Source organism: Rothia sp. 11254D007BW (assembly GCF_053548195.1).
The window spans coordinates 2,179,623-2,294,965 of the sequence record NZ_JBPWPK010000001.1 but is presented as its reverse complement, the minus strand read 5'-3'; the positions used below and the strand labels follow the sequence as shown (position 1 = coordinate 2,294,965).

At 58.8% G+C, this 115,343-nt stretch carries 99 protein-coding genes, 2 tRNA genes, 2 pseudogenes and 1 riboswitch (1 of these 104 only partly in view); of the genes and pseudogenes, 47 read left to right on the top strand and 56 right to left on the bottom strand.

Features of this window, described 5'->3' with window-relative positions; all coding sequences use genetic code 11:
• Window positions 1–131 precede the first annotated feature (131 nt).
• The 3 genes from acs (at window position 132) to ACEE43_RS10365 (ending at window position 4,106) form a co-directional block, all read left to right on the top strand.
• Window positions 132–2,069 (top strand): acetate--CoA ligase, encoded by a 1,938-nt coding sequence (gene acs / locus ACEE43_RS10375; protein WP_449107579.1) that lies wholly within the window; start codon window positions 132–134, stop codon window positions 2,067–2,069.
• A gap of 291 nt (window positions 2,070–2,360) precedes the next feature.
• The gene (aroQ, locus tag ACEE43_RS10370; RefSeq protein ID WP_449107578.1) at window positions 2,361–2,816 is read left to right on the top strand and encodes a type II 3-dehydroquinate dehydratase; all 456 of its coding nucleotides are present in this window, start codon (window positions 2,361–2,363) and stop codon (window positions 2,814–2,816) included.
• A 9-nt stretch (window positions 2,817–2,825) separates the two neighbouring features.
• Complete coding sequence (locus tag ACEE43_RS10365) at window positions 2,826–4,106, top strand: APC family permease (protein WP_449107577.1); 1,281 nt, start codon at window positions 2,826–2,828, stop codon at window positions 4,104–4,106.
• Here the strand turns inward: ACEE43_RS10365 and ACEE43_RS10360 are convergent.
• Window positions 4,103–5,275, bottom strand: coding sequence for a MarP family serine protease (locus ACEE43_RS10360; protein WP_449107576.1), 1,173 nt, complete (start codon window positions 5,273–5,275; stop codon window positions 4,103–4,105). The genes ACEE43_RS10365 and ACEE43_RS10360 overlap by 4 nt on opposite strands.
• A gap of 376 nt (window positions 5,276–5,651) precedes the next feature.
• Between ACEE43_RS10360 and ACEE43_RS10355 the strand changes: the two genes are divergently transcribed.
• On the top strand, window positions 5,652–6,329 hold the full coding sequence (locus ACEE43_RS10355; RefSeq protein WP_083091991.1) for a Crp/Fnr family transcriptional regulator: 678 nt from the start codon (window positions 5,652–5,654) through the stop codon (window positions 6,327–6,329).
• Window positions 6,330–6,440: 111 nt separating this feature from the next.
• On the opposite strand, the gene ACEE43_RS10350 is transcribed toward ACEE43_RS10355, so the two are convergent.
• The 4 genes from ACEE43_RS10350 to ACEE43_RS10335 form a co-directional block, all read right to left on the bottom strand.
• Window positions 6,441–6,926: a hypothetical protein gene (locus ACEE43_RS10350; RefSeq protein WP_449107575.1), complete on the bottom strand. Its 486-nt coding sequence runs from the start codon at window positions 6,924–6,926 to the stop codon at window positions 6,441–6,443.
• Between the two features lie 580 nt (window positions 6,927–7,506).
• Window positions 7,507–8,463: an NUDIX hydrolase gene (locus tag ACEE43_RS10345; protein ID WP_449107574.1), complete on the bottom strand. Its 957-nt coding sequence runs from the start codon at window positions 8,461–8,463 to the stop codon at window positions 7,507–7,509.
• Window positions 8,456–8,932 carry a RidA family protein gene (locus tag ACEE43_RS10340; protein WP_237185083.1) on the bottom strand — a complete coding sequence of 159 codons (477 nt, stop codon included), beginning with the start codon at window positions 8,930–8,932 and terminating at the stop codon, window positions 8,456–8,458. Before ACEE43_RS10340 ends, ACEE43_RS10345 begins: the two co-directional genes overlap by 8 nt.
• An 84-nt stretch (window positions 8,933–9,016) precedes the next feature.
• Window positions 9,017–9,223, bottom strand: a complete 207-nt coding sequence (locus tag ACEE43_RS10335) for a DUF4177 domain-containing protein (protein WP_185174154.1) — start codon at window positions 9,221–9,223, stop codon at window positions 9,017–9,019.
• Between the two features lie 121 nt (window positions 9,224–9,344).
• On the opposite strand from ACEE43_RS10335, the gene ACEE43_RS10330 reads away from it, so the two are divergent.
• The 6 genes from ACEE43_RS10330 to ACEE43_RS10305 all read left to right on the top strand — a co-directional run bounded on the left by ACEE43_RS10330 (window position 9,345) and on the right by ACEE43_RS10305 (window position 17,015).
• Window positions 9,345–11,474, top strand: coding sequence for a transglycosylase domain-containing protein (locus ACEE43_RS10330; RefSeq protein ID WP_449107573.1), 2,130 nt, complete (start codon window positions 9,345–9,347; stop codon window positions 11,472–11,474).
• 32 nt (window positions 11,475–11,506) lie between these two features.
• Window positions 11,507–12,436 carry a metallophosphoesterase gene (locus ACEE43_RS10325; protein ID WP_449107621.1) on the top strand — a complete coding sequence of 310 codons (930 nt, stop codon included), beginning with the start codon at window positions 11,507–11,509 and terminating at the stop codon, window positions 12,434–12,436.
• Window positions 12,437–12,479: 43 nt separating this feature from the next.
• On the top strand, window positions 12,480–14,354 hold the full coding sequence (locus ACEE43_RS10320) for an ABC transporter ATP-binding protein (protein WP_449107572.1): 1,875 nt from the start codon (window positions 12,480–12,482) through the stop codon (window positions 14,352–14,354).
• Window positions 14,351–16,168: an ABC transporter ATP-binding protein gene (locus ACEE43_RS10315; RefSeq protein ID WP_449107571.1), complete on the top strand. Its 1,818-nt coding sequence runs from the start codon at window positions 14,351–14,353 to the stop codon at window positions 16,166–16,168. The genes ACEE43_RS10320 and ACEE43_RS10315 overlap by 4 nt, the downstream gene beginning before the upstream one ends.
• 65 nt (window positions 16,169–16,233) lie before the next feature.
• A tRNA-Pro gene (locus ACEE43_RS10310) sits at window positions 16,234–16,310 on the top strand.
• A 144-nt stretch (window positions 16,311–16,454) separates the two neighbouring features.
• The gene (locus ACEE43_RS10305; protein WP_449107570.1) at window positions 16,455–17,015 is read left to right on the top strand and encodes an NADPH-dependent FMN reductase; all 561 of its coding nucleotides are present in this window, start codon (window positions 16,455–16,457) and stop codon (window positions 17,013–17,015) included.
• Window positions 17,016–17,103: 88 nt separating this feature from the next.
• Here ACEE43_RS10305 and ACEE43_RS10300 read toward each other — a convergent pair whose 3' ends face one another.
• Entirely contained in the window at window positions 17,104–19,257 is a 2,154-nt protein-coding gene (locus ACEE43_RS10300; RefSeq protein ID WP_449107569.1) for an MMPL family transporter, read from the bottom strand.
• 9 nt (window positions 19,258–19,266) lie between these two features.
• Entirely contained in the window at window positions 19,267–20,280 is a 1,014-nt protein-coding gene (locus ACEE43_RS10295) for a hypothetical protein (RefSeq protein WP_449107568.1), read from the bottom strand.
• A gap of 114 nt (window positions 20,281–20,394) precedes the next feature.
• Here ACEE43_RS10295 and ACEE43_RS10290 point away from each other — a divergent pair, with 114 nt between their 5' ends.
• Window positions 20,395–21,756 carry a cation:proton antiporter gene (locus ACEE43_RS10290; RefSeq protein ID WP_449107567.1) on the top strand — a complete coding sequence of 454 codons (1,362 nt, stop codon included), beginning with the start codon at window positions 20,395–20,397 and terminating at the stop codon, window positions 21,754–21,756.
• A gap of 90 nt (window positions 21,757–21,846) precedes the next feature.
• On the opposite strand, the gene ACEE43_RS10285 is transcribed toward ACEE43_RS10290, so the two are convergent.
• The 3 genes from ACEE43_RS10285 to ACEE43_RS10275 are packed head-to-tail and all read right to left on the bottom strand — an operon-like array spanning window position 21,847 to window position 24,915.
• Window positions 21,847–22,488, bottom strand: a complete 642-nt coding sequence (locus ACEE43_RS10285; protein WP_346874916.1) for a LutC/YkgG family protein — start codon at window positions 22,486–22,488, stop codon at window positions 21,847–21,849.
• Window positions 22,488–24,113 carry a LutB/LldF family L-lactate oxidation iron-sulfur protein gene (locus ACEE43_RS10280; protein WP_449107566.1) on the bottom strand — a complete coding sequence of 542 codons (1,626 nt, stop codon included), beginning with the start codon at window positions 24,111–24,113 and terminating at the stop codon, window positions 22,488–22,490. Before ACEE43_RS10280 ends, ACEE43_RS10285 begins: the two co-directional genes overlap by 1 nt.
• 4 nt (window positions 24,114–24,117) lie before the next feature.
• Window positions 24,118–24,915 carry a (Fe-S)-binding protein gene (locus ACEE43_RS10275; protein ID WP_449107565.1) on the bottom strand — a complete coding sequence of 266 codons (798 nt, stop codon included), beginning with the start codon at window positions 24,913–24,915 and terminating at the stop codon, window positions 24,118–24,120.
• 518 nt (window positions 24,916–25,433) lie between these two features.
• Between ACEE43_RS10275 and ACEE43_RS10270 the strand changes: the two genes are divergently transcribed.
• Both ACEE43_RS10270 and ACEE43_RS10265 read left to right on the top strand, forming a co-directional pair.
• Window positions 25,434–27,128, top strand: coding sequence for an L-lactate permease (locus tag ACEE43_RS10270; RefSeq protein WP_449107564.1), 1,695 nt, complete (start codon window positions 25,434–25,436; stop codon window positions 27,126–27,128).
• Window positions 27,129–27,251: 123 nt separating this feature from the next.
• On the top strand, window positions 27,252–28,010 hold the full coding sequence (locus ACEE43_RS10265) for a FadR/GntR family transcriptional regulator (protein ID WP_237199883.1): 759 nt from the start codon (window positions 27,252–27,254) through the stop codon (window positions 28,008–28,010).
• Here the strand turns inward: ACEE43_RS10265 and ACEE43_RS10260 are convergent.
• From ACEE43_RS10260 to ACEE43_RS10250, 3 genes are all read right to left on the bottom strand, one after another.
• Complete coding sequence (locus ACEE43_RS10260; protein ID WP_135012541.1) at window positions 28,007–28,933, bottom strand: phosphoribosylaminoimidazolesuccinocarboxamide synthase; 927 nt, start codon at window positions 28,931–28,933, stop codon at window positions 28,007–28,009. The two genes, ACEE43_RS10265 and ACEE43_RS10260, sit on opposite strands and share 4 nt — an antisense overlap.
• 85 nt (window positions 28,934–29,018) lie before the next feature.
• Window positions 29,019–30,299 carry a phosphoribosylamine--glycine ligase gene (gene purD / locus ACEE43_RS10255; RefSeq protein ID WP_449107563.1) on the bottom strand — a complete coding sequence of 427 codons (1,281 nt, stop codon included), beginning with the start codon at window positions 30,297–30,299 and terminating at the stop codon, window positions 29,019–29,021.
• A gap of 245 nt (window positions 30,300–30,544) precedes the next feature.
• Window positions 30,545–31,468, bottom strand: a complete 924-nt coding sequence (locus ACEE43_RS10250; protein WP_449122314.1) for a DUF559 domain-containing protein — start codon at window positions 31,466–31,468, stop codon at window positions 30,545–30,547.
• Window positions 31,469–31,777: 309 nt separating this feature from the next.
• Between ACEE43_RS10250 and ACEE43_RS10245 the strand changes: the two genes are divergently transcribed.
• The 8 genes from ACEE43_RS10245 to purM all read left to right on the top strand — a co-directional run bounded on the left by ACEE43_RS10245 (window position 31,778) and on the right by purM (window position 41,700).
• A complete protein-coding gene (locus tag ACEE43_RS10245) occupies window positions 31,778–32,485 on the top strand; it encodes a TetR/AcrR family transcriptional regulator (protein WP_449107561.1) in 708 nt (235 codons plus the stop codon).
• Window positions 32,486–32,523: 38 nt separating this feature from the next.
• Window positions 32,524–35,553 carry an MMPL family transporter gene (locus tag ACEE43_RS10240; RefSeq protein ID WP_449107560.1) on the top strand — a complete coding sequence of 1,010 codons (3,030 nt, stop codon included), beginning with the start codon at window positions 32,524–32,526 and terminating at the stop codon, window positions 35,551–35,553.
• Window positions 35,554–35,702: 149 nt separating this feature from the next.
• A complete protein-coding gene (locus ACEE43_RS10235) occupies window positions 35,703–36,701 on the top strand; it encodes an asparaginase (protein ID WP_449107559.1) in 999 nt (332 codons plus the stop codon).
• Entirely contained in the window at window positions 36,701–37,096 is a 396-nt protein-coding gene (locus tag ACEE43_RS10230) for a sterol carrier family protein (RefSeq protein ID WP_449107558.1), read from the top strand. The genes ACEE43_RS10235 and ACEE43_RS10230 overlap by 1 nt, the downstream gene beginning before the upstream one ends.
• 73 nt (window positions 37,097–37,169) lie before the next feature.
• Entirely contained in the window at window positions 37,170–38,276 is a 1,107-nt protein-coding gene (locus tag ACEE43_RS10225) for a hypothetical protein (protein ID WP_449107557.1), read from the top strand.
• 26 nt (window positions 38,277–38,302) lie between these two features.
• Window positions 38,303–38,674: a hypothetical protein gene (locus ACEE43_RS10220; protein WP_449107556.1), complete on the top strand. Its 372-nt coding sequence runs from the start codon at window positions 38,303–38,305 to the stop codon at window positions 38,672–38,674.
• A gap of 155 nt (window positions 38,675–38,829) precedes the next feature.
• Window positions 38,830–40,557, top strand: coding sequence for an amidophosphoribosyltransferase (gene purF, locus ACEE43_RS10215; protein WP_237210174.1), 1,728 nt, complete (start codon window positions 38,830–38,832; stop codon window positions 40,555–40,557).
• A complete protein-coding gene (gene purM, locus ACEE43_RS10210; RefSeq protein WP_346874928.1) occupies window positions 40,558–41,700 on the top strand; it encodes a phosphoribosylformylglycinamidine cyclo-ligase in 1,143 nt (380 codons plus the stop codon).
• Between the two features lie 175 nt (window positions 41,701–41,875).
• Here purM and ACEE43_RS10205 read toward each other — a convergent pair whose 3' ends face one another.
• Entirely contained in the window at window positions 41,876–42,601 is a 726-nt protein-coding gene (locus ACEE43_RS10205; RefSeq protein WP_449107620.1) for a DUF6270 domain-containing protein, read from the bottom strand.
• A gap of 107 nt (window positions 42,602–42,708) precedes the next feature.
• Here ACEE43_RS10205 and ACEE43_RS10200 point away from each other — a divergent pair, with 107 nt between their 5' ends.
• From ACEE43_RS10200 to ACEE43_RS10185, 4 genes are read left to right on the top strand one after another with little or no spacing between them, the layout of a single operon-like run.
• Window positions 42,709–44,694, top strand: coding sequence for a CgeB family protein (locus tag ACEE43_RS10200; protein WP_449107555.1), 1,986 nt, complete (start codon window positions 42,709–42,711; stop codon window positions 44,692–44,694).
• A gap of 59 nt (window positions 44,695–44,753) precedes the next feature.
• The gene (gene wecC / locus ACEE43_RS10195) at window positions 44,754–46,013 is read left to right on the top strand and encodes a UDP-N-acetyl-D-mannosamine dehydrogenase (RefSeq protein WP_449107554.1); all 1,260 of its coding nucleotides are present in this window, start codon (window positions 44,754–44,756) and stop codon (window positions 46,011–46,013) included.
• Between the two features lie 53 nt (window positions 46,014–46,066).
• Window positions 46,067–50,581: a glycosyltransferase gene (locus ACEE43_RS10190; RefSeq protein WP_449107553.1), complete on the top strand. Its 4,515-nt coding sequence runs from the start codon at window positions 46,067–46,069 to the stop codon at window positions 50,579–50,581.
• A 54-nt stretch (window positions 50,582–50,635) separates the two neighbouring features.
• The gene (locus ACEE43_RS10185; RefSeq protein ID WP_449107552.1) at window positions 50,636–51,562 is read left to right on the top strand and encodes a hypothetical protein; all 927 of its coding nucleotides are present in this window, start codon (window positions 50,636–50,638) and stop codon (window positions 51,560–51,562) included.
• 55 nt (window positions 51,563–51,617) lie between these two features.
• Here ACEE43_RS10185 and ACEE43_RS10180 read toward each other — a convergent pair whose 3' ends face one another.
• From ACEE43_RS10180 to ACEE43_RS10150, 7 genes are all read right to left on the bottom strand, one after another.
• Entirely contained in the window at window positions 51,618–52,364 is a 747-nt protein-coding gene (locus ACEE43_RS10180) for a DUF6270 domain-containing protein (RefSeq protein WP_237210168.1), read from the bottom strand.
• The gene (gene wecB, locus ACEE43_RS10175; RefSeq protein WP_237210167.1) at window positions 52,357–53,499 is read right to left on the bottom strand and encodes a non-hydrolyzing UDP-N-acetylglucosamine 2-epimerase; all 1,143 of its coding nucleotides are present in this window, start codon (window positions 53,497–53,499) and stop codon (window positions 52,357–52,359) included. Before wecB ends, ACEE43_RS10180 begins: the two co-directional genes overlap by 8 nt.
• A gap of 114 nt (window positions 53,500–53,613) precedes the next feature.
• Window positions 53,614–54,435 (bottom strand): ABC transporter ATP-binding protein, encoded by an 822-nt coding sequence (locus ACEE43_RS10170; protein ID WP_237210166.1) that lies wholly within the window; start codon window positions 54,433–54,435, stop codon window positions 53,614–53,616.
• On the bottom strand, window positions 54,419–55,318 hold the full coding sequence (locus tag ACEE43_RS10165) for an ABC transporter permease (RefSeq protein WP_449107551.1): 900 nt from the start codon (window positions 55,316–55,318) through the stop codon (window positions 54,419–54,421). The genes ACEE43_RS10170 and ACEE43_RS10165 overlap by 17 nt, the downstream gene beginning before the upstream one ends.
• Entirely contained in the window at window positions 55,318–56,988 is a 1,671-nt protein-coding gene (locus ACEE43_RS10160; protein ID WP_449107550.1) for a glycosyltransferase family 4 protein, read from the bottom strand. Before ACEE43_RS10160 ends, ACEE43_RS10165 begins: the two co-directional genes overlap by 1 nt.
• Window positions 56,985–58,238, bottom strand: a complete 1,254-nt coding sequence (locus tag ACEE43_RS10155) for a glycosyltransferase family 4 protein (protein ID WP_449107549.1) — start codon at window positions 58,236–58,238, stop codon at window positions 56,985–56,987. The genes ACEE43_RS10160 and ACEE43_RS10155 overlap by 4 nt, the downstream gene beginning before the upstream one ends.
• A gap of 120 nt (window positions 58,239–58,358) precedes the next feature.
• Window positions 58,359–58,718 (bottom strand): GtrA family protein, encoded by a 360-nt coding sequence (locus ACEE43_RS10150; RefSeq protein WP_449107548.1) that lies wholly within the window; start codon window positions 58,716–58,718, stop codon window positions 58,359–58,361.
• A gap of 224 nt (window positions 58,719–58,942) precedes the next feature.
• Here ACEE43_RS10150 and ACEE43_RS10145 point away from each other — a divergent pair, with 224 nt between their 5' ends.
• The gene (locus ACEE43_RS10145) at window positions 58,943–59,143 is read left to right on the top strand and encodes a hypothetical protein (RefSeq protein WP_449107547.1); all 201 of its coding nucleotides are present in this window, start codon (window positions 58,943–58,945) and stop codon (window positions 59,141–59,143) included.
• A 316-nt stretch (window positions 59,144–59,459) separates the two neighbouring features.
• Window positions 59,460–59,666 carry a DUF3073 domain-containing protein gene (locus ACEE43_RS10140; protein WP_237199965.1) on the top strand — a complete coding sequence of 69 codons (207 nt, stop codon included), beginning with the start codon at window positions 59,460–59,462 and terminating at the stop codon, window positions 59,664–59,666.
• Between the two features lie 162 nt (window positions 59,667–59,828).
• Here the strand turns inward: ACEE43_RS10140 and ACEE43_RS10135 are convergent, their stop codons facing one another.
• Both ACEE43_RS10135 and clpB read right to left on the bottom strand, forming a co-directional pair.
• Entirely contained in the window at window positions 59,829–60,770 is a 942-nt protein-coding gene (locus ACEE43_RS10135; protein ID WP_449107619.1) for a Sir2 family NAD-dependent protein deacetylase, read from the bottom strand.
• Between the two features lie 159 nt (window positions 60,771–60,929).
• On the bottom strand, window positions 60,930–63,518 hold the full coding sequence (gene clpB, locus ACEE43_RS10130; protein ID WP_449107546.1) for an ATP-dependent chaperone ClpB: 2,589 nt from the start codon (window positions 63,516–63,518) through the stop codon (window positions 60,930–60,932).
• Window positions 63,519–63,758: 240 nt separating this feature from the next.
• Here clpB and ACEE43_RS10125 point away from each other — a divergent pair, with 240 nt between their 5' ends.
• Window positions 63,759–64,475 carry a glutamine amidotransferase gene (locus ACEE43_RS10125; RefSeq protein WP_449107545.1) on the top strand — a complete coding sequence of 239 codons (717 nt, stop codon included), beginning with the start codon at window positions 63,759–63,761 and terminating at the stop codon, window positions 64,473–64,475.
• Between the two features lie 23 nt (window positions 64,476–64,498).
• Here ACEE43_RS10125 and ACEE43_RS10120 read toward each other — a convergent pair whose 3' ends face one another.
• A complete protein-coding gene (locus ACEE43_RS10120; protein ID WP_449107544.1) occupies window positions 64,499–64,984 on the bottom strand; it encodes a hypothetical protein in 486 nt (161 codons plus the stop codon).
• A 159-nt stretch (window positions 64,985–65,143) separates the two neighbouring features.
• Here ACEE43_RS10120 and ACEE43_RS10115 point away from each other — a divergent pair, with 159 nt between their 5' ends.
• Window positions 65,144–65,794, top strand: coding sequence for an HAD family hydrolase (locus tag ACEE43_RS10115; RefSeq protein ID WP_449107543.1), 651 nt, complete (start codon window positions 65,144–65,146; stop codon window positions 65,792–65,794).
• Between the two features lie 86 nt (window positions 65,795–65,880).
• Here ACEE43_RS10115 and ACEE43_RS10110 read toward each other — a convergent pair whose 3' ends face one another.
• On the bottom strand, window positions 65,881–66,384 hold the full coding sequence (locus ACEE43_RS10110; RefSeq protein ID WP_449107542.1) for a Dps family protein: 504 nt from the start codon (window positions 66,382–66,384) through the stop codon (window positions 65,881–65,883).
• A 525-nt stretch (window positions 66,385–66,909) separates the two neighbouring features.
• On the opposite strand from ACEE43_RS10110, the gene ACEE43_RS10105 reads away from it, so the two are divergent.
• Entirely contained in the window at window positions 66,910–68,046 is a 1,137-nt protein-coding gene (locus ACEE43_RS10105) for a VIT1/CCC1 transporter family protein (RefSeq protein ID WP_449107541.1), read from the top strand.
• A 62-nt stretch (window positions 68,047–68,108) separates the two neighbouring features.
• On the opposite strand, the gene ACEE43_RS10100 is transcribed toward ACEE43_RS10105, so the two are convergent.
• The 5 genes from ACEE43_RS10100 to pcrA form a co-directional block, all read right to left on the bottom strand.
• Window positions 68,109–69,077 (bottom strand): amino acid oxidase, encoded by a 969-nt coding sequence (locus ACEE43_RS10100; RefSeq protein WP_449107540.1) that lies wholly within the window; start codon window positions 69,075–69,077, stop codon window positions 68,109–68,111.
• 394 nt (window positions 69,078–69,471) lie between these two features.
• The gene (sucD, locus tag ACEE43_RS10095) at window positions 69,472–70,389 is read right to left on the bottom strand and encodes a succinate--CoA ligase subunit alpha (RefSeq protein WP_237207608.1); all 918 of its coding nucleotides are present in this window, start codon (window positions 70,387–70,389) and stop codon (window positions 69,472–69,474) included.
• Between the two features lie 33 nt (window positions 70,390–70,422).
• On the bottom strand, window positions 70,423–71,589 hold the full coding sequence (sucC, locus tag ACEE43_RS10090; protein WP_237199301.1) for an ADP-forming succinate--CoA ligase subunit beta: 1,167 nt from the start codon (window positions 71,587–71,589) through the stop codon (window positions 70,423–70,425).
• 209 nt (window positions 71,590–71,798) lie between these two features.
• Window positions 71,799–72,407 (bottom strand): sarcosine oxidase subunit gamma family protein, encoded by a 609-nt coding sequence (locus tag ACEE43_RS10085; protein WP_237199300.1) that lies wholly within the window; start codon window positions 72,405–72,407, stop codon window positions 71,799–71,801.
• Between the two features lie 67 nt (window positions 72,408–72,474).
• The gene (gene pcrA, locus ACEE43_RS10080; RefSeq protein WP_449107539.1) at window positions 72,475–75,174 is read right to left on the bottom strand and encodes a DNA helicase PcrA; all 2,700 of its coding nucleotides are present in this window, start codon (window positions 75,172–75,174) and stop codon (window positions 72,475–72,477) included.
• A gap of 94 nt (window positions 75,175–75,268) precedes the next feature.
• Here pcrA and ACEE43_RS10075 point away from each other — a divergent pair, with 94 nt between their 5' ends.
• Window positions 75,269–75,973 (top strand): hypothetical protein, encoded by a 705-nt coding sequence (locus ACEE43_RS10075; protein WP_449107538.1) that lies wholly within the window; start codon window positions 75,269–75,271, stop codon window positions 75,971–75,973.
• A gap of 82 nt (window positions 75,974–76,055) precedes the next feature.
• On the opposite strand, the gene ACEE43_RS10070 is transcribed toward ACEE43_RS10075, so the two are convergent.
• Window positions 76,056–76,889, bottom strand: a complete 834-nt coding sequence (locus ACEE43_RS10070; protein ID WP_449107537.1) for an endonuclease domain-containing protein — start codon at window positions 76,887–76,889, stop codon at window positions 76,056–76,058.
• 251 nt (window positions 76,890–77,140) lie between these two features.
• On the opposite strand from ACEE43_RS10070, the gene ACEE43_RS10065 reads away from it, so the two are divergent.
• Window positions 77,141–77,213 (top strand) — tRNA-Arg (locus ACEE43_RS10065).
• Between the two features lie 172 nt (window positions 77,214–77,385).
• Here the strand turns inward: ACEE43_RS10065 and ACEE43_RS10060 are convergent.
• The 3 genes from ACEE43_RS10060 to ACEE43_RS10050 all read right to left on the bottom strand — a co-directional run bounded on the left by ACEE43_RS10060 (window position 77,386) and on the right by ACEE43_RS10050 (window position 79,797).
• Window positions 77,386–77,625, bottom strand: coding sequence for a hypothetical protein (locus ACEE43_RS10060; RefSeq protein WP_449107536.1), 240 nt, complete (start codon window positions 77,623–77,625; stop codon window positions 77,386–77,388).
• 229 nt (window positions 77,626–77,854) lie between these two features.
• Complete coding sequence (locus tag ACEE43_RS10055; RefSeq protein WP_449107535.1) at window positions 77,855–78,469, bottom strand: C40 family peptidase; 615 nt, start codon at window positions 78,467–78,469, stop codon at window positions 77,855–77,857.
• A gap of 4 nt (window positions 78,470–78,473) precedes the next feature.
• Window positions 78,474–78,618, bottom strand: a riboswitch (cyclic di-AMP (ydaO/yuaA leader).
• Window positions 78,619–79,104: 486 nt separating this feature from the next.
• Window positions 79,105–79,797, bottom strand: a complete 693-nt coding sequence (locus ACEE43_RS10050; protein ID WP_237185124.1) for a metal-dependent transcriptional regulator — start codon at window positions 79,795–79,797, stop codon at window positions 79,105–79,107.
• 314 nt (window positions 79,798–80,111) lie between these two features.
• On the opposite strand from ACEE43_RS10050, the gene serC reads away from it, so the two are divergent.
• On the top strand, window positions 80,112–81,254 hold the full coding sequence (gene serC / locus ACEE43_RS10045; protein WP_237199296.1) for a phosphoserine transaminase: 1,143 nt from the start codon (window positions 80,112–80,114) through the stop codon (window positions 81,252–81,254).
• A gap of 90 nt (window positions 81,255–81,344) precedes the next feature.
• Here the strand turns inward: serC and ACEE43_RS10040 are convergent, their stop codons facing one another.
• Both ACEE43_RS10040 and ACEE43_RS10035 read right to left on the bottom strand, forming a co-directional pair.
• Entirely contained in the window at window positions 81,345–82,682 is a 1,338-nt protein-coding gene (locus tag ACEE43_RS10040; RefSeq protein WP_449107534.1) for an MFS transporter, read from the bottom strand.
• 29 nt (window positions 82,683–82,711) lie between these two features.
• Entirely contained in the window at window positions 82,712–83,287 is a 576-nt protein-coding gene (locus ACEE43_RS10035) for a DUF3027 domain-containing protein (RefSeq protein ID WP_237185127.1), read from the bottom strand.
• A 106-nt stretch (window positions 83,288–83,393) separates the two neighbouring features.
• Between ACEE43_RS10035 and ACEE43_RS10030 the strand changes: the two genes are divergently transcribed.
• The 4 genes from ACEE43_RS10030 to ACEE43_RS10015 all read left to right on the top strand — a co-directional run bounded on the left by ACEE43_RS10030 (window position 83,394) and on the right by ACEE43_RS10015 (window position 86,587).
• On the top strand, window positions 83,394–83,639 hold the full coding sequence (locus ACEE43_RS10030; protein WP_237206000.1) for a hypothetical protein: 246 nt from the start codon (window positions 83,394–83,396) through the stop codon (window positions 83,637–83,639).
• A gap of 119 nt (window positions 83,640–83,758) precedes the next feature.
• Complete coding sequence (locus ACEE43_RS10025) at window positions 83,759–84,469, top strand: response regulator transcription factor (protein WP_185174100.1); 711 nt, start codon at window positions 83,759–83,761, stop codon at window positions 84,467–84,469.
• A gap of 84 nt (window positions 84,470–84,553) precedes the next feature.
• The gene (locus ACEE43_RS10020) at window positions 84,554–85,969 is read left to right on the top strand and encodes an ATP-binding protein (RefSeq protein WP_449107618.1); all 1,416 of its coding nucleotides are present in this window, start codon (window positions 84,554–84,556) and stop codon (window positions 85,967–85,969) included.
• Between the two features lie 327 nt (window positions 85,970–86,296).
• The gene (locus tag ACEE43_RS10015; protein ID WP_237195082.1) at window positions 86,297–86,587 is read left to right on the top strand and encodes a WXG100 family type VII secretion target; all 291 of its coding nucleotides are present in this window, start codon (window positions 86,297–86,299) and stop codon (window positions 86,585–86,587) included.
• On the opposite strand, the gene ACEE43_RS10010 is transcribed toward ACEE43_RS10015, so the two are convergent.
• A complete protein-coding gene (locus tag ACEE43_RS10010; protein WP_449107533.1) occupies window positions 86,584–87,492 on the bottom strand; it encodes an RNase H family protein in 909 nt (302 codons plus the stop codon). The two genes, ACEE43_RS10015 and ACEE43_RS10010, sit on opposite strands and share 4 nt — an antisense overlap.
• A gap of 80 nt (window positions 87,493–87,572) precedes the next feature.
• On the opposite strand from ACEE43_RS10010, the gene ACEE43_RS10005 reads away from it, so the two are divergent.
• Entirely contained in the window at window positions 87,573–88,382 is an 810-nt protein-coding gene (locus ACEE43_RS10005; RefSeq protein WP_449107532.1) for a 4'-phosphopantetheinyl transferase family protein, read from the top strand.
• Here ACEE43_RS10005 and ACEE43_RS10000 read toward each other — a convergent pair.
• The 6 genes from ACEE43_RS10000 to ACEE43_RS09975 form a co-directional block, all read right to left on the bottom strand.
• Window positions 88,379–89,473, bottom strand: coding sequence for an isochorismate synthase (locus ACEE43_RS10000; RefSeq protein ID WP_449107531.1), 1,095 nt, complete (start codon window positions 89,471–89,473; stop codon window positions 88,379–88,381). The two genes, ACEE43_RS10005 and ACEE43_RS10000, sit on opposite strands and share 4 nt — an antisense overlap.
• A gap of 92 nt (window positions 89,474–89,565) precedes the next feature.
• A complete protein-coding gene (gene rlmC, locus ACEE43_RS09995) occupies window positions 89,566–90,702 on the bottom strand; it encodes a 23S rRNA (uracil(747)-C(5))-methyltransferase RlmC (protein WP_449107530.1) in 1,137 nt (378 codons plus the stop codon).
• 118 nt (window positions 90,703–90,820) lie between these two features.
• The gene (locus tag ACEE43_RS09990) at window positions 90,821–90,973 is read right to left on the bottom strand and encodes a hypothetical protein (RefSeq protein WP_237205995.1); all 153 of its coding nucleotides are present in this window, start codon (window positions 90,971–90,973) and stop codon (window positions 90,821–90,823) included.
• Window positions 90,974–91,212: 239 nt separating this feature from the next.
• On the bottom strand, window positions 91,213–92,838 hold the full coding sequence (groL, locus tag ACEE43_RS09985; protein ID WP_135013265.1) for a chaperonin GroEL: 1,626 nt from the start codon (window positions 92,836–92,838) through the stop codon (window positions 91,213–91,215).
• A 327-nt stretch (window positions 92,839–93,165) separates the two neighbouring features.
• Window positions 93,166–93,912 carry a LytR C-terminal domain-containing protein gene (locus ACEE43_RS09980; protein WP_431464066.1) on the bottom strand — a complete coding sequence of 249 codons (747 nt, stop codon included), beginning with the start codon at window positions 93,910–93,912 and terminating at the stop codon, window positions 93,166–93,168.
• A gap of 99 nt (window positions 93,913–94,011) precedes the next feature.
• A complete protein-coding gene (locus tag ACEE43_RS09975) occupies window positions 94,012–94,254 on the bottom strand; it encodes a DUF3263 domain-containing protein (protein WP_237195108.1) in 243 nt (80 codons plus the stop codon).
• A gap of 62 nt (window positions 94,255–94,316) precedes the next feature.
• On the opposite strand from ACEE43_RS09975, the gene ACEE43_RS09970 reads away from it, so the two are divergent.
• Window positions 94,317–94,997 carry a uracil-DNA glycosylase gene (locus ACEE43_RS09970; protein WP_272878383.1) on the top strand — a complete coding sequence of 227 codons (681 nt, stop codon included), beginning with the start codon at window positions 94,317–94,319 and terminating at the stop codon, window positions 94,995–94,997.
• Between the two features lie 61 nt (window positions 94,998–95,058).
• On the opposite strand, the gene ACEE43_RS09965 is transcribed toward ACEE43_RS09970, so the two are convergent.
• From ACEE43_RS09965 to ACEE43_RS09920, 10 genes are all read right to left on the bottom strand, one after another.
• A complete protein-coding gene (locus ACEE43_RS09965; protein ID WP_449107529.1) occupies window positions 95,059–96,678 on the bottom strand; it encodes a threonine/serine ThrE exporter family protein in 1,620 nt (539 codons plus the stop codon).
• On the bottom strand, window positions 96,668–98,791 hold the full coding sequence (locus ACEE43_RS09960; protein WP_449107528.1) for a threonine/serine exporter family protein: 2,124 nt from the start codon (window positions 98,789–98,791) through the stop codon (window positions 96,668–96,670). Before ACEE43_RS09960 ends, ACEE43_RS09965 begins: the two co-directional genes overlap by 11 nt.
• An 80-nt stretch (window positions 98,792–98,871) precedes the next feature.
• On the bottom strand, window positions 98,872–99,972 hold the full coding sequence (locus ACEE43_RS09955) for a lipid II:glycine glycyltransferase FemX (RefSeq protein ID WP_449107527.1): 1,101 nt from the start codon (window positions 99,970–99,972) through the stop codon (window positions 98,872–98,874).
• A 226-nt stretch (window positions 99,973–100,198) separates the two neighbouring features.
• Window positions 100,199–100,477, bottom strand: coding sequence for an HPr family phosphocarrier protein (locus ACEE43_RS09950; protein ID WP_135013272.1), 279 nt, complete (start codon window positions 100,475–100,477; stop codon window positions 100,199–100,201).
• A gap of 124 nt (window positions 100,478–100,601) precedes the next feature.
• Complete coding sequence (gene ptsP, locus ACEE43_RS09945; protein ID WP_449107526.1) at window positions 100,602–102,299, bottom strand: phosphoenolpyruvate--protein phosphotransferase; 1,698 nt, start codon at window positions 102,297–102,299, stop codon at window positions 100,602–100,604.
• Between the two features lie 30 nt (window positions 102,300–102,329).
• Complete coding sequence (locus tag ACEE43_RS09940) at window positions 102,330–104,327, bottom strand: PTS fructose transporter subunit IIABC (RefSeq protein ID WP_449107525.1); 1,998 nt, start codon at window positions 104,325–104,327, stop codon at window positions 102,330–102,332.
• A gap of 54 nt (window positions 104,328–104,381) precedes the next feature.
• Window positions 104,382–105,344, bottom strand: a complete 963-nt coding sequence (locus tag ACEE43_RS09935; RefSeq protein ID WP_449107524.1) for a 1-phosphofructokinase family hexose kinase — start codon at window positions 105,342–105,344, stop codon at window positions 104,382–104,384.
• Window positions 105,341–106,132, bottom strand: coding sequence for a DeoR/GlpR family DNA-binding transcription regulator (locus ACEE43_RS09930; protein WP_237195130.1), 792 nt, complete (start codon window positions 106,130–106,132; stop codon window positions 105,341–105,343). Before ACEE43_RS09930 ends, ACEE43_RS09935 begins: the two co-directional genes overlap by 4 nt.
• 99 nt (window positions 106,133–106,231) lie before the next feature.
• On the bottom strand, window positions 106,232–106,672 hold the full coding sequence (locus ACEE43_RS09925; RefSeq protein ID WP_449107523.1) for a VanZ family protein: 441 nt from the start codon (window positions 106,670–106,672) through the stop codon (window positions 106,232–106,234).
• On the bottom strand, window positions 106,672–107,787 hold the full coding sequence (locus tag ACEE43_RS09920) for a histidine phosphatase family protein (protein WP_449107522.1): 1,116 nt from the start codon (window positions 107,785–107,787) through the stop codon (window positions 106,672–106,674). Before ACEE43_RS09920 ends, ACEE43_RS09925 begins: the two co-directional genes overlap by 1 nt.
• Before the next feature lie 417 nt (window positions 107,788–108,204).
• Here ACEE43_RS09920 and ACEE43_RS09915 point away from each other — a divergent pair, with 417 nt between their 5' ends.
• The gene (locus ACEE43_RS09915; RefSeq protein ID WP_449107617.1) at window positions 108,205–108,339 is read left to right on the top strand and encodes a hypothetical protein; all 135 of its coding nucleotides are present in this window, start codon (window positions 108,205–108,207) and stop codon (window positions 108,337–108,339) included.
• Window positions 108,315–108,617: pseudogene (locus tag ACEE43_RS09910) on the top strand (transposase family protein); the annotation flags it as partial. The gene ACEE43_RS09915 and the pseudogene ACEE43_RS09910, both read left to right, overlap by 25 nt.
• Window positions 108,618–108,683: 66 nt before the next feature.
• Here the strand turns inward: ACEE43_RS09910 and ACEE43_RS09905 are convergent.
• From ACEE43_RS09905 to ACEE43_RS09895, 3 genes are all read right to left on the bottom strand, one after another.
• Window positions 108,684–109,900 (bottom strand): IS3 family transposase gene (locus ACEE43_RS09905; RefSeq protein ID WP_449122302.1). Its coding sequence is split into 2 segments (ribosomal slippage): window positions 108,684–109,621 and window positions 109,621–109,900, totalling 1,218 coding nucleotides; the frame shifts between segments, so codons are not numbered across the junction.
• A complete protein-coding gene (locus ACEE43_RS09900) occupies window positions 109,837–110,196 on the bottom strand; it encodes a hypothetical protein (RefSeq protein WP_449122313.1) in 360 nt (119 codons plus the stop codon). Before ACEE43_RS09900 ends, ACEE43_RS09905 begins: the two co-directional genes overlap by 64 nt.
• A complete protein-coding gene (locus tag ACEE43_RS09895) occupies window positions 110,177–111,067 on the bottom strand; it encodes a hypothetical protein (protein ID WP_449108168.1) in 891 nt (296 codons plus the stop codon). Before ACEE43_RS09895 ends, ACEE43_RS09900 begins: the two co-directional genes overlap by 20 nt.
• 159 nt (window positions 111,068–111,226) lie before the next feature.
• On the opposite strand from ACEE43_RS09895, the gene ACEE43_RS09890 reads away from it, so the two are divergent.
• The 6 genes and pseudogenes from ACEE43_RS09890 to ACEE43_RS09865 form a co-directional block, all read left to right on the top strand.
• Window positions 111,227–111,436: a hypothetical protein gene (locus ACEE43_RS09890; RefSeq protein WP_449122312.1), complete on the top strand. Its 210-nt coding sequence runs from the start codon at window positions 111,227–111,229 to the stop codon at window positions 111,434–111,436.
• Window positions 111,437–111,488: 52 nt separating this feature from the next.
• Window positions 111,489–112,702, top strand: a pseudogene (locus tag ACEE43_RS09885) (IS3 family transposase).
• A 264-nt stretch (window positions 112,703–112,966) separates the two neighbouring features.
• Window positions 112,967–113,455, top strand: a complete 489-nt coding sequence (locus tag ACEE43_RS09880) for a hypothetical protein (protein ID WP_449108167.1) — start codon at window positions 112,967–112,969, stop codon at window positions 113,453–113,455.
• Entirely contained in the window at window positions 113,452–114,000 is a 549-nt protein-coding gene (locus ACEE43_RS09875) for a hypothetical protein (protein WP_449108166.1), read from the top strand. The genes ACEE43_RS09880 and ACEE43_RS09875 overlap by 4 nt, the downstream gene beginning before the upstream one ends.
• 29 nt (window positions 114,001–114,029) lie before the next feature.
• Window positions 114,030–114,770 carry an HAD family hydrolase gene (locus tag ACEE43_RS09870; protein ID WP_449108165.1) on the top strand — a complete coding sequence of 247 codons (741 nt, stop codon included), beginning with the start codon at window positions 114,030–114,032 and terminating at the stop codon, window positions 114,768–114,770.
• 27 nt (window positions 114,771–114,797) lie between these two features.
• Window positions 114,798–115,343, top strand: the 5' portion of a protein-coding gene (locus ACEE43_RS09865) for a hypothetical protein (protein WP_449108164.1). Its footprint extends 54 nt past the window's final position; only the first 546 of its 600 coding nucleotides appear in the window; it begins with the start codon at window positions 114,798–114,800; its stop codon lies beyond the right edge, outside the window.

The window sequence follows — 115,343 nt, the reverse complement described above, 5'->3', positions numbered from 1 at the left end:
TACCGGCGTCCTGATTTCGCGTAACACGAACGCTCAAATTTGTGACTAGCGCTACAGGGTGCGCTAAGGTGAGAAAAAGTCCGTTTGTGGCGCACATCAATGACGCGCCCCACAGAACAGGAAGGCACACCATGACCGACACCCAGGACGTCTTCGCCCCCAGCGCCGAATTCTCAGCCCAGGCCAACGCTCAGCCCGGCATCTACGAAGAAGCCAAAGAAAAAGGCACCGAATTTTGGGCAGAACAGGCCCGCAACCTGCTCACCTGGTACAAGCCCTTCACCGAAACCCTCGACTGGTCCAACCCGCCCTTCGCCAAGTGGTTCGCAGACGGTGAGCTCAACGCCTGCTACAACGCCGTAGACCGCCATGTTGAAGCAGGTAACGGCGACCGCACCGCCATCCTTTTTGAGGGCGAGCCCGGCGATACCAAGTCCTACACCTACGCAGAACTCAAGGACGAGGTCTCCCGCGTAGCCAACGGCATCGAATCCCTGGGTGTTTCTAAGGGCGACCGCGTTGCTATCTACATGCCCATGATTGCCGAAGCTGTGATCGCCATGCTGGCTTGCGCCCGCATCGGCGCTGTGCACTCCGTCGTCTTCGGCGGCTTCTCAGCCGACGCCCTGCTCTCCCGCATCGAGGACGGCGAGGCCAAACTGGTTATCACCGCCGACGGCTCCTTCCGCCGTGGCAAGCCCTCCATGCTCAAGCCCGCCGTCGACACTGCCCTGGCCAAGGGTGGCTCTTCGGTCGAAAAGGTTCTGGTCGTCAAGCGCAACGGCGAAGATATCAACTGGGTTGAGGGCCGCGACGTCTGGTGGCACGAGCTGGTTGCCGAGCAGTCCACCGAGCACGAGCCCTCCCGCCAGAACGCCGAAGACCCCCTCTTCATCCTCTACACCTCCGGCACCACCGGTAAGCCCAAGGGTATTCTGCACACCACCGGCGGCTACCTCACCCAGGGCGCTTTCACCCACAAGAACATCTTCGACCTCAAGCCCGAAACCGACATCTACTGGTGCACCGCAGACGTCGGCTGGGTCACCGGCCACTCCTACGTCGCCTACGGCCCCCTGGTCAACGGCTCCACCCAGGTCATCTACGAAGGCACCCCCGATGCCCCGCACCGCGGCCGCTTCTGGGAAATCGTGCAGAAGTACGGGGTGACCATCATGTACACCTCCCCCACCGCTATCCGCACCATGATGAAGTGGGGCGAGGACATCCCCGCCCAGTACGACCTGTCCACCCTGCGTGTGCTCGGCACCGTGGGCGAAGCCATCAACCCCGAAGCCTGGCGCTGGTTCCACCGCGTCATCGGCGGCGGCAAGTGCCCCATCGTCGATACCTGGTGGCAGACCGAGACCGGCGCGATCATGGTCTCCCAGCTGCCCGGCATCACCGCAGCCAAGCCCGGCAGCGCCCAGCAGCCCATCCCCGGCATCACCATCGACGTGGTGGACGACCTGGGCGAGTCCCTGCCCAACGGGCAGTCCGGCTTCCTGACCATCCGCGAGCCCTGGCCCTCCATGCTCCGCACTATCTGGGGCGACGACGACCGCTTCGTCGACACTTACTGGTCCCGCTTCGAGAAGATGTACTTCGCCGGTGACGGCGCCAAGCGCGACGCCGACGGTGACCTCTGGGTTCTGGGCCGCGTGGACGACGTCATGAACGTCTCCGGCCACCGCCTCTCCACCCCCGAGATTGAATCAGCTCTGGTCTCCCACCCCGCCGTCGCCGAAGCAGCAGTTGTTGGTGCAGCCGACGAGACCACCGGCCAGGCCGTCATGGCCTTCGTCATCCTCAACGACGAGGCCAAGGCAGCAGGTCAGGACGAGACCGAGCTGGCCGAGCAGATTCGCGCTCACGTGGGCGTCGAAATTTCCCCGATTGCCAAGCCCAAGCGTGTGCTCATTGTTGATGATCTACCCAAGACCCGCTCCGGTAAGATCATGCGCCGTCTGCTCAAGGATGTGGCCGAAGACCGCCCGGTCGGTGACACCACAACCCTGGCAGACCCCACCGTCATGGAGGCTATCGAGGCTAACTTTAAGAAGGGTTAGCAGCGCGATATAACAGGATGAGGCTTATTCATTAGGGTAGGTGGAGCAGGCTCACAGCGAAGCTGCTGGCTCGGCGGCTGGCGTGAATCGCCTTGTGAGCGAAGCGAACCAGGCGAGAGGGTCGGCAGCGAGCGTGAGCCTGCGGAACCCCCTTATGAATAAGCCTCTATATGAGGCACGCATGCCCCACATCAGTTGAGGCCAGTGTTCTTGATTAAACGCCCGCCCCAGTGTGCTCCATCTATGGCAGCAAGCTGGAGGCGGGCGTTTTCGTATGAAAAACTAGGAACTATGGCAACACCACAGACTGCACCCCGACGTATCTCCGTGATTAACGGCCCCAACCTCAACCTGCTCGGCGTGCGCAAACCCGAGATTTACGGGCGCACCACCCTGGCCGACATCGAAGCTACCCTGCGCGCCCAAGCCGCCGAGCTGGGCTACGAGATCAGCTTCATGCAGTCCAACCACGAGGGCGACCTCATCGATGCAATCCAGGCAGCCCGTACCGCGTCCGCCGGTATCATCATCAACCCGGCCGCCTACACCCACACCTCAGTCGCCCTGCACGACGCCCTGGAAGCAGCCGAGCTGCCGGTTGTCGAAGTGCACCTCTCTAACGTGCACAAGCGGGAGCCCTTCCGCCACCACTCCTACGTCTCGCCCCAGGCGACCGCCGTGATTGCCGGTGCAGGTGCTCAGGGCTACGAACTGGCGCTCTCCTTCCTAGCCCGCCACCTGGGCTAGTTCGGCACGATGGCTACCCAACCTCGGGCACAGCTGACCCTCACCGACGCCGTCTACATCGGTGCCGGGTCCATGATTGGGGCTGGCCTCTTTGCCGCCTTCGCACCGGCAGCGGCAGCAGCTGGGAACTGGCTGCTGCTCTCCCTAGCCCTAGCTGCCTTTCTCGCCTTCGCTAATGCCACCTCTTCGGCCCAGCTGGCTGCCCAGCACCCCGAATCAGGCGGCACCTACATCTACGGCAGCCGCCAGCTCGGCCATGCCTGGGGCTTTGCATCGGGGTGGTGCTTCGTCATCGGTAAAACGGCCAGCTGCGCCGCTATGGCCATGACTTTTGCCGCTTATCTGGCACCGGGTTATGAAAAGCTCCTGGCTATCGCCGCAGTTGCTGCCCTCACCGCCGTCAACTACAGGGGTATCACCCGCACCGCAGTCCTCACTAAAATCCTGGTCACCCTGGTGCTCCTGGCCCTGGCCGTCTTTTTCGGTGCGGTTCTGCTCGGGGTAGCTCCGAACCCCGTAGCGATTGCTGCCAGCGCAGGGAGCGGGGCGGGAGCGTCCGCCGCCATGGGCCCGGTGACAACTATCTACGGGGTGATGCAGGGCGCTGGCCTGCTCTTCTTTGCCTTCGCCGGCTACGCCCGTATTGCCACCATGGGGTCAGAGGTCAAAGACCCCGCCCGCACCATTCCGCGGGCTATCATCATTGCCCTGACGCTGGTGGGCACCCTGTACCTGCTAGTTGCCCTCGCGCTCATCCACCAGCTGGGTTATGCGGGCTTGGCGAGAACGTCGGCCCCGCTGGCTGCGGCGGTAGGGTCGTCCGCACCCCTGAGCGCCCTCATGGGTATCGCGGCTTCCATCGGTGCACTCGGGGCATTACTGGCCCTCATCACCGGCATCGGCCGCACAGGTCACGCCATGGCTACCCACCGCGACCTGCCCGCCTACTTTGCGCACCTGCACCCGGTCTACGGGGTACCCTACCGGCTAGAAATCACCGTAGCGGTGGCCGTGACCGCCCTGATTCTGTTCTTTGATGTGCGCAGCGCTATCGGCTTTTCGTCCTTCGGCGTGCTGCTCTACTACTGCGTGGCGAACCTGGCAGCCTTCACGCAAACCGTCCCTTACCGCCGCTACCCGCGCGCCCTGCAGGTTGCCGGGGCAGCGGGCTGTTGCTTGGTGGTGGGGACGTTGCCGCCCACCTCTATCGCGGGCGGGCTACTTCTGCTGGGGGTGGGGCTAGCGGTTTATCTTCTCTATGCCCGCCCCACCCAGCTCGCCCAGCCTTAGCTGGGCACGCACTGGCCGGTAGCAACCGCCGGTGAAGCGGCATTGACCTGGGTTAGAGCCTCAAGAATATGCGCTGCCGGGACGGCATAGCCGGTCTGGCTCTGGGTTGACTTGGCAAAGACCATAGCCATGACCTGCCCGTCCTCGATGAGCACAGGACCGCCGGAGTTACCCTGCTGCACCTGGGCAGCGAGCTGATAGACCAGGCGGGAGGGGTTAGTTTCACCTGTTTGTGAATTGATGGTTTGGGTGTAACCCAAACCCTGAACTATTGCAGCCCGACTCGTGAAGGGACCGCCACCGGGGTAGCCCATGAAGGCAACTTCGGTTCCCGAAGCGACCTCGGTCTGGTTGACGGCCAGGGGTGTGAGGTCAAGATCGGGGGCGCTGATAATCGCGATATCACGTTCGGTGTCGTAGTAGACCACATCGCCTGTTGCGGCTTGGCCGTCGCGACTCAGTAGGGTGGGAGTGCTGACGCCTGCCACCACGTGGGCGTTGGTGACCACCAGGCCGCCGTCCACCACGAACCCTGATCCCTCCGATGTGTAATTACAGGCCTGAGCTGATCCCACCACCTGTACAACCGACCACCCGGCCTCGTCCAAGGCCGCCGTTTGCAGGGTGCCCAGAGGGGCAGATTGCTCGGGGTAGAGCAGCTGGGAGATTTCAGGAAGGCCGGTGGCCTGCACGATTTGGCCGCGGATCTCGGTGACCTTCTCTTGGGCGGAGGCCGGGGTCATCTGCATCATCCAGCTAATGACCTTAGAGTCTGCGGTCAAAGCGGTAACAGAGGGAATACCCAGGGGGCGGACGACCAGCACCACCGTGACAATCACGAGCGAGGCTAGCACCATGTTGACTAATCCACCGGCAAGCCGCTCCAGACCTCGCAGGGGCGTGCGGTCGCTTGCCCTGCGGATAGCACTGCCCAGGGTCATACCCAGAGTCTGCCCCAAAACCAGGCAGGCAAGTACCGTGCCCAGCCCGGCCAGCAGATACCACCGTGCATCAACCTGGTCAATGACCCAGGGGGTGGCGTAAATAGCTGCAACCGCACCCAGCACAAAACCAACAAAGGTACCCAGGGTGACAAAGAGCCCCTGCCGTACACCGGCTAAGAAGTAGAGGGCAATAATAGCAATAATGACCCAGTCAAGAACGGTCATGATTCTCCATTCAACGGGGAAGGCTAAATGGGCTAGGCTCCACCCTATGCCGCCTCAGCAAAAATAGACCGAGCGGACGCGGGGAGCTCTGCCGGGACTCAGCCCTCACAGGAATACCACAGCCTACACGTCCAACCTGAAAAAATAGGCGGAAACTCAGGAAAAATTCTCGGTGAAGGGACTAAGCTCTAGGCGCTTTGGGTATCGAAAGCATCAAATATCCTGTAGGCTCTTATTAGTTGAATATGTCACAGATAAAAGTGCTGTGTGATGGACTAGGCAAAGACTATGCTTAGAAGTCTGCCCGCCCTGTACGTACAGGGCACCGCACTCGAATCGCCCTTTAGATCCACCATTTCAGGAGTAAAAGAGAACCATGGATATTGAAGTACTACGCCGTGCTCCGCTGTTCGCTTCACTCGACGACGAAGCCTTTGCAGCACTGACCGAAGACATCACCGAAGTTGACCTTTCACGCGGTGCTACCCTCTTCTACGAAGGCGACCAGGGCGATCAGCTCTACTTTGTTATCTCAGGCAAGATGAAGCTGGGCCGCACCGCTTCCGACGGCCGTGAGAACCTGGTAGCTATCATGGGCCCCGGCGAAATCTTCGGTGAGATGGCCCTGTTTGACCCCTCACCCCGTTCAACCAGCGCAACCGCTGTTTCTGAGACCCGCCTGGCCGGTGTGAAGCACGAGTCCCTGCGCAAGGCTATGGAGAAGTCCCCCAATATCTCCGCTCAGGTTCTGCAGGCTCTGGCCCGCCGTCTGCGCCGCACCAACGAGAACCTGGCCGACCTGGTCTTCTCAGACGTACCCGGTCGCGTTGCCAAGGCCCTGCTTGACCTGGCTGACCGCTTCGGCCGTCCTGCCACCGACGGTGTGCTGGTTGCCCACGAGCTGACCCAGGAAGAGCTGGCCCAGCTGGTCGGCGCTTCCCGTGAGACCGTCAACAAGGCTCTGGCCGAGTTCGTTTCCCGCGGCTGGATCCGTCTGGAAGCTCGCGCTGTGGTCATCCTCGACCTGCAGCGTCTGCGCCAGCGCTCCCGCTAAGGTGGGGCGGGCGTCCTGCCTGCTCTCAATACTCTAAAACCGGGTGGTCAGCTCTAGCTGACCACCCGGTTTTTTGCACCTGCCCAGGGGCAGGGGGGCGGACGCCGGTGGTTAGCGGGTCTGCCAGGTGAGGCCGTCGGATGAGGTGATGAGAGTGGTGCTACTTGAGGGGACCCAGGCCGGGTAGCCAACTTCGAGGGTGTAGGTTCCGTTGGTGTAGTGGGCCTCTAGCAGGTAGGAAGCTGCCGGGTCTAGATCGTGGGTAGTCCAGGTGAGGCCGTTATCTGCGCTGGTCAGCAGTGTGGCTCCTTCGGCACGAGCTTGGCAGTAGACCAGGACTGTCTCACTGAGGCGCTGAAGGCCGCAGAGCTCTAGGGATTTGGCTCCAACCGTAGAGATTTTTCCGCCCATAAGCCATTGGCCCCGGTCGGGGCTGTAGGTTGCGGCGTAGATGTCGTTGCTGTTGGCCAGAACCAGGCCGAAAGTTCCACTCTCGTCGATGTCGGTGACGTTTTCAGCCTCAACAGGGGTAAGCGGAGCGGGAGTGTAGGGCTGGCCGGTGGGCTCGGGGGCGGACGTGGCGTCCGCCTCGGGCACCCGGACATCGCCCAGGTTGCCCGGTGGGGTTGAGGTACCCCCGGGTTCCTTACTGTTGGGCCAACAGTCATAGGTTCCCCAAGGTCACGGGCAAAGATGAGGTTGACCTGTTGTGCCTCCCTGCAATAGTCACGGTTTAGCCCTACGGGAAACTGGTAGTAGGTTTTCCCCTCATCTTCATAGCGAATCCAACCGGTACTGAAGACCAGAACGATGAAGAAGATAAAAGTCATCATCAGGGCAAAAGCGCTTGCCAGCAAGAGCAGAAGCCCTTGGGCGAACCAGGTGGTTAGCAAGACCAGGGTGCTGCTTCTAGCCCCGTCTGGCTGGGGAATTCTTCCCAGGCTCTTGAGGATATAGGCGGTTCCACACACCAGTAAAGTAAGGGACGCCAGGTAAGAGAGCCCCAGGCAAATCAAGCCTAGCCCTGGGATAAGTTGCAGCCCCAAGGCGCCCAGCCCCAAGCGTCCACCAATAATAGCCACCAGTAGCAGACAGGCCCCCAGGGTCGCCCATCTAGTAAGTCTCTGCGACAGTGAGATGGGTGCTGAACTGGGGGCCTGACGCTCGATGGGCACGGCTAGACCTTTTTCTCCTGCACCGCCAGGTAGCAGGTGCCAGCGGCGTCCTGCTTAACCTCGGGCAGATAGAGGGAAACCTGGCGTCGCTTGGCCAGGAAGGCAACCGCCCCGGAGGCAGAAGCGAGCTGTTCCAGCAGGTACATGACGCCGGGGGTCACCAGCTCCTGGAAGGGCACCCCAACGGTGTCGTCCTGCCCGATTTCGTTACCGATTTCAACGCTCATGGGGTGGGCAACCAGCTCACGCACGCTGACCCAGCGACCCCATATTCCCTTCCCGGCGAGCAGGGAGGGATTCTGCCCCACCGGCACCGCGCAGGTGAAATAGTGAATGTCGTAGCGCTTGTGGAAGAAGCCCGGTGACTGCCAGCGGGCTAGGGGCTTGAGCAGGTCGGCACGGATTTTAAGACCGCGGCGTTCCAGGTAGTCAGCAAAGGTTTTATCCTGCTGAGCTACAGCAAGACGTGAGGCCATACACTCGTGCCCGCTAGTGAGCTCAATAGTTGAGAGCTCACCGCTGCCAGCTAAGAGCACGCCGGTCTCTTCAAAGAGCTCACGCACCGCGGTAACTACGGCAGCGTTAGCTGCCCCCAGGTCGTCCTCGCTGAAGGCCTTGGCCCAGTATTCACCGCTGGGGCCCACCCAGCCGATGGGGGTGGCGTCCTCGGGCACACCCAGGCCGCCGGGGAAGGCAACCCGACCCATAGGAGATTTAACCCGGTAGGTCATAAAGGTTTCAGGCCCAGAAGCACCATCACGCACAAAAACGACCGCGGCGGCAGGCTTAGCCGCGCGCGGTGTACAGTCCCCCTCATTGAGCCAGGTACGGGCGGATTCCTGCTGGCTTGACGGGATGGGGTGGGTTTTGGGGGCCGGAGCCGCCGCCGAGACATAGGGGGCGGACGCCGGCGGCGGCACCCGCTTGAGGGCGCCGGTATACATGGGTTGGCTAGGCATATTCCACAATGATTTCAACTTCTACCGGGGAGTCCAGCGGTAGTACCGGCACGCCAACGGCTGAGCGGGCGTGCACGCCTGCCTCGCCAAAGACCTCGCCCAAAAGCAGGGAGGCCCCGTTGATGACGGCGGGCTGGCCGGTGAAGGAGGGGTCTGACGAAACGAAGCCGACCACCTTGACCACGCGGGTGACGCGGTCAAGATCGCCGATAACGGACTTGACGGCAGCCAGGGCGTTCAGAGCTGAGAGGCTAGCCAGTTTCTGGGCGGTCTCGGGGTCTATAAAGCCTTCGGCGTCGGAGTCGGAGACCTTGCCGGTGGCGGGCAGCTCGCCCTTAACGAAAGGCAGCTGGCCCGAGGTGTAGACGTAGTTACCGCTGGTGACGGCAGGAACGTAGGCGGCTACCGGGGCTGCCAGCTCGGGCAGGTCGTAGCCAAGTTCTTTGAGGCGGTCTTCGATCTTTGACACGGTGTACCTTCTTGAAAAGCAGTGTTTCTAGGGGCCAAAAACCGGGCTCGGGGCGAAGCCTGAACCCGGTTCTGGTGTGAGTATTTAGTTGCTAGCCTTCTTGCGCTTAAAGTAGGCGATTGGATTGCCCTGAGTGGGGGCAACCATGTTCCCGGCGGGAGTGGCGCCGCTAGGAGCGGGGGCACCGGGGAGCACGGTAACGAGCTCCCAGCCGTCTTCACCCCAGTTATCGAGGATCTGCTTGGTTGCGTGAATCATCAGGGGCACTGTTGCGTATTCCCATTTTTCCATAGCACCAAGCCTAGACCACCGGGGCTAAAAAGACGACTCTTACATCTCTCACAGGTTTTTCTTGGGTGGCTGTGACATGCATGCCGGTGCGCTTTTCGCCCTGAGCCGATAAACTGATGCAATGGCTTCTTCAAAGAATGTGCGAAAGAGGCGCCGTAGCTCCGGCGACCTTGTTCAGTTTATTGCGCTGAGCATCATTGCCGGTTTTATTGCGGCGCTGATTATGGTGCCGCCCACTACAGCTCTCAGTGCATCTATCAATGCATCAATGAACTGGTTTAAGAGTCTGCCCGCCTCCCTGAGTGACGGACCGCTCTCTCAGCCGTCCGTCATCTACGCAAATGACGGAAAAACTGAGCTAGCATCCTACTACGCCCAGAACCGCACCGAGGTGGCGCTGGATGACATTTCCCAGCACATGAAGGATGCAATTCTTTCGTCTGAAGACCGTAACTTCTACGATCACGGCGCGGTTTCCCCCATGGGTATTGCCCGCGCCTTGGTCAACAATGTCATTAACCCCGAAGCTCGTCAGGGTGCTTCTACTCTGACCCAGCAGTACGTCAATAACCTTCTGATTGATGCCGCTGAGCAGGCAGGCACCGAGGCAAGTACCCTGGGTGCTAATAAGGACTACCTTGATAAGATCAAGGAAATTAAGCTGGCCATCTCGATGGAGCAGAATCTCTCCAAGGACCAGATTCTTGAGGGCTACCTCAACATCATCAACCTGGGCGGTTCCAACTACGGTGTAGAGGCCGCAGCCTACTACTATTGGGGCATTTCAGCATCAGAGCTCAGCATCTCCCAATCGGCGATTCTGGCAGGCATGGTGGTTTCACCTAACGTCTACCGCCCCGATGTTAACCCCGAACTGTCCAAGGAACGTCGCGATGTAGTTCTGGGCACCATGCTCCGCGACGGCAAGATTACCGAGGACGAATACTCGGACGCCCTGAACGAAGAGATTACTCTCGATATTCACACCACCCCCATGGGCTGCTCAACCGCCGGCGACTTTGCGCATTTCTGTAGGTACGCAATATTTGATTTCCTGAGTGATGAGACCTTCGGTGCCACCGAAGAGGACCGTGAAAATGCCCTCTACCGCGGCGGCTACAAGATCATTACCACCATTGACCCTGACGCCCAGAAGGACGCCAAGACCCAGGTTGAAGCCACTCAGCCTTCCACCAACAACCCCGACCGTGTCAGTGCCTCTCTCGTTTCAGTTGCTCCCGGCACCGGCAAGATTATTGCCATGGCCCAGAACTCCGGCTACGGCCCCTCTGATACAAGCGACTTTGCGGATAACTACTTCAACTTCAACGTGAGTGTCTCCCACGGTGGTACAGCAGGCTTCCAGCCCGGTTCAACCTTCAAGGCCGTGATTCTGGCCCAGTGGATTAAGGACGGCAAGGGCGTCAACGCCACCATTGATGGCACTTCCCTCAGCTACCCCAAGAGCTTCCAGTGGCCTGCTAAATGCGAGGAGGGCGGCTTCGTTACCTCCGAAGACGCTGATGGCTACGTCTTCACCAACTCTGAAGGCGGCAGCCAGAGCTGGGGTACCGTGGCCTACGGCCTGAAGAACTCCATTAACTCCTACTCCATTAAGATGGCTTCGGTTACTGATGCCTGTGCCATCAACGATTTGCGAGCCAAGCTCCGCATCACCGACGGCACCGGTTCAGACCCCTACACTATTACCCGCCCCGCCTACCTGCTGGGTGGTTGGCCCCATGGTACCACCCCGCTGATTATGGCTTCGGCCTACGCCACTTTTGCCAGCGGCGGCACCTACTGCGAGCCTGTTTCGCTGGAGAAGGTCAGCAAGGGCGATACCGAGGTCAAGACCTATGAGTCCACCTGTGAGCGCGTACTTGAAGAGGACGTTGCCAACGGCGTGAACTACGTACTCAAGCAGGTTCTGGTGGACGGCTCGGGTTACCAGCGCGGTATTGGCCTGACCGATGCGTCCGCCGCTAAAACCGGTACCACCGATAACTCTGCCCAGACCTGGACCGTAGGGTACACGCGCGGCCTTTCCACCGCATCATGGGTGGGCAGCATGGAAAACGCCTCTCGCCCTCTCAACGGCCTTTCCATCAACGGTAGAGTTCTGGACTACGTGGACGGTGCCACCTACGCAGCTGCCCAGTGGCAGAAGTTCATGCAGGCCCAGGCTAAGAACTACAACACCGATAAGTTCGATACCCCCTCGAACACGGTTCTTGGTACTAACCAGTAAGGACTCCCTTGAATTCTCAGAATTCTCGTGGCGTGGCGGCTTCAGCTGGCGCTCTTACCCAGACCCTTTCAGCGGTTCTGGCAGCGGGTGCCGTAGCTGGGGCCGCCACGGCCGCTTATGCCCACTTTATTGAGCTCAATAACTTCCAGGTGCGCCGGGAAACCCTGCCGATTCTGCCGGAAGGTAGCCCCGATTTTAAGATTCTGCATATCTCGGATATGCATATGATTCCGGGGCAGGCCCAGAAAACCGCCTTTATGCATTCTCTGGCCGAACTAGAGCCTGACCTGGCCATCAATACCGGCGATAACCTCTCCCACCTCGACGGCCTTCCCGCCCTACTAGAGGCCCTGGACCCCCTGCTGGATTTCCCGGGTGTCTACGTGCCGGGCTCTAACTGCTACTTTGCCCCGGTGCCCAAAAACCCGGCCCGCTACCTCTGGAAGAAGAACACCGGGGACGAGGCCAACGACCAAACCCGCGCGGTACTCCCCACCCAGGTGATGCACGATGCCTTCGATGCCCGCGGCTGGGTAGGGCTGATTAACCGCTATGAGACGCTCACCCTCGGAGGGCTGCGCCTAGAGTTCTCCGGGGTGGACGACCCCCACCTGGAGTACGATCGCCACCCCGGTTTCTCCCCCACCGCTTTCGACGCGGAGCCGGGCCCGAGCGTCCGCCTGGGTGTCTGCCACGCCCCCTACCTGCGCACCCTGGACCGGTTTGCGGACGACGGCGCCCAGGCTATCTTCGCGGGCCACACCCACGGTGGGCAGGTGTGCCTCCCGGGTGGGCGGGCCCTAGTGTCCAACTGTGACCTACCCCCGGCCCGGGCTAAGGGCCTCTCCTACCAGGGGGACGTACCTGTGCAGGTAACGGCTGGCCTGGGCACCTCACGCTATGCCCAGGTGCGACTCTTCTGCCCACCCGAGGCTGTACTGGTGACGCTGACGGCCCGGTAACCTATCTGGTTTTTGCAGGAATGCAAATGTAAGATAGATTACTATGGCTTCTCGACTACTGCGCGTTTCCCCCATACCCACGCCTCCCCCTGTGCCCTACGGTGCCCGCACAGAGCAGGACATCACCCTCTGGCAGTACTCCCGTCCTATTCGCTCGCGCTGGGTCTGCGGGCTTTTCGTAGCACTCACCGCAGCCATTATCGCTATCTCCATCCCCCAGGTGCTGGGCTGGATTGTCGATGCCATGCTGACCGACCAGCCCACCGTGGGAGCGGTCTGGGCAGGCGGCGCCCTGGTCTTTGCGCTGGGTCTAGCCCAATCTGCCCTTTTCTTCCTGCGTAGGCAGCTGGTTATTGAACCCGCCAGCACGGTAGAAAACACCATGCGCATCGACCTCTTCGACCGCCTGTTGCGCTCCCCCGTGGCCTTCCACGACCGCTGGCCCTCGGGCCAACTCCTGACCCGTGCCATGAGTGATTTGGGCACTATCCGCCGCTGGACCGCCTTCGGCCTGATCCAAATCATTACCGTAGCCGTCCAGGTAACCGTCGGTAGTTTCTACATGTTTACCGGCTCCTGGCAGCTGGGGCTGGTCTTCCTGGCCAGCATGCCGCTGACCCTCTTCTGCGTCTGGCGGTTTGTGCTGACCTTCCGCACCCTGACCCGCAAGGCCCAAGAACGTACCGGTGACCTGGCAACAACCGTCGAAGAATCGGTGCAGGGCTTACGCGTGCTCAAGGCGCTAGGGCGAGGCCCGCATGCCCTGGCCGGGTTCCGCCAAGAAGCCCAAGAACTACTAGACCTTGAAGTTGCGCGAGGCCGGGCCATGGGGCGGGTCCGTATGCAGACCACCCTCATTAGCGGAGCCTCCCTCTGCCTGGCTCTCCTCTGGGGCCTGCACCTGGTCAGTACGGACGTCATGACCGTCGGTGCCCTCACCAGCTATTTCGCAACCGCCACCATCCTGTTTACCCAGGTGGAGCGCTCGGGCATGCTGATTTCCATGTATCTGGCATCGAGTGTTTCGATGGACCGCCACCGCCAGGTCATGGTGGGCGAGGCCGGTGAAGATATCGACATTCTGCCTGCCCACCGCGAGCGCCCCGAAGCGGCGGCTGCCCGCCTCGATTTTAAGGACGTTGCCTTCAGCTACGGGGAGCAGGAGCAGCAGGTGCTCACCGGCTTTACTCTGCAGGTGCGCCCGGGGGAGATTATTGCCCTGGTCGGTTCGACCGGGTCGGGTAAGTCTACTGTGCTTCAGCTGGTGCAGAGGCTCTATGAGCCGACCGCGGGAAGCATTAGCCTAAACGGTCGCAATATCGCCGCCCTTCCCCTGCCTGAACTGCGTTCCCAGGTGGCAATTGCCTTTGAAGACCCCCTGCTGTTTTCGGCGAGCGTGCGCGATAACGTCCTGCTGGGTCTAGACCGCAGCGAACTTACCCCTGCTGAGGAAGAGGCCATTCTGACCCGCGCCCTGACCGTGGCTGCCGCTGACTATGTGTACCAGCTCCCTGATGGAATCGATACCGTCATCGGCGAAGAAGGCATGAGCCTATCTGGCGGCCAGCGCCAGCGTCTTTCGCTAGCGCGCGCTATCGCCGCGAGCCCGGCCGTCCTTCTACTCGATGATCCGCTCTCTGCCCTCGATGTGACGACAGAAGAAAAGGTGGTGGGTCTACTCAAGCAGGAGCTGACCGAGACCACCACCCTGCTCACGGCCCACCGGCCCTCTACAGTGGCCCTGGCTGACCGGGTCGTACTTCTACACCGGGGGCAGGTAGCTGCGGTAGGTACCCACACCGAGCTGCTCGGCAACCCCGTCTACCGCGACCTCATGAGCACCGACACCCAGCTCACCCCCACAAGGCCGGCGGACGCCGGTGAGGTTGAGAGCGAGATACAGGAGGGCGGACGATGAGCCAGAGAATTACCGATTCAGAAGATAAGATTCAGCTCTCTAAGAGCGAGGCTAAGGCTGTTCGCCGCCGGTCGGTAGCCCTCTTATTCGATGTGCTGCGCCCGGTGCGGGGCCACCTGCTCTTCACCCTTTTCCTGGTGATCCTGGCAACGGCCCTGACCACAGCGATGCCCTGGCTCATTTCTACGGCCATCAACGATGCCCTAGAACCCCTGCTGGCGGGAGACAGCAGTTACGCGCTTACCTTGGCAGCCCTCTATGTAGGGGCAGCGGTCGTGGCCGGTTTAGCGACCTACACCAACATTCTGCTCACCTACAAGATTTCCCAGAAGGTGCTCTTTGACCTGCGCCAGCGCATGTTTGAGCACGCCCAAAAACTCTCGGTAGGCTTCCACGACACCTACACCTCGGGCCGTGTAATCTCCCGCCTCACCAGTGACCTCGATACGATTCGGCAGTTCCTCGACTCGGGGCTTTCTGAGCTTGCAGCCATGCTGCTCTCCATCTCCTTTACCATCGTGGCCCTCTGCCTCATGGACTGGCGGGCTGGACTCGCCCTACTTGTGATGATGCTTCCCGTCGCCTGGCTCACCGCCTGGTTCCGCCGCGAATCTGAACTGGCCTACCGGGCCCAGCGGGTGGCGTCCGCCCGCATCATCTCCCGCTTTGCCGAAACCTTCACCGGCCTGGCCGCTGTCAAGGCCTTCCGCGCCGAGGCAAGCTCCCGTGCAGCCTACGCGGAAGCCGCCGAGGACTACCGAGTGCGCGTCATGCAGTCCATCAAGGTGCACGGTACCTATATGCCAGCCCTACAGGCCCTGGGTAACACCTTCGTGGCCATTGTGCTGGTCATTGGCGGTTACTCCATTCTGGGCGGCTCCATGCAAGCTGGTACCCTGCTAGCTCTGGTCATCTACGCCAACCGAGTCTTTGAACCCATCTTCATGCTCTCGGACTACTACAACATGTTCCAGTCAGCGGTCTCTGCCCTCGAAAAAGTCTCAGGCTTTCTCGCTGAAGAGCCTGAGGTTGCCGAGCCCGAACGTCCGGCCCGCCGAGCCGCTCCCGCAAGCGGCCACCTGGTCTTTGACGAGGTTGAGTTCGAGTACGTCAAAGGACGCCCCGCCCTGCACCGCCTGAACCTTGATATTCCTGCGGGGCAGCGCCTAGCCCTGGTGGGCGAAACCGGTGCCGGTAAATCAACCATCGCCAAACTCATTGCCCGGTTCTACGATGTCACCCACGGGCAGCTCACCCTCGACGGGGTAGACCTGCGTGACCTATCCGATGAGCAGCTGCGCCGTGAGGTCGTCATGGTCACCCAGGAGGCTTACCTTTTCAAGGGCACCGTGGCCGACAATATCCGCCTGGGCAACCCGGCCGCCAGCGATGAAGAGGTGTTCGAGGCGGCCCGCAAGGTCGGGGCCTACGACTTCATCACCGGCCTACCCCAGGGTTTCGATACTAACCTTTCTAAGCGCGGTGGGCGGGTCTCTGCGGGCCAGCGTCAGCTCATTTCCTTTGCTCGGGCCTTCCTCGCCGACCCGGCCGTCCTAATCCTGGACGAAGCCACAGCCTCCCTCGATATTCCCACCGAAAAGCTGGTGCAGCAGGGGCTTGAGTCCCTGCTGGCGGGGCGCACCTCTGTGGTGATTGCCCACCGACTCTCCACGGTCCTCACCGCCGACCGGGTGCTGGTGGTGTCGGACGGGCGCGTGGTGGAGGACGGCTCCCCCGCCGCCCTGGTCGAGGCCGGCGGACGCTTTGCCGCTATGGCCCAGGCCTGGGAAGAGAACAACAGTACCGAGGGCTAAATCGGGGTGATTTGGCAGGCTTAAGACCACCGCGCTATACTTGAGAGGTTGTTATACGCAACAATCGGGATGTGGCGCAGCTTGGTAGCGCGCGTCGTTCGGGACGACGAGGCCGCAGGTTCAAATCCTGTCATCCCGACCAAGCATAACCGCCCCTGGATCTAGCCGGGGGCGGTTTTTTGTTGCCCGCTTTTGCCCCCATAGGGTCACACAGCGTCATAATACTTGCATTGTAAAGTTTATTGGGTGTAAGCTGAAGAAAAATGCAGAAGTGAAAGGACGACCCGTGTTACAGAAAATTCTCGTTATCTCCGGCTCAGACCGCGACGGTTCCTTCAACACCCAGCTCGCCGAGCAGCTCGTAGAAGCCCTAGAAAATGAGGGCCAGCGCGCTGAGGTCTACGATTTCTCGGCAGTTCCCCTGCTCAGCCAGAACTCCGAATTCCCCGCCCCGGCCTCCGTCGAAAAGCTACGCGCCGATATTGCTAATGCGGCCGGCCTGATTCTGGTCTCCCCCGAATACAACGGCTCCTACCCTGCCCGCCTGAAGAACCTGATTGACTGGGCTTCACGCGCCGTCATCGCGGGCGATAACACCACCCCCACCGTACTGAACGGCAAGAAGGTCGGCGTTGCCTCGGTCGCCAACTCAACCTACGGTAAGTTCGTGCGCGAGCACCTGCGTAGCCTGGTCCCCTACGTTCGAGCCGACCTGATGGAGGGCGAGGGCCTGGGCGTCCGCATCCCCGGTGAGGCCTGGGGCACCGGCAAGCTAGAACTGGACGAAGAGCAGCAGAAGAACGTTGATCAGTTCGTTGCTGACTACCTGAAGTTCCTGGCCGATTAATCACCTGAACTCAAAAAATTGGGGCCTCCCTGGCACACAGGGAGGCCCTTTTGCATGGGTTTCAGCAGTTCGGCTCAGCGAGCTAGATTCAGCGGGAGAGCTTTGAAGGCCACCAGATTTTCTTGCCGATATCTTCAACGAGTGCCGGTATGAGCAGAGCTCGCACTACAGTGGCGTCGAGTAGTACGCCGAAGGCAACGATGAAGGCGAGCTGGGCGAGGAAAATCAGCGGGATAACACCCAGGGCTGCGAAGGTGGCCGCCAGAACGATACCGGCTGAGGTAATTACACCGCCGGTTGCTACCAGAGCTGTGCGCAGACCGCTCTTGGTTCCCTGATGCAGGGCTTCTTCCCTCACGCGGGTCATCAGGAAGATGGTGTAGTCAATACCCAGAGCGACGAGGAAGACGAACCCGTAGAGGGGCACGGTAGGGTCAGCACCGGGGAAATTGAAAACGTGGTTGAAGACTAGGGCTGAGACGCCAAGGGCGGTGAGGTAAGAGAGCACGGTGGCAGCCACCAGCATCAGCGGTGCCAGAATTGAGCGCAGCAGAACCATCAGAATCAGGGTGATAACGACCAGCACTACCGGGATAATCAGGGCCCGGTCGCGCTGGGCGCTATCGATGGTATCGAGGGCGGACGCGGTCGTCCCGCCAACCAGCGAGCCGGGAGCTGCGCTGGCAAGGCTCTCGCGCATCTGGCGTACGGTCTCTTCTGCCTGCGGTGAGTCGGCGGGGTCGGCCAGGGTCACCTGGAGCATGACGCGCCCCTCAACTTCAGTGGGGGCAATACCGGCAAAAACCGGCGGCACTGACTCAGCAGAAGCGCCCACCGGCACAGTACCAGCGGGTGACTCCTGGGCTACCGCGGCAATGGAGCTCACCCCGTCGAGCCCGTCGAGGGCAGCCACTGCGGTATCTTGCTCGGCAGCAGGCACAATTACATTTGCCGGGGAGCCTGAGCCACCGGGGAAGTGTTCAGCCAGTACATTCTGGCCGTCCCGTGCCTGGGACTGCCCCAGCACCAGGTCAGATTGGCGCACCCCGTTGGCCTGGAAAGTCGCAGAAAAGCCGGCGAAGATAGCCAGTACCAGAGCCGTGACCAGCCAGACTGTGCGGGGCTTGCCCGACACGAAAGCCGCAATTTTCGCCCAGAAGCCGGCTGAGGCGTCCTTAACCTCAGCGGAATAGCGGGGACGGGCAGGCCAGAAGGCAACCCTGCCCAGCAGGGCCAGGACGGCGGGCAGGAAGGTCAGCGAGGCCAGCATGGACAGCACGATGCCGGTAGCTGCCACGGGCCCCAGGGCCTTGTTCGAGGACAGCTCAGAGAGCAGCAGGCACAGCAGGCCAGCAATCACCGTGCCGCCGGAGGCCAGAATCGGTTCGAGGGACCCGCGCCAGGCAACCCGGGTTGCCTCCCAGCGCGAGAGGTGCTGGGTCAGGGCCTCACGGTAGCGGGCTACGTAAAGCAGGGAATAGTCAGTGGCGGCGCCGACCACCAGAATCAGCAGGATTCCCTGCACCTGGCCATTGATCATCACCCAGCCGGCATTCGCCATATGCCAGATAACGAAGATAGCGCCCGAGAGGGCAACCATCGAGCTGGTCAGCACGATGATGGGCAGCAGAGGTGAGCGGTAGACCACCAGCAGAATCACGAAGACCACAATCAGGGCAACTGCCAGCAGGATGCCGTCGATACCGCCAAATGCCTCAACCAGGTCGGCCGAGAAGCCGGCCGGGCCGGTCACGTAGCCGGTGAGGCCGTCGGGGGCCTGGGCTATCTCTGCCCGGATAGCGTCAACGACCTCTCGGGTTTCGAGCTCAGTGGAGATAGGGAGAATGAGTTCGGCCGCCCGGCCGTCCTCAGAGTAAATCACGGGTGAGCTTTCACCGGTGAAAGTTCCGGACGCCGCCAGCTGGTCGGTCAGGCCCTCCAGGTAGGTCTGGTGGGAGTCCGTGAGAGAGCCGTCGGCTTCAAAGACGAGAATGGCAGGCACCGCGTCGGTGCCCAGAAAGTCGCCCTGCTGCTCTACCACCTGGGTAGATTCAGCGGACGCCGGCAGGAAGTCGGTCTGGGAGTTGGTTAAGACCTCGGAGATTTTTCCGAAGTAGGGCCCGCCGATACCCGCCACAGCAAGCCAGGTAAGGGTCAATAGGACGGCAAGAGCAACCCGCACCCAGGTGCGTGAAGAGGAACCGGCCCTGATAGAGCCGGTTTCCGAAGAAGAAGTATGCATACTGAGAGTTTACCCCCTGCCAGAGACCCAGGCTAAGGGAGTCTCAAGCGGGCCGCGCCGCAGGAAGGTCTGCCCAAGCAGGCGCTGCCAGGCCCAGGCAAAGAGCAGGGCACCCAGAATCAGGCCGAACATCATGGCCCAGGAGTTATCAGATGCAGGCAGGCCGTAGGTCGGAGCGTAGTTAGCGTACAGGGCGAGCACGGCAATCTGGAGCACGTAGAGGGAAAGGGTCATGCGCCCGGCTCCCACCAGGGCACCGGCCAGGTGCTCCCGCCCGGCTAGAGCGCGCGCCAGCAGGCAGCACCAGCCCACGGTCGCCAGGCAGGCTGCCAGGCTAAAGGCAATCTCAAGCCGGCTGGAGGTGTAGGGAAGGAACTCTGCAACAGCAAAACGGGAGTACCAGAAGAGACCGCCAGTGGCTAGGCTCCCCAGCAGGGCCAGGGCTACATCGCCCCAGACACCCCAGCGTTCGATGAGGAAGGCGATCACCGCACCGATGCAGGCGTAGGTCAGCAGGGTAAAGACCTGGTAGTTCTGGCCGGTGAACATCCATTCGTAGAGGTAGGCAGTGTAGCTGCCGTCGAGAGATGCCTGCATAGCCTGGGGGCGGAAGTAGGTCCGGGCGGACGCCGCAAACCACCAGGTGCCCACGGCCAGGAGGGCCAGGGCCCAGGAGGGCAGGAAGACAAGGGGGGCCATGAGCAGGCTCAATACCCCCAAGTACTCCAGTACGATATCGACCTGGGCGCCCCAGGTACCGATGTAGAGCCCCAGAGCAACTAGCACAATAGCTCGTACTACCGAGGAGGCGAAGAGGGCGGGGAAGCTCATACGCTGAGACGAAAAGAGGGCACCTGCCCCCAAGAGGAAGGCAAAGAGCGGGGCGGTCAGAAACTCACTCAGGTTCAGCACCCCACCGGTCCCGCCGCCGGGGGCTCCATGGGCGATAAACATGCTGATCAGGGCAGCACAGCGAGCCAGGTCAATACCGATAACACGGCCTGCGGTTTTTAGGTCGGTCACGCAATACTCCTCAATAAATACCTGCTTTAGCCTAACACTGCCCCGCCGCCCTGCGCGGTCAGGGGAAGCCATGGCACACTGGTTAGGTTGCCCCTCATCTCTCTGAAAGTCACTATGAGCACTCACTCCACCGACGTCGTCCTTCTGGCCGCCGGTTCATCGGCGACCAGCGAGTATATTTCTATCTTCTGGATTACCGCTGCGGCGCTTTTAGCACCCCTGGCGTCAGCCCTGGTGAAGAAGAAAATCCCTGATGTTGTCTTCCTGATTATCTTCGGCGTTCTGATCGGTCCGCAGGTTCTAGGGCTTGCCAGCACCGACGGTGGGGTGGCCCTGGTCAAAGACCTGGGTCTGGGGTTGCTCTTTTTGCTGGCTGGTTACGAAATTAACGCCGGAGCCCTGCGCGGACGCCAGGGGGCTTTCGCTGTGGGGTCCTGGCTGGTGAGCTTCACCCTCGGCCTGGTTCTGGCCATGAGCCTCTCCCAGTTTTCGGGGTCTTTCTCTACCTACGCGGTCGTCGGCATTGCCCTGAGTTCTACCGCCCTGGGCACCCTGCTGCCCCTGCTCAAAAGCCACGGTAAGGCGGGCACGAAAGTCGGCGACGGGGTGATGGTGCACGGGGCTATCGGCGAGGTGCTCCCTATCTTTGCAATGTCCCTGCTGCTCTCATCGCATGCCCCCTGGGTTGCGGTGCTGATTCTGCTGGCCTTTATGGTCATCGCGGTTATTTCAGCGGTTGTGCCCCACCGCCTCTTCGAGCATATTCCTGGCCTGCGCCGCACCATGGCAGCTGAGGCTAACACCACCAGCCAGACCATGCTCCGCCTGGCCATGTTCCTTCTGGCTACCCTCATGATGGTCGCCGCGGTCTTTGAGCTCGATGTGGTGCTCGGCGCTTTTGCCGCCGGTATCATCCTGCGCTCTCTCACCCCCGAGGGTGCCTTTGAACCCTTCTCAAAGCGCCTTGAGGCCCTGGGCTTCTCCTTCCTGATCCCCCTCTTCTTTGTCAGCTCCGGCATGGGTATTAAGGTCTCGGTGGTCTGGGAGCAACCGCTTCTGCTCGCCGGGATTGTGCTCGGTATTCTGCTGGTGCGTGGCCTGCCCGTGGTAGCTGCCGAGCACTTCTTCAACACCGGCTCGGAGCTAACCACCACCCAGGAGAAGCTACAGCTGGGGCTCTACTCGGCGGCAGGTCTGCCCATCATTGTGGCGGTGACCGAGGTTGCTTTAGCGAACGACCTGCTCAGTGAACAGCACGCCTCCCTGCTGGTTGCAGGTGGGGCGCTAACCGTCCTGCTCTTTCCCCTCTGGGCTTCGGCCCTTGGGGCGGTGGGGCGCAAGGACGCCGGTAGCAGCTCAGGTGACGATGGCGGCTCAAGCTCGCGGCAGCGTCGTAGCGCTAAGAAGCTAGAGCGGGCCGCCGCGGTGCGGGCGGCAACGGGCGCGGTTCCTGTCATCAAGCGTCCGAATTCCTAGTATTGCGCTCACGCTGCTACTGCCCACCGATACCAAAGGGCCCCCTTGCTGAAGCAAGGGGGCCCTTTGGTATCAAGGAGCTAATGTAGCCTACTTGAGAATGATGACATCCAGGGTACGGGGGCCGTGTACGCCCTCAACGCGAATCAGCTCGATATCTGAGGTTGCGGAGGGGCCTGAGATCCAGGTGATGGGCTTGTCGAAGTTCAGACGAGCCACGGTCTCGGGAATCAGCTCCACGATGGTGTCCACGGGAACCACGCAGATGTGGTGGTCGGGCACCAGGGTGATGGCGCGGCGGCCTTCGGTCTCGGTGCTGTTGAGGGCGATGGTGCCGGTTTCAGCGCAAGAGACAGTCGAAGATGTGACCACAGCATCGATGGCATCGAGTTCGCGCACCGACAGGGCGCCAGGCTTATTCGCATTGCCGGAGTCCACCACGCGAGAGCGGGCGGCGGTGTCTTCGGGTAGCCACTCGGTCTTCAGGCCGGTGGGCACCACATAGCGAGAAGACTTGCCCAGGAGCTCGCCTACGCGGGCGGCGATGGTCTCTTCGGTTTCGTGGTAGACGTTAGCCTTGTAGTCAATCAGGCGGTCAACCAGCATCTCGATGATTTCCTCGCTACCCTTGTCGCTTTCACGGCGGTAGGCGCGGACGGGCTCAGCCGGCTGGGGGTTATCCCAGAGGGAGGCACGGATGCGGCCCAGGATTTCTGCTTTTGCATCAGACATTAGTTGGCCTCCTTGGGGGCAATGGGGTTAGCGGTCTCGGCGTTAGCGTGGGCCTCGGCAAGCTTAGCCTGGTTAGCGGCGATGACGGCCTGCAGATCAACGCGTTCGCCCCCCACACGCTTGGGGGCGGAGCCGCGCTCCTTCTTCCACTCGTTGCGGAAGGAGGTCTTGGGGGGTGCCGGGATATCGCGGTATTCGGTCCAACCACCGACGATGCCGGGCAGCTTGGTGATCTTGCCCTTCTTGCCGGTAATCAGCTTGGAGGCGGGCAGGCCCTTGGTGGCCAGGGCCATGAGGGCGCCGGAGCTGAAGAGCTTCTTGGCACCGAACATCATGGCGTCCATCTGCACGTGGCGCTCCTTCTTGCCACCTTCGAACTCGCCCTGGGCCTTCTCGTGGTCAACGGCCTTGCCGCGCAGGTGAACCAGCACATCGGGGATGTTGATCTTCACGGGGCAGGCCTCGTAGCAGGCGCCGCAGAGGGAGGAGGCATAGGGCAGGGTGGAGTTGTACTGGTTCTCGATACCGCCGAGCTGGGGTGAGAGAATCGCACCGATGGGACCGGGGTAGGTGGAACCGTAGGCGTGGCCGCCTGCACGTTCGTAGACGGGGCAAACGTTCATGCAAGCGGAGCAACGGATGCAGTGCAGGGCCTGGCGTCCGACCTGGTCAGCTAGAGCTGCGGTACGGCCGTTGTCCATGAGGATGACGTGCAGGTTCTGGGGGCCATCGCCGGGGGTGACGCCGGTCCACATGGAGGTGTAGGGGTTCATGCGCTCACCGGTGGACGAGCGGGGCAACAGCTGGGTAAAGACCTCGAGGTCCTGCAGGGTCGGCAGCAGCTTTTCGATGCCCATGAAGGTGATCAGGGTATCGGGCAGGGTCAGGCACATACGGCCGTTACCCTCAGACTCAACGATGGTCATGGTGCCGGTTTCGGCGATGCCGAAGTTGACGCCTGAGATGGCGACCTTGTTGGTCAGGAACTTCTCGCGCAGGCGGAAGCGGGAGGCTTCTGCCAGTTCTGCCGGGTCGTTGGTGAGGTTGGGGTTGACGCCCTCAATCTTCTTGAGGAAGATGTCGCGAATCTCGGTGCGGTTGCGGTGGATAGCGGGCACCAGGATGTGGGAGGGACGGTCGTTGTCGCCCAGCTGGACAATTTCTTCTGCCAGGTCGGTCTCGATGGCGTGGATACCGTGCTCTTCAAGGAACTCGTTGAGGCCGGTTTCGGCGGTGGCCATTGACTTGATCTTGTTGACCTCGGTGACGCCTTCAGCCTGGATCAGCTTGAGGGCGATTTCGTTGGCCTCGTGGGCGTCGCGGGCCCAGTGTACGTGGCCGCCGCGGGCGGTGAAGTTCTTTTCGAACTCTTCGAGGTAGGTGTCGAGGTTGGCCATGACCTTCTGCTTGATCATGGAACCTGCGGTGCGCAGATCCTGCCAGTCGGGCAGTTCTGAGATGACGGCGGCACGCTTGTTACGGATCTTGTGGGTAGCAAAGCCCAGGTTGGCGCGCAGCTGCTCGTTCTGGAGTTCCTTCTCTGCGTATTCGGGGAAGGGCTCGAATTCGAAGATGTTGCCGACGCCGTGGCGGACCTTGGGCATGCCGAGTGCGGTGGTTGACATGGCTTTACTTACCTCCTGCGGTAACAGCTACGGGGCCGGTGACCTTGAGCGGGTTTTCCTTGGTGGATGCAAGAATCTCGGCGAAGTGTACGGTCTGTATGGGTGAGTTCTTGCGGGAGAGAGCACCGCCGATGTTCATCAGGCAGGATGAGTCGCCGCCGGTGCAGACCGATGCGCCGGTTGCTTCGATGTTCTCTACCTTGTCGGCAACCATGGCGCCGGAGGTATCTGCGTTCTTGAAGGAGAAGGTTCCGCCGAAGCCGCAGCACTGGTCAAGGCCGTCAATCTGTGTGTATTCCAGGCCCTCGACGGTGCGGATCAGGTCTTCCTGGCGGGTGCCCAGACCCAGCAGGCGCATGCCGTGGCAGGATGAGTGGTAGGTGACCTTCTCGGGGAAGTAGGAGCCCAGTTGTTCGGCGGCGTTGGTGATGCCGCAGACGTCGATGAGGAACTGGGAAAGCTCGAAGGAGCGGGCTGCCAGTGAGGCGGCTGCGCGGGCGGTGGCGTCGTCGCCTGCACGCTCTGCAATCATGGGCTGCTGGTGCCCCAGGGAGGCCACGCAGGAGCCTGAGGGGGCCACGATGGCGTCGAAGTCCCATTCTTCAAAGGCCTGTACGTGGGTTTTGACGATGGGGTAAGCGTCGTCGAAGTAGCCCGAGTTGACGTGCATCTGGGAGCAGCAGGTCTGGCCCTGCGGGAAGACGACCTCGTGGCCGAGGCGCTCCAGAATGTCAACGGTAGCCTTAGCTACCTTGGGGTACATTGCGTCGACGATGCACGTTGAAAACAGTGCGACACGCATGTTGGTTCTCTCTTCTTCTGTGCGGCAGGGGTAGCCCGCGTACTTCTCGCCGCAGCAGGGGCGCGGACGCCGGTGGCCGGGGTGGGATGAGAAAGGCGGGCAGGGTGCCTGTTTAGATTCTTTTCCTACACTTCATTTAACACGATGGAGCAGGGCTTACGATACTTTAAATAGGGCATATTTTCTTATGCAAATGAACTAGCGGTCTGACCACACAAAGAAAACTGAATGCTCCCCCGCTTCCCAGCTGTAGGCGTCCGCCGGCCATCAAAGCCACAAGAGCATGCACATTCCAGCACAAAAGCACATCTATACCGCCTCTAAAGCCCACAAAACCACAGGGGTGGAAAAAATACCGCACGTAGATACAGCAATAGCTTGGCGGAAGTGAAGCACCTCATGTAACGTAGACCTCGAAAACAATGGTCTGACCACAGAAGGTTAGACCTCATATTTTTTGGCTCAGCGCCCCACAGATGTGACGCCCAGCCATACCACACATCACTAAGGAGAATACGGTGGAAAATACCTATACCGCTGTAACCGACGCCGTAGGAGGAAGCCTCGCGCTCAGCGCCCTGGTCTCCACCCTGCCGCTGTTGGCATTCTTTATCATGCTGCTCGGCCTCAAGGCCCGCGCCCACGTCGCCGGCCTGGTCTCCCTGCTGGTAGCCCTGCTCGTTGCCATCTTCGGTTTCGGCATGCCCTGGGATCTCGCCGGCATGTCCGCCTTCCGCGGCGGCATCTACGGCCTCTTCCCCATCGTCTGGGTTATCCTCATGGCCATCTGGTTCTACCAGGTCACCGTACTCTCCGGCCGCTTTGAAGACCTGCGCCGCACCTTCGACCTCATCGGTGGCGGCGACCTGCGCATTCAGGCCATCCTCATCGCCTTCTGCTTCGGCGGTCTGCTCGAAGCCCTGGCAGGTTTCGGTGCCCCCGTTGCTATTACCGCAACCATGATTCTGGCCCTGGGCGTCAAGCCCCTCAAGGCTGCCACCACCGTCCTGATCGCCAACACCGCTCCCGTAGCCTTCGGCGCCGTCGCTATCCCCATCACCACCGCCGGTGAAGTGGGCGGCAAGGACGCCACCGTCATCGCAGCCCTCGTTGGTCACCAGGCCCCCTTCATCGCCTTCTTCGTGCCCTTCATCCTGCTCTGGATCCTCGACGGCGTCAAGGGCCTCAAGGACGCCTGGATGCACGCAGCCGTCATCGGCGCCTCCTTCGCCGTTGCCCAGTGGTGGGCCTCTGCGCACTTCGTCTACCAGCTCACCGACGTCGTAGCCTGCATCGTCTCCATCGCAGCAGCCGTTGTCTTCATGCGCTTCGTCAAGCCCCGCGGCGTTGAAGGCGTCCGCGAACGCTACGGCATCACCGCCCCCCTCGAAGTTGAGCACCTGCCCGGCCGCCGCATCTGGATGGCCCTTATGCCCTACCTGGTCGTTGTCATCATCTTCGGTGTCGCCAACCTCTACACCCCGCTCGTCGACTGGATGAAGACCACCGTCGTCAAGTTCGATATGCCTCTGCTCTCTGAACGTCTGCTCAAGGCGGACGGCACCGCAGTAGACACCGTCTACAAGTGGGCATGGCTCGGCAACCCCGGCACCTACCTGCTGATCTCCGGCATCCTGGTCGCCGTCCTCTACGCCATCTTCAACGAAAACGGCAAGTACAAGCTCTCCGTTGCTGACGCCTTCAAGGAAATCGGCGCCGTAGCCTACAAGATGCGCTGGTCAGCTGTCACCATCGCCCTGGTCCTGGCCCTGGCCTTCGTCATGAACTACTCCGGCCAGACCGTTGCCATCGGTGAATACGTCGCCTCCCTCGGCGTAGCCTACGCCTTCCTGGCACCCGTCCTCGGCTGGGTCGGCACCGCCGTCACCGGCTCCGACACCTCAGCCAACGCCCTCTTCTCCAAGCTCCAGGTCACCGCCGCTGAGCACCTGCAAGAAGGCGGCATGGCCGGTGCCCACCCCGAACTCATGCTGGCAGCTAACACCACCGGTGGTGTAGTCGGCAAGATGATTTCACCCCAGTCCCTCGCCATCGCGGCCACCTCGGTCAACATGGAAGGCAAGGAGTCCGAAATCTTCAAGGCAGTTCTCGGCTGGTCCTTCATCCTGCTGCTGGCCGTCTGTGCCCTGGTCTTCCTCCAGGCCACTGTTCTCTCCGGCCTGCTGGTTGAGCCCTACCTCACCGGCCACTAATCACCTGCCTCGCCCTATGAGTTAGGCAGACAAGGGCGGTGCAGTCCCACGTAATATACGTTGGAACTGCACCGCCCTTCCCTATACCTTGTCTATGTACCTACCCCACCTGAAAGACAGCGCGTGAAAGAAAAAGAGCCCACCTATACCGCCCTGCTCGAGTCCATCGAACACCGGTTGCGCCACGGCCAGCTGCGCGTCGGCGACCGCCTGCCCGGTGAGCGTTCCCTCGCCGAAGAGTACGGCATTTCCCGTGCCTCGGTGCGCGAAGCCCTGCGCATTCTCTCAGCCGTGGGTCTCATTCGCTCGGGAGTGGGTTCTGGCCCCAAAGCCGGTGCAGTCGTAGTATCGGAACCTTCGGACGCCCTGGGCTGGGCCCTGCGCATGCACATCGCCACCCGCACCCTGCCGGTAGCAGATATCGTGAGCACCCGCGTCCTGCTCGAAGGTGAAGCCGCCGCCCGGGCAGCCGATGTAGCCCAGAAACCCGAACACGCCGCGTCCCTAGCAACCGCCCGGCAGTACCTCGACGAAATGGATCACGCAGATATTAGCGATGACCGCTTCCACTTCTGCGACACCCGCTTCCACTACGAAATTTCCTCCCTCGGCGGCAACATCGTCATGGACACCGTCATTGACTCCCTGCACCTGGCCACCGTGGGCTATGTGCAGGAGGCCGTGCCCTACCTCGACGACTGGCAGGCCACCAAGCGGGAGCTCCAAGAGCAACACCGAGCCATCTATGCGGCGGTTATCGCAGGAGATGCAGAACGTGCCCAGCGAACAGTCGCTGAGCACATTCGTTGGTTCTACGCCCTCTCAGAAATTGGTGCCGCCCATTACGAGTACCACCAGAAGGTGCGCGATGGGCAGGTCTAGGCCTCGAACTTCTGACCGGTTAGACGCTCGTAGGCCTCAACGTAGCGGGCACGGGTCTTCTCTACGACCTCGGCAGGAAGTTCGGGCACAGGGCCGGTGCCGTCCCAGCCCGACTCCTCGCTCTTGAGCCAGTCACGTACGTACTGCTTATCGAAAGACGCCTGGGCGCGGCCGGGCTCGTAGTCATTAGCATCCCAGAAACGGGATGAATCGGGGGTCAGGACCTCGTCGCCCAAGGTAATTTCACCGCGGTAGGAGTCGGTACCGAACTCAATCTTGGTGTCGGCCAGAATAATGCCGCGTTCACGGGCGATCTTCTCGGCGGTTTCGTAAACGTAGAGGGTCAGTTCCTGTAGGCGGTCGGCGATCGCCTCACCCACCTCAGCGTCGAGCTCTTCGCGGGTAATGGGCTCATCGTGCTCCCCCACCTCTGCCTTACCGGTAGGGGTAAAGAGGGCGGGCTCCAGACGGGAGCCGTCCACTAGACCAGCGGGCAGCTCAAACTCGTTGACCTTACCTGTCTTGCGGTAGGAGGCCAGACCCGAACCGGTGAGGTAGCCGCGCACAATGCACTCAACCGGGAACATGTTGAGAGACTTACAGATCATGGCGCGACCAGCCACAACCTCGGGCACATCGGTGGACAGCACATGATTGGGCACACCCTTGAGCTGTTCAAACCACCAGAGGGACATCTGGGTCAGAATCTTGCCCTTATCAGGAATCTCGGTGGGAAGCACCTGGTCAAAGGCGCTGATACGGTCGGTGGCAACCACCATCACGGAACCGGCGCGCAGCTCGGCGTCGTCCTTTACGTTCAGGCCGGTGACGTCCTGGGTATCCTCGTCGGGAATGTAGAGGTCACGGACCTTGCCGGAATACACGTGCTTCCAGCCGGGAATGTCTACGGGGGTATGGCTCATGATTTTCTCCTGGGGGTGTGCAGGTGGGCTGTGAGGTGATAGAAAAGTGACTGCCCACGCGGGTGCGGTGGGCAGTCACAGGAGGTTAGTTCTGGGTGGGAATCTGAATGCGATTCTCAGCGGCAGCGAGCGCAATGTCTGAACGGTACTGGGCACCCTTCCAGGCAATGTCGCGCACGCCGGCGTAGGCAGCCTCGCGGGCTTCGGTGAGGTTCTCGCCCAGGGCGACAACAGCCAGCACACGGCCGCCGGTGGTGACGATCTCTTCACCGTCGAGGGCGGTTCCTGCGTGGTCAACATGAACGCTCTCGCGCTGGTTAGCGGCGTCCAGGCCGGTGATGGCATCGCCCTTGCGGGGAGTATCGGGGTAGTTCTCTGCAGCCATAACCACGTCGACGGCGGTGCGGGGGTCCCAGTCAAGAGCAAGGTCGGCGGGCAGTTCGCCCTTGGCCGCTGCCAGAAGGACGCCGCCGAGCGGGGTGCGCAGGCGGGCCAGAACGGCCTGGGTTTCGGGGTCACCAAAGCGGGCGTTGAATTCGATCACGCGGATGCCGCGGGAGGTAGCTGCCAGACCGCAGTAAAGCACACCTACAAAGGGGGTACCGCGGCGGGCCATTTCATCAACGGTGGGCTGAGCTACGCGCTCAATGACCTCTTCGACGAAACCTTCGGGCAGCCAGGGCAGGGGGGTGTAAGCGCCCATGCCACCGGTGTTGGGGCCCTCGTCGTTGTCGAAAATACGCTTGAAGTCCTGGGCGGGTGAAAGGGGCAGGCAGGTGCTGCCGTCGGAAATCACGAAGAGGGAGACTTCGGGGCCATCCAGGTACTCTTCGATGACGACGCTACCGCCAGCTGCAAAGCAGGATTCAGCGTGGGCCAGGGCTGAATCGAAATCTTCGGTGACGACGACACCCTTACCGGCAGCCAGGCCGTCATCTTTCACGACGTAGGGGGCGCCAAAGGTAGCGAGAGCGGTTTCTGCTTCTTCGCGGTTGGTAGCGACCTTAGCCATAGCGGTGGGCACATTGGCGCTGGCCATGACTTCCTTGGCAAAGGCCTTGGACCCTTCGAGCAGGGCAGCGGGCTTGGACGGGCCGAAAACGGCGAAGCCGGCATCGCGCAGGGTATCAGAGACGCCTGCGACCAGGGGCGCTTCGGGGCCAATGACGACCAGGTCAGCGGCCAGCTCGGTGGCTAGCGTAAGGGCTGCCTCGGGGTTATTTGCATCGATAGCGTGCACGGGGACGTCCTGGGCGATACCCGCATTACCGGGGGCTGAGTGCACCTCGGTAACGGCTGGATCTTTCAGGAGTGCTCGAATAATTGCGTGTTCACGACCACCGGGGCCCAGTACCAAAACCTTCATTCTTTTAGGCTACCGGCAAGGTCACGATTTGATGAAGTTTTTACCGCAGTTTGAGCGGTTTTTGCCGATTGATTTTTGCGGACGCCCGCACCGGCACGCCCGCTCGGGGCTGGTAGGCGCGTATCGGCGTCCGCACCGCGATGCCCCCACTCAACTCACGTCATCCATCGCCTTTCCGCATTTATTCTGATTTACCCGCAACTAGTTGCGGTGTTTTCAGAATAAATGCGGAGAGGTCTCGATAATCACTGTTCCAACTTCCTCACTCCACCATGCATGAGGCGCTGAATCACGACCTGCGGCCTGTTCATAAGGTCGTCCCAGGTGGCTCGAACGACCGTCCAGCCCATAAGTTCAAGCGAACGTTGGCGCAGGGCATCCCTGCGTAGCTGCTCCTCTGTCGGGCGGTAGGCACCGTAGTACTTATGCAGGCCGTCGACCTCTAACAGAAGTTTCAGCGCTTCCCAGGCGAAATCTGAACGGTGCACCCTGCCATCGTGCGCTCTTATTTCCAGCTGCTGACGAGGACGTTCGAGTTTGGACTGCACGATTCTAAGCATTGCCAGCGATTCGAGAGGGGACTCGGTCAAAGCGCTCATCGACTCAGCAATCAGGGAAAAACTGCTCGTTCCATAACCGCGAGCGCCCATGAGCCGGGCATGGACATCGCGATAACCTACATGGGCGCGGTGCAGAAAATAGTCTGTAACTGCCAGGGCCTGAACTACAGGTAAGGTTCGAGCACAGTCGAGAATCGTGGTCAGTGGGTCTGTGACTGAAAAACCAGCTACCGTACGAGCCAGCTCGCACACGTCCGAACGGGAGCTGTGGTACCTGACCTGGCTATGGTGCCGGTGGTTAGAGCGGGGAAGGGACAGCTCAACCTTGGCGGGCAGCCCGAAGAGCGGAGCACCCCACATCAGCGCAGCAGATGCGTGACTGAGTACCGCCTGCCGATGAGACATCGCGAGCGCTATCGTTACAGCGATACACCGCTCTTCGGGCGTGAACTGCCGGCCTTCTACAGCTGAAACATAGACACCCCGCGTCAGCCTAATAAGTTCACCCCGCCGGTGCATAGCGCCGATGAGGTTTTTACTCAGCCCTTCAAAGTTGAGTTGTTGAGATGTTTTGACCGTGGAGGCAACCCGTTCAATTCTGTCGTGCATGGGACTACTGTTGCAGAGCGGCAGTGAGCACTCAAGCACTATTTTCAAACCTGTGGATAACTTCAGTTCACCCTTGTCAAGGCGTGTACCGAATCTGTGGAAAAAATTGCAACAGAAGGTCATAGTCGAAACCGCTCAAATCACACACTCCACCGTCTCTCCGCACTCATTCTGAAAACCCCGCAACTAGTTGCGGGTAAATCAGAATAAGTGCGGAAGACTTGCGCCGGCCACACGGCCCACAGTAGTACCCAACCCCACACCTCCAACTATTTGCAGTTCCTGCAATATTGCAGTTACTGTAAATACATGCTGAAACACACCCCTCCCCTCGACCGGCGCAGGGCCCGCTCGACGGCGTCCAAGCAAAAAATCGCCGCGGCCGCTGAACACCTTGTGCTCACCGGCGGGCGAACAGGCCTAACAGCCTCGGCCCTTGCAGAGCAGGCAGGGGTCTCAGAACGCACCGTCTTCAACCACTTCAAAAAGCTCGAAGACGCCCTAACCTACCAGCTCTCATCCCACCTCGAATCCTGCATCGACGAGCCCCCCTTCCCCCGGGGAGTCGCTATTGAAGACCTCCCGCAGGCCCTGGTGCAGCACTTCCACGAGGCGGTAGAAACCGAAAGGGTGCAGCAGGATCTCGTCCGCTTTGTCACCCTGGGCGCAGCACTGGTCGAGGAAGAGTTTGACCTGGTAGCCCGCGAAGTCACCCTCACCCTGGGCGATATCTGCAACGCCCTCTGTAGCGAGTTTGATCAGCTCTACCCCGATCTATCACTCGACCAGTCACTAGCCCTTGGTCTCTTCGCCTACAACCTGCTGATGGGTTATGTTTTCGCCTTTGTGCGGTTCGCTCAAGAACTTGACGAAAACATTTTTGAAGAGCCCACAAAGCAACTGGTTATCGAGCCCCAGATGATCGTGCCCCATATCCACGCTTACATCAACCAGGTAGCAGCCGGAACCCCGGTATTTGCCGCTGACGGCAGCGCTACCTCCCACCAGACCGTTTAAGAGAAAACACAACCACACGAAAGGAAAACCGGCAGGCCATGTCTGAGTTCCTCTATAAAGTCGGTAGCTTTGCAGCTCGCCGTGCCTGGGCCGTTATCGGTATCTGGGCGCTGGTGATTGCTCTAGCTGGCGGCGCCTACGCCTCTTTTAAGGGCGATTTGACCGATTCCATCACTATTCCTGGCACCGAGGCGCAGCTGGTTCAGGAAGAGCTGAGCGACACCTTCAATCTGAATCTCAATGCCGGTACCGGTTCTGCCATTGTGCAGACCGAGGACGGCTCAGCCTTCACCGATGCGCAGAAGGCTGCTGTGGCGAGCGCCGTTGCTGAGTCCGAGACCGTTGAGGGCGTTGATAGCGTCACCGACCCCTTTGCTGTAGCTCAGCAGCTTGCGGACGGCCAGGCGCAACTTGAGGCGGGTCAGGCTGAGGTGAGCGGGGGCGAGCAGCAGCTTGCGGACGGCCAAGCTCAGCTTGATGCCGCTAAGGCCCAGTTGGATTCGGGGCAGGCTGAGCTTGATTCCCGCAAGGGTGAGCTTGAGTCTGGTCAGCAGCAGCTCGATGAGGGGTATGCCCAGCTTGAGGACGCCCAGAATCAGCTGAACGAGGCCCGTAGCCGTCTTGAGGGTGAGGGTGCTCCGCCGGAAGCTTTTGGTGAGCTCAACGGCCAGCAGGCTCAGCTGGATGCCCAGAGGGCTCAGCTGGACGCTACCGCTGAGCAGCTCAATCAGGGCCGCACCCAGCTGGAAGAGGCCCAGGCCCAGCTCGATCAGGGTCGCGCCGACTATGAAGCCGGTCTTGCCCAGCTTGAAGATTCCCGTTCTCAGTTAGAGAGCGGTAAGGGCACTATCGAGCAGAACGCTGCTCTGCTGCAGATGTCTGAGAGCGGTGTTGCGATTTCTGAGGATAACTCCACCGCCATTATCTCTGTTACTTTCGATGCTGAGACCGGTTCTATCCCTGTAGAAACTCTCGAAGAAACCCAGCAGAAGCTCAACGTGCTGTCCGATAACGGCCTGACCGTCACCTACGACCAGTACATGCAGGGTATCGAAACAGAGATGAACGCGACCGCTGAGGCTATCGGCATCGGCATTGCCTTTATCGTCCTCTTCCTGATGCTGGGCACCCTGGTCGCTGCCGGGCTGCCGATTATCATGGCGATTATTGGCGTGGGCACCTCGGCCCTGGCCGTCCTATCGCTCTCGAGCGTCATCGAGATGACCTCCACTACTCCCACCCTGGGCACCATGCTAGGCCTGGCTGTGGGTATCGACTACACCCTCTTCATTCTGAACCGCCACCGCACCAACCTGGCTAAGGGGATGAACGTGAAGGAGTCCATCGCCCTGGCCACCGGCACCTCCGGCGGCGCGGTCTTCTTTGCCGGTGCCACCGTTATCATCGCCCTGCTGGGTCTGAACGTCGTGGGCATCCCCTTCCTGGGCGTGATGGGTAACGCCGGTGCCTTTGCGGTTGCTGTTGCCGTGGCGGTAGCCACCACTCTCTCCCCCGCCGTGATGTCTCTGCTGGGTGAGCGCATCCTGAGTAAAAAGCAGCGGGCGAAAATTGCGGCTGGCGCTCAGGCTGCCAGCGAGGACGACGCCCAGGCAGCTTCCATTCGGGCAGAAGCTAAGCAGGCGGCGGCTGCCCATGAGGAGGCCCACCGCGGCTGGATCGGCCTGATCTTGAAGAAGCCGATTGCCACCGTTGCCGCTGCGGTTCTGGCGCTGGGTGCTGTCGCCCTGCCGGTGACCGATATGCGGTTGGGTCTGCCGACCGGTGCCTCCCAAACCACGGATTCAGCTGCCTACATCTCGTACACCACGATTGCCGACAAGTTTGGTGAGGGTCAGAACGGCCCCATCGTGGTAGCAGCTCGCCTGCCCGAGGGAACCACCGAGGAACAGGCTAAGGCTCTGCAGGTTGAGGTGGGCCAGGACCTTCTGGATCAGAGCGACGTTTCAGCCGTCATTCCCGCCATGATCTCTGACGATAACTCCGCCCTGCTCTACCAGGTGATTCCCGACGAGGGCCCCAACGCCCAGTCAACCACCGACCTGGTGCACGCCCTGCGTGATATGACCGTCTCAACCGATAACGGTGAGGTGACCTTCGGCGTCACCGGTCAGACCGCAATGGCCGTTGATATTGCCCAGAACCTGGCTGAGGTTCTGCCGGTGTACGTTGCGCTGGTGATGGGTCTGTCGTTGCTGGTTCTGATTCTGGTATTCCGCTCCATTCTGGTGCCGGTCACCGCGACCTTGGGCTTCCTCTTCTCCCTGCTGGCAGCGCTCGGTGCGACCACGGCTGTATTCCAGTGGGGCTGGGTTGCTGAGCTCTTCAACGTTTCAACCCCCGGCCCGCTGCTTGCCTTCCTGCCGATTCTGGCTGTGGGTATTCTCTTCGGCCTGGCTATGGACTACCAGCTCTTCCTGGTCTCGGGCATGCGAGAGGCCTACTCGCACGGTCGTGGAGCCAAGACCTCGGTTGTCGTGGGCTATCATCACGGCGCCCGCGTGGTCACCGCTGCTGCGCTGATTATGGCCGGTGTCTTTATCGGCTTCGTCTTCTCCGGTGACCCCATGATTGCTTCCATCGGCTTCGTGCTGGCGGTCGGTGTTCTGCTGGACGCCTTCGTCGTGCGCATGACCCTGATTCCGGCGCTCATGTACCTGCTGGGTGAAAAGGCCTGGTGGCTCCCCGCCTGGCTCGACCGCCTGCTCCCCGACCTGGACGTTGAGGGCACCAAGCTCGAAGCTCGGGCCCAGGAGGAAGAGGCGGCCCCGGTACCTACTGAAGCGCGGACGTCCGCCCCGGTGGAAGACGCTCGGCACGAAGTGGTGACCCCGGCACCCGCTCAGCAACCGGTATCCGCTCCGGAGCGTCCGGTCAGCCCCACCCAGGTTGTGGCGGTTGAGTCCACACGAGCGCTGGCCCAGGCCGCTGTGGTTGCTGCCGACCAGGCCCTGGCCGCGGCAGACGAAGCCCAGGTTGAGGCGCAGCGAGCTGCCCGCGCGGCCCGCGAGGCGCTCAAGGCCCTTTCTGAGCAGCAGAAAGAGCAGTAGCGAGGACGCCGCACCCGGCCCATCTCGCACGGTCAGTCGGCAGATGCCCGCATTTATTCTGAAAAACCCGCAACTAGTTGCGGATGAATCAGAATAAGTGCGGGCATCGCTCGTTTCAGCGCTAGTGGCTACCCAGTAGACTGGTGGGCATGCAGACTTTTACCGCGCAGCAGGCAGCAGAGCTGGCAGTCGTCACCCGTGGTGACTTTATCGAGTCCCGCCATGTGGGGTCGCTGGTCGTACTGGCGCCCGACGGTTCTACCGCCTTGAGCCTGGGAACCCCCGAAGCTCTGGTCTATGCCCGTTCGGCGCTCAAACCCTTGCAGGCTATTGCATCGATGAACGCGGGGGCTGAGCTACAGGGGGCCCAGATTGCGCTGGCTGCCGGTTCCCATACCGGTTCTTTTGAGCATATGAAGGTTGCCCAGTCGGTGCTGGCTGAGGCCGGGCTGACCGCCGATGCGCTACTCTGCCCTCCTGCCTGGCCTGCTGATGAGCCCAGTTACCACGCACTGGTAAGGGCCGGCCACGACAAGCAGCGTCTGGCTTTTAACTGTTCCGGTAAGCACGCGGCCTTTCTGTGGGGCTGTGTGAAGTCGGGGTGGTCGACAGATAACTACACCGACCCGCACCACCCCCTGCAGGAGCTGGTACTTCAGACTATTGAGGAATTCACGGGTGAAACTCCCCAGTATGTGACCGTGGACGGGTGCGGTGCCCCTGTTGCTGCTACCTCGCTGGTGGGCCTTGCCCGGGCCTATTCCACTCTGGGCTCGGCGGTTGAGAACATTACAGCTGATGCCCGCGCAGCCACCGTCGCTACGGCTATGGTGGACTACCCCGAGTACGTCCACGCTACGGGCGGCTCCGATACGGTGCTGGCTGAGACCCTCGACGCTGTGGTTAAGCGCGGGGCTGAGGGTGTGCTGGCTATTGGGTTGCGCTCTGGCGCATCGGTGGCGCTGAAGATGCTTGACGGCTCTAACAGGGCTGCTTCCCTGGCCGCGGTGCGGGCGCTCCAGGCCGCAGGTTATGTAGAGGCTGAGGTGGCTGACCGGGCGATTGCTGGAACCACCCTACCCATCACCGGCGGCGGGCAGCCCGTTGGTTCTCTTGAGCCTGGCGCTGCCTTCGAGGGGCTCCTCTAATGGCGATTCGCCGCAAGATTACCGAGGCGGACGGCCTCGCCGCCCTTGCCCAGGTACGGCAGGTTTTTGAGGGGGCAGAGGGTGAGGACGCCCGCGCGGCGGCTTTCGCTGCCCTGCCCCGGAGCGTGCGGGCGGCGTCCGTCCGTTTTCTACTCGAGGAGCTAGCGACTCTTGCCCCGGGGAATTCGGTGGAGGTGCGGGTGCCGCCTTTTGGGGTGACCCAGTGTATTGCCGGGCCGCGGCATACCCGCGGCACCCCGCCCAACGTTGTTGAAACCGACCCGATGACCTGGTGCGCTATCGCGCTGGGTTATGACAGCTGGCAGAGTGCTGCCCCCGCGATTTCGGCGTCCGGGCTAAGGGCAGATCTCAGCGACTATCTGCCACTTCTTTAAAAATAAAAGCCCCGGGAGCTTACTCAAGGCAGAGGCCGCACCGGGGCGTTCACACTCATGCTAGCATGAACACATGCCTGATAAAAATGAGATGGACATTACAAAAATTTTGGAGCTTCTCTCCGAACCACGTCTCTCGCCTTACAGAGCACAAACAGCTTCAGCTCCAGAAGCGCTGGAACTTTACACCTGGATACATCGCATGGCGAGTACCTGCTTTGAGCTGATTGCTTACCTTGAAGTAGGGGTGCGTAATTCCATAGATAAGGCCCTCAGGGAATACCACGAACAGAGCCCCTCAAGCGTCCCGTGGATTTTTTCACAGCCACTCATCAATCATCACATTGCTGAAATGATAGCAACAGGGCGGAATCGGCTCCCTGAAGTACATCAAAATAACCGGGAGCAGATTTCAGCATCTCTTTCTTTTGGCTTCTGGTCTGGACTGCTGGGAAGCAAATATGATGAGCTATGGAAAAAATGCCTGCATAAAGCATTTCCGTACGCCTACCAAGGGAAGCGTAAATCTGTCGCTGTAGAGCTAGAAGCTGTAAGAAAATTTAGAAATAGGATCGCCCACCACGATTCTCTGCTTAATACAGACATTCTCTTTGAAGCTACAAGAATCTTTAAGTTGGCTGGTTATATAGACCCGCAGTTCGAGAAATGGATGCGATCTGTATCGAGAGTTCATACTATCTACGCAGAGAAGCCCGTAAACTCAGAAGACACCGTTGTGGTAGCGGGGAAGGACGCCTGGCCTCTCTACTGCGACCACCATATCTACGTGTGCCAGGCCGGGAGATCCTTCAAGGACGTCAAATATATAGCCTTTTACTCGGAGAAAGAGATTAAGCCTGAAGTAGCACGAATCAAATTTAAACGTGATGATGTGCCCTGGTCTGAAGAACACGCAGAGCAGCTCATAGCAAGCAACAACCGAAATGAACGCAAACTTGGTAACGCTATCTTGGCTGCCCGCGCTGCAGGTTGGGAAGGTGGTCGTTACCAGGTTTTTATCCTTTCATCACCCGACGAAAAACCTCCCCACGGTGAGCATAGAACCCTTAACCATCCCATTAAACACGAGCGTCACGGTCGCGGAAGCGCATATACACAAAGTCAAAGATATACATCTCTCCATGCTTTAGAGTTGGCACAGACAACAGGCGATTTATAAATCTAGCCTTGGTAAAGTTAGTAGTTATGAGCATCCTGTCGAGATTCCGTCGCCCCACCGAACCTGCTGCTCCTCTCACCGAGACTGAGAAGCAGGCAGCCCCCGGCCAGCACTTTGCGCCGGCGTCCGCGCCTGACCGTGCCAACCTGACGGTGCGCCGCGCCCCCTCCCTGCCGGCCTTTGCTATCACCGGCTTGCTCGTCGGCCTCATTGTGGCTTTTGTTGTGACCGCCCTCGGCCCGGAAAACCCCAACTATACTTTTGGCGCAATCTACGGCGTGATGGCCGTTATCTTCGGGGCCCTCTGCACCGCCGCTGCCATCGTAGTAGCCCTGCTCCTCGATAAGCGCTCGGCCAAGCGCACCACCACCTACCGCGCTGTCAGCCAGCAAGACTAAGCCAAGCCCACCCGTGAGCAGAAACGTTCACACGGTGGGCTTTACTTATCAGCAGCGTATCGGGCAGGTACACTTGATATGTTCGCTCGCTCACGTGCGCTACCCCACGCTACGCGGCGAGATAACCACCCCACAACAAGAGACGGAAAACCACCTTGGCTCGTCCTGACGGAAAACTATCCTTCGACCTTGACCCCGTTGATCACGGCCCTAAAGACGAATGCGGCGTCTTTGGTGTATGGGCCCCCGGCGAAGATATCGCTAAGCTCACCTACTACGGCCTCTACGCTCTACAGCACCGTGGCCAGGAGTCAGCCGGTATCGCCACCAGCGACGGCAAACACCTGAACGTCTACAAAGATATTGGCCTGGTATCCCAGGTGTTTGACGAGGCCACCCTCAACTCAATGACCGGCCATATGGCGGTGGGTCACTGCCGCTACTCCACCACCGGTGGCAACATTTGGCAGAACGCGCAGCCGACCCTGGGCGACACCCCCCACGGCACGCTAGCTCTGGCCCACAACGGCAACCTGGTTAACTCGGCTGACCTTTACGACCGTCTGCTGGCTAAGAACGGCGGTAAGCGCCCCGAACGCGGTGAGCTCGCCCAGGGCAACACCACCGACACCGCCCTGGTCACTGCCCTGCTCAAGGATCACAACTTTGACAGCCTCGAAGAGGCCGCCCTCGATCTGCTCCCCACTCTCTCAGGTGCTTTCTGCCTGGTCTTCATGGACGAGCACACCCTCTACGCTGCTCGCGACCCCCAGGGCGTGCGTCCGCTGGTCTTGGGCCGTCTTGACCGCGGCTGGGTCATCGCCTCAGAAACCGCTGCCCTCGACATCGTCGGTGCGTCCTTCGTGCGCGAGGTAGAGCCCGGTGAGTTCATCACCATCGACGAGGATGGCCTGCGCTCCCAGCGCTTCGCCGAAGCTAAGCCCGCCGGTTGCGTCTTTGAGTATGTCTACCTGGCCCGACCCGATACCACGATTTCGGGCCGCAGCGTCTATGAGTCCCGTGTTGAGATGGGGCGTCAGCTGGCCCGTGAGCACCATGTAGAGGCTGACCTGGTTATGCCCACGCCCGAGTCCGGTACCCCGGCGGCGATTGGTTACGCCGAGGAATCCGGCATTCCCTTCGGCAACGGCCTGGTGAAGAACGCCTATGTGGGCCGCACCTTCATTCAGCCTTCACAGACCATCCGCCAGCTGGGCATTAGGCTCAAGCTCAACCCCCTGCGCTCCGTAGTAGAGGGTAAGCGCCTGGTCGTGATTGACGATTCTATCGTTCGCGGTAACACCCAGCGGGCCCTGGTGCGCATGCTGCGAGAGGCTGGTGCGAAAGAGGTCCATGTGCGGATTTCGTCCCCGCCGGTCAAGTGGCCCTGCTTCTACGGTATTGACTTTGCCTCGCGTTCCGAACTGATTGCTAACGGGCTGACCATTGAAGAGATCGGTAAGTCGCTGGGTGCAGATTCCCTGGGCTTCATCTCAGAAGAGGGCATGATTGCCGCTACCGAGCAGCCGCGCGAGCGCCTGTGCACCGCCTGCTTTACCGGTAAGTACCCCATCGAGCTACCCAGCGAAGACCGCCGCGGCAAGTCCATCTTTGATGATTCCAAGGGGGGCCCGCTGGCCGGTACCGCGGCTGAGGTGACGGTGGAGCGTCCTGTTGCCCATAAGCCTTCTAAGGCCAAGGCGGTGTCTATCGAAACCCGCCCCGGCACCGAGGCGCTGGAGCACAAGTTTGATGGTGCCCCGGCGGCGTCATCGGGCACCGGCTCTTGTGAGCCTGGCCCCGATTCAGACCTTGAAGATTTAGTCCTTCCCCAAGATACGATTCCTGCCGATTCTACCGGCACTGACCGAGAGGCCCGCTAAATGAGCGAGAACCAGAACGCAGTTACCTACGCTTCGGCTGGTGTAGATGTTGAGGCGGGCGACCGCGCTGTTGAGCTGATGAAGGACGCCGTCAAGGCAACTCACGGGGCCGGTGTGGTTGGCGGTGTGGGCGGCTTTGCTGGCCTCTTTGACCTGTCTGTGCTCAAGGATTACCGCAAGCCCTACCTGGCAACCTCCACCGATGGTGTGGGCACCAAGGTGGCAATTGCCCAGAAGCTCGATATCCACCACACCATTGGCCATGACCTGGTGGGTATGGTGGTCGACGATATCGTGGTGACCGGTGCCCGCCCCCTCTTTATGACCGACTACATTGCCACCGGTAAGGTGGTACCCGAGCGCATTGCTGATATTGTGCGCGGTGTGGCTGAGGGCTGCTCCCTGGCTGGTACAGCCCTGGTGGGCGGCGAAACCGCTGAGCACCCCGGTCTGCTGGCTGAGGACGAGTACGACGTGGCAGGTGCCGCTACCGGCATCGTTGAGGCTGACGAGCTGCTGGGGCCCGACCGCGTGCGTGAGGGCGATGTGCTGATTGCTATGGCCTCCAGCGGTATTCACTCTAACGGCTACTCCCTGGTGCGTAAGGTGCTTTCGGTTGCTGGCTGGGAGTACGAGCGTGAGGTGGCCGAGCTGGGCCGCACCCTGGGTGAGGAGCTACTGGAGCCCACCCGCATTTACACCGCTGACTGCCTGGATTTGATTGAGGCTTTCCCCGTGAACGGTGAGGACGGCCAGACCGGTTCGGGCGTACGCGGCTTCTCGCATGTGACCGGTGGCGGTCTGGCCGCTAACCTGGCCCGTGTGCTGCCGGTAGGTACCGTGGGCGTGGTGGAGCGTTCGACCTGGGAGATTCCGGCGATTTTCAAGCTGATTGGTGAGCTGGGTTCTGTGCCCCAGGCTGACCTGGAACGCACCCTCAACCTGGGTGTGGGCATGATTGCTGTGGTTGACCCGTCGGTTGCTGATGCGGCCGTTGAGCGTCTGAACAAGCGTGGTCTGCCGTCCTGGGTACTGGGTACCGTGCAGAAGGACACCGGCGAGCACAAGGCCAACCCCGATTATGTGCAGGGCGCTAAGGGCGTGGACGGCGGCGCGGCGGTGCTGCTGGGCTCCTACAAGTAGGTAGGGCTTAGGTTGTAGCGGCTGCCAGGGCTCGTAGCCGAGCATGAGGCGCTCCCCTCTTGACTGTGGCGCTGGTAGCCGTATGTAGTGCCAAGAGCATTGCATAGGGCAACCAGCGCCACTTTCATGTGGAGAGAGACCGGGGTGCAGGTTTCATTTTTCTCTAGCGTTTAGGTTAAACCCGATATCCTTCTGCCCTAAGCTGGTCGATGACGTAGCGGTACACCTCATGGGTGTAGTGGAAGGGGGCTAGGCCCCAGCGGTGGTTGGGGTCTGCGTAGGTGATGTTGACGGGCACGGTGATGGTGCGGACGCCGGCAGCGGCTAGGTGCTCATAGTAGCGGGCGTAGAGCCGGTTTGCTTCGGGGGCGCTGAGCCCCATTGAGGCGGGTGTGGGCTGCCCGCCGGGGGTTGTTTCAGCCCAGTTGATGTGTAGCAGGCGGGTGCGCTCTAACAGGCCAGCATCCCGGAGCCTGTCGACGAAGGCGTCGGTCTTCTCGCACCAGCCTTCGAAGTGGGTGTCGCTCCCGAAGGGCACGTGGGTGTGGGGTTCAAGAGCATCGAGAGCTGGCTGTGAATGAATGAGGTCGATGGAGCGGGTGATGATTTCTCCGCTCATGAACCAGTGCACGCCGTGGCGCTCGTCGGTAAGGTCCCAGAGAAATATATCGATGGTTTCTGCTCGTTGGAAGAGCTGTTTCAGGGGGGTTCCTGCCCAGTCGTCACGGACCATGCGTTCTTGGAAGGCTGAGTTGAGACCGAGGCTGGCCGGTAGTTTCTCGCTGGCGTCGCTACCTTCGGAGAGTACGGAGTGGCGGGCTGTGTACCCTGCCAGGGTGTAGCTTCCGGCAGGCAGAGCAGCGACGGTGTCCCGAGCAACGCAGGAGCCGTAGACGTAGATTCGCGGTGAGTCGGTGATAGCCAGTTCCTCTCGGCGATTGTTTTTTCAGTCTGAACTATAGTATGTGAAAAAGGACGTCTATGATGTGAGTTGCGAGGAGGCTGAATATGCAGGTACTAGGTGATGTGCAAGAAACCCTTTTAGGCATACGTAAGAGAGTTTGGCATGTTCGGCATGGTGGGATAAAGCAGCTGAAAACTTTTTTGCGCAGAGAGCAGCTGTTTGGGCGTAATCATGGTGACCTAGTTAGATCTGGCGCAAAGGTATTAACAGGTTCGCAAGCAGTGGGAGAAATTCCAAAAGTAGTTAGAGACCCGCGGCTTGGTTCTGGGTACCGTCTAGAATTTGAGCCGTCGAAGGCGCTGCCCTTACCTCTGACGTATCCAGGTGTTCGTGCCGCGGTTATTCTTGATGATTTTTCTTTGCAGGCGTGGGGAGCTGAGTTTGAAACTGTAGTAGTTACACCAGAAGATTGGCTCCAGCAGATCACCGAAAACCCGGTAGATTTTTTGTTAGTAGAATCTGCCTGGGCAGGTAATGGGGGTGCCTGGCAGTACCACTTGACCGGTCCGAGCGCTCCACGTCCTGCTGTTATTGAGCTTCTTGCCTGGTGTAAAGAGCAGGGTATTCCTAGCGTGTTTTGGAATAAAGAAGACCCTCCTCATTTTGAGGATTTTCTCGATACTGCACGTCTTTTTGATTATGTCTTTACATCTGACTCAAACATGGTGCCCCGATATCGGGAAAAGCTTGGTCATGACCGTGTGTTCCCTTTATCATTTGCAGCTGCTCCAAGTCTCCATAACCCCATACGTGCAAGCAAACATGGGGGGTCTCGGGGTGTTGCTTTTGCAGGGACTTATTTTGCCCATAAGTTTCCAGAACGCCGCGAGCAGATGGATACGCTGCTAACCGGCGCTCTGGCCGGAGCTGCTAAGAGCGGTGAGCCCTTCGAGATTTATTCCAGATTTTGGGGTAAAGACGCTAAGTATCAGTTCCCTGAACCGTTTGCTAGCCATGTTGTGGGGTCTCTGCCATATCTGCAGATGGTAAGAGCTTATAAAGCTCACAAGGTTTTTCTGAATGTAAATTCAGTTATTGATTCACCAAGTATGTGTGCCCGACGTATTTTTGAAATTTTGGCTTCAGGTACCCCGGTAGTGACAACTGGCTCTGCGGCTATTCGACAGTTCTTTGATGAGCGTCAGCTACTGGTGGTAGAAAATGAAGCAGATGCTGAATTGAAAGTTCGGTCCCTACTTAATTCTGAAGTTTTACGAGCACGTTCTGTACATATGGCACAACGGGAAATCTGGACTCGACACACGTACGCGCATCGTGCTCAACAAGTGTTGCAGGTTATAGGAGTTCAGGCTAAGGCAAGTCTTCGCTCATTTGTGAACGACCCTTTGGTGACTGTTATGGTCGCAACTATGCGACCCCATCAAGTCGAGAAAGTCTTTGAGACGGTAGGACGCCAGAAAGATGTTCAGGTTCAACTCATTCTGCTGACCCATGGTTTTACCCTCAAGCAATCGGAGGCAAACAGGCTAGCGAAACAGCACGGAATCAATAACTTCTCACTACTGCAAGCATCTTCTGCGAAAACGTTAGGTGAATGTATGAACCTAATGGTAGCTGCCGCGCAGGGTGAAGTTATCACCAAAATGGATGATGATGATTTATATGGCGATTACTATCTTATCGATCAATTGAACTGTCTAAAGTTCTCTGGGGCAGACCTCGTAGGCAAGGGCACCCATTACATGTATTTAAAAAATACAGATATCACGGTTCTACGCCGAGCCAACGTAGTCCATCGTTTTACAGATTTTGTAGCTGGCCCCACCATTATGGGTTGGGCCGTTACCTTCAGGGCTAACCCTTTTGACCCCATCAGCATAGGCGAAGACAGTGCTTTCCTGGAGTCTGTGCTTAAGGCAAACGGTTCTATCTACGCAACCTCCCCCTTCAACTTCATCCAAGTTCGCCAATCCCAGGGCTCTCACACGTGGGACATCTCTGACGAAACGATTCTAGCCAGAAATCAGGCTGTGTATTACGGGCTAAACAAACGCGATATTATGTTATAGATACGCCTCCCGTAGAACATCATCACTACACACCCAGCACATTTAAAGAAGGTTCCCCTATGCCCACTCGTACTGTAGCTTTCGTAGGCCTTGGCTACATCGGTCTGCCGACAGCCGTTGTAATGGCTAACCACGGCCTTAAAGTAACCGGTGTTGATATCAATGCCGCTAATGTAGAGCGCATCAACCGTGGTGAGGTCACCATCGTAGAACCGGGGCTTGAAGAGCAGCTGCAGAAGGCTATTTCTTCTAGCAATCTCAGGGCAACCACAGAGATGCCCCATGCTGATGTTTACGTCATTGCGGTTCCCACTCCCTTCAAGGAGAACTATGAAGGGGACCTTTCTTACATCATGGCTGCTGCTAAAAGCATCGCGCCGCAGCTCAAGGGTGATGAACTGATTATCCTTGAGTCCACCTCTCCCCCCAAGACTACTCAGAAGCTTGCTGCTAAGGTCCTCGAGCTTCGCCCTGATCTTGTTGCTGATGGTACCGAAAACTCTGAAGGCAAGCCGGTCATCTACTTCGCTTACTGCCCCGAGCGTATTCTACCCGGCTACGCTATGGAAGAGCTCATCACTAACTCTCGTATTATTGGCGGGCAAACCGCAAAGGCTACTGAAATTGCCAAGGAGATTTACGGAGCTTTCTGCACCGGTGAGCTGGTAGCAACAGACGATGTTACCGCTGAGATGGCTAAGCTAACCGAAAATTCTTTCCGCGATGTCAATATTGCTTTTGCAAATGAGCTGTCGCTGATTTCTGACAAGCTTGGTATCGATGTTTGGGAACTTATTAACCTAGCGAATAAGCACCCTCGCGTGAATATTTTGCAGCCTGGCCCCGGCGTTGGCGGTCACTGTATCGCTGTTGACCCCTGGTTCATTGTGTCAACAGACCGCGAGAACTCTAACCTGATTCGCACCGCCCGTGAGGTTAATGATGGTAAGCCTAGCTGGGTGTTAGGCAAGGTCGCAGATGCTGTTGCTGAGCTCAATGCCGAGCGCCCGATTATTGCTGCGCTTGGCCTAGCCTTCAAGCCCGACATCGATGACCTTCGTGAATCTCCTGCGCTTGAGATAACCGCAAAACTCGCAAAGGCCTTTCCCCAGGCTCAAATTCTGGCTGTTGAACCACACGTCAATGAGCTACCGGCAAAACTGCAGAATTCCAAGAACCTTACTCTGGCTACAACGCAGGAGGCTCTCCAGCAGGCTGATATTGTCCTGTTGCTGGTAGACCACCAGGTCTTCAAGACAGTCGATCGTTCCAAGCTTGCTGGTAAAAAGGTTATTGATACCAAGGGTGTCTGGCGTTAGTCTTAATCTCCTTTTTCTTCCTTAGCTCCAGGTATAGAAAGTTTCACTACCCTATGTACTCAGATGAATCCCGGTCGCCCGAAGATATCCGCCACATCAAAATTGAAGCGGCTATGCGTGATCCGGAAAAACTATATACCAACTACCAGGGACTAGTTGCCCGCGACCTAAGATATCGCAAGCAGCTAGCTGAGTATGAGGTTTTAAAATCTGAAGTTAAGCAGCTCAATAAGAGACTAGAAGAAGCAGAATCTTTAAAAAACCTCGCTGAAGACCGCCTTAGCAAAGCTGAAGGGTCTCTGCGCGCCTACCGTGCAGAGACTAAACGGCTCAAAGATGACCTTAAGCGACTCAGAGCCTCACGTGCTCTCCGTCTTAGCCGGGCCATTAGTTCTTACACCCTAGCTATGCGTAAACTGGTAAACACCAAAGCAGCTCAAGATGCCTCATCGAAGTCGAATTCGCACAGCATCAATACCAGCTCGCAAGTTGGCTCGGCAAAAGCCTCTTCAAAGCCAGCAGGCAACAGCGTAAAGAATAATAGTTCGAAAAAAGTGCAGGCTATAAAGTCTCGGGTTCATTCAGTTCCTGTCAGTCAGAGAAGTATTGAAACACTTTTAGATGATTACGCAACTTCTAAAACCCCTCAGAACTTTATGTTTGTTGTAAACCGTCTATGGTTTACTCTTGGTTCTGTTCAGCAGGTCCAAGCTTTCATTAAAGATAACCCAGCAATTGTCAAAGCCCTATCTCCTAAAGACCGGGTCTTGGTTGATCGCATCTTAGGCTTTGCTAAGCTTCCTCACCTTTTGGACGGTTTACCACCGCGGGCAGAAGGGTGCGCATACCAACCTGAATCTAATCGAGTGATGTACTGTGCGCACTCAACCCCTGCATACAACTCCAACGGTTACTCAACTCGAACGCTAGGTGTGGTGAAGGGCCTTAAAAGCGCAGGGCTTGACGTATCAGTAGTAGCACGCGCCGGGTACCCTTGGGATTCTGCGACTGATACCCCTAAGCCTTCGATGCGCAGGACAGTTCGAGCCCTAGACGATATTAACTTTATTCATCTCCCTGGAGAGAATTTAACTGCTGTTCCTGCGGATCGATATATTCTCCAAGCAGCTGATGCTTACGTGCGTGAAGCACGGCTGCAACGTCCTAGCCTAATTCAGTCAGCGTCCAATCACCTCACCGCTTTGCCGGCTCTTATCGCTGCGCGTCGCCTTGGCGTTCCTTTCGTATATGAAGTGCGAGGTTTATGGGAAGTCACGGAAGCATCCGAAAAGCCTGGCTGGGAACAGTCTGAGCGCTATAAACTAGCCGTACAGCTTGAAACGTTCGTAGCTAATGAGGCCGATGGCGTACTGGCAATTACTCAGCAGGTAGCCGATGAGCTAGTTCGCCGGGGGGTACCCAAAAATAAAATTTCATTAGCCCCTAATGCTGTAGATACCAGGCGTTTTGTTCCGCTACCTGCAGACGAAAACTACGCTAAAAAGTATAATATTTCGCTGGATTTACCAACCATTGGTTTTGTTGGCTCGACTGTTCCCTATGAAGGTCTATCTACTTTATTAGATGCCTCTGCAATTCTTTCAGAACAAGGGGTCAAGCATCAGGTAGTTATAGCGGGTTCAGGCAAATCATATCAGGATCTCCAACAACAACAGCAAGAGCGTCAGCTCAAGAATATTATGTTTGTTGGCAGAATCCCCATGGACGAAGTTCCTCGTCTTATCAGCTGTATCGATATCATGCCTTGCCCAAGGCTATCATTGCCGGTAACCGAACTTGTTTCTCCGCTCAAGCCGCTTGAGGCATTTAGTTCCGCTAAGGCAGTTATTCTCTCTGACGTCGCCCCTCACAAAGACCTTGCTGGTCTTGAGGAAAGAGCCTTGCTATTTGAAGCCGGGAACGCGTCTGAGCTAGCAAAAGCTATCCGTCGGCTAATTGAAGATAGTGAGCTAGCATCAAATCTAGGTAGAGCAGCAAGACTTTGGACAGTTGATCACAGAACTTGGGCAAATATCGGAAGCCAGATAGTAGAGGCTCATAGGCAGGCTGTAACCTTCCATAAGGCCCACCTTGCGGCCGACATGCGTGAACTTAAAGATTTAAAGGTTGGTGTTATTGCTGACGAGTTCACTTCCTCTACGCTAGCAGCTTCCTTTAAAACATCGCCCATTAGGCGGAGTTCTTGGAAGAAACAGCTTCTAAAGCATAACTATGATTTGGTTTTTATTGAATCAGCGTGGAACGGCAACTCTGGGGAATGGCATAAGGGGGTAGGTTACTACGGTGCTGAAGAAAACAGCGACATTATCGGTGTAATCAACACCTGCCGTGAGCTAGGAGTACCCACTGTATTTTGGAATAAAGAAGATCCAATCCACTACGAGCGTTTTTATAAAATAGCTGCTCGTTGCGACCATGTCTTCACTACTGACGGTAACATGGTTCCAAAATATCTCTCAAATCAATGGTCCGTCAATAAAACTGTTTCATCTTTACCTTTTTATGCTCAGCCAGCTATCCACAATCCGTTAGCTTCTCAGCGTCCGTTCGACTCAACTATTGCCCATGCTGGAACCTACTATGGAGATCGTTACAAGCTTCGTTCTCAGCAGCTGCGTCGCATGTTAGAGGTTGCTCAACCTTTCGGGCTTGCTATTTATGATCGCCAGCTGGCATACGAAAACTCTCCGTATTCTTTCCCAGATGAGTTCCAAAGCAATGTTCGCGGGGTTCTCCCCTACCAGGAGGTTATTGACTCCTACAAAACACATATCGCGCACATTAACGTAAATTCTGTCAGTGACTCTCCGACTATGTTTTCCCGTCGTGTAGTCGAAATTGCCGCTTGTGGTGGTCTTGTCCTCTCAGGTCCGGGGCGCGGTATTGAGGAAACTTTCGGTAACACAATTCCTGCATCCAATGATGCAGAGCTATGGAAAGCTCTGCTGTATTCTTGGACGACAAATCCGGTTGCCAGAATCAATGAAGCATGGTTCCAGCTACGCACAGTGTATAGAGCCCATACCGTCAATACTGCGTTAACGATTTTGGCACGCACTGCAGGGATTGCTGTTAAGGCACCGACGCTGGATTCATATTCTGTGGTTGTCGCAGATTCTTCGCCTGAAGTGCTGAAGGCTATTGCTAGCCAGTCTGTAAAGCCCGAAGCTATCTACCTAAGTAGACCCTCTTCGGTTGCAGACGCTTTGTTCAAGCACTCAGAAACCAAAATAATCATCGGCAACTTTAGCTCTTCTGAAAAAATTGGCACCTGGATCTCAACTGTATCGGGCACCCTCCCCCGTACACATTTTGAGGATCTGCTCTACAGTACCCGTTACGGTTCTTGGAAGCATATAACATACCGAACCGCGACTTCTTCTGATAGCGGGATGCCTCTGGCAACACCCTACAGCGAAGATAGAAATCTATCAGATGGTAGTCTTTCGAGGTTTAAGAATGCTGAAGAATTCACTAATCTGAGCAGTCTAGAACTGCTGCTTCCTCCTATCGAGGAATCTACCGGAACTGAGCCTATTGGCGATTTTGATAGTTTTGGTGATGTCGAGTCACTCAAAAACCTTACTGTCCTGTTTGCAGGGCATGATTTAAAGTTTGCCCGAGATCTTATTTCAGCAACTGAAAAAGAAGCAAAGGGTATCCTGATTGATCAATGGGCAGACCATAGCAAACATGACGAAGAATTATCCATCAGGCTATTAGAACAGGCTGACGTTATCTTCTGTGAGTGGGGTCTAGGAAATGCTGTATGGTACTCACAGCATGTGAAACCGCACCAAAGGCTGGTCGTCAGAGTTCATTCGCAGGAACTACGACGCCCCTACCTTTCCCGCATCAAACACTCAAGTGTTAGCAAGTATATCTTCGTTGGAGAGTTAATACGCCAAGCTGCGGTAATTAGCCATGGCGTTCCGGCTGATAAAACCGTTATTATTCCGAATACAGTCGACACTGAGGCTCTTTCTCTCCCCAAAACTGATGGTGCAGAGTTTAACATTGGGCTCGTTGGAATTGTTGCAAGAGGAAAGCGTCTCGACCGAGCACTGGATGTGCTTGAGCGTCTCCACCAGGTAGACACCCGTTATAAGCTTTTCATTAAGGGCAAACAGCCTTCTGATTACCCCTGGATGCTTAATCGTCCCGATGAAATGGCTTACTATAATGCTCAATACAGCCGAATTGACGAAATTAACAACAGAGTACCGGGCGCAGTGGTCTTTGATCCCCACGGGAACGACATGCCTCAGTGGTACCAAAAAATTGGTATTGCACTCTCTGTGAGTGATTTTGAGTCGTTCCATCTAACGCTTCCAGATGGCGCAGCCTCTGGAGCTCGCCCGATGGCACTCGACTGGCCAGGAGCTGACTTGATTTACCCCAGAGACTGGATTTTCTCATCTACAGAGGAAATTAGCCAAGCAATTCTTGGCCAGACCCCCTTCACCACTGGGTTTGAAGATGAACTTGGCAAAGAAAGGGTAACACGAGCGATTATCTCAACTATGTTTAACGAAAATATTGGATGATATTTTCTTATTTTGAGGGGCGCCCCATTAGATACAAAATTTTTAGGAGCCTAAATGCATAACTATCAGACATGGGGCGCATCCCACACCACGTGGTATTCGCCAGATGCATTCTGTTCACAAAACCACCATGCCGATGGGGTACACACTGTAACTAAAGAAAATTTTTCAGTTACTCTGCTACTCCAGAGCGATCCGTTTCAAACAGAATATGACTTTATTCCAGTATTCTTTGGTGGCGCTATTGCTAACAGAGCACAGCTAAACCCTCCATTTTTTAGTGGAGTTGCTCTGTCAAAAAATTTACGTTTACCCTCTATTTGCGTCTCAGACCCGGTCGTCGAGAATAACCAAGAAGTAAATCTGGCCTGGTATACAGGAGTTCCAGAAACAAAATTCCAGATGCGACTCACCGAGTTATTTAAGGCCATAGCCGTTAATTCTGGAAAAAAATTGCTCTTTATTGGTGGCTCGGGAGGAGGCTTCGCCTCTCTCTATTACAGCGTTCGGCTCCCCGAATACTCTGGGGCGCTGGTATGGAACCCTCAAACTTCCATTTTGAATTACTATTCAGGTCCAGTTCAACGTTTCCTCGCTGCCATTGGTGCTCCATCGTCTGCCCTGCAGACCAAGAACTGGAAATCTGAAGTACGTGAGTGGAGAAAGGGGCTGGTTGATGTAGAACTATGGGGAAGTCATTTTCTAGATGGTAGTCAGATTTCAATTATTTTGCAGAACAGAACCGACTGGCATTTAGAAAAGCACTTTCTACCTTGGATTAGTTCTACAACGTGGAAGCAACGCGACACACCCGAAGCTAGCTACTACGCAAAAGATGACATTCATCTAGCTGCTGTAGCTGATTTCGCAGAGGGACATTCGCCTATCCCACTTCCTATATTGAATAAAATATTATCTGCAGTAATTATTGACAAAAAAACAGCCGCCACAGCCGTGTCGGAAGCTGTCAAAATGATTTAGCTAAAAATCACCCCTTTGCGCTTCTCACCCGAGAAGATCAAAGGGGTTCACAGCGTCATATTATGTTTTTTATGTACCTTACTACATACTCATATGCTTCGCTACTGTAGTGAAAGGGCGACGGCCCCCACTGATGGCTAGCATCTGTAACAGCCAAATGCAGTGGAACAGTTATAATTCTACAACCCTTATCTTCAAGAAAATCGAAATAGCGGGGGTATAGGGAATTTGCTGCACTCGGTTGCAGCATCCAGTCTGGGGCTTTATAAGGGGTACCGTCTTTATATGTCTCTGCCCAATCAATTCTTAAAATTAGAACCTTCTCCAGTAGACTCTGCTCTGTAAGAATATCTATCAAGGTAGAAGCAGCAGCTGACCAGAGTGAAAAATGCTGTTCGCTTCCAAACTCAACGATTTCTCTACCCCGGGACATCTCCCTACCGCCATGGCCCCAAAATTCAGCTAATTTAGTAACATAACCGTCTTTAAACTGTACGACGCCACCCCGTTCGTCCACCAAGTCAAATAATAATAAATCAACATCAGAGGGGAGCTGCTTGAGAGCCCGTGGCAAGGAGCCTTCTATATCACCACGCACCATACGCTGCTGAAAATTTGAAGGTATCGGCTTAAGTTGAGCCTCAAACTCTTCATACGCAAGAGGGTTAAAAGCACTAATGATTGATTGCCGAGCTATATACTCTACAATCTCAGCCTCATCAATTAAAAGCTCCACAGTATCACGCGACACACAACTTCCATATATAAATATTTTGGTTGCTTTTTTATCGGGATTACCCATTAAAGTCCTCGATGCGTGTACCGATGCCAAATAGTTCTTCCAACGAAGCTATAGTCCGTTTGGAGGCTTTCCCATCTCCGTAAGGATTCACAGCATTAGCCATAGACGCATAATGTTCATCATTCTCAATCAGAGCAGAGACCTCATCCACAATCCGCTCCAGTTCAGTGCCAATCAGACGCACAGTACCGGCCTCCACAGCCTCAGGGCGCTCAGTATTCTCACGAAGTACCAGTACCGGCTTACCCAAGCTCGGAGCTTCCTCCTGCACCCCACCTGAGTCAGTCAGCACCAGGTGAGCAGCCTTCATCACGTGAGTAAACTCAGCGTAAGCAAGAGGCTCCGTTACGATGACGTTCTGCAGGCCCTCCAACGAAGGAAGAACAGCCTCACGCACCAGCGGGTTCTTATGGGCGGGGAAAACAAAAGTGAAGTCAGGGAACTTACGCGCCAGCTCAGCCACAGCCTGGCCAATACGCACCATAGGCTCACCCCAGTTCTCTCGACGATGAGTGGTCACCAGAACCATCGGGGAGCCGCTCTCAACCACTTGCTGCACCGCGGCGTCCTCAAACTCAACAGTCTTTTCAACCGTGGTCAGCAAGGCATCAATCACCGAGTTGCCGGTTACTACGATATCTGCTTCGTTCACGCCCTCTCGCAGCAGATTAGCTTTTGACTCAGCTGTAGGAGCAAGATGGAGGGCAGAGATCTGACTCGTCAACTTTCGATTAGCTTCCTCCGGGAAAGGAGAATTGATATCGCCCGAGCGCAGACCAGCTTCGAGATGTACTACCGGAATTTGCCGGTTAAAAGCTGCAACGGCTGCGCCCATCACCGTTGAGGTATCGCCCTGCACAATCACCGCATCAGGGGCATACTTCTCGTAAATAGCGTCAACACCGCTAATCACCTTAGCCACGATACCGTTGAGGCTCTGGCCGGCAGACATAATATTGAGATCCTCAACGGGCTCAATATCAAACAGCGCGTTGACTTGATCCAGCATTTCGCGGTGCTGACCGGTCACCACAGCAATCGACTCAAACTTCTCAGACGCCTCAAGCGCCTTAATAACCGGGGCAACCTTAATAGCCTCAGGCCGGGTTCCGTAAACGGTCATAATCTTTAGCATGAAATCCTCTTGGGGGATAGAAAGTGAAAGTGTATCCCTCACATTCTAAAGGTAAACGCCCAGTAAGAAACTCTGAAGATCTCCAAGAACAATAAATTCCTACAACCTTAACCTTTATGGTTCATCTCGCACATAGCCAGCGGCCCCCAGCTTCTTTGCACCTTCCAGATACTTTGCGGCCTTTATATCATTCCCCTGGGAAAGGTTATGGGCGTACCATCGGTATTTACGCGCCACTGTGCGCGCATCACCGTCCATGATGAGCTCTCCTCCATCAACCCACAGAGCCCGGGTACACATCTCTTCTACCGTCTGGGCAGCATGCGATACCAGAAACACAGTGCCTGCCTGATCCAGCAGACCGTTCATTGCCTTCTTCGCTCGGTCGGCAAAAGCAGCATCGCCAGCACTTAGTGCCTCGTCGATGAGCATAATCTGTGGTCGAGCAGCCATCGATATTGCAAACCTTAGGCGTGCCCCCATGCCTGCCGAGTAGGTGTTCATAGGGCGATAAACAGCATCTCCAATACCAGCCAACTCAATTACCCCGGGGCGGGCGGCCTCAACCTCAGCCATACTCATGCCCATAGCCAAACAGCCCAGAGTAATGTTGTCATCGCCAGACATTGAAGGGTTCAGCGCAGCAGAAATACCGATCAGCGTGGGCTGCTCAGATGCTAGCACCTGCCCCTTAGTTGGCGTCTGTAAGCCGGCGATTACACGCAAGAGAGTAGACTTACCAGCTCCATTTCTACCTACCAGACCTATAAATTCCCCCTCAAACGCTGCAAAGGAAACACCGCTAAGAGCTTTCACCTGCTTCTTTTGACGGCTAAACCTACCAGTTTTGAATCGAGTAGTGTACTCAACATGCACATCATCAACCAGCACATTGAGCTGTTTTTGCGGGGTACCTTCACTAGGAAACTGAACCATAGCGTTCCTCCGCATCTACAAAAAATACAAACCCAACAAGTACCAGCAGAACCACCCATAAAACCATCAAAAGCCACTCATATGCACCGGGAACTGTACCTTCAACCAGTACCTCCCGGTACATATTGAGCACGATAAACAGCGGGTTAGATTCAATGACAAGAAGTACCGTCGGGTGATTAATAAACCGCTCGATGGGGAAGATAACCCCGGACCCAAACATGAGGATGCGGGTAGCAAAAGAAAAAAGTGCGGTGGTATCTGGGATGAAGTAGCCAATTCGAGCAATAAGCATAATCAAACCCGTGTTGAACAGAACCTGAAGCAAGAAAATCGGCACCACCAGAATCCAGGTCCACGATACCGTCACATGCGGAGGTATAACGATAATCCCCACTAGCATCACCGCAATCATCGGTAAGGCTTCCAGCGTGTTCTTTAGAGCAAGGGCAACCGGCGGGAGCGCACGTGGAAAATTAAAGCCCTGAATCAGGCTCTTGTTCTGTTTCATCACCGATGCAGATGAGGTAATAGACTGCGCAGTGAACTGAAACATGAGAATACCGACAATTAAGAAAGCCGGGAAATTCTCCATACCGCGGTCAACACTCAGTACCAACCCGAAGAGTACCCAGTAGAACATCACATCCAGCAAAGGTCTCAGAAAAAGCCATAGAGACCCCAGCCGATTATCACTGTTGCTCGCAAACACCTTGTAGAGAGACTGGTGCCAGCTAAAGGCACGGTACTTCCACAGACGCTGTAAGTACAGCCGGTAGTTACCGCGCACTCCCACAGGCCGGAGCTGTCCCCGAGTCACAAGCCCCTGGTAGTGGCTGTACTGGCTACTCAGCTCTAGACTTCCACGAGAATAGTTAGACATCAGCTCTCCTCAGCTAGAGCTGGGGGCTGTGCTACCTGGTTCCGGCGCGTTTTGCCCCCATCGGTCAAAAGACCATTGTAAATCTCTTCTACAATAGCTGCCTGCTTCTCCCAGGTCCTTGCCCGGGCAAGCTCCCGCCCCTGCGCACCTAGACGGGCGCGGGCGTCCGGATTCTCAGCAAGTAACAGCAGGGCCTGGGCGAAAGACGCCGGGTCTTCTGCCTGCGCTACCCTACCGGCAGTCTGCTGGCCCTCAGGGCATACAAGGTCAGCTAGGGGCGGTAAGTCACTTACCACCACAGGGCGCCCTAGCGCCATCGCCTCAATAGGTTTGAGGGGGGTGACGGTACGACAGACCTCGTCGTTAGTGCGGGGGACAACAAAGACATCGAGAGACTGGTGGGCAAGGGGCGTTAGATCGGGCGCAATCCGCCCCAGAAAAACCGTACTGTCAGCTATCTCCAGGGACTGAGCCAGCTTCTCAAGGCGAACCCTATCGGTTCCGTCCCCTACCAGAAGCAGGCGGGCGTCCAGCCCCTGGTCACGCAAGTGCACAAGAGCCTTTAGAAGGGTATCGAACCCCTCATAGGGCACCAGCGAACTCACCGACCCGACCCAGAACCCGCCTTCGGGTAGCCCCAGCTGGGCTCGTGCCTCGCGGGGGCTAAGGTGCTGCTCCAAGAGCGAAGAATCCACGCTATTGGGCACCACAGTAACTCGGCCTTCGGCTACACCGCGCTCTATCAGGCTCTTCTTCATAGTCTCCGACAGGGTCAGTACTTGGCTCGCTGCCTTCATCATCTGAGTTTCGCGTGCCCGCGTCAGTAGAAACCGCTCGCTCCGTGCAGCAGATGCGCGCAGGTGCTCTGGCTGTTTCGACAGCCAGGTTTCTTCCAGAACCCCGCGCACCTCATAGACCCAGGGGATTCCCCATCGCTCCGCGAGCGCCTGCGCCACCAGCGCATTGTGGAAGTGGGTGGTGGTATGGATGATGTGGGGCGGCTGGCTGTCATAGGTACGCGCAAGCTGGCTCGCCCACTGCTCTAGACGCCCCGTGGCGGTAGAGGCAAGAGCCCAGGGCAGGTAGCGGCGATAAATCACTGGGCCTACCTGTGCTGTGTCTGCTGCGGTCAGGCTGCCCACCATTACCGGATAGCCGATGCGGGTATGTGCCGCCAGATGCACCCCCCGCTGCGCCAGGGCGCTGAGTAGACGGTGGGTGCGCAGGGTGTAGCCTGACTGGGTTGCCGGTAGCGAGTTGGTGAGCAGGTGCAGCACGCGCGGCTTGTGGGCTTCGGGGGCGGACGCCGGTGCCCCCTCCCCCGGTTGGCCGTCGGCGGCCGCGAAAGTAGTGGGGGTATAGGCGGGAAGTCTCAGTACTAGCCCCGGACCCAGCAGTGCCGCTTCCGCTTCAAGTTTTTGGGCTAAACGACCTTTGCCCTTTTTGCGGGCAGAAGCCAGGGCCTCGGTGACCTGCCCTGCAGACCATAGCGTGCGGGCGGCGTCCGGAGCAGGCGATATCCGTTCAAGAGCAGGAGCCAGGTGGGTACGGACTGCCACGGGCATGCGCTGCCCTACCTGGGTCAGGAAGGCGGCAGGGTCTGTACGTATCAGCCCTATAACAACCGTCGCGGCAAGAGTGGCGTTTCTGAAGATACGCAGGGCCTTCATCGGCTGCGCTCTCTGCTGATGACTGCTTCTAAGACGGTGAGGTATTTCTGCGCCAGATGGTCGTAGTTAAAGTGCTCCAGCACGAACTGCCGCCCGCTATCGTTAGGTTGAAGGCGGGAGCGGTCGTCCGCCAGCTCAACCCAAAGGTCGGCAAGCTCTTGCGCCGACTCTGGGGCAAGATGAATACCCGCTGCAGATTCCCGCAAGATACGTTCTGCCTCACCCTCGAGCAGACCCACAACCAGACGCGGCACCGTCAATAGTTCGTAGAGCTTTGAGGGCACGGTCCAGGCGAAGACCGGAGTACGCCGTAACAATACGTGGGTTACATCGGACCACTCATAGTGTTTCCGCACCTGCGAGCGATGTTGCAGGGGCAAAAATTCTACCGGTAGGCCTCGGGTTTGTGCTGACTCAATCAGGTGGTGACGCTCGGCTCCTTCGCCCACCAAGCGAAGAGTAAAACTGATGTCGGGGCGTTCTTTCACCGCAAGCTCAAGTGCATCTAGAAGCACCTTCAACCCCTGGGAACGGCCCAGTGTGCCGGTATACAGGAGGCGGAGTTCACCGGGTCGGTCAGACAAGGGGGCGATAGCGCTATAGAAGAGACTCGGGACCACCCCGTTACTGACGGTATGCACGTTGTTCATACCCCGCCCCCGTAGTACCCGAGCAAAACTCTCAGTTGTAGTAACGAGGGCATCTGCCTTACCTTGCGCCCACGTGACAGCTCGTGCAAATACGCGCCGGGCTCGCCTCAACGGAGCGAGACCACCTACCGGAGCCTGAGGGTCAGCCACGATATCGGGCCAGGCATCCCGCATTTCAAGAACTAGCGGGGCACCCAAAAGCTTCTTGGCTACTAGACCTGCACCCGCGGTGGGAATCCCGGGAACGGTCGCAACAACAACATCAAACGGAGATTTCTGCAACCTCAAAGCCGCCACGACCCCCATGGTACCGAGCGCGGCAACCACCTGATCCAGGGTTCGCGCTAGCCCTGAAACACCGTGCAGAACATAGGGCACCCGAATAATTCTTTCCCCGTACTTGCCCTGGTGAACCCGTGGAGTTCCCCTGAAGTTTTCACGAATCGTAGCGGTCGCTACAGCATTAGGATAATGGGGAGGAGGGCAACACACAGTCACCCGGTGGCCAGCCGCCTGCCAGCGCTTGACCAAGGCGGACCAACGGCGCTGAGGAGCTCCAATCTCAGGTGGGTAGTAGTGTGTAATGAGCAGTATGTTCATGCAGGTATCAAGTGTGTGTAAAGCGACACCTAATGTTCGCTGTTACTACCTTACACTTTCTCGCCCCTGCGACCTCTCCTACCGCTTAACTCTGCCCCTCGTGGCGGGTTTGCTGACCTCTTACGCCGCAGGTAGAGCGGTACGCCCTGCAGGCTCGCGATCCGGAGCTCTCTCCGCAGCATCCTTCCCTAGTCTCTCGGCACCGGGCTGAGTGCCGGCGTCCTGATGTCTCTGGGCAAAAACCCAACGGCGCTGCACCGCAAAGCTCACAGGGATGAGTACCAGCTCAACGAGTACCTTAGCCACCCAAAGGGGTAGCCCCACCCAGGTGAGGGTTTCAAGTAGGGCCGTATTAGTAGCCAGAATCGCTACAGCCAGCAGAGCGTAACGCCCCAGGGAGCGGTGGGTCTGCGGGCGGGGCGTAAATCCGTAGGGAGTCCAGTACCGGGTTGAAGTGGCTGGTGGGATTACCCGGCTCATAGACCTTGGTAATGGGTACCTGGGCCAACTCAACCCCACAACGCGAGGCCCGCAGCAGCATATTGAACTCGTACTCATAGCGGTCACCGGGCAGCTCGAAAGCCCAGGGCAGAATCTGCGGGGTCAGCAATGGTGCGCACACCCATCACTAGGGCTTTTGCCCGGCGGACGCCCGCGCCTCAGATTCCCTGCCCACGGCCAGGATGTCGGCGGGCAGTGATGCCGTGACCGTCACTAACACCAGCGGTCAGGTCGTAGCCGAATACACCTCAAGCAAGACCATCTCCCAGGTTGTTGTGGCAGGTAGCTCCATCACCGAGGGCGAAACCTACAGCATCAGTGTCAACGGCTCAGAGACCGGCACCGCCACTGCAGCCTCCGGCGCTGCCGCAGGCGGCATGGGTGGCTTCGGCGGCCGTCCCTAAGGCCCCATAAACTCAGCCGGCGAGCTGGCACTCGTACCCTATCTCTTCGTCGGCTGTTCTACCGCTCCGCGTCACCTCTTTCTGGTCGGGTGGCGCGGAGCTTCTCTATGTGAGGAAGGGATTCAAGGAAAATAAAACGACCGTTCTCTATATTTTTGTGGTTTTTAGCAGTTTCTTACATCTCAGGTGGCGAACAGGCAAGCAAAGACGCGCAAAAACATGTACCCTTAGATACAGAAAAGACTGAAAGTTTTTCTGGTACACCCCTGCGCGCACGCGGGTGGCCAGATACGAGCGATAAAGAGGGGGTCTCGCCATGGGGCGCGGCCGTCAGAAGGCTAAAGCAACTCGGCAGGCTCGGGAGATGAAGTACTTCAGCCCCGATACCGACTACACTGCACTCGAACGCGAACTAAGCAAGAGCACCAGCTCTCAGCCTAAGGCGTCTGGTTATCAGTACGATGACGAGGACGACTACGCAGAGTACGCAGATAAGTACGCCGACGATTATCAGGAGAAGTAACCCGCGTAGCACCACGCGGGTTCTTCCCGTCTCTTTTTCTAGCCCGCCACCGCCTGCCGGTGGCGGGCTTTTGTATGGGCGTGCTCTTTAGCGTGCCCTCTCCCCACCGCTCCTAGCCTCTATAGCCCGGCTCGTAAGCGGCGTCGGTAGGGGTGAGTGGGGCTAGCTGGACTGCGGGGCAGGGAGGTTCTGGGCGAGGGCGAAGAGGGCGTCGGTGACGTCGGAGCGCCAGAGGTAGGTGGCACGCGCGTCCGCCCGGCCCGGGCCCTGGTTGATGACGGCAATCGGTTTGCCCGCGCGGGCGAAGTCAAGGGCGATTTTGTAGGAGCTCATCACGGCCAGGGATGAGCCCAGTACCAGCAGGGAGCGAGCCTGCTCCCCCAGTTCTTTCACGGCCTGCTTGCGGGCAGACGGTACGGGTTCCCCGAAGTAGACCACGGCGGGTTTAAGTTTGGTGGAGCCGCAGGCCAGGCAGCCGACCATCTGAAAATCTTGAATAAAGCGGGTATCGATCTCGGCGTCGCCGTCGGGGTTGACCTGCAAGGTGGTACTGGAAAGGCGTTCAAGGTAGCCGGGGTTGGCGGCCTCGATACGGGCATCGAGGGAGGTGCGGCCCTCGTCCGCCCCGCAGTCTAGGCACTCGATACGGGAAAGGTCCCCGTGCAGGGTCAGGACCTTCTGTGAGCCGGCGGCGGTGTGCAGGCCATCGACGTTCTGGGTAATCAGCCCGGCCAGGTGCCCGCGAGCTTCCAGGTCAGCGAGTAGGTAGTGGGCGGTGTTGGGGCGGGCCCGATTCATCTGCCGCCAGCCCACAAAGGAGCGAGCCCAGTAGCGCTGGCGGGCTACCTCATCGAAGCGAAATTCCTGATAGGTCATGGGCCGGTGGTTGCGTAAGGAGCCGGCGGGACCGCGGTAGTCAGGGATTCCTGAACCGGTGGAGATGCCCGCCCCGGTGAGCACCAGGACCTGCCCGTCGCGCAGGAGTTGCCGGACGCCGTCCGCCGCCACCTGCGGGTCAGTAGGCTGGGCTGTTTCGGCAACGACCCGGTCGATGGAGCGCAGGGCGGCTGCGTGGGTAGCTGCAATGTCGGCGCGGGCGGTGATGGACGCGGACGCCCCGGCAAAGCGGGTATCGAGCGGGGCGGGTGCGGGCTGGGACTCGTTCACTCTTCCAGTTTAAAAGACAAAGACCCCATCGCTTCTCTCTTGACCCCGAGATAATCTGTAGGGTCAAGAGAGAAGCGATAGGGTCATGCTCCGTTTTTACTCAGCGGTGACAACCAGCCCGTCAACGGCAACATCGGGGTTGACGTCCACGCGCACGGTGTCGCCGTCCTTGATGGCACCGGCCAGGATTCCCTTGGCCAGGCGGTCGCCGATTTCACGCTGCACGAGGCGGCGGAGCGGACGGGCCCCGTAGGCCGGGTCGTAGCCGGCAAGTCCCAGCCACTCGGTGGCGGCGTCGGTGACGTCCAGGGTCAGGCGGCGGTCTTCCAGACGGCGGGCCATCGAGTCGATCTGCAGGCCCACAATGGAGGCCAGGTCATCGGCTGAGAGGGGCTCAAACATGATGACCTCATCCAGGCGGTTGAGGAACTCCGGCTTGAAGCTGGCGTTCACGGTGTTCATGACCGCGCTCTTGCGGGCTTCATCGTCGAGATTCTGGTCAATCAGGAACTGGGAGCCCAGGTTAGAGGTCAGAATCAGGATGACATTGCGGAAGTCCACGGTGCGCCCCTGACCGTCGGTCAGGCGTCCGTCGTCGAGCACCTGGAGCAGGATGTCGAAGACCTCGGGGTGGGCCTTTTCGACCTCATCGAGCAGCACGACCGAGTAGGGGCGGCGGCGCACAGCTTCGGTAAGCTGGCCACCCTCTTCGTAGCCGACGTACCCGGGAGGGGCACCGACCAGGCGGGCGACGGCGTGCTTTTCGGCGTATTCGCTCATGTCGATACGCACCAGGGCGCGCTCGTCGTCGAACTGGAACTCGGCCAGGGCCTTAGCCAGCTCGGTTTTACCGACGCCGGTGGGGCCGAGGAAGAGGAAGGAGCCGATGGGACGGTCGGGGTCTGAGATTCCGGCGCGGGAGCGGCGCACGGCATCAGCCACGGCGGTGACTGCCTGGCGCTGACCGATCAGGCGCTTACCTAGTTCGTCTTCCATGTGCAGTAGCTTCTCGGATTCACCCTGGAGCATACGGCCTGCGGGAATACCCGTCCAGGAAGAGATGACCTCGGCGATATCGTCGGCGGTCACTTCTTCAGAAACCATGGACTCTTCGGACGCGGTGGTCTCAGCCTGCTGGGCTGCGGCGAGTTCAGCTTCAAGGGCGGGAATCTCACCGTAGAGCATGCGGGAAGCTTCAGCAAGGTTTCCTTCGCGCTGGGCAACTTCTGCCTTGGAGCGCAGCTCGTCAATCTGGGTTTTGAGGTCACCAACGCGGTTGAGACCTGCCTTTTCGGCTTCCCAGCGGGCGTTGAGGGCGTCCAGCTCTTCCTTCTTGTCAGCCATATCTGCCCGCAGGGCTTCTAGGCGCTCGACGGAGGCGGGGTCGGTTTCGTTGGCCAGGGCCAGCTCTTCCATGGTCAGGCGGTCAACGGCGCGACGCAGGGCGTCGATTTCTTCGGGGGCGGAGTCGATTTCCATGCGCAGCCGGGAGGCTGCCTCGTCGATCAGGTCGATGGCCTTATCGGGCAGCTGGCGCGAGGGGATGTAGCGGTTGGACAGGTTGGCGGCAGCGACCAGGGCGGAGTCTGCGATGGCAACCTTGTGGTGGGCCTCGTAGCGCTCTTTCAGACCGCGCAGAATACCGATGGTGTCTTCAACACTGGGCTCACCCACGTAGACCTGCTGGAAGCGGCGCTCTAGGGCGGCGTCCTTTTCGATGTTTTCGCGGTACTCATCCAGGGTGGTTGCACCGATTAGGCGCAACTCACCGCGGGCCAGCATGGGCTTGAGCATGTTACCGGCGTCCATGGACCCCTCAGAGGCACCGGCTCCCACAACGGTGTGAATCTCGTCGATGAAGGTAACAATCTGCCCCTCGGACTTCTTGATGTCTTCGAGCACGGCCTTGAGGCGCTCTTCGAATTCGCCGCGGTACTTGGCACCGGCAACCATTGCCCCCAGGTCCAGGGAGATCAGGGTCTTGCCGCGCAGGGATTCGGGTACGTCGCCTGAGACCATACGCTGGGCCAGGCCCTCAACCACGGCGGTCTTACCGACGCCGGGTTCACCGATGAGCACGGGATTGTTCTTGGTGCGGCGGGAGAGCACCTGGATCACGCGGCGGATTTCGCTATCGCGCCCAATGACGGGGTCGAGCTTGCCTTCGCGGGCAACGGCGGTCAGGTCGGTGCCGTACTGTTCTAGGGCGCCGAAGGTACCTTCGGGGTCGGGGGTGGTCACGGTGCGGTCTCCTCTCACGGTTGGAATGGTGTCTTCAATGGTCTTTTCGGTGGCCCCGGCCTGCTGTAGGGCGCGGGCGGTAGCATCATCCCCCGCTGCAAGCGCCAGCAGCAGGATTTCGGTGGAGATGTAGGTGTCCCCGAACTGGGCTGCCTTGGCTTGCGCGGTTTGAATGGCGGTCAGGACGGCGCGGCTCGGCTGGGCTTGGGCAGCTGAGGCGCCCTGCACCTTGGGAAGTTTAGAAATCTCGGTGGACGCTGCCAGGGAAATGGCATCAACGTCGAGACCTGCGGTTTTAAGGACGGCCACTGCCACTCCCTCTCGCTGGTCCATGAGGGCCTTGAGCAGGTGGGAGGTGTCTAGGGTGGGATTGCCCGCGGTTTGGGCGTTCATATTGGCTGCCGAGAGCGCTTCTTGGCTCTTGGTTGTAAATTGTGCGTTCATTGTTCTCCTTTACCTTTTGCGTAGGTAGTTCGTTCATACTTGAGTGTACTCCACTCAGCTTTAACTTGAGTCTACTACACTCAACTATCTTGCGCTAGATACCCGAGAAAATATTTTTTCAGCCCCAAAACCGCACCCACGCCAGAGAGCATCTCGTACGGCGGGCACAGACGTCCGCCCTCTTTCTCAACCTGCCGCCCCACCCTTACACTGGTAGCAGTCACTCACCCAAGGAGAACCATGCCCCGCACCGCCTACGCCGTCCGCCACGTTGCCTTTGAAGATCTGGGCATCTTTGAAGATTTATTGACCGAACGCGGTTTTACCGTCGAATACCGTGACGCAGGCATTGACGCCCTCAACACCCCCGAGGTGCGCGAGGCGGATTTGCTGGTTATTCTGGGCGCTCCCATCAGCGTGAATGACGCTCAGGACTACCCCTTCCTCTTTGAAGAAGTAGAACTCATCAAGGCGCGCATCGCCGCGCAGAAACCCGTCCTGGGCATCTGCCTGGGAGCCCAGCAGATTGCTCTAGCCGCAGGAGCTCAGGTCAACCCCACCGGCGCCATTGAGTTGGGCTACTCCCCGGTAGAACTTACCGAAGCCGGGAAAGAATCTGTTCTCGCGCCACTGGGCAACACCCCCGTCCTCCACTGGCACGGCGACGCTTTCACCCTGCCCGAAGGCTCCCTCAGCCTAGCCCGCACCCAGATGTGCGAAAACCAGGCATTTACCCTAGAGGACGCCGCAGGTCGCCCCTACGCGCTAGCCCTCCAGTTCCATCTTGAGGTGAACCCCCGCCATATTGAGCAATGGCTCATCGCCTACGCCGACTACATTAGGGCCTCAGAACAGGACGTCGCGGTAATCCGCCGCGAAGCCTCCCTTTACGCTGAAAAGCTGACTGCAGCTGCCACCGAGGTGCTCACCGGCTGGCTCGCTAGAGTAGAGCTGTAAGTCGCTATCGCACGGCTACGGGGCTAGTCAAGAAAGTCATACATGGACTCTTCTCGCTCAAGTCGCTCGCGAGTGGCCTCATCTAGTCCGCGGGTGAGGGCTCGCGCCCGCCGGTAGTCACTGATGGCCAGCAGCAGGGTGGCAATAGCGAATGAGAAGGTTAGAATTCCGCTGGTATTACCAAAGGCGGCAGAAAGACCGATAACATCGGGACCCAGCAGGGCTGCCGCTGCCGAAATATTCTGCCCCTCTAGCCGGTCGGGAGCAACCATGCCGAAGAACCCGGCTAACACCCATGTGGAAGCGGCAACAAGGGCGGTGACAGGCGGCAGCCCCGCCCGCTTTCGGGCACCCTGCAGCCCCATCTCTTTATAGGAAAACAGGGCAGCCACCAGCAGAATAATGAGCAGGGCGGGGCCGAACGATATCGCGTAAATAGGAACAAGCTCTCCCCCAGCGCCGAAGAGGGCGCGCCCGGCTGTAATCCAGGCAGCCGAGATAAAAGCCATAGGTACCAGCAAGTAGGCTAGGGCCTGACGCACAGGGCCCGGCTGTCGTTGCAGGTGATGGTGAGTGGGCAGCTGACTCTGGGTAAGATGGGGGCTCTCTTGGTTCACCCACCTATCCTAACCGGGAAGATCCCCCTGCGGACGGGTAGGGTGGTATATATGAGCAGACTTGAAGCTATTTTCTTTGACCACGACGGAACCCTTGTAGACACCGAGCCCCTCTGGGCAGAGGCCAAAACCGCACTGACCGCCGAGTTTGGAGCCACCTGGACCGAACAAGATACCCTCATGGCTCTGGGCAAACCTGCCGCAGTCACCTTTGCCCGCATGCAGGAGCTGGGTGCAGATGTTTCTGCTGACGAGCTGTACGACCGACTTAAGGCCAAGATGTCAGTGCTCTTGAAGGACGCCCGTGTGGAGCTCTTGCCCGGCATTGAGGCACTCCTGGCGCAGGTGGCTGAGGCGGGCGTCCCCGCAGGAATTGTCACCAACGCAACCACCGAGGTTGCCGCTAACACCGCCAAGCTGGCACCGGAGGGTCTTTTTAAAACCCTGGTCACCGACGAGCAGGTCACTCACGCTAAGCCCGACCCCGAGCCCTACCTGCTCGCGGCTCAGAATCTAGGGGTAGACCCTGCCAACTGTGTTGCCGTAGAGGACTCTGCTTCTGGCACCCAGAGCGCTATGGCTGCGGGCATGAAGGTTGTGGTGGTTCCCGGCATGACCGCGGTGCCCGAGCACCTGGGCCACGCCCGCTACGCCCACACAGAACTCACCCTTGCTAAGATTCGGGCACTGATCGAGGGCTAAGAGCTACAGTGCCACATAGAAAAGGCGGGCCTATCATGTGATAGACCCGCCTTTAGTGCGTGGTTCGAGTTTTAAAGCTCTGAGACTTACTTGAGGTTACCCTGGCCGTCTTCGAGGTGGCTGCGCAGGAACCACTGGAAGAGCTCCAGTTCAGCGGTCTGGCCGATCAGCAGATCCTCGGTGATGGGGTCGATGTCGCCCACCTTTGCAATAGCTGCACGGTGGTCTTCAACTACAACGTTGTAGACCTCGTTCAGGGCACGGATGTGAGTCAGAGCGTCTGCACGGTCAACATCGTATTCAGCCCAGGTGCGCTTTTCGACCAGGTCGCCGGAGAGGCCATTGGGGGCTACGCCCATGGTGGCCATGCGCTCTGCAATGGCATCAACGAAGCCACGTACCAGGTCGACCTGGGGGTCGAGCATTTCGTGAACAGCGATGAAGTTGGGGCCAACGACATTCCAGTGGGCGTGCTTAAGCACCAGGTGCAGGTCGTTCAGGGCGTGCAGGCGAAGCTGCAGAACGTCGGCTACGTGGTGGCCTGATTCTTCAGTGAGGCCGGGAACGGTAAATGATGCATACTTGCTCATGAGTGAGACTTCCTTTCGAGAGTGATGACCGGTATTTTTCAAAGCTCCGGCTGGCTTTCTGTACTTCTAGCCTACGCACTCTCAACAGCGTTTTCAAGCATTATTATGATTAATTCATAATAAGCAAAACCTCGTTTGACCTGCTGGAATGCCTCATACCCACCTTATGTAAGCCTTACCTGAGCATGGCTGACCTGCCAGAACACAGGCGTCCCACCGTAGCCACCGCAATAGCGAAAACCAGCCTTCGCTAATTTCAGAACTCAAAAAAATTTTGCCTCGGCGACACACTGTCGCTAAAGTAGTGTGCAGCGAAGGGGAGTAGCTCCCAGCGGCGCAGGCACATGCCACCATAGCGCCAAAGCGGTTTATCGACATACTGGTAGTCCACACAGATAGGCACCCGGTAAACCACCGTTTCTTCTTTAGAAGCGGCGAGCGAGACTTTCGGCTAAAAACGTACGTTCTTAGCCGAAGTGCATCCAGCCCACCTGCCTTCGGCTCCTGACCGAAGGAAGTCACATTTTGACAGCAGCCACTCCTCACTCCCCCGCCTCACCCGACCACCAGCACCCTGAACCCAGTCGCGCCCAGATTCGCCGCTGGCGCCGCTACCTGGCTGAAGAAATCTCAGAAGCCCGCATCTATGCCGCCCTGGCTGACCGGGCCGAGGGAAAAGAAGCAGAGATCCTCAGAGAAGTCGCCCAGGCCGAGCTCCGCCACCAAGAGCACTGGCGCACCCTCCTGGGTGACCACGCTCAACCTGAGCCACGCCCGTCCGTATCCGCCCGCTTTCTAGAGCTTCTTGCCAAGAACTTCGGCTCAGTCTTCGTACTCGCCCTAGCCCAGCGCGCCGAGGGCCGCTCCCCCTATGCAGAGGATCCGGACGCCACCGAGGCCATGGCCGCAGATGAGGCAATTCATGAAGAAATTATCCGCGCACTCTCCACTTCTGGCCGCGAAAAGCTCTCTGGTAACTTCCGCGCCGCCGTCTTTGGTGCTAACGACGGCCTGGTGTCGAATGCCGCTCTCATCATGGGCGTGGGCGCGACCGGCGTCAGCAGCTCTATGGTGCTTCTTTCAGGCGTCGCCGGCCTACTGGCTGGCGCCCTCTCCATGGCGGCAGGTGAGTTTGTTTCTGTGCGCTCCCAGCGTGAACTTTTGGACGCTTCCCGCCCCACCCAGGTCACCCTGGACGTAGCCCACCAACTCGACATCAACCAGAACGAGCTAGAACTGATTTACAAGGCTCGCGGCATGAGCGAGGAGGCCGCCCGCCACCGCGCCATGGAGCGCTTCGGCTATTTCACCTGTGACTGTGACCCCTCACTCTCCTTCCGCGATGATATTGAGGGCGAAGAAGTTGAGGACGCCCACGGTGCACTCGGCAGCGACGTGGGGGCTGCCGCGTCGAGCTTCTGCTTCTTTGCGTCTGGAGCCCTGATCCCGATTCTTCCCTATATTTTCGGCATGTCGGGCGGGGCAGCCATGCTGGTTTCCATGCTGTTGGTGGGCTTTGCACTCATGGTCACCGGCGGCGTAGTGGGCCTACTTTCAGGTGCCTCACCCCTCAAGCGCGGCCTGCGCCAGCTGGCGATCGGCTACGGCGCAGCCCTGGCCACCTACCTGTTGGGCCTGCTGTTCAACACGGCAGTGCTGTAAATAGCGCGTCCCGAAAAAGTTAGGGGTGGGCGTTTCAAGGGCCCACCCCAACAGCGTCTTACCTAGCCCCACCGAAGAACAGTCGTTGTATGCAGCTCATTTGAGAACACTCGACTGCCGGTGACCCCGTTAGAAGAGTAGGTAATCGTACCTGACTGAATATACGAGGTAAATTGCAGGCGACTCTGAGCGGTGTAGTAGGCGCTTTGAATCGTTACCGGGCTTGGCATAATAACAACCTGAGCATATAGGCGCCCCTTAGAGTCGTAAGTAACGGTGAGAGGCTTAGCTGTGGTGACAGTAATTCGCCCGCGGAAGGTGCCAGATCCGTCAGGATTGAGGGTGACAGTTGGGGCATCAGCAACCCAGTTGGACTGCACACCGGCCTGAGCCAGGTAGGTCGCACCGGTATTGAGCACGTCTGAGAGCGTGCCCGTGCGCCGCTGGTTCCATTTGGTGCGGCTACCAATCTGCATCCCCGTATTCAGCTGAGGGTTCCCATTAAAAAGAAAGTTAGCCTGCTGGGGAACGTAAAACTCAACGTCCGTTACGAAGACAGCACCCGCCGCCAAGGTAGCACTACCCCCTGCGACATAGTCGGTTCCGGTTCCGACGTTGGTCGTGGGGACGGAAAACCAGAAGCCACTAGAGTTTGCATAGGCACCGGGCTTTCCAGACCCACTGTTGGTGACCGGGGTGAATGAACCTTCCCCGTTCGCGATCCAGCTGCTCGACAGGTCTTGGGCGCGTTCACGCGAATCGTCCCAGTTGAAGTCAGATTCGGGGTTGGTACCAGCAGCTTTTGCTTCAAAGTAGCTCTGAGGGGTTGTCGGCCAGCCGGTTGACTCCTGGCTTTGCACATATCCCACGTTACCCCCGTTCAGGGCCGCCGAGACAAATAAGCCAGCCTGAATACCGCTTTGGCGCGACATAGACGCCGCATAGGCTGGCACAGCTGCGCTGGCAACGACAACGGGAGCACTCCAGGCAGCCCCTTTAGCCAGGGTACGGCGCGAGATAGCAGTAGTCATAAATGTTTCCCCTAATCTTTTTGAAAGACTGCGATAGTCTTTTTTAGTTCATCAGTAACACTACTCCGAGCTCACACTTAAACCAAGGAGACTTATTTCACCCATTTATGCCGTCATAAAAAACAAAACGCTTAAACACACCAACCAGACACTATATGTCTATTATTTTAAGTCAGATATATAAATCTTGCATCATTATTTGCCCCCATAAATACCTACAAGAATTGTCCAGATTAACAGCTTCCATCCAGTTTTCCGTAAATTTTCACCTAAGCATCAGACTTTTCCTAAAACACTTGCATCATGAAATATTTTGCCCCCCCCTATACACAAGGACGCCGGTGGTCACGCACCTGCGTGACCACCGGCGTCCTACCGGCTAGGGGACACTAGCTTACTTGTTAGCGAAAATTTCGCGCATGAGCTGGGCAGCCTCTGAGGGGGTCTTGCCCACCTTCACGCCAGCGGCTTCCAGGGCCTCCTTCTTAGCCTGGGCGGTGCCAGATGAACCGGAGACAATCGCACCTGCGTGGCCCATGGTCTTGCCCTCGGGAGCGGTGAAACCTGCCACGTAGCCAACAACGGGCTTAGTGACGTTAGCCTTGATGAACTCAGCAGCGCGCTCCTCAGCGTCACCACCAATCTCACCGATCATGACGATAGCTTCGGTCTCGGGGTCAGCCTCGAATGCTTCGAGAGCATCGATGTGGGTGGTGCCAATGATGGGGTCACCGCCGATGCCGATAGCGGTGGTGAAACCGATGTCGCGCAACTCGAACATCATCTGGTAGGTCAGGGTACCCGACTTAGAAACCAGACCGATCTTGCCCTTACCGGTGATATTGGCAGGGGTAATACCGACCAGGGACTCACCGGGGGTGATGATGCCGGGGCAGTTGGGGCCGATGATGCGGGTAATCTGCTTGCCATCAGCATCAACCTTGCTCTTGGCGTAGGCCCAGAACTCAGCGGTATCGCCTACGGGCACGCCCTCAGTAATGACAACAACCAGGGGAACCTCAGCATCGATAGCCTCGATGACGGCGTCCTTGGTGAAAGCCGGGGGAACGAAGACGATAGAGACGTCTGCACCGGTCTCCTTGACGGCTTCAGCAACGGAGCCGTAGACGTTCAGCTCGACATCGTTGCCGGCTGCGTCCTTGTGGGAAACGGTGGTGCCAGCCTTGCGGGCGTTAACGCCGCCCACAATCTGGGTGCCTGCGGCGAGCATGCGGGCGGTGTGCTTGGTACCTTCACCGCCGGTGATGCCCTGAACGATGACCTTGGAGTCCTTGTTCAAAAAGATAGACATTGTAAAAACCTTCTAGTAATAATCAGCGGTGATTTATGCGGTGTGGGCCAGCTCGGCTGCCTTGTCTGCGCCGGAGTCCATAGTCTCTGCCTGGTGAACCAGCGGGTGGTTAGCCTCAGAGAGAATGCGGCGTCCCTCATCAACGTTGTTACCATCCAGGCGAACGACCAGGGGCTTGGTCGCCTTATCACCCAGGATTTCCAGGGCCTTGACGATGCCGTTAGCCACAGCGTCGCAGGAGGTGATGCCACCGAAGACGTTGACGAAAACAGACTTCACCTGCTCGTCGTTGAGGATGATGTCGAGGCCAGCTGCCATCACCTCAGCGGACGCACCGCCACCAATATCGAGGAAGTTAGCGGGCTTGACGTTGCCGTGGTTTTCACCGGCGTAGGCAACGACGTCGAGGGTAGACATGACCAGGCCTGCACCGTTACCGATGATGCCGACTTCACCGTCGAGCTTGACGTAGTTGAGGTCGTTTTCCTTGGCCTTAGCTTCGAGGGGGTTCTCGGCTGACTTATCAACCAGGGCCTCGTGCTCGGGCTGGCGGAACTCAGCGTTATCGTCGAGGGAGACCTTGCCGTCCAGGGCCAGAATCTTGCCGTCGCCGGTCTTAACCAGAGGGTTGACCTCAACCAGGGTAGCGTCTTCCTTCTTGTAGACCTCGCCCAGCTTGACCAGTACGGCGGCGACGTCCTCGCGTACGTCCTCAGCGAAGCCAGCAGCCTCAACAATCTCAGCAGCCTTTTCGGCTGTGATGCCGTCCATGGGGTTGACCTCAACCTTGGCCAGGGCCTCGGGGCGCTCGGCCGCCAGGGTCTCAATGTCCATGCCACCTTCAACGGAGCACATGGCCAGGTAGGAGCGGTTAGCGCGGTCAAGCAGCATGGAGAAGTAGTACTCTTCAGCGATGTCTGCGCCCTGGGCGATCATCACGCGGTGGACGGTGTGGCCCTTGATGTCCATGCCCAGAATCTGCTGGGCGTACTCGTAAGCCTCATCAGCGGTCTTGGCGACCTTCACGCCACCGGCCTTACCGCGTCCGCCCACCTTAACCTGGGCCTTGACTACGGTGACGCCACCGATCTTCTCAGCTGCTGCCTTTGCTTCTTCAGGGGTGGTAGCTACGATGCCCTGGAGCACGGGGACGCCGTGCTTCTCAAAGAGATCGCGTGCCTGGTATTCAAACAGGTCCACAGGGGTTCCTTCTTCGTCGAAGTCATGCCAGAAAGCGGTGCTCCCGGCGTTTACATGTACGAAGTTCGGTGCCCGCCCCATTGCGAGAGCTGGAGCACACAAAGCTTCTCCACAAAGAAACTTTAGCGTACTTGCCTATAGGGGTGCGAACTTATTTCCCTTTGAATGAAACAAACCTGTCAGTTATGACCGGCGCTCCCCCACCGAGCCTATTTGACCTTCTCGCAGGCGTCCAGAATATTGACCAGGAAGGGGGCTGTATCGGAGGCGCGGGGCACCATCAGGTACTCCAGCTCATCGATACGCCAGAGCATGATACGGGCCTCAGCCACGGTGCAGGACAGGGCCTTGCCCGGGTCGAAGAAGTCCGGCGGGAAGTCAAAGTGCACGACCTCGTCGATGACGTCCGCCGCGGCGACCCCGCTCAGGTTCAGCACGGTGCGGTTGACCGATACATCGAGCACCAGCCCTTCGTCGCGCCCCAGGGCCGCGGTGAGCGCGCGCCCCAGTTTTACGGCGTCCACCCTGGTCACCACCAGGTACACGCCCTCTTCAACATACAGGCAGGCCACGACCTGGCGGGTGCCATACAGCAGATGCAGGGCGGTCGCATCGCCCGTCACCTGACCGCGAGTAGTCGGTAGGGCAGCCCCCAGCACCTTCTCAATGCGGCGGGCAGCATCGGTCGAGGGGTCAATTTCAATACGAAAAAGGAAGAGATCAGAAATCTCCTGAAGCTGCACGCGGGTGTCGGTCACCTCATCCATTGCCTCCACAAATTCTTCGGCGATAGAGGGAAGGTTAGAGTCGTGATCCATGGTCATCCTTGAGTGAATCGGGCAGAAAAGAGCCCGGCACCACGGGCGGTACCGGGCTTCTTATATCTTAGTCGGTCTTTTTAGTCAGCGGCGCGTAGCGCAGCAGGAGTCGTTTCTCTTCTTTGGCGAAACGCACCTTGGCGACGGTTTTATCGCCGGCCCCTTCAACCGCGGTCACGCGGCCCTCACCAAAGCTGGTGTGCTCAACACGGTCGCCAACCGCGAGCGCCGGAATTTCCTTGTTCTGCTGCACGCGGGAGACCTGCCGGGCTGCTGCCTTGAGTCCGTAGGTGGAAGACCCGTTGACTTCGCTGGTGGACGGTTCGGCAGGACGCCGCCGCTCGGCCGGTTCGTCAAAGCGGCTGGAGTAGGTGGAAGACCCGTACGAAGAACCGTACCCGCTCACAGAGCTGCCGCCGCGGTTGCCTGCCCAGCCGCCGCGTCCGCCCGCGTAAACACCCCCGTAGCCGCTACCGGAATAGCCGCCAAAGGATGAACCGGTGCGCTTCCAGTCAATGAGTTCTTCGGGGATCTCTTCGAGGAAGGGCGACGGCGGGTTGAACTGGCTCTGGCCCCACATAGAGCGGTTCTCAGCGCGGGTGAGGTAGAGGCGTTCCATGGCGCGGGTCAAGCCCACGTAGGCCAGGCGGCGCTCTTCGCTCATCTCCGAGTCGTCGGTGAGGGCTCGCTGGTGGGGGAAGAGGCCGTGTTCCATACCGGTGAGAAAGACCACGGGGAATTCCAGGCCCTTGGCGGTGTGCAGGGTCATGAGGGTAATGACGCCCTGGGAGCGGGCTTCGGCCACCTCTGCGGCAATCTGGGCGGCGGACGGCCCGCCCTCCTGCTCGGACTTGGGCTTGTTGGGGATTTGGTCAGCGTCAGCGACCAGGGCAACGTGTTCGAGGAAGTCTTCCAGGGTGGCACCTGCGTTGTCGATTTCGAACTCGCGCACGGCGTCCACCAGCTCTGAGAGGTTTTCCACGCGGGATTCGTCCTGAATATCCTTGGACTCGCGTAGGGCCGCCAGGTAGCCGGTCTGCTCCAGTACGGCTTCGAGGCAGGTGGCTGCCGACTCCGTGGCAGCTAGCTGGGCGAGATCGTCGATCATCTGGGCAAAAGCGGCCATTTTCTTCACGGCGGCAGCTCCCAGGCCGGGCACTTCACTGCCCTGACGCAGGGCGGCCATGAAGGAGATACCGGTAGCGCGCGCGTGGTCGGCGACCACACTTTCAGACTTAGCTCCGATTCCGCGTTTGGGTTCGTTGAGCACGCGGCGCACGTTGATGTCGTCGTCGGGATTGACCAGCACGCGCAGGTAGGCCAGGGCGTCCTTGATTTCCTTGCGCTCGTAAAAGCGGGTACCACCGACCACGCGGTAGGGCAGACCCACGCGCATGAGCATCTCTTCGAGGGTACGGGACTGGGCATTGGTGCGGTAGAAGATAGCCACATCGCCGGGGGCGGTACCGTGCTCATCACGTAGGCGGTCAATTTCCTGGGCAATGTAGCGGGCCTCAGCATGCTCGGACTCTGCCACGTAGCCGGTGATTTTCGCGCCGTCGCCGCTGGCCGTCCAGAGCTTCTTGGGGCGGCGGCCCTTGTTGCGCTCAATCACAGCGTTGGCTGCCGAGAGGATGTTCTGGGTGGAGCGGTAGTTCTGTTCCAGCAAAATGGTGTGGGCAGCCGGGTAGTCTTGCTCAAAGTCGGTGATGTTACGGATGTCAGCCCCGCGGAAGGCATAAATCGACTGGTCAGAGTCACCCACCACGGTCAGCTCAGCAGGCGGGTAAGCGTCGGGGTAGGGGCCGTTATCGGCCGGGCCGGCCTCAGCACGCAAGGACGCTGCGCCCCCCACCAGCTGTCGCACCAGCTGGTACTGGGCGTGGTTGGTGTCCTGGTATTCGTCCACCAGGATATGGCGGAAGCGACGGCGGTAGTACTCGGCTACCTGGGGGTGGTTCTTCAGAAGGTTGACGGTTTCAAAGATGAGGTCGTCGAAGTCCAGGGAGTTAGCGGCCCGCAGGCGCTCGGTGTAGGCCGTGTAGACCTTCGAAATCACGCCTTCCCAGGGGTCGGTGGGGCTGGTTTCAGCTGCGAACTGTTTGGCGCTGACCAGTTCGTTCTTGAGGTTAGAGATACGGTTGCCCACGACCTTGGCGGTGAACTTCTTGGTATCGAGATCCATCTGCTTGATAATCAGGGTCAGCAGGCGCTGGGAGTCAGCCGAATCGTAAATGGAGAAGGTTGACTTAAGACCCAGGGCTTTCGCCTCGCGGCGCAGTACGCGCACACAGAAGGAGTGGAAGGTTGAAATCCACATGCTCTGCGCCCGCGGCCCCACCAGGGCGGTGATGCGCTCCCTCATCTCGGCGGCAGCTTTATTGGTGAAGGTAATCGCCAGAATCTGCCCCTGGTGGGCGCGCCCCGTTGCCAGCAGGTAGGCGATACGGTGAGTCAGCACGCGGGTTTTACCCGACCCGGCACCCGCCACAATAAGTAGCGGGCTACCGGCATGCTTTACCGCCTCAGCCTGGTGCTCGTTCAGGCCCGCCACCAGCGTCTCGGGATTGACGCTGGGAGCGGGTCGGACGTCCTCAAACTCAGGCATAAACCCACCCAGCTGATAGGCAGGCGGCACAAAATCATCAGCAGGAGGAGCCGCGTCGTAGAAAGGATCAAAGGGAGGTTCGTCAAAGAAGGGGTCGCCCTCAGGTTCTGCTGACCGTTTGGGGGCAGGTGCGGGCATAAAATCGTCGTCATCAAACATAAGAGAACCTTCCAGAAATCAACCGTCAACTCCCCATTTTAGGTGAGAGAGCCACAGCCCACACCCGATTGAGCTGACAGATAAGATAGACAGCATGGGTCTTTCAAAAGGTCAGAAGAAACGTCTCTACGGCGAGAACACGCAAGCGCACTCCCCCGCACCGTCAGCAGCCAAGGCGGGGCGGACGTCCGCGCCCCCTCGCAGCCAAGGGGCAGGGCCGCGCGTAGTCACCGACTACAGCCGGGCAGAACTCGCCGCCGAGCCCGAGAAGGGCGGGGGCTCCTACATTTTCTTGGGTGTTGCCTTTGTCGTGACGGTGCTGTTCTTGCTCTACTACTACCTCATGTTGCTGCCGGGGGTGTCGGCGGCTGCCGGTGCTACTGCCCCGGAACTCATGCTGCGCTTCGATGCCCAGCACCTGCAAACCGTAGCGGCGGGCCTGGGTGTAGAGGGCTTGCAGGCCTACCAGGTGCTCCACCGCTCAACGGGCCTGATTCTGCCCCTGATTTTTGCCTTCACCTGGTGGAATATGGTGCGGGCTTCGAAGTTTGAGCTCTTGGTCGGCAGGCTCATGCTGACCCTGCCGGTGGCCTACGCACTGGTCTTTATAGCCGGTGGTTTTGCGGTTGACTCGGCCCTCGCTGACCCGCTGGGCGGCACTACCGGGCTTGCTTCTCTTCTCATGACCGCTCGCTGGGCCCTGTTCGTGCTCTGCCTGGCGCAGCTGGGCTACCTGGCACTGCGCCTGGTCAGAAGCAAGATGGATGCCTTCGCCCGCGGTGAGCTGCCGGGGCAGTGAAGTTGGGCTAGCGTCCCACCCGCCCGCGTCCGCCCCCGAAAAGTGCAAGTGCCTGTGCAAAAGTGACAGGCACTTGCACTTTTTAAGCGGCAGCTAGTCGCCGCACCCCGTGCTGTAGCAACAGATGAACCACGTGCTGCGGGCGGTAGGAGAGGTCTTCATAGGTGATTCGCAAGACCTTCCAGCCCTCGTTCTCTAACTCGCGCTGCCGGAAGAGATCGTGCTGTCGCTGTTCGTCAAAAGACCGATAAGCCCCGGTGTACTTGATACGGCCGTCGACCTCGAGAATAAGCCTGAGGTGCCGCCACATAAAATCAGGACGATAGCGGCGGCCGCTACTCGTAACCACCCACCGCTGCAAGGCGGGTAGCTCAAGATTTTCAAGCACCATCAGAAAATACGCCTGAGATTCTAACGGTGATTCGAGCTCGGTCGTCAGGCTCCGTGCCAGAGTACGAGCTTGCTTCGCGCCGCGGTCTGAGACGGCCAGTAGCGCATCGTGCAGCAGGTACTGGTTGCACAGGTTCTGGTGGAGAAAATAATGCGCAACCGTCACCGTGGTGAGCGCCCGCTGGTGACCGATACAGCTCAGGACGGTGTCTATAGGTGAGAGAACCGTAAGGCCCTGGTACTCCTGCGCCCTATTTATTGCTTCAGCAGGAGTGACACAGCGGCGAATGCCCTGCTGTTTGCCGCGATCGCGCCAGGAACTCGCGAGGTAGATATGAGAGGGGAGTTCAAGGAGGGGTGCTCCCCATGCGAGAGCAGCGGACGTGCGTGTAAGGACGGCGTGTGAGCGGGTTTTGCTCACCGCTATGTGGTGTATCAGGGCACGCTCGGTAGGGGTTGCCTCGGCGAGAGTCTGGGTTTTGATGTAGGCTCCCTGTCTGAGACGGACGAGCTCTTTGGACCGCACTGCGTCACTAATTTTGCGACTGGTTAGTCCCTGTAGTCGTAGGTCACCGGTAAGAAGTACTGAGTTATATAGGTGCTGGCTCATGGTGTATAGGGTGACTGAATCAGGGGTGTTGACGCTAGCCCTGTGGACGCAGGGGCCGGTTAGCGCGTCTTAGTGCCGCAGGAAAAGTGCATATGCCGTCGACTTATCCACAGGTACTTGCACTTTTCGGGTGGCGTACAGGTTTTCGTGTAAACTGGTGGAGTTGCGCCCTCGTAGCTCAGGGGATAGAGCACCGCTCTCCTAAAGCGGGTGTCGGACGTTCGAATCGTCTCGGGGGCACAAAAAGAGAGGGTATGCCATACTGCGCGAAGCGCTGGCATACCCTCTTTTTTGTGCCCGGCGTTAAAAATACGGCCCCCAGGCCGGATTTAGCCGGTTTTAGAGCTAGCTTTGCTGATGCCATACTGCGCGGAGCGCTGGCATGCCCTCTCTTTTTGTGCCCGGTTGGAGGCTAGTTGCGGGTTTTCTTTTTGTTGTAGGCTACTCGGGAGGTAATGAGGCCGAGGACGATGCCGATGCCGCCGGTGATGGAGATCCACATGGCTGCATGCCCGACGAAGATGGCGATGATGAGGCCAAGGACGATACCGGGTACGGCGCCGGCTACCATTCCGATGGCCATGTAGGTGAATTCTTGGTCGGATGAACCGGCTGGGCTTTCGAATTGGGGGCTGTTTAACTTCTGCGACATAGTTCCAATCCTAGCTGTGCCTTCTACCGGAGTCGAAAAGTGGGTATAAAAAATACGCCCCAGCTGGTCGTCTGGTGCGCATATACAAACGTAATGTTTGCGGGGGATCCATACCGTGTGATGTGTGGTAGGAATTCTTGTGTTCGTTTTCCAGTAGGAAAGTGACCAGCTACTGAGTGAACGTCACCGGCTGGGGCAGTAGTGACTGCCCCATACTGTGTGAGAAGTCTTAGATGCCAGCGGTGTAGTAACCGTCGACGGGCATGAAGCCGCCACCGTCAACAGCGGTCAGCTGGGTGCCCTGTGAGGGGTTGAGAGCTGAAATCATCTGGCCGTTGCCGACGTAGATGCCTACGTGTGCGTAGCCGTTGGTGAAGACGATGTCACCGGGCTGGGGGTTTGAGGTGGGGGTCAGCTCGGTTGCCATGGTGTAGGTGTAGGCGGTCAGGTTGATGCCAGCCTGTGCGTAAACGTAGGAGACGAAGCCTGAGCAGTCCCAAGCCTTGTAGGACTTGCCGCCCCAAACGTAGGAGCCGCCGATGCCGTCGTAGGCAGCTGCCAGAACGGTTTCACGAGCGTTTGAGAGGTCAACGTTGCTGGAAGCTGCAGCGGTTGCGGTTGCCTGGGGAGCGACGGTTGAGGTGGTCTCAACGGTGGTGGTTGAGGTAGCTTCGTAGCCCCAGGTGTTGTAGTTGTAAGAGTGTGAAGCCAGGGCAGGTGCTGAGTGGGCGGGTGCTGATACTTCAGCTACTGCGAATGCGTTTGCGGGTGCAACGGTTGCGGCGAGCATGGCGCCTGATGCTGCAACGATACCTGCGGTGCGTACGATGGTTGACTTAGCCATTTTGTTTTCCTCCATTGCCGAACGAGGTGAGCTGTCGGGTTCGAGCATGAAGTTCGCTCGGCCGCAGAGTCTGCGACTTAACCCCTAGGGTTCTCGGTGGAGAGCCCGAAAGGTGGGTCCCCCGCTTCTGCCGTAATGTTATTTTGTTTGTTTTCCTGTGAACAGTGGCAGAACTAGGCGGTGCTGTTCGTAGGGTGCTGATCCGACCAGCGATGAGCACGAAATAGAACATTACACAGCCTGGGCTGGTTTGTCACGCTTTGGTCACGATTTTGTTGCAAGGCCCCCGGAATGCAAAGCAGGGTGATTGATTTTTTGGCTTTCAGGACGCGTCCAGCTGGGGCTTATGTGGCACATAGAGTTGGTTTTGACAAGGGGATATAAAGGGGTTCTGTCGCGTCTCAAAAACCCCAGCACAACTTCCCACTATCAGGGTTTTGCCAGCATTAATTTAACTGAGAACCCCACCACTTAAGGGTTGTTGGGGCAAAGTCGACCTCTGCAGAGCCTTAAATTCACCCATCAAGCCCTCTACGGCAGATCTAGCAGGCACCCTTCACCCACAAAAACATCACGATTTGACAACAAAAAAGAGCCCCACTGGCTAGTAGAGCTCTAATTTTGTTACCAAATTGTTATCTTTTAACGATAATCGCTTCTGCTACTTCGGCGCTGAGAGTGAGTGATTCGTCCTCGCCGTCCGCGTGAACCAGCACGGAGCCGTCCTTATTACCCAGAATCGACACCGTTGCACCATAGACGATGCCCGCATCACCCAGGCGCTTCAGCAGCTGCACGTCGGTCTGAATAAACTCGGGTAGGCGAGACACGGTAAAGCGGTCATCTTCAGATGAGTCGCGGCCCGCAATCGACATGGTGACGGTGCGTCCGTCGTTCTCCTCGCTCTCGGCACCCAGCTCTTCCAGGCCGGGAATCGCGTTGCCGTAGGGGGAGAACTTGGGCTCATTGAGCAGTTCCAGCAGGCGGCGCTCCACACGTTCACTCATGACGTGTTCCCAGCGGCAGGCCTCTTCGTGGATGTATTCCAGGTCAAGACCAATGACGTCGGCGAGCAGGCGCTCAGCTAGACGATGCTTGCGCATCACCTCCACTGCCTTCTGTCGTCCTTCTTCGGTGAGCTGGAGGGAGCGGTCGCTAGCGACGGTGAGCAGACCGTGGCGTTCCATGCGGGCGACGGTCTGAGAAACGGTGGGGCCGGAGTGCTCTAGGCGCTCTGCAATACGGGCGCGCATGGGGGTGATGCCCTCTTCCTCAAGCTCCAGCACGGTGCGCAGATACATTTCGGTGGTATCAATGAGGTCTGTCATGCCTTCTCGAATCTCCTTGGGCCAGCCCGCACGGTGCACGGGTTGTTAGGTGCAGTGGTTTTGACCTTAATTGTATGCGCTACTAGGTCAGGGAAGCGTTTACTCTCTTCAAGAGCTGAAATTGTTGCGCCCGCACCTCAACGGCTACACCCCAGGACCATCTCACTATATAAATTTATTCCCCACATTTTGGGCCGGTACGGGGTACTTGAGGGCCGCGGGGCCCGCGCAGGTTGCACAATAGAAACAGCAGGACGCCGGCGGCACCCCCTCCCTCACATCAACGCATAGCCGCCACGGCACATGTGCTGCTCATGTCTAGGAGATATTCAGTGACCACTTTTCCCGTGATTCCCACCGAGATGCTACCTGCCGACGGCCGTTTCGGTGCTGGCCCCTCTAAGGTACGCCCCGAGCAGGTTGCCGCCGTATCAGCTGCTGCCACTACCCTGCTAGGTACCTCCCACCGCCAGGCCCCGGTCAAGAACCTGGTCGGTGAGATTCGCGAGGGCCTGCGCGCTTTCTACTCTGCACCCGATGGCTACGAGGTGATTCTGGGCAACGGTGGCGCCACCGCGTTCTGGGATGCCGCAACCTTCGGCCTGGTTGAGAACAAGGCTCAGCACCTGACCTTCGGTGAGTTTGGCTCTAAGTTTGCTTCAGCCACCAAGGCGGCCCCTTTCCTGGCTGATTCCACCGTTATTTCTTCTGAAGCCGGTACCCGGCCCGAGGCCCGTGCTGAAGAGGGCGTAGACGTTTACGCCTGGCCCCACAACGAAACCTCAACCGGTGTTTTTGCCCCGGTAGCCCGCCCTGCCGGTATCGCCGATGATGCCCTGGTGCTGATTGACGCTACCAGTGCTGCTGGCGGCCTGGATGTTAACGTGGCCGAGTCCGACGTCTACTACTTCTCACCCCAGAAGAACTTTGCCTCCGACGGCGGCCTGTGGCTGGGGCTCTGGTCACCGGCAGCGGTTGAGCGCGCTGAGCGTATCGCCGCTTCTGACCGCTGGATTCCCGATTCCCTGAACCTGGTTACTGCTATTAGCAACTCCCGTCTCAACCAGACCTATAACACCCCGGCTCTGGCCACCATGATTATGCTCAATGAGCAGATTAAGTGGATGAACGAGCAGGGCGGCCTGGCTTTTGCAGCAGCCCGTACCGCTGATTCTGCGGGTCGTGTCTATGCCTGGGCTGAGGCTAGCGAGTATGCCACCCCCTTTGTGGCTAACCCTGCTGAGCGCTCCAACGTCATCGCTACCGTTGATTTCGATGAGAGCATCGATGCAGCTGCTATTGCCAAAGCCCTGCGTGCTAACGGCATCGTCGATACCGAGCCCTACCGCAAGCTGGGCCGCAACCAGCTGCGTATTGCCACCTTCACCGCTATTGACCCCGAGGATGTCTCGGCTCTGCTTGCCTGCATCGACTACGTGGTTGAAAAGCTCAAGTAGTCGTAGCTGCGCAAAGATAAGGACGCCGCTCCCCCGCTCACCTGCCACCGGGCAGGAAGGCGGGGAGGGGCGTCCTTCTTTTCTTAAACTTTAGCGGGGTTCTTGCAGGTCGATTGCTGCTGTGACCGGGGGCGGCTCCCGGTCAGGGCTCTCAGCGGTTTCAGGGCGCGGACGCAGCACCAGGCGGGTACGGGCCTGCCTGTCGTAGTGCAAGTGCAGGTGCTTATATTTCATGATCCAGATCAGCCCAATCAGGGCCGCCAGAAAACCGGAGGCAGAGGCAACACCCAGGCCCCAGCGAGCGCCGAAGACGTCGTTGACCAGCCCGACCAGGGGTGAGCCGATAGGGGTACCGCCGATGAATACAGCCATGTACACGCTCATAACCCGCCCTCGCATGGCAGGCTCGGTTGTTACCTGCACGTAGGCGTTTGCTGAGGTGATGATGGTCAGTGCCATGAGCCCGAGCGGAATCAGGGCCAGGGCAAACAGCCAGAGGTTGGGGGCGAGTGCCGCCAGTAGGGTTGCCACGCCGAATCCCAGGCAGGAGGCAAACATGAACCGCATGCGTGGGGTATCCCGCCGGGCAGCTAGCAGGGTGCCTGTCACCGAGCCGATGGCAACAACGGAGTTCAGCAGCCCGAATTCACCCGCGCCCTGCCCGAATTCGGTGGTGGCCATAGCAGCAATATTGAGGGCTGTATTCAGGCCGAAAGTACCAATGAGGAAGGCTGCCACCATCACCACGATGATGTCGGGGCGATGTTTGAGGTAGGTAAGGCCGTCGCGCACCCGGTTGTGAGCGGCGGACGACCGTGGCAACTGCCGTAATTCATTCTCACGGATAGCGATGATTGCCAGAATCATAGCTATAAAGGTCACCGTGTTCAGCAGGAAGACCGGCCCGGTGCCCACCGCAACAACCAGCAGGCCGGCAACCGCCGGCCCGATCATGCGGGCGACGTTGAAGGACATGGAGTTGAGCGCTACGGCATTAGGCAGGTCTGCGTCTGAGACAAGTTCTGAGACGAAGGTTGACCGTACCGGGGAGTCCAGAGCTGAGACGATGCCCAGGGCTAGCGCGAAGAGGTAGACGTGCCAGATAGCAACATGGCCCGATAGCACCAGGAGGCCCAGCCCGAGGGCCAGCAGGCCCATGATGCTTTGGGTCCACAGGAGAATTTTTCGCCGATCGCCCCTATCGGCAAGTGCCCCGGCATAGGGGGCTAGGAAGAGGGGCGGGGCGAACTGCAAAGCGATGACGATACCCATCTGGGTAGAGTCATGGCTTGAAAGGTCGTTGAAGACCAACCAGTCCTGGGCAGTGCGCTGCATCCAGGTGCCGATGTTAGAGACAAGGGCACCAATAAACCAGAGACGGTAGTTAAAAATCCACAGTGAGCGGAAGGTTTTATTCCTTCCGTTCATGGGCTGGGGTTCTCGTCTCTGGGTGGAGGTCATTCAGCGCTGGCACCGTCCTGGGTATCTTCAGCGGAGTTTTCTTCGGCAGCTTCAGTGCTGTCCTCCTTCTCTGAGGACACGTCACTATAATCTACGTCCTCGTGGTCGTAGTCTTGCTCTTCCTGGTCTTCGGGGAGTAGGCGGTCGGCCCAGGGTACCCAGGCCGGGGCAAGCAGGGCGTCATCGCCGGGCAGGAGGCCAATTTCGCAAACGGTTGCGACCTTTGACCGGGGAGCGCGTGAGAGGGTGGCAAACCAGAACCAGCCTCGGTAGCCCGGTAGGGTGCACTCAAAGAGGTGGGTGGTCAGGCGCTCTTCTTCACCACGCAGGTGGTGGACGGGGCCGATGGAGTTTTCGGGTGCGATATCGGCTAGGCCTGCGAGGGCAACATCTTTAGCAGCGGCAAGGACGGCGTCGACCTTGCTGGTACGGCGGCGGCGAGTGGGCTCGCCCAGGGTAGGTTCGGGGGCGGACGCCGGGGCCTGCTCGGCAGTCTCAAGGCCGGGCTGCTCGTAGCTTTCTGCGCTCGAAGCGCCGGGGGCCGTTAGCTCGTCTTTTACCTCTTCAGTCATACTCCTATTAAAGCAGGCCGGTGGGAGGTGTGGTCACCGCTCTTCCTCGCGGCGTAATACCGCTGCTTCTTTAGGTAGGTATAGCTGGCCTTGATAGCGTAGAGGTATGTCTTCTGAACGAACCGAAATTCCAGAGCTGCCCTACGGCGGAGCTATCCGGGCGCTGGGGCTTACCGCCGGCGTCCTCATGCTGGTGGGAACTGTCTGCGGCGTCACCATGCTCCTGCTCAAGTGGGCTACCGGGCAGGCACCCAATTTTTTGAGCCTAGCTCCCCTGCTCACCCTACCCCTGGCTTTTCTGGCCCTCTTAGGTGCCCTCTTCCTTACCCTGCTCCGCCGCCGGGCTAGCTAAAAACCGGCCTTTAGCTGACGGCGTATTTACTGCCTTTTCCCAGCATGGCTAAAGCAAACTCAGCAGAACATACAGCTGCACACAGCTAGTGCACAGGTAGTAAGCGCACAATTAAAAGCGTGAATACCAAAGAACCTGAAGCAAAACTGCTGGTCGTCGACGACGAACCCAACATTCTAGAGCTCCTCGCAACCTCCCTGCGTTTTGCGGGCTTTGAGGTTGTCACCGCTGCCAACGGCCGTGAGGCTCTTGAGAAGGCTGAGACCGAGTCGCCCGATTTGGCCGTACTCGATGTCATGCTGCCCGATATGGACGGCTTCACCGTCACCCGTAAACTGCGTAGCTCCGGCCGCCTCTTCCCCGTCCTCTTCCTGACAGCTAAGGACGACACCGAAGACAAGGTCACCGGCCTCACCGTAGGCGGCGACGACTACGTCACCAAGCCCTTCAGCCTGGACGAGGTTGTTGCCCGCATCCGCGCCGTTCTGCGCCGCACCCAGCCCCACATCGAAGAAGATTCCCGCTTGCGCGTAGATGATCTGGTGCTGGACGACGATGCCCACGAGGTCTTCCGCGGCGATCGCGAAATCGATCTTTCTCCCACCGAGTTCAAGCTCCTGCGCTACCTGATGCTCAACCCCAACCGTGTACTCTCCAAGGCACAGATCCTGGATCACGTATGGGAATACGACTTCAACGGCGATGCCTCCATCGTGGAGTCCTACATCTCCTACCTGCGCCGCAAGATTGATAACGACCAGAACCTACCCCCGCTGATTCATACCAAGCGCGGCGTCGGCTACCTGCTTCGTACCGCTAACAAAAACTAAGGGGTTACGAGTTTGCGCTCTCGTCTCTCTGTGCACCGGCTGGGTTCGCTCTCCTTGCGAACCCAGCTCGTGCTTTTAACATCTATGCTGCTGGCCCTGGCTATCTCTGTGATGTCTCTGGTCGCGATTTCAGCGATTCGAGCCAAGATGATGGACCAACTCGATGACGAGATTACTGCCAGCTACAGCTACCTGGTGACCGCGGTCTACGCCGACCAGCAGCTCTCACAGACCCAGGGGACTTTCATTCCCTATGAAGCATATTTGCTAGATAGCGACGGAAATATCGTACGCCCGGTGGCAACACTGGCCGATGAGTCGTCCTCCCCCGTCATCTCTGGCCTGACCGCTGATAACGTCAAGCGCTACAACAAGGCTGCACTGACGGTACGGTCAGCCAGCGGCCACACAGAATGGCGGCTGATCGCCTTCCCGGTTGAGGACACCAACCAGACCCTGGTCATCGCCGCCCCCCTGACCCAGATCAACCAGACGGTAGCTATCGTGGGCGGCCTCACCATGCTCTTTGGTGTGGCCACCCTTCTTGCCTCCATCGCGCTGACCTGGGTAATTGTCACCAGGGCCTTTGAACCCCTAGCCCGCGTGGAACAGACTGCAGCCCAGATTGCCGCAGGCGACCTCTCCCAGCGTATTGAGAACTACAGCCCCTACAACGAGATTGGTCATCTGACCACTTCTTTGAACACCATGCTCTCGCACATTGAAGAGGCCTTTGACGCCCAAAAGAGGTCAGAGGTGAAGATGAGGCGTTTCGTGGGCGACGCTTCGCACGAACTTCGCACCCCGCTGGTATCGATTCGGGGTTATTCTGAGCTCTACCGTATGGGCGGCCTGCCCAACGATGAGGCCGTGGCAATGGCTATGGACCGCATCGAGTCAGAGTCGAAGCGCATGGGCCAGCTGGTAGAAGACCTCTTGACCCTGGCTCGTCTCGACGAGCGCCGGGTTGCCGAGAACGCCCCGGTAGACCTGCTGAAGCTAGCTACGGACGCCGCTAATGACGCCTTCGCCTCGGCCCCCGACCGCACCATCGAGGTGGTGGGGCTAGAGGGTGCAGAAGCTCTTACCTCCCTGGTCTGGGGCGATGAGCAAAGACTGCGCCAGGTCATCGCCAACCTGATGACCAATGCCCTGCGCTACACCCCAGCGGGCTCCCCGATTGAAATTGCGGTCGGGTCGGTGCCGGGCGTTGATGGCACGTGGACGTCCGTGCTCCAGGTCCGTGACCACGGCCCGGGTATTCACGGTGAGGACGCCGAGCGCGTCTTTGAGCGTTTCTACCGGGCTGATACCTCACGCACCCGTGAGACGGGTGGAACCGGTCTGGGGCTAGCAATCGTCGCTGCGATTGTAGGCCAGCATGACGGAACGGTGCGGGTTGAAGAGACAGAAGGCGGCGGAGCTACCTTCACTATTCGTATTCCCCAGTACAGTGACCACACCGGCCCTATTCCGCTTGCAGCAGGTGAGCAGGCCTAGACCAGGCCTTATTCTGACGCTCTAGAAGTTTGGTCAGGACTTTCTTGCCCTCGGCAGCTTGCTGCGCCCCTGGTGCAGAGCCGCTGGTGCAGAGCCCCTGTGGATAGCCGCTAGAAGCCGTCATAGAGACGTCATCACTGCACCATATTTTTCTTCTAGAGGTGTGCAAAACCCCGCCCTGGCAGCTCGACTGACGGGGCGGGGTTTTCCACAGGTGCTCTTTTTCTTCCGGCCAGAGCTAGCTCCCCCGTAGGCTCAAAGGCATCAGGTAGCTCACCCTATCGGCACCTGGTACCCCTCATATCCCCCTGTTCAAAGGAGAGCCCCATGGCCCAGTTCAATGTCGATGCAGACCTCATTGCCAGCAAATCAGCCCAGGCCCGCGCCCAGGTAGAGACCATCGTTTCAGAGGTCAATGCCCTCACAGCCTCGCTCCAGGACCTTCAGGGGTCGTGGACGGGCTCGGCGTCCGCCAATTTCCAGGGCGTGCTCGCCCACTGGCGGGCTACCCAGCACCAGGTGGAAGAGTCGATTGCCCAGATTAACGAAGCGCTCTCACGAGCAGGCGTGAACTATTCAGAAACCGAAATGGCGAACGCTGCCATGTTTGTGGGCTAGTCTCTCGTCGCGGTGTCCTGGCGGTAGCGGAGCTTCCAGCTGCCGCCGGCGAGCACCCAGGTGCTTGAGCGGAGCAGGGTTCCTCGTGCCGTAGGTACCTTCGATACCAGCAGGGCAGCGTCCTGCCCCAGGGCAACCGAGGAAAGAATCTCAGGTGTTCCCGTTGCCGCGCAGGCCCGCTCCCGGTAGGCCAGGACGGTTGCCCGATCTGTTACCTGGCCGGTCGGGACGACCCAGGTAAGCTCAGGGTGCATCAGAGCCCCCACAAGCTTTTCTGACCCGTAGATAGAGGGCTTGAGCATCTGCTCTTCGTGAGCCAGGGCCTCGGCTACGGGGTCTAAATCGCTCTCGGAAGCCTGTGGCGCCAGACTCTGTTCCAAGTCCCTACTATACGGCTCAAGACTTGCACTGTTCGCGGAGCTAAGACCACGATTAGATCCCAAGCCTGGCCCGGTCTCTACCGGAGTGCCGTCGCGGTAGGCTTGGGCTGCCCGGTTGGCCCGTTCATCAGCGGCCTCGTTCAGAGGGTGGCCGGTATGCCCTTTCACCCACTCAAAGGAATAGCTCCGCCCCTGAATAGCCCGGTCGAGGGCCTGCATCAAATCGACGTTGAGCACAGGCTTACCGTCGCTTTTCTTCCAGCCCTTTTTCTTCCACCCAGGCATCCATTTGGTGATGGAGTTGATGGTGTACTGACTATCGCAGATAACGTGCAGGTGCTCATCTGCCCGGTCTGCGGTTGATTCAAAGAGGTCAAGCACCGCTTTGAGCTCACCCATATTATTAGTACCGTGCTCCCAGCCACCGGCAGCCCAGTTGTCCCTATCGATATACCAGGCCCAGCCAGCGGGCCCGGGATTACCCAGGGCAGAGCCATCGGCGGCAGCGATGATTTTTTCGGTCATAGTCCTCGAACTTTCAGGTTGCAGGCGCCTTTTATTCTACGCGCCGCCTCACCTGGGGCGTCACCGCTAGAATGGTCATCATGGTTCACCCTTCAGCTTCCGCCGGGTCAGCGAGCGCCCAGATCACCCTTTTTAGCATGCCCGCAGAGATCCTCCGCACGGGTCACGGGGTGAGTTGGCTGGCTTATGTCGGTATTGAGGAGCAGGTAAGAGCCGCTGAATTCAAGAACCCGGACGAAGCACTTGCTTTTGCTGCCCAGCACACCCTCATGCGGTGTATGGCGGCAACCCTGCTCGGGGTTAAGGCGACGGCGGCCGCAGACATCGCGGTAGACCGCACCTGCCTTTTATGCGGAAGCGGGCAGCCCCACGGCAAGCCACGTATTGAGGGGGTCAACCTGAGCATGGCAAGGGCCCTAGGGCTGACGGCAGGGGTAACCGGCCCGGCAGGGCTCAGTATAGGGCTCGATCTCATTACTGTGCGCGGTAGCTATTATGATAGCTTCGACCGCATCGCCCTCGCCGACTACGAAAAGCGGGTGGTGGCGTCCTTACCTGCGGCGGAGGCAGCCCTGGCAAGGCACCTACTCTGGGGCGCCAAAGAAGCGGTACTCAAGGCTACCGGCTACGGCCTGGCATTAGCGCCCAGCACCGTTATGCTGGCTCTGCCGCCCCTGCCCGCCGCTCTGGAAGATGCCCACGGGCTTACGGCTAGAGCCTCAGTACAGCTACCCGGTGAGGCCCAGCCCCGCACCTACTGGGTGACCTGGCAGGTCCACGAAGGCACCTACCTACTAGCTATTGCCAGTGACCAGCCCCATGCCCTCACGAGCCACAGGGTTACGGCGCCGCTCATGGTGCGCCGGGCGCTAGAGCAAGAAATGCACTAGCGCTCTAGGGAGCCCAGATTAAGCCCCAGGGCCCGGGCGAAGGTCCCCAGCTTGGTTGCGGTCTCAGCGTGCTCACCGGCCGGGGTTGAATCCTTCACAATACCGGCGCCAGCAAAAAGGGTAGCCTGTAGCGGAGCAACCTCGGCACAGCGCAAAACCAGGTACCAGCTCCCCTGCCCGTGGGCGTCCATGTAGCCCACCAGGCCGCCGAAGAAGCCCCGGTCGAAAGGCTCTAGCTCTTCAATCAGCCCCCGGGCCACCTCTGTAGGTGTGCCGCAAATAGCCGGAGTGGGGTGAATAGCACGGGCAGCCTGCAGCGACGAGACACCGGGCAGCAGTTGGCCGGTGACCGGCGTACTGAGGTGCCAGAGCTGGGGTGTAGAAATAAGTGAAGGTACGGCGGGCACATCCATCTGCACGGTCAGGGCCTCTAGCCGCTGGCGGATGTCATTGACCACCGTTGCGTGTTCGGCTCTGTCCTTAGCGGACCGCATGAGGGCCTCACCGATTTGGGCGTCGTCGGTGCTCCCCGGGGTGGCAGTTCGGGCAGCGGAGCCAGCCAGGGGGACAGTTCGAAACGCGCTCCCCTCCGTCTGAAACACCAGCTCGGGCGAGGCGCCCATAAGGTAGTTACCGTTGGGCAGCTGAGCACTAAAAACGGTAGCCCGTTGCTGCTGGGCACGCAGGGTATCAAAAAGATGGGGCAGGTTGAGCTCCTGCTCGTACTGCACCCGTAGCAGGCGGGCCAGGACGACTTTATCAAGCTGGCCCCGGTTCATCAGCTCAACGGCATGGGCGACGGCTGCCCGGTACACGTCGCTGTCAATTCCCTCAACCAGGGCAGGATCCGGCTGATCCACCGTATCGTCATCGGGTAGGGGGATATCTTCTCGCACCCAGCGGTCAGGGACAGCAAGCTGGGCCGGAGCGGCCGGGTCAAAAGGTATCAGTCCCACCACCGCAGAGCCCCGGCGCTGGGCCAGGCTCAGAGCGTCTGCCTCGCTCACCGGAGTCAGGGCACCTTCAGCCCGCACTACGGTAGTGCCTTCAGCCAGCATAAAAGGCGAAGGCAGGGCAGGGAACTGAGGCATTTTACTTTCTTTCACACTTATTCGGGGAGCGGAGTTGGGCTTCTTTCACCCTAGTACACAGGCCTGATGAGAACCTAAAAATGGTGGCGCACTTAGCGGCTACGCTGGAGTAGCATAATCGTCTCGTAGTGGTTGCTGTGCGGGAACATATCCATTACCTGCCCCTGCACGGGCTCCATCGACGGCATGCTTTTGAGATCTTTGACGAGAGAGCGCAGGTTGCAGCTCGAATAGATCACCTGGTCGATACCGCTGCCCTCGATCCAGTGAGAAAGCTGCGGCCCCAGCCCCCGGCGGGGCGGGTTCACAATCAGCATCTCGGGTACCTGGCCGCTACTGGTGGCATAGTCGGGCGCATCCTGGGCAATGAAGTGTAAACCCGCAAGTCCGCGTTCAGCGACGGTGCGCCGGGCAGAGGCAATAGCTTCGCTACTAATTTCAATACCGGTTACGGTAGCCCCCGTTGGCATGACCGCTGCAGCGTGCAGGGCGAAGCCCCCTACCCCGCAGTAGAGGTCCCAGAGGCTGGCCGGTGCAGCTTCGCTGACCCATGTCTGAGCCCGACGGTACAGGGAAGCTGCGATGGGGGTGTTGGTCTGGAAGAAGCTCTGGGGGCGCAGATGCAGGGTCATATCGTTAACCTGCATGGGCAGGGTGGTGCGCTCGGTCAGAATAATCTCTTCATCACCCTCGACCAGAGCAACGTGTTCGCGCAGCAGGTTGACGCTCGCTACCGCGAGCTGAGGTAACTGTTCGTGAAGCCAGGGCAGTTCTCGTTTGAGCGCAACAATGAGTTTCTTGGAACGCAGAACGAAGCGGACCATCAGTTCGCCGCTATCGGAAGCGGTCACCAGAATGTTTTTAAGTTCCCCTTTGCGCTTCTGAACGCTGTAGGGGGTAAGGTCAGCCCGCTGGATCAGGTCAGCAAGGACGGGTATGGCCCGGCTAATTGCGGGCAGATAAAGCTGGCAGTCGGTGAGGTCAATGCCCTGCCCCTGCCTGTCGAGAATACCGAGGGTGGGCTGCTGGGAGGTTCCTCCTACAACCAGCTTGGCCTTGTTGCGGAAGGCTTGGTCTGCGCTTGCTACAGGTGGGAGCCAGCTGAGGCTCGCCCAGGGTTCGAGCAGGGTCTGGGCGTCATGCTGTTTACCCGCTAACTGATTGGTGTAGGGGGTTTCAAGTAGAGAGCATGAGCGGCAGAGGCCGGCATCGAAGTAGTGGCAACGCATAACTTCACTATTTTACAGCTCCCTGCCACCGGTCGTATAGGTGGAGCTTTGGGTATAGAGAAACCGGCGCCTCGTTGCCGAGACGCCGGTTCCAGGAAAACACAATCACTATTAACTCTTAGCCACCTGCACCAAATGCAAGATCGCGATGGAGAGCCTCAGCGCTCTTCTTCTCGAGCTTGGTCCAGCCGTCGGATGCGTAGGCAACAAGCAACATTGCCAAGAGCCCCACGATGATTGCGTAGAGAACAAGATCGACAATGGTAACCATATGCCTCACACCTTTCAGTTTCGCCTTTGATACTGATGAATAAAAGTAAGAGAAGACCTCTTTAGTGATTTAAAGCATACCCACAGACTGGTGTGAAGTGCAATACTATTATCTAAAATTTTTAGTCATATTTTCAGAAGGGTGTAAAAACTCCGCCACTCCTTACCAGGGGCAAGAAGTGGCGGAGCTTACAGCACGTGAGGAACCGGAAATGAACCGGTTTTCTCAGGCGGACGTAATTACATCATGCCGCCCATGCCACCCATGTCGGGGGCAGCAGCTGCTGCTGCAGGTTCGGGCTTGTCGGCAACGACGGCCTCGGTGGTCAGGAAGAGACCGGCGATGGAGGCAGCGTTCTGCAGGGCAGAGCGGGTAACCTTCACGGGGTCGTTGATACCTGCTGCCATGAGGTCTTCGTATTCGCCGGTTGCAGCGTTCAGGCCGGTACCTGCGGGCAGGTTGCGGACCTTGTCGACAACAACGCCGGGCTCCAGGCCTGCGTTGAAGGCGATCTGCTTAAGGGGGGCATCGATAGCGACGCGGACGATGTTGGCACCGGTTGCTTCGTCGCCGGAAAGTTCCAGCTTCTCGAAGGCCTTAACGCCGGCCTGAATCAGGGCTACGCCGCCGCCGGGGACGATGCCCTCTTCAACGGCTGCCTTAGCGTTGCGGACGGCGTCCTCGATGCGGTGCTTGCGTTCCTTGAGTTCAACCTCGGTAGCGGCACCTGCCTTGAGAACTGCAACGCCGCCAGCCAGCTTGGCCAGGCGCTCCTGCAGCTTCTCGCGGTCGTAGTCGGAATCAGAGTTAGCGATTTCACCGCGGATCTGGGCTACGCGACCCTCGATAGCGTCGGCATCGCCGGCGCCCTCGATGATGGTGGTCTCGTCCTTGGTGACAACAACCTTGCGGGCCTGGCCGAGCAGGTCGATGGTTGCGGTGTCGAGAGAGAGGCCGACCTCTTCGGTGATGACCTGGCCGCCGGTGAGAATGGCGATGTCAGCCAGCTGGGCCTTGCGGCGGTCGCCGAAGCCGGGAGCCTTGACAGCTACAGACTTGATGGAGCCGCGCATCTTGTTCAGAACCAGCAGAGCCAGAGCTTCGCCCTCAACGTCTTCAGCGACGATCAGCAGGGGCTTACCGGACTGCATGACCTTCTCAAGGACGGGAACGAGATCCTTAACGTTTGAAATCTTGGAGCTGACGATCAGGATGTAGGGGTCTTCAAGGACAGCTTCCTGGCGGTCTGCGTCGGTGACGAAGTAGCCGGAGAGGAAGCCCTTGTCGAAGCGCATACCCTCGGTCAGTTCCAGGGTCAGGCCGAAGGTGTTGGACTCTTCGACGGTGATAACGCCTTCCTTGCCGACCTTTTCCATGGCCTGAGCAATCAGCTTACCGATTTCGGGGTCACCGGCTGAGATAGATGCGGTTGCGGCGATCTCTTCTTCGGTTTCAACTTCCTTGGCTGACTCCAGCAGCTCGGCGGTGACGGCTTCTACAGCCTTTTCGATGCCGCGCTTGAGGGAGAGGGGGTCGGCGCCAGCGGCAACGTTGCGCAGGCCTTCGCGGACGAGAGCCTGAGCCAGGACGGTTGCGGTGGTGGTGCCGTCACCGGCGATGTCGTCGGTCTTCTTGGCGACTTCCTTGACCAGCTCTGCGCCGATCTTTTCGTAGGGGTCTTCGAGTTCGATTTCCTTGGCGATGGAAACACCGTCGTTGGTGATGGTGGGTGCGCCCCAGGCCTTCTCCAGTACAACGTTGCGACCGCGGGGGCCGAGGGTTACCTTCACTGCGTCTGCTAGGGTGTTCAGACCCTTTTCAAGACCGCGGCGTGCCTCTTCATCAAAAGCAATCAGCTTTGCCATATGGCTTTCGCTCCTTCTGGAACATTCGGGGTGAGCGCGATTCTTCGGTGCCCGCGACGGACGGCGCAGCCCATCTCTCGCCGTCGGGGCGAGTAGGGTGCGCCTCACCAGAGCATCGCTTCAGGTGTTTTACTCAAGAGCGGTTCGGCGGCTAAACCTAGCACATGATTTAGCAGTCGAAGCCTCTGAGTGCTAATACCAATCTTGGCACTTGAGCTCTAGGGGCGCAAACCTATTGCTCCCCCAGCTGAGCCTTAATCGCCCACAGCGCACAAGAGATGCCGGGCAGGTGGTAGGCGGACGTCCGCTGGCCGCGAGTAAGCGTCCCTAGCCTAGTTGGTAGGTACCGGTTGCCGAGTCATAGATGTAGTTACCGGTGGGGTCTAGATAGAAGGTAGCGGTGGCCGGGTCATAGCTATAGCGATCAACGGAGGTGGGTATACCGGGGTTAGGCCCTATCTCTGCCGCTCCGGTGCCGCTATCGGCAGTTTCTTGGGCAGTAGCTGAAGGTGAGGACGGCGCCCCGGGCAGGCTGGTGGGGTCAAAGTCGGCTCCGAGCACCACGTAGACGAGACCGGTCTCAGCCTGGTAGTCCTGGGCGATGGTGGGCAGCCCCAGGGTGTCGGCTATTTCGTTGGCTTCTGAGGACGCCCCTGTGGCGAAGTACACCAAAGACTCCGCTGTGTAGGCTCCTGCCCAGTTAGCGGTAGAGGTAACGGTGTAGCCGGCCTCTTCGAGGGCTGCGGTAGCCTGGGCAGCAGCGCCAGCAGGCGCACTGGAGTTATACACCTCAACGGTCACGCTAGAAGGGTTAGTGGTGGGAGTGGCTTCAGCGCTCGGGCTCGCCGATGCGGTAGCGGTGGCACTGGTTGAGCCGGACGCCTCGGGGGCGGCGGTGCGCGGAGAGATCACGTACATGGTGCCACCCACGATGAGGGCCAGCACGCCGCTAACAATAATAGCGAGCAGACCAGCGCGGGACGTCGCAGTATCGTTAACAGCACCGCGATAGGCGCCGCGGCGGGCGTTGTTCTCATCGATGTCGTCAAACTCATCGCGGGGGTAGCTGTTCACGGGCGTCCTCATGATTGTGCGCGGTGGCGGGCTTTTAGTTACTAGGGTACACGCTAGGTGCCGGTGAAGCGGGCTCACGCTCCCTACCGGCTAAGAGGCTTAGGTTAGGGCATCGCGCTTGAGCCGTAGGCGGCGGGTGAGCGCGGGTTCGGCGGCAACTGCCTTGGGGTTGTCGATCAGAGCGTTGAGCTGCTGATAGTAGGCAACCGGGGTAAGCCCCAGAGTACGGGTAATAGCCTGTTCTTTGCTGCCCTGGTATTTGAAGCGTTTTTTCTCGAGATTGAGAATAGCTACCTCAAGCTCGCTCAAGCCCTCTGCGGGTTCGGTGGTCTCGCTGCTCATCTCTTAACTTTCAGTGGTCTAGTCTTAGTAGGGAGAATACCGCATCCCTTTCAAGGAGTACTGTGCCTGCCCGTCCCCTGCATGAGATTATGTCCCCTGACTGGGCTCAAGCCCTCGCCCCGGTGGAGCCTCAGATTCGAGCTATGGGTAACTTCCTGCGCGCAGAGCACGAGGCCGGGCGGGCAACTCTTCCCCCTGGAGCCGATATTTTTCGAGCCTTTACCTACCCCATGAACGAGGTGAAGGTGCTAGTGATTGGGCAGGACCCCTACCCTACCCCCGGTCACGCGATGGGTCTGAGTTTTTCGGTGCGCCCCGAGGTGCGCCCGATTCCCCGGTCGCTGCAGAACATTTATAAGGAGCTCCAGGCCGACACCGGGCTGGTACCTCCGGCCCACGGGGATCTCACGGCGTGGAGCGCCCAGGGGGTTATGCTCATGAACCGGGTGCTTTCGGTGGGGGCAGGTCAGGCGGGGTCGCACCGCAATCTGGGCTGGGAGCAGGTCACAACCGCTGCCATCGAGGCGCTGGCGCAGCGGGGCATGCCCTTGGTGGGGTTGCTCTGGGGTGCGGACGCCCGCAAATGCAGGCCCCTGCTTGGCGGCTACCCCTGTGTGGAGTCCCCGCACCCGTCCCCGCTCTCGGCCTCGCGGGGTTTCTTCGGTTCCCGCCCTTTTAGCCGGGTCAACGAACTTCTGGTTCAGCAGGGGGCAGATCCCGTTAACTGGCAGCTCCCCCGATAGCCACAAACGCAGTATCCGCTTGTCAGAAGCCTATTCAGTTCATAGCTATGAAGGCATATACCTAATTTTTTGCCAAGGTGCGCAACCGCTCTGTCAGAGCGTCCCATAGATAGGTGCCGCACACAATACCTGTTGCCATCAGCAAAACAGTCACACCAGCAAGAGTGAGCCCCTGCAACCCCATCAGCGTATCCTGCCCGTTCAAGATGAGGTAGGAAGAGCGGAAGATAGTGAGACCGGGCAGCATAAACATCATGCCCGGAACATAATAAATCGACGCTGGGCTGTGGAGAAGATACCCAAGGAAGCCAGCACTCAGCCCTACGGCTGTTGCCCCTGCCAGCACCTGCAGACGGGCGCCGTCCTCACCGGCGACCGCCCCTACCCCGTAGTAGGCTAGCTGCCCCACCAAAGACACCAGTCCAGACAGCACAATAGTGCGCGCTGACCCCTGCCAGGCAGCTGCAGACATAGCACTACCGATGACCATACCGGCAATAGAAACCCACAAGGGCGGGGGGCTAAAGACCGACTGCTGCACGTCAAGACTGGTGGCATCAAAATAGTTCATGAGGGTTACCGCTACCGAGATCCCGGCAATCAAACCGGTAAAGTTTGCTCCCGTCACCACGAATTTACCGGCGGCGGTCAGCGGGAAGCCGTGAAGGGCGTCCTGCACCGCTGAAACCAGGCGGAAAGTGGGAAGGAACATCATCAGCCCGGCTGCCACGATGTGCGGGGCAGAAACGTAAAACCCTCTACTGTACAGCCACCCTAAGGGATCTGATACGAGTAGGGCCAGCACCGTAATCGTTGCAGCGCCCAGGGCCATCATGAAGTAGCTGGGCAGGCGCAAACGCCCCGCCCACACCAGTACGAAGTTCACCACGGTAAACACCACAAGAGAAGTAACCGCAGCCCGCCAAGACCCTCCCACCCCCAGGGTAAATGCCCCCGCGATCAGCAGGTTCCACGCCAATAAAACGGCCGGTGAATAGGGTTTCTTTTGAGCGTTGACCCGAGCTAGGTGGCGTTCGGCCCGGGCCCGGCTCACGGTCCCCTGAGCGATATCGTGCACCAGTCGGTAGAGCTGGTGCAGAGCCCAGTAGTTCTCGGAGGTAGAGCGAACGACCCGCACCAGGGTCAAGCCCAGTTTTTCGTTCTCCAACCCTCCGGCTTCGGGCAGCTGCCCGCGGCTAGCCGCTTCGTCGAACTCAGAGACGTAGTTAATCACGATGGACTGATAGGTGATATCAACTTCTACATCGTGAATACCGTACATGGCGCATACGGTCACTACCGCAGCATCTACATCTGCCGCGTCGGCACCATAGTGGAAGAGGGTCTCGGCCAAGCGCAGGGTAAAAGCCAGGATTTCGCGGGTTTCTTCCTTCTGTCTGACCCGCTGGCGGTAACGGGCTAAGGCAACCTGCGCAACCTGACGCTGGGCAACGCGGGCGATCCCGCGGATAGGTACGGTTAGAGCCTGCTGAGGCTGGGCAAAAGAGCGCAGGCTCGCAGCTGCCCGACGGCGCGAAGAAACCGGAGGCGCGGGGGCGGTGGCCGGGTAGGACGCCTGCGGCAGCTCCACCTGTGCAGGCGGCTGATTGGCTAAGGGCTGGGCGGCAGCGGGCTTTTCAGAAAAGCCGTGCGTATCACGGGAGCCGCCGCTAGCGGTCACGTTTTTCTTTCTGTTCGCTACCTTCAACCGAGGGGCTCAGATAGCGCTGAATGATGTACTGCATGAGGTAGCTCCCCAGAACTACGCCAGATGCCATAGAAAGAATAATGGCGATAGCCGCTACCATACCGGGCACACCGGCATCGGAGTTAGCTTCGACCGTAAAAAGGTAGAGGCCGCGGAAGACCGAGAGACCGGGAAGTAGGAAGGTCAGGGCAGGAACGTAGAAGATGGAGGCAGGGGCATGCAGGCGATAGGCCAGGAAGGTACTCATCAGGCCAATCACGAGAGCGGCAAAAGCCGTGTTGGCTCGCCCTGCCCCGGGGCCAAACATGAGCGTATAGCCCTGGTAGACCCAGAAGCCGCAGGTAGCGATCAGCAGTATCCACAGAAGGGTTCGCCAGCGGGCGTGAGTGGTCACCGCAAAGGCAAGAGAGGCCAGCATGAAGAAGGTGTAGCTGACCGCCAGACCCGCACCCACAAATCGGGTTTCGGTGATATCGAGCTCGCTCACCCCCAGTACCGACAGCACCGCTACCGCCGAAGCCAGCCCCACCACGATACCGAGGAAGGACATACCGGTTGACACGAACTTACCCGCCGCTGTAAGCGGGAAGCCGTTGAGGGCGTCCTGCACCGTTGAAACCAACCGGGCGGTGGGCAGGAGCATAATGAGCCCCGCCGCCACGATGTGGGGAGCCGAGACGTGAAAGCCCACCTGGGAGAAGATAGATGCCTCATCCGATATATAAATAGCGGCGAAGGTAACCACACCGGCGCCCGCAGCCATGTTGAAGAATCCGGGCATCTTGAGCTTAGAAATCAGGCTGTTGACGAAGTGAATCGCCAGGAAAACGATACCGCCCACAGCCCCAGCTGCGAGGGACCCGCCCAGGGCCAGAACCAGCGAGAAGGCCGCCACTATGTTAGCCAGCATGATAATCATGGGCGAGTAGGGCTTTTTAGCGGTGTTGATCTTGTGCAGGCGACGCTCGGCCCGGTGGCGGGGCAACCCACCCGCGGTGATGTCGTTAATGAGCTTGTAGATGTCGTCCAGGGCAGCGTAGTTCTCTGACCAGGACCGCACCACGCGCATAACCGTGTGGCTAAACCGTTCTTTACCGGGTGCGGAGTCTTCGGGCTCGCTCAGGTTAATAGCCCGCGTACGATCATCGACCTCGTCGATATCAGAGACGTAGTTAATGATCACCGACTGGTTGGTGATATCGATTTCTACATCGTCCAGACCGTAGGCTGCACACACGGCCACAATCGCCGAGTCCACATCGACGGTATCTGCCCCGTAGTGGAACATAGTCTCGGCTAGACGCAGGGAGAAGTTGAGGACCTCGCGGGCCTCTTCTTTCTCACGCACGTACTCAGCCCGGTGGGCTGCAGCGATATTGAAAGGACGCTGGGCTAGGCGGGCAATGCCGCGCATGGGTTTGGTGAGCGACTGGTCGGTGCTCACAAAAGACTTGAGGGATGAGCGCACCCTCGAGGGGCGCTTGACGGACGGGCGGGGAGTCGTTGGCAGGGCAACGGTGTGGGGCCCAGCAGCCGAGGGGTAGGAGGCCTGTTGCAGACCGGTTGCCTCGTTAACGGTGGGGGTTCCCGCAGTTACCGGGCCAGGGTCGCTGTCGCTATCGGCTCTCCCCAGGCTCAGGTCGGTAGCCGGGCCAAAAGCTGAGGGCACCTGATAGGTGGCGGGGGTTGCCAGATCAAAAGCGGACGCCCGCGATTCAGCTACCCCGGTAGCTGTAGAGTCTACGGTTTCAGCAGGAGTATCAAAGGCGCTCTCCCCCTGCCCCAGGTGGGCCAGGCGGTTGCGCAGCTGTGGGTCCCGCACATCGTCGAGGGATACGACCGGCAGGGGCCCCCAAGCCTGAGAGGACGAGGGGGCGGGGGCGTCCTGCCCACCGGCGTCCGCTCCCTGTGCTTGCTTCGCGGCACTCCCCTGCCCAGTCGCGGGGCTTTCGCCCGATGCCATGCGCGGCAGCAGGGCCGTCTGTCCAAAAGCTCCGGCCCCGGTGCCCTCATCAGAGGGAGCCATATCAAAAGCAGAGGCGGAAGGGTAAGCCTTTTGCTGCAAGGGAGTCTTGCTGGGGGTCAAAGGGATTACTCCTTCCGCCTCTTACGGTGAAAGTTGTTCAGGCACAGCGTCCGCTGTACCCAAGTTGAACCGGGGTCGGTTTAGTAGAAAGGCTGGCCGGTCTTACGGACCCAGAGCTGGCGCATAACCTTCTCAACAGCCTGGTTCCAGGCCTTGTACTTGACCGGTGAAAGCACCTGGTCCCAGACGCCAACGTAGTCGATGACGTCCTTGGTGAAGGAGGTCTTGAAGAGACCCAGGCCGTAGTGGTGGTGTTCCTTGTTCTTGAGCTCGCTCTTGGGCGGGGTGCCGCAGAAATCGTAGCTCTTGATGTCGAATTCCTTCATCAGGTCGGTCAGGGCTGTCCACTGTACCTGGTGGGAGTCGCCGTACTGCTTGCGGCGGGGCTTAGAACCGCCGTCCTTGTAGGTGCCCTTCTCGCCGTAGCGAATCACGTAGGCGCCTACGGAAGGCTCGCCGTCCTCGTAGGTGAAGTAGAGACGGCCCTGGCCAGCCTGTTCAAAGGTGGTCCAGAAATCGCGGTAGTAGTCGTAGGAGCGCAGATGCACGTTGGCGTTGCCCTGACCCACGGTGTCCATGAGGGCGTACATCTTCTTCATGTTCTCTTCGGTCAGAGGCACCCGCTCAACCTCGCAGCCCTCACGCAGCGAACGGCGCACGGCGTTGCGTCCGCGGGAGGAGAGGGACTTGAGCACGTCTTCTTCGCTCTTATCGGTATCAAGAATCGCGGTGGAGTCATTAGGCTGGATGTTCCAGCTCTTGACCAGGCCGGTCTTGGCCATAAAAGCGTTGATAGAGTCGTCTGCAATGATATCGGGCTCAATCTTAACCGCGAAGACGCCCAGCTTCTCGCGCTTGATGAAGTCCTTGTTGGCATCGAGAATCGCGGGGATCTCTTCAACAGAGTTCACACCGGGGCCCTTGATCATGTACCAGATTTTGCCGAGGGCAGGTACGGACTTTTCGAGCACCAGGTTGTAGCTGGCAAAAGGGGCCTCTGCGCCGTCAAGGACGGTGGTGCCTTCGTAGACCAGGTAGAGAGGCTTCCAGCCGTACTTGGCTTTGACGGAAGCGAAGGACGCTGACTGCAGCAGGTTGCCGCCACCGGGGCTGGCGATGACGTGGTCATCCCAGGAGGCGATTTCGGCGTCGGTAGCGAAGCGGGCTGTGAACTGTCGCAAGGTCCCTCTTTTTCTTTTCGTGCGCGCGTGGGCGCGGGAAAGGTTTCAGCTTCCCAGTCTATCGAGAGTGGGCGGGCTATGCACCCTGTGGGCGCCGTGAGTTTCGTCTGGTGTAACTGGGTATCGGCTCTGTCGCCCCTTACCCGGGCACAGTGAAGCCCCCGCTTGCGGTAAGCGGGGGCTTCATGTTCAAACCGTTAGGCTGAGATTGCTCGACTAAACCGTATTACTCGGCGTCGTGGTCGGTCTCGAGGATCTTGACCAGGGTGTCGAGTGCTTCTTCAGCGCCTTCGCCCTCTGCGCGCAGAACGACCTTGTCGCCGTGCTTAGCGCCGAGTGACATCAGGGACAGGATGGATGCTGCGTCCATTGCCTCGTCTGCGGGCTCGCCTTCAGCTGCGATGGTGACTTCAACGGGGAGGTCGCCTGCTGCTTCAGCGAAGATCGCTGCGGGGCGGGCGTGCAGGCCAACACGGCTTGCGATGGTGGCAATACGTTCTGCCATGGTGTTCTCCTTATAAAGGGGGTGCGGATTTGTTGTCCACTACTGAGTCTAAATCAGGTGCGTATGTTTCGCGCGTGTTAACCGCTTATTTTGGTGTGATTTATTCAGTAGTGGACGGTGGAGGTTAGAGGCCGAGCTCGTCCAGAATCGGCAGGTGCTTACGCGCTGCTTCCTTAGCTTCTGCTGAGGAGATCTGGTCGAGGGCGTCGTTGGCGATCTGCTGGGCCTTTTCGGGGGTGACCGACTTGAGCACGGCGGAGACAGCTGCCATGGCGCCAGCGTTCATGGAGAGGGTGTCAACGCCCAGGCCAACGAGGACGACGGCCAGTGCAGGGTCGGCTGCTGCTTCACCGCAGACGGAGACGTACTTCTTGACGCCAGCCTTGGCGGATGCTCGCTTGGCGCCTTCGACGGTCAGCTTGATCATCTTAAGGACGGCGGGCTGCCAGGGGTTGTTGAGGTGGGCCAGGTCGCCGAGCAGGCGGTCTGCTGCCATGGTGTACTGGGTGAGGTCGTTGGTGCCGATGGAGACGAAGTCGACTTCACCGAGGATCGCTTCAGCGTTGACGGCTGCTGCGGGGGTTTCGACCATAACGCCACGGGTTGCCAGGCCTACTTCATCAACCATTTCCTTGAAGCGGCGGGCTTCACTGGTGGTTGAGATCATGGGGGCCATGACCCAGATGTCGGCGTCGGAGCCGTCGGCTGCTGCCTTGATGGCTTCGAGCTGGCGTTCGAGGACGCCGGGTACGGTCCAGTCGGTGCGGTAGCCGCGGACGCCGAGGGCGGGGTTCTCTTCTTCCTTGACGTTGAGGAAGGGCAGGGGCTTGTCGGCGCCTGCGTCGAGGGTGCGGACGACGATGTGCTGGCCGGGGAAGGCGTCGAAGACGGCCTTGTAGCTGGCGGTCTGGGTTTCTACTGAGGGTTCAGCGTCGTGGCCCAGGAAGCCGAATTCGGTGCGGAGCAGGCCCACGCCTTCGGCCTTGAGGCCGGCTGCCTTTTCTGCGCTCTTGCCGTCGCCGACGTTGGCGTAGAGGGGCACGAGGGTACCGTCTGCCATGGCGCCTGTGCCGTCGAAGTCGGGCAGTTCCTTGCGGTTGGCGTACTTTTCGGCCAGGTCGCGGTGCTCGTCGGTGACCTCGGTGTTGACGGTGCCTTCGTTGGAGTCAATGTAGACTTCGGTGCCGTTTTCGATCTCGGTGACGCCCTTGGCGGCAACGATAGCGGGCAGGCCGAGACCGCGAGCAAGAATCGCGGTGTGGGCCTGGGGGCCGCCGTCTGAGGTGATGAGGGCGATGACCTGCTTGGGGTCGAGGGTGGCGGTGTCTGCCGGTGCCAGGTCGATAGCTGCCAGGATGAAGGGGTCAGCTGAGACGGGGATGCCGGGGGCCTGCTGGCCGGTCAGCTCGGCAACGATGCGGGCGCGGACGTCGTGGATGTCGGTAACGCGCTCGGCCATGTAGCCGCCGAGGGCTGCCATCTGGTCGGCGAAGGCTGATGCGGCTTCCCAGACTGCCAGTTCGGGGGCCTTGCCCTGCTTTTCAACGATCTTGATGGCGCTCTTGAGCAGGGCGCGGTCGGTTGCCATCTGGGAGGTGGACTTGAGCACGGCCTTGCCATCGCGGCTAGCGTGCTCGGCGCGCTCCAGCAGACCGTTCTTGACGGTTTCGGCTGCGGCCTTGATACGCTCGGCGGCCTGCTCGGGGGTTTCGTCGGCTGAGAGCTTCAGGGATGATGAGGGAGCCTTGATGGGCTCGGGCATCTGAAGGACTTTGCCGATAACGCGGCCGGCGTAGACGCCGACACCCTTGTAGGTAGTCATAGTGTTTTCCTTCTAAGAGGTTGAAGTGATTTAGGCGGTTGCCTCGGCCTTACGGCCTGCAAGTGACTTGAGAACAATATACATGAGAGCGCCCACTACGGTACCTGTGATGGCGGCCACAAGGAACATGAGGGGGTTCTCAACCAGGGCGATGATCCAGACACCGCCGTGGGGAGCGGGTGAGGCTACGCCTGCGCCCATGGAGATAGCACCGGCAACGGCTGCGCCGACAACGGATGAGGGGATCACGCGCAGGGGGTCGGCGGTGGCGAAGGGGATGGCACCTTCGGAGATGAAGGAGGCACCCAGCAGCCAGGCTGCCTTGCCGTTTTCGCGTTCGGGAGCGCTAAAGAGCTTGGGGCGGACGGCGGTGGCCAGGGCCATAGCCAGCGGGGGAACCATACCTGAGATGATGACGGCTGCCATGACCTGCTGGGAGGCCAGGGTACCGGCGGAGAGGCCTGCGGTGGCAAAAAGGTAGGCTGCCTTGTTGACGGGGCCGCCGAGGTCGAAGCCCATCATGGCGCCCAGGATGATGCCCAGCAGAATGGCTGAGGCACCGGTCATGGAGTTGAGCCAGTTCTCAAGAGAGGTGGTAACCCAGGCGAGGGGGCCACCGAGCAGGAAGAACATGAGGCCGCCTGCGAAGAGGGTGGCTACGAGCGGGGTGATGACCACGGGCATCATGGATGCAAGCCAGCGGGGCAGCTTGAGCAGGGAGAGCCAGTAGGCACACAGACCTGCGAGCAGACCGGCGACGATACCGCCGAGGAAGCCACCACCCACCATAACGGCGACAGAACCGGCGATGAAGCCGGGGGCGATGCCGGGGCGCTGGGCCAGGCCGTAGGCGATGTAGGCTGCCAGAATCGGGACCATAGCTCCCAGGCCAAAGGCGCCGATGGTGTGCAGGGCAGCGCCCAGGTAGAGGGAGAGCGGGGTGTCGCCCAGGTTGGTGAGGGAGGCACCGGAGAGGATAGCTTCGGTGTCTACGTCACCCAGGTTGGGCATGGTGATCGCTTCGAGCATGAAGCCGATAGCCAGGATGATGCCGCCTGCTGCCACGAAGGGAATCATGTAGGAGACGCCGGTCATCAGGGCCTTGTAGATGCGGGTGCCCCAGGAGCCGCCTTCTTCAGCGGTTTCTGAGGAGTCAGCTGCACCTGCGGCGACGCGCTTGCCGTTGGGCTTCTCAGCTTCGGCAAGGGCTTCTTCGATCATGGCCTTGGGCTCGTCGATGCCGCGCTTGACGGGGGCTTCGACGTAGGGCTTACCGGCGAAGCGTTCGCGGCCGCGGACGGGCAGGGCAACGGCAAAGACGACGGCATCGGCTTCGTCGATTTCGGCCTGGGTGAGCTTGTCACCACCGGATGAGCCCTGGGGCTCAACCTTGAAGTCGTAGCCCAGCTCTTCGGCGGCGTACTTGAGGCCATCGGCTGCCATGTAGGTGTGGGCGATGCCGGTGGGGCAGTTGGTCACAGCCACGATCTTCTTACGGCGGGCGGGGGCTTCTGCCTCGGCAGCGGCTACGGAGCCGGACGCGGCAGCGGCAGCGGGTGCCTCAGCTGCCTTTTCGCGCAGGCCCAGGGCCTCTTCAACGAGGACGACGACCTCGTCAGCGGTCTTGGCTTCGCGCAGGGCAGCGGTGAAGGACTTCTTCATGAGGGAGCGAGCCATCTGAGAAAGAATCTTCAGGTGGGCTTCGTCGCCATCTGCGGGAGCTGCGATGAAGAAGATGAGGTCGGCGGGGCCGTCCTTAGCGCCGAAGTCAACGGCGGGGTTGGGGCGGGCCATAGCCAGGGTGGGCTCGGTGACTGCTTCACTGCGGCAGTGGGGAATAGCGATACCACCGGGAATGCCGGTGTCGGTCTTTTCCTCGCGGGCGCGCGCAGCGGCGTAGAGGGTCTCAAAGTCGGTGGCGCGGCCAGCACCTACGACGGCACCAGCTAGATGTTCGATGACATCGAAGCGGGTCTCGCCGAGGTTCTCATCGAGGCTGATGAGATCCGCAGTGATGAGAGCAGACATGTGCTCCTCCTCGGATTGTGTTTTAGGGGTTTGAGAATGTGGTTCGGTTGGGGTTTAGAGGGCCAGCTCGCGCAGGGTGACTGCTTCGGGCGTGGTTGATTCTAGGGTGGGCACCTGGGTGCCGGGCAGGGAGGCTGCTGCTGAACCGTGGGCTACGGCCTGCACCAGGCATTCGGGCAGGGTCTTACCCTGCTCGTGGGCAATCAGGAAGCCTGCCAGGGAGCAGTCGCCTGCGCCCACGGTGGAGCGCACCTTGATGGGGGCGTGGATGGCGTGCCAGGCGCCTTCTGCTGTCACCAGCACGGCCCCTCCCCCGCCGAGGGTAGCAAGGACCATTTCGACACCGCGGTCGACCAGTTCTTTGGCGGTAGCTGCGGTGAGTTCGGGGCTGGCTTCAAGCTCGTCCGCCATCTCGATTTTGCCGACCAGCTCAGCGAGTTCTTCGGAGTTGGGCTTGATGAGGTTGGGCATGCCGTCCAGGCCAACGAGGGCGTCGCGCAGGGCTGCGCCGGAGGTGTCAACGGCGATGCGGGGGGCTTTCTCGCCCAGGGACTCGCGGATTGAGCGGCCCACAACGGCGTAGTAGTCGGAGGGGACGCCGGCGGGCAGGGAGCCTGCCAGCACCAGCCAGGAGGCCTCGATGGTTTCCTTGATCATGAGGCGGGTCAGCTGCTGCTGGGCTACATCGTTCAGGGGCTCACCGGGGGCGTTGATCTTGGTGGTGGTACCGTCGGGCTCAACGATGGTGATGTTGGAGCGAATCGGCGCGCCGATGGGCATGTTAACGAAGGGCACCTCTGCCTCTTTGAGGCTGGCCAGTACGGGGTCTTCGTTGTCGCCGGGCAGCACCGCTACGGTTTCGAAGCCGGAGATGTTGAGGGCGCGGGCAATGTTCACGCCCTTGCCACCGGGGTCGGACGCCGCCGCGACGGCACGCTGAACGGCACCGCGCTTGATTTCGTGGTTCAGTTCCACGGTGCGGTCCATGCTGGGGTTAGCGGTTAGGGTAACGATCATGCGATAAGCACCTCTACGTTGGATTCTTCAAGCGCTGCGGCGAGGTCGCCTTCGGGCGCTTTATCGGTAATGAGAGTATCGATGTCTTCAAGCCCGGCAAAACGTACCAGGGACTCCTGGCCGAACTTGGCGGAGTCGCACAGGAGCACCACGCGGCGGGCTGACTTGACGATGGCGGTCTTGACGATGGCTTCGTTCAGACCGGGGGTGGAGAGCCCAAATTCAGCGTCCAGGCCGTTCACGCCAATAAAGGCGATGTCGGGTCGGATGGTTTCGAAGTGGGCAGCGGCGCGGGTACCAACAGCGGCCCAGGTCATCTTGCGCAGCTGGCCGCCTACCATATCGAGCACCACGCCATCGGCTTCAGCCAGTTTCACGGCGATGTGAAGGGCGTGGGTGATGATGAGGCGGTCGGCACCTGACTTGAGGGAGAAATCTGCGGCAGCAATGCGGTCGGCGAGGATTTCGATAGTGGTACCGGCGTCGAGAACTACCGCACCGGCGTCCGAATCGCGCAGCAGCTCGTAGGCACGCAGAGCGATTTTCTGCTTTTCGGGGGTGTTCATGTTTTGACGTAGGGCGATAGACGACTCTACAGAGGTCGACTGCTCTACGGTTACGGCACCGCCGTGCACACGGCGCAGCTTACCGTCAGCTTCGAGGGCTGCTAGGTCACGGCGGACGGTTTCCATCGTGACTTCGTAGCGTCTAGCCAGGTCTGCGCCGTTGACACGGCGTGCGGAAGCTACGAGCTTCGCTATTTCGGCACGTCGTTCTTCAGCGAACATGTGTTTATCACCTTATACAACTGGAAGGTGGGTCGGGTGACCCTATCTATAGTTGATTTTATGTGGGTTTCTGTGGGTACGTCAATGTAAAACCCACGGTTACGGGTGTATTTCGGTGTTTTGGTTGGGTTTTTCGGTCAATTTCACTAGGGCTAGTGCCAAAACCCAACCGATAGCACACCCGAGAGTGTTGGCGAGGACGTCCAGGGGCGAGCTGGTGCGCCCGGGCATGAAGTGCTGGGTGGTTTCGATAGCCAGGGTACAGGCCAGACCGCCCAGGGGTACGAGCCAGGGGCGGGCCGGGCGCAGCAGCCAGGTAAAGAGAAAGCCGCCAGGTACAAACATGACCACGTTCGACAGCCACTCCACCTGCCCGTAGCCAAACCAACCGGGCAGCCAGCCGCGGGCGTGGCCGTCCGCAAGTATCCTGGCTAGGGTTTCGCCGGACTCGCCGGAGTCAACGTGAGTGGGCCAGAGAACGATGAAGGCGACGGCAGCTACGTACAGGCAGGTGATGCCCCAGAGGAAGATACGCCCCACTAGGGCTTACCTACCAGCAGGGGTTCTTTGACCTCTAGCCAGTGGGCCAAACCGGGCAGGTCAACCTCGAAGGGTTCAGCGTTGGCGATAGTGCCGAATTCGCGGCCGTGGGTGGCAGAGAGGGCACGGCGAATCAGGGAGCCGTGAGAGACGGCAATGACGCGCTGGCCCGGGTAGTCGCGGGCAATCTGGCGCAGCACCCTAATGCCGCGCAAGTAGACGGAGCGTTCGCTTTCAACGCCGCTGTAGTAGGCGTCGGGTTCTTTACGGGCTTCTGCTGAAATATCGAGCCCCTCGGCTTCGCCGTAGCTGCGCTCTATCAGGTCATCGTAGGTGCGGTTGACGGTCAGACCGAAGGCTGCGCCAATAATCTCTGCGGTCTCGTGGGCGCGGGAGAGCGGGGACGAAACCACCACGTCGAACTCAAAACCCCGAGCCTTAAGAGAGGCAGCTGTCTCGTGGGCCTGGGCGCGGCCGGTTTCGTTGAGGGGAATATCGCTGGAGCCCTGCATGAGGTGGGCCTTGTTCCAGTCGGTCTGACCGTGGCGGATGAGCATGATAGAGGACGCCCGGCGGGCAGGTGCCAGGGGCACCACCTCACCGTTGTGGGGCACCGGCACTTTCTGGCCGGTGCGGGCGGTTTGCAGGCGGGAGATGAGCATACCGTGGGCCACGATGATGAGGTTACGCCCGGGGTGGTCTGCTTCAACCTGGTCGAGGGCGTCTTCAACGCGGGCTAGAAAGTCTGACAGGGGTTCGATGTCTGCGGTTTCGTTTTCGATTGTTTCCCAGAGGGCGGGGGTGTTAGTGACGCCTTCGAGCTCTTTGAAGGAGCGTTCTGCCAGGCCGGCGTAGGTGCCAAGGACGGGCAGGCCGAGTTCTTGGGCGATGATGGCGCCGGTTTCTACCGCGCGCGCGAGGGGTGAGGTGACGACGCCGTGCCAGATGAAGCTGGGGTCGGTTGCTTGCAGGGTGCGGGCGTACTGTAGGACGTTGGCGGCGGCAACCTTGGCTTGGTCGCGGCCGGTGGCATTGAGGGGGATGTCGCTGGAGCCTTGCAGGCGGTGTACGAGGTTCCAGTCGGTCTGTCCGTGTCGAATGAGTACGCTAGGCATGGGGTCTATTATCCCACCCGGTAGTGCCCGTTTCTCTACCTGCTAGAGTATTTAGTGAGCTATACGACACATAGCTATTTCGGCATACACAACTTCTAAGTAGGACATCATGAAAAAGCTCCCTGTCGCTTTTGCGGCACTTTGAGGCTTATTCATAAGGGGGTTGAAGCATGAGCCCCTACCAACTAGACAACGGCCCACCCAGCAGGCAACCTTGAGGATAAATCATCACAAATATTCTCAAACCACACCGGGAAGAACCGTTGCCACACTAGCGTACGAACGGGCTCACCACCACGCAATTCACTACATTACTAAAAGCCCTCACCCACCAGCTCACCTGGGCCAAACCAGCCCCCCCGTAAGCTCTCCTGTCCCAGGCCCTAAAAATCACACTAATTAGCTACCGGGCATAACATCACCCAAGAAGCTCTAGCTCACCTCTTCGAAGTCTCACAGCCCGCGATTTCACGAACCATCAGCACTATCGAAAGAGCGCTCACTAAGCTGAATCTAGACATAACACCCATGCATTCAGAGCTCACAAGCTAGGTGAGCTCCTGGGTTCTTCGATTTTGGCGGATAAGGGCTACGTGGGGCTGGGGCTAGCTACCCCGACTAAGCGTAAGCCTGGGCAGCGTTTGAATTGGGAGCAGAAGAAGAATAATCGGGTGCTGAACCGGTTGCGGTCGGTGGTTGAGCAGGTGATTGCCCAGGTGAAGACGTGTCGGATTCTTCATACCGGGTTCATGCGACCTTTGGGCTTGTGTGGTCGGGTGTTTTCGGTAGTGCGGGGGTTGGTGTTTTTGGCGACTGGTGGGACCTTATGAATAAGCCTCAGAATATGATATGTACTGGGTTTCGGTCACACTCACCACCCAAGAAAATCACATACTTTACGCAACATCGACTAACGCACCATCAACCACCTCCTGCGGAGTCCGATAACCAAGAGACGCATGCAACCGCCGCTGATTCCACCAGTACACCCAACCCGCCGTAGTAGCCTCCAACTGAGCAACAGATTCAAAGAACCGGCCACGCACCAGCTCAGCTTTATAAGCCCCATTCACCGACTCAGCCAAAGCATTATCGTATGAATCTCCAGTAGATCCTACAGACAACTGAACACCCAGCCGCCTCAACTCACGCGTGTAATCATCAGCAAGATACTGCGAACCACGGTCCGAGTGATGCACCACCTGCGTCAAATCAGACCCTGACCGCCTGGCTTCAAACAAAGCCTGCTTCAAAGCCATCAGCGGCATCCCCAGCGTATGCATACTCGAGGAAACACCCCAACCCACAATCTTTCGACTGAACACATCAGTGATGAAGGCCGTGTAGCAGAAGCCACTACCTGTGCGCACATAGGTGAAGTCCGCGACCCACAAGCGGTTCGGCGCTTTAGCGGTGAACTGGCGGTTGACCAGATCAGGGCGGTGATCAGGAGCCTTGGTAGCCCTGGTGGTCACAGGCTTACGGCCCCGATGCACACCCTGAATACCAGCTGCACGCATGAGCCGGTAGGTTTGGTCCCGGCCAATAGCCCAGCCTGCCCGTTTCATGGCCTGCCACATTTTGCGCACACCATAGACTCCATAGTTCTCCTGGTAGATTCTTACCAGTTCGGGGATGAGCAGCTGGTCGGAGAGTGACCTGGCTGAAGCGACACGGCTCATTGCGCGGTAATAGCCGCTAGCCGTCATGAAGCCACCATCAAGATGCTCGGATAGGACTCGGCAAATGGGCTCGACCCCGAAAAGATCCTTATAAGTGTTGATGAATCGGATCATCATCGGGCCGGTGCCTCGAGCTCGGCTGCGAAAAAAGCTGAGGCGGTTTTCAAAATCTCGTTGGCCCTGCGTAGTTCCGCGTTTTCTCGTTTTAGGCGTCTGATTTCGGCCGCCGCGTCACTCGTAGTAGTGATTTCTTTGCCGGTGTCGAGGGCGGCGTTGTTGCACCAGCGGGCCAGAGTGTTGTGGGAAATTCCTAGCCGAGGGGCGATGTCTTTGATTGCTGCGGTTATGGACGGGGCGTCGGGGTGGTTCAGTCGGTCACCGACGAGTCGTACCGCTCGTTCTTTGAATTCTTGGGGGTATTTGTTGGGCATGGTTTTATTATTCCTTCCGGTGGGGTGTGGGTGGAAGGTGTGGACTGAACCCAGTACATATCACCATACGCCGGCACCAACGTGTAATACTCCAACTCACCCTGAACAGCCACCACCGTATCCTCCACCACCAAATCAGAAACACCACCAATATTCCCACCATCAGGCAAAAACACACCCAAACCCGCAAACCCCCGATCAAGCATCGCATCCTCCACACGCTCCACCGTCAACTTCCGCACCGACCGACCAGAAGGAGTAAACACAAAAGACTCATCACCAACACCAAAACTCAACGTCGGAACACCCCCCCTCATTCACCCCAAACACCATATCCTCAACCCCAATATTCACCACACCAAACACCCAATTATGCCGACGCACAAAATCCTCCTCATGTACCTGAGCGGCAACCACCACCCGATGATCCACAATCAAATCCACCACCCGCTCACGCGTTGGAACAAGATTCGGCTCAACAGGATAAAACTTCTGAAACCCCCGCAAAAGCTGAACATTCTCAGGCGGCACCCCAGTGAACGTAAAGGGACCGGTAATAGTACCGCGTAACCGCAGTTTCTCCTTGTTGTTATAAGGAGCAAGACCAAGCCTAGCCTGGTCGCTAGATGCTAAAGACCAAGAAACGTGCTCAAACGCTACAGGTTGCCTATCTTCTGTAGCAGCCTGAGACGGTAGGGGAAAAGAACGTAAAGCTGCCGCTTTGTTCGCATCAGCAAGTGCCCGGGGATTGGGCGTGATAGTGGGGTCAGATGCAGCTTTTGAGAGGTTTTTGGTGGATTGGTGATTAGCTCGATGCCACACATAAATCTCCTTCCACCACGGCCGGCGATATCCAGGAAAGGGGATGGTTAGCCCAGAGATAGTAGCTAGTAGCAGGCCGATGAAGAACCCACCTACAGCAAGAGCCGCAGCAAGGGAAGAGATAAACTCCCAAAAACCACCAGTAAGACCAGTATCGAACAAAATAAACCCACAGAAGAAACCCACTAAGGAAGCGGTAATCCACTGCAAAAGGATCGAGTAGGTATCAAAAGGGTTGATACCGTCTTGGTTGTTGGGGTAGGTGCGGATGCTGGGGTGGGTGAAGAGGTACCAGGTGGTACTGGTACCGATTATAAGGGTGAGGATTGAAAGGTTAGCAAGCATAATTATTTAAAACGCTCTCCAAGAATTTCTGCGCCCTTGAGGCTTATTCAAAAGTAGACACGCACCCCACACCCACCAACTAGACAACGGCCCCACCCGCGGCAAAAATATGAGCGTTAAATCTCTACAAATAACCTCAAGCCATACCGGACAAGACCGTTGCTACACCAGCGTACAACCGGCCTCACAGCCACGCAATTCGCCACACTACACACAGCCCTCACCCATCACCTCACCTGGTCAAAACCAGGCGGAAGACCACCAGCGCTAACCCTCACCCAAGCCCTCAAAATCACCCTGCTCTACCACCGCCACAACCTCACCGAAGAACTCCTCGCAGAACTTTTTGCTGATATGTACTGGGTTTAGTTCCGACCCCGTACATTGGAAACAAACAAAAAAGAGCAAAGGAACTTCACCCATGCCCACCAAATACCCCCAAGAACTCAAAACAAGAGCCCTACGCCTACTGGCCGACCACCTCGAAAACAACCCCGACACAGGCATCTACACCGCCTGCCGAAACATCGGAGAACGCCTCGGCATCGGCCCTGAAACCTTACGAAAATGGCACAAACAAGCCGAAATCGATGCTGGTAACACCCCCGGCACCACCACTGATATGGCAGCCGAAAACCGACGCCTGCGCAAAGAAAACGCCGAGCTCAAGCGAACCAACGAGATTCTACGAACAGCATCAGCTTTTTTCGCGGCAGAACTCGACCGTCCAGCCCGATCATGATCCGCTATATCGATAGGTATAGGAACCGTTTCGGGGTTGAGAACATCTGCACCGCACTACAAGAAAACCTCGCTGGTGGTTTCATCACCTCACGCGGCTACCGCGCCGCTAAGGCTCGTGTTCCTGCAGCACGTACTTTGAAGGACCAACTTCTGATTCCTGAACTGGTGAAAATCCATGAAGAGAATTATGGCGTGTATGGTGTGCGCAAGATGTGGCACGCCATGAGGCCTGCCGGCTGGGATATTGGTCGGGATCAGACCTACCGACTCATGAAAATAGCCGGTGTTGCTGGTGCTCATCGGGGTCGTAAACCTATGACCACCAGAGCGGCCACAGTGATTGATGACCGTCCTGATTTGGTTTAGCGTAACTTTAGCGCTGATGCGCCTAACCGCCTTTGGGTAGCAGATTTTACCTATGTCAGAACCTATTCAGGTTTCTGCTATACGGCCTTCATTACTGATGTGTTTTCCCGGAAGGTTGTGGGTTGGGGTGTTTCTTCGACCATGCATACTCTGGGGATGCCTTTGACGGCGTTGAAGCAGGCGCTTTTTGAAGCGAAGAAGGGTGGCTCTGATCTAACGCAGATTGTGCATCATTCTGACCGTGGTTCGCAGTATATTGCGCAGGATTACACTGCTGGTTTGAAAGAACTAGGAGTGCAGTTATCAGTCGGTTCTACTGGTGATTCGTATGATAATGCTCTGGCTGAGAGTGTGAATGGTGCTTATAAGGCTGAGCTGGTGAGGAATCGCCTTTTTGCTTCAGTTGGTCAGTTGGAGGTTGAGACTGCGTCTTGGGTTGCTTGGTGGAATGCTGGTCGGTTGCATCAGAGTCTTGGTTATCGGACTCCGCAGGAGGTGGTTGATGGTGCTTTAGTGGTCTTATAATTGTCGGAACTAAAGCCAGTACATATCACAGGTTGCATGGCGGGGTGCTGATATCTACGGCTATGAGCCTGCTAATGAACGCAAGAACATGTCTTCTGCTGAGGACTTAGAAAAACTCAAGGAATATGCCCGGGCTCACGGTATTGAGTGGGAGAGTATTCAGGATGGAGACCCACAATGAAGATTTATGCGAGTACTACGGTGAAGCGTAGTGTATATAGTTTTTTGTTCGTAATTATTTTTGTAGTGACAGGCTGTAGTTCCATGACCACTTCTCAAGACGACTCCCAACCCACCGCTAACGAGGTCTTCCACAACCTCTACACCACCGTCACCCTCGCCACCTCAGCCAACGGCAACGAAACAAAATTCCGCTGGAAAAACAACACCCAACCCTTCCCCCACCAAGAAGCATCCTGGGCCGATGTCACCGTCTTCCCCTGCGACAACGACCAAGGACAACTAAAGTTAATGGCTGGGACCACCTACGATCTAAACCTCCACAACGAAAACTACCAGCAACAAATAGAAAACGTCCGCACCACTTGGGAAGCACACGGACTTACCGTCCGCAACGTCGGCGCCAGCAAAGGCATGATGCAAATCGCCACCGACCTAGACGACGGATCCACCGTGGTCTACACCGCAGGTGTCGGCGGTGAATCCATAGAAGCAGACACTATCTGCCTAGCAGAGTTCAAGGGCGATCCCTCAACAGCCCAAACCTACCCCGCAGCACAAGCCACACCATGAAACGACATTACCTTCGCACGCTACCACTCCTCCTCCTATTGGCTCTAGCCCTCACCGGGTGTAACGCTAGCGATCATGACAGTGAACCCACCGCTAACGAGGTCTTCCACAACCTCTACACCACCATCACCCTCGCCACCTCAGCCAACGGCAACGAAACAAAATTCCGCTGGAAAAACAACACCCAACCCTTCCCCCACCAAGAAGCATCCTGGGCCGATGTCACCGTCTTCCCCTGCGACAACGGCCAAGGAAAACTAGAACTAATGGCTGGGACCACCTACGACCTAAACCTCCACAACGAAAACTACCAGCAACAAATAGAAAACGTCCGCACCACCTGGGAAGCACACGGGCTCACCGTCCGCAACGTCGGCGCTAGCAAAGGCATGATGCAAATCGCCACCGACCTAGACGACGGATCCACCGTGGTCTACACCGCAGGTATCGGCGGTGAATCCATAGAAGCAGGCACTATCTGCCTAGCAGAGTTCAAGGGCGATCCCTCAACAGCCCAAACCTACCCCGCAGCAAAAGCAGGCTAGCGGAGTGCCTCGTATGAGAGCATAGAACTATGTTTGAACTTCACTCAGCCCCCGCGAACTTTGCCCCCGCATGCGCCGTCTTCGACTGCGACGGCGTCCTACTCGACTCAGAAACCCTCTGGGGCGAAATCCAGGCCGAAATGTTCAAACACTACCGGGTAGAGCTCACCCCTGAACTCGAGGCCTCCCTCGTCGGCATCTCAGCTGGGGATCTTGCCGACCGTCTCTCAGCCCTCACCCCGCTGGCGTCCGAATTCAACGGCTCCCCCGAAGCCTTCCGCGACAGCGTCTACACCACCATCACCACCACCGAATTCGACATCATCGACCGCGGCGTCACCGCCATCGACGGCGCTCTCAGAGCCATTCAGCTGCTCTCAGCCAAGATTCCCGTGGCGGTGGCGTCCAACTCCGGCGACAAGCTACTGACCAAAAAACTCACCCACTTCGGCTACGCCCCCTACCTGGACACCTGGGTTTCCTTCCACGACGTCGAAGAAGGTAAGCCCGCCCCCGACATCTACCTCGAAGCAACCCGCCGCCTGGGCTTTGCCCCCGAGCAGGCCCTCACCGTGGAAGACTCCGTCACCGGCATGACTGCCGCAACCGCCGCAGGCACCAACTGCCTGATTTACCAGGTCGAGCCGGACGCGGCCACCCCCGCTCCCCTACTGACAGCAGGTATCGGGCGGTTTAGCTCCTTCACCGACCCAGCCTTCCTCGCCCAACTCGACGCCTGGGTAGGGCACCTGCCCGACCGCGACCGCTAACCCTCACCACCTTCTCAAGGATGAGCAGTGATAGACCCCGAGAAGAACCCGCGCCCCTCCCGCTACGGCCGCCGCCTCGAAGACCTCAGCGACGACGAACGCGCCTACTACCGCGAATTCCTCCCGCCCCAAGCCCTGACCGGGCAGCAGGGGGCTGAAGAGCAGGTGCCGGGGCAGGCGTCCGCACCGCTCGGGTCAGGCACCACCGCCCACCCAGCGCGGACGAACCCCGACAGCCAGCGGGGTGCAAGGCCCCGCAGCCGCTGGTACTGGCTACCGCACTCTCTTACTATCCTGGCGGTGATGCTGGCGGTGGCATCTTTCTTGGTGGTGCCCTCTATCTACAGCGACGCGACCCCGGAACTGCGCCGTAACTATGTAATTATGTGGGCTGAGCTTGCCTTCTTCTTCCTACTCTTTGCTGCCCTGCTCTACGGAATCTTTGCCCTCTCCCGGTTCACCGACCACGACGATGAGGACGACGAGCGGCTCATGCGCCCCACCGATTTTGCGGAGTTCCTCTATGAGCAGGAGCTTGAACGCGGCACCGACCGAAAGGGCGGGGACGGGCCA

Excerpts from the sequence above, each read along its gene's own strand:
- acs (WP_449107579.1), top strand. The coding sequence starts at position 132 with ATGACCGACACCCAGGACGTCTTCGCCCCCAGCGCCGAATTCTCAGCC.
- aroQ (WP_449107578.1), top strand. The coding sequence starts at position 2,361 with ATGGCAACACCACAGACTGCACCCCGACGTATCTCCGTGATTAACGGC.
- ACEE43_RS10365 (WP_449107577.1), top strand. The coding sequence starts at position 2,826 with ATGGCTACCCAACCTCGGGCACAGCTGACCCTCACCGACGCCGTCTAC.
- ACEE43_RS10360 (WP_449107576.1), bottom strand. The coding sequence starts at position 5,275 with ATGACCGTTCTTGACTGGGTCATTATTGCTATTATTGCCCTCTACTTC.
- ACEE43_RS10355 (WP_083091991.1), top strand. The coding sequence starts at position 5,652 with ATGGATATTGAAGTACTACGCCGTGCTCCGCTGTTCGCTTCACTCGAC.
- ACEE43_RS10345 (WP_449107574.1), bottom strand. The coding sequence starts at position 8,463 with ATGCCTAGCCAACCCATGTATACCGGCGCCCTCAAGCGGGTGCCGCCG.
- ACEE43_RS10335 (WP_185174154.1), bottom strand. The coding sequence starts at position 9,223 with ATGGAAAAATGGGAATACGCAACAGTGCCCCTGATGATTCACGCAACC.
- ACEE43_RS10330 (WP_449107573.1), top strand. The coding sequence starts at position 9,345 with ATGGCTTCTTCAAAGAATGTGCGAAAGAGGCGCCGTAGCTCCGGCGAC.
- ACEE43_RS10320 (WP_449107572.1), top strand. The coding sequence starts at position 12,480 with ATGGCTTCTCGACTACTGCGCGTTTCCCCCATACCCACGCCTCCCCCT.
- ACEE43_RS10315 (WP_449107571.1), top strand. The coding sequence starts at position 14,351 with ATGAGCCAGAGAATTACCGATTCAGAAGATAAGATTCAGCTCTCTAAG.
- ACEE43_RS10300 (WP_449107569.1), bottom strand. The coding sequence starts at position 19,257 with ATGCATACTTCTTCTTCGGAAACCGGCTCTATCAGGGCCGGTTCCTCT.
- ACEE43_RS10290 (WP_449107567.1), top strand. The coding sequence starts at position 20,395 with ATGAGCACTCACTCCACCGACGTCGTCCTTCTGGCCGCCGGTTCATCG.
- ACEE43_RS10285 (WP_346874916.1), bottom strand. The coding sequence starts at position 22,488 with ATGTCTGATGCAAAAGCAGAAATCCTGGGCCGCATCCGTGCCTCCCTC.
- ACEE43_RS10280 (WP_449107566.1), bottom strand. The coding sequence starts at position 24,113 with ATGTCAACCACCGCACTCGGCATGCCCAAGGTCCGCCACGGCGTCGGC.
- ACEE43_RS10275 (WP_449107565.1), bottom strand. The coding sequence starts at position 24,915 with ATGCGTGTCGCACTGTTTTCAACGTGCATCGTCGACGCAATGTACCCC.
- ACEE43_RS10260 (WP_135012541.1), bottom strand. The coding sequence starts at position 28,933 with ATGAGCCATACCCCCGTAGACATTCCCGGCTGGAAGCACGTGTATTCC.
- purD (WP_449107563.1), bottom strand. The coding sequence starts at position 30,299 with ATGAAGGTTTTGGTACTGGGCCCCGGTGGTCGTGAACACGCAATTATT.
- ACEE43_RS10250 (WP_449122314.1), bottom strand. The coding sequence starts at position 31,468 with ATGCACGACAGAATTGAACGGGTTGCCTCCACGGTCAAAACATCTCAA.
- ACEE43_RS10245 (WP_449107561.1), top strand. The coding sequence starts at position 31,778 with ATGCTGAAACACACCCCTCCCCTCGACCGGCGCAGGGCCCGCTCGACG.
- ACEE43_RS10240 (WP_449107560.1), top strand. The coding sequence starts at position 32,524 with ATGTCTGAGTTCCTCTATAAAGTCGGTAGCTTTGCAGCTCGCCGTGCC.
- ACEE43_RS10235 (WP_449107559.1), top strand. The coding sequence starts at position 35,703 with ATGCAGACTTTTACCGCGCAGCAGGCAGCAGAGCTGGCAGTCGTCACC.
- ACEE43_RS10230 (WP_449107558.1), top strand. The coding sequence starts at position 36,701 with ATGGCGATTCGCCGCAAGATTACCGAGGCGGACGGCCTCGCCGCCCTT.
- ACEE43_RS10225 (WP_449107557.1), top strand. The coding sequence starts at position 37,170 with ATGCCTGATAAAAATGAGATGGACATTACAAAAATTTTGGAGCTTCTC.
- ACEE43_RS10220 (WP_449107556.1), top strand. The coding sequence starts at position 38,303 with ATGAGCATCCTGTCGAGATTCCGTCGCCCCACCGAACCTGCTGCTCCT.
- purM (WP_346874928.1), top strand. The coding sequence starts at position 40,558 with ATGAGCGAGAACCAGAACGCAGTTACCTACGCTTCGGCTGGTGTAGAT.
- ACEE43_RS10200 (WP_449107555.1), top strand. The coding sequence starts at position 42,709 with ATGCAGGTACTAGGTGATGTGCAAGAAACCCTTTTAGGCATACGTAAG.
- wecC (WP_449107554.1), top strand. The coding sequence starts at position 44,754 with ATGCCCACTCGTACTGTAGCTTTCGTAGGCCTTGGCTACATCGGTCTG.
- ACEE43_RS10190 (WP_449107553.1), top strand. The coding sequence starts at position 46,067 with ATGTACTCAGATGAATCCCGGTCGCCCGAAGATATCCGCCACATCAAA.
- ACEE43_RS10185 (WP_449107552.1), top strand. The coding sequence starts at position 50,636 with ATGCATAACTATCAGACATGGGGCGCATCCCACACCACGTGGTATTCG.
- ACEE43_RS10180 (WP_237210168.1), bottom strand. The coding sequence starts at position 52,364 with ATGGGTAATCCCGATAAAAAAGCAACCAAAATATTTATATATGGAAGT.
- wecB (WP_237210167.1), bottom strand. The coding sequence starts at position 53,499 with ATGCTAAAGATTATGACCGTTTACGGAACCCGGCCTGAGGCTATTAAG.
- ACEE43_RS10170 (WP_237210166.1), bottom strand. The coding sequence starts at position 54,435 with ATGGTTCAGTTTCCTAGTGAAGGTACCCCGCAAAAACAGCTCAATGTG.
- ACEE43_RS10165 (WP_449107551.1), bottom strand. The coding sequence starts at position 55,318 with ATGTCTAACTATTCTCGTGGAAGTCTAGAGCTGAGTAGCCAGTACAGC.
- ACEE43_RS10160 (WP_449107550.1), bottom strand. The coding sequence starts at position 56,988 with ATGAAGGCCCTGCGTATCTTCAGAAACGCCACTCTTGCCGCGACGGTT.
- ACEE43_RS10155 (WP_449107549.1), bottom strand. The coding sequence starts at position 58,238 with ATGAACATACTGCTCATTACACACTACTACCCACCTGAGATTGGAGCT.
- ACEE43_RS10150 (WP_449107548.1), bottom strand. The coding sequence starts at position 58,718 with ATGAGCCGGGTAATCCCACCAGCCACTTCAACCCGGTACTGGACTCCC.
- ACEE43_RS10140 (WP_237199965.1), top strand. The coding sequence starts at position 59,460 with ATGGGGCGCGGCCGTCAGAAGGCTAAAGCAACTCGGCAGGCTCGGGAG.
- clpB (WP_449107546.1), bottom strand. The coding sequence starts at position 63,518 with ATGAACGCACAATTTACAACCAAGAGCCAAGAAGCGCTCTCGGCAGCC.
- ACEE43_RS10125 (WP_449107545.1), top strand. The coding sequence starts at position 63,759 with ATGCCCCGCACCGCCTACGCCGTCCGCCACGTTGCCTTTGAAGATCTG.
- ACEE43_RS10120 (WP_449107544.1), bottom strand. The coding sequence starts at position 64,984 with ATGGCTTTTATCTCGGCTGCCTGGATTACAGCCGGGCGCGCCCTCTTC.
- ACEE43_RS10115 (WP_449107543.1), top strand. The coding sequence starts at position 65,144 with ATGAGCAGACTTGAAGCTATTTTCTTTGACCACGACGGAACCCTTGTA.
- ACEE43_RS10110 (WP_449107542.1), bottom strand. The coding sequence starts at position 66,384 with ATGAGCAAGTATGCATCATTTACCGTTCCCGGCCTCACTGAAGAATCA.
- ACEE43_RS10100 (WP_449107540.1), bottom strand. The coding sequence starts at position 69,077 with ATGACTACTGCTATCTCGCGCCGTACCCTGGCTAAAGGGGCTGCCTGG.
- sucD (WP_237207608.1), bottom strand. The coding sequence starts at position 70,389 with ATGTCTATCTTTTTGAACAAGGACTCCAAGGTCATCGTTCAGGGCATC.
- ACEE43_RS10085 (WP_237199300.1), bottom strand. The coding sequence starts at position 72,407 with ATGGATCACGACTCTAACCTTCCCTCTATCGCCGAAGAATTTGTGGAG.
- pcrA (WP_449107539.1), bottom strand. The coding sequence starts at position 75,174 with ATGTTTGATGACGACGATTTTATGCCCGCACCTGCCCCCAAACGGTCA.
- ACEE43_RS10075 (WP_449107538.1), top strand. The coding sequence starts at position 75,269 with ATGGGTCTTTCAAAAGGTCAGAAGAAACGTCTCTACGGCGAGAACACG.
- ACEE43_RS10060 (WP_449107536.1), bottom strand. The coding sequence starts at position 77,625 with ATGTCGCAGAAGTTAAACAGCCCCCAATTCGAAAGCCCAGCCGGTTCA.
- ACEE43_RS10055 (WP_449107535.1), bottom strand. The coding sequence starts at position 78,469 with ATGGCTAAGTCAACCATCGTACGCACCGCAGGTATCGTTGCAGCATCA.
- ACEE43_RS10050 (WP_237185124.1), bottom strand. The coding sequence starts at position 79,797 with ATGACAGACCTCATTGATACCACCGAAATGTATCTGCGCACCGTGCTG.
- serC (WP_237199296.1), top strand. The coding sequence starts at position 80,112 with ATGTCTAGGAGATATTCAGTGACCACTTTTCCCGTGATTCCCACCGAG.
- ACEE43_RS10040 (WP_449107534.1), bottom strand. The coding sequence starts at position 82,682 with ATGAACGGAAGGAATAAAACCTTCCGCTCACTGTGGATTTTTAACTAC.
- ACEE43_RS10035 (WP_237185127.1), bottom strand. The coding sequence starts at position 83,287 with ATGACTGAAGAGGTAAAAGACGAGCTAACGGCCCCCGGCGCTTCGAGC.
- ACEE43_RS10030 (WP_237206000.1), top strand. The coding sequence starts at position 83,394 with ATGTCTTCTGAACGAACCGAAATTCCAGAGCTGCCCTACGGCGGAGCT.
- ACEE43_RS10020 (WP_449107618.1), top strand. The coding sequence starts at position 84,554 with ATGCTGCTGGCCCTGGCTATCTCTGTGATGTCTCTGGTCGCGATTTCA.
- ACEE43_RS10015 (WP_237195082.1), top strand. The coding sequence starts at position 86,297 with ATGGCCCAGTTCAATGTCGATGCAGACCTCATTGCCAGCAAATCAGCC.
- ACEE43_RS10010 (WP_449107533.1), bottom strand. The coding sequence starts at position 87,492 with ATGACCGAAAAAATCATCGCTGCCGCCGATGGCTCTGCCCTGGGTAAT.
- ACEE43_RS10005 (WP_449107532.1), top strand. The coding sequence starts at position 87,573 with ATGGTTCACCCTTCAGCTTCCGCCGGGTCAGCGAGCGCCCAGATCACC.
- ACEE43_RS10000 (WP_449107531.1), bottom strand. The coding sequence starts at position 89,473 with ATGCCTCAGTTCCCTGCCCTGCCTTCGCCTTTTATGCTGGCTGAAGGC.
- rlmC (WP_449107530.1), bottom strand. The coding sequence starts at position 90,702 with ATGCGTTGCCACTACTTCGATGCCGGCCTCTGCCGCTCATGCTCTCTA.
- ACEE43_RS09990 (WP_237205995.1), bottom strand. The coding sequence starts at position 90,973 with ATGGTTACCATTGTCGATCTTGTTCTCTACGCAATCATCGTGGGGCTC.
- groL (WP_135013265.1), bottom strand. The coding sequence starts at position 92,838 with ATGGCAAAGCTGATTGCTTTTGATGAAGAGGCACGCCGCGGTCTTGAA.
- ACEE43_RS09975 (WP_237195108.1), bottom strand. The coding sequence starts at position 94,254 with ATGAGCAGCGAGACCACCGAACCCGCAGAGGGCTTGAGCGAGCTTGAG.
- ACEE43_RS09950 (WP_135013272.1), bottom strand. The coding sequence starts at position 100,477 with ATGGCAGAACGTATTGCCACCATCGCAAGCCGTGTTGGCCTGCACGCC.
- ptsP (WP_449107526.1), bottom strand. The coding sequence starts at position 102,299 with ATGACTACCTACAAGGGTGTCGGCGTCTACGCCGGCCGCGTTATCGGC.
- ACEE43_RS09940 (WP_449107525.1), bottom strand. The coding sequence starts at position 104,327 with ATGTCTGCTCTCATCACTGCGGATCTCATCAGCCTCGATGAGAACCTC.
- ACEE43_RS09935 (WP_449107524.1), bottom strand. The coding sequence starts at position 105,344 with ATGATCGTTACCCTAACCGCTAACCCCAGCATGGACCGCACCGTGGAA.
- ACEE43_RS09930 (WP_237195130.1), bottom strand. The coding sequence starts at position 106,132 with ATGTTCGCTGAAGAACGACGTGCCGAAATAGCGAAGCTCGTAGCTTCC.
- ACEE43_RS09920 (WP_449107522.1), bottom strand. The coding sequence starts at position 107,787 with ATGCCTAGCGTACTCATTCGACACGGACAGACCGACTGGAACCTCGTA.
- ACEE43_RS09895 (WP_449108168.1), bottom strand. The coding sequence starts at position 111,067 with ATGCTTGCTAACCTTTCAATCCTCACCCTTATAATCGGTACCAGTACC.
- ACEE43_RS09880 (WP_449108167.1), top strand. The coding sequence starts at position 112,967 with ATGACCACTTCTCAAGACGACTCCCAACCCACCGCTAACGAGGTCTTC.
- ACEE43_RS09875 (WP_449108166.1), top strand. The coding sequence starts at position 113,452 with ATGAAACGACATTACCTTCGCACGCTACCACTCCTCCTCCTATTGGCT.
- ACEE43_RS09870 (WP_449108165.1), top strand. The coding sequence starts at position 114,030 with ATGTTTGAACTTCACTCAGCCCCCGCGAACTTTGCCCCCGCATGCGCC.